Here is a 91,001-nt window from a genome sequence, read left to right on the forward strand (position 1 = left end):
GTCCCTGGTGATCGCCAGCCCGCCGCAGGCACAGTTCGGTGGCCTGCCGCACCCGACGATCCTGGCCGCCGCGCGGCTGCTCGGCGTCGACGAGGTGTGGGCGGTCGGCGGTGCGCAGGGCGTCGCGTTGCTGGCTTACGGCGGGACCGACACCGACGGCGCGGAGCTGGAACCGGTCGACATGATCACCGGCCCGGGAAACATCTATGTCACCGCCGCGAAGCGGATATGCCGCAGCCACGTCGGCATCGACGCCGAAGCCGGGCCGACCGAGATCGCGATCCTCGCCGACCACACCGCGGACCCCGCGCACGTCGCCGCCGACCTGATCAGCCAGGCCGAGCACGACGAGATGGCGGCCAGTGTCCTGGTGACACCCAGCGCCGAGCTGGCCGATGCGACCTCCAAAGAGCTTGCCGCGCAAGTGGAAACGACGGTGCACCGCGAGCGGGTCACCGCTGCGCTGACCGGCCGGCAATCGGCGATCGTGCTCGTCGACGACATCGACGCCGGGGTGAGGGTGGTCAACGCCTATGCCGCCGAGCACTTGGAGATCCAGACGGCCGACGCGGCGCAGGTCGCGAGCCGGATCCGTTCCGCAGGCGCGATATTCGTCGGCCCCTACTCGCCGGTGAGCCTCGGCGACTACTGTGCCGGCAGCAACCACGTGCTGCCGACCGCCGGGTGCGCGCGCCACTCCAGCGGGCTATCGGTGCAAACCTTTCTGCGGGGCATTCACGTGGTCGAGTACGACGAAGCCGCGCTCAAAGACGTGTCCGGCCATGTGATCACGCTCGCCAAGGCCGAGGACCTGCCTGCCCATGGCGAAGCGGTGCGCCGGAGGTTCGAGCGGTGAGCGTTCCGGGGCAAGACGTCACACTCGACGACCTGCCGTTGCGCGACGACCTGCGCGGCAAGACGCCCTATGGCGCGCCACAACTCGATGTTCCTGTGCGGCTGAACACCAACGAGAACCCGCACCCGCCCACGCCTGCGCTCGTCGACGACGTGGCCCGGGCGGTCCGCGAGGCGGCGGTCACCTTGCACCGCTATCCCGACCGCGACGCGGTCGCGCTGCGCGCCGACCTCGCGGCCTACCTGACACGCCAAACCGGCGTGCCCGTCGGCGTCGAGAACCTCTGGGCGGCAAACGGTTCCAACGAGGTGCTGCAACAGTTGCTGCAGGCGTTCGGCGGGCCCGGCCGCAGGGCGCTGGGCTTCGTGCCGTCGTACTCGATGCACCCGATCATCTCGGGCGGCACCCAGACCCGTTGGCTACAGGCGTATCGCGCCGACGACTTCCGGCTCGACCCCGACACCGCCGCCGCCGCAATCGCCGAGCACCGCCCGGACGTGGTGTTCGTTGCGAGCCCGAACAACCCGTCGGGGCAGAGTGTTTCGCCGGCGGAGCTGCGCGCGCTGCTCGACGCCATGGACACCGGCATCTTGATCCTCGACGAGGCGTATGGCGAATTCTCGTCGGTGCCAAGCGCGATCAACCTCGTCGGCGAATACCCGACAAAGCTCGTGGTGTCGCGCACCATGAGCAAGGCATTCGCGTTCGCCGGCGGCCGTCTTGGGTATCTGATCGCCGCGCCCGCCGTCATCGACGCGATGCTGCTGGTGCGGCTGCCGTACCACCTCTCGGTGCTCACCCAGGCTGCGGCGCGGGCGGCGCTACGCCACGCCGACGAGACGCTGGGCAGTGTCGCTGCGTTGATCGCCGAACGTGAGCGGGTGTCGGAGGCATTGGCGGACATGGGGTTTCGGGTGATCCCCAGCGATGCGAATTTCGTGCTGTTCGGCGAGTTCGCCGATGCGCCCGCCACCTGGCGACGCTACCTCGACGACGGCGTGTTGATCCGCGACGTCGGCATTCCAGGCTTTCTGCGCACGACGATCGGCCTGCCGCACGAGAACGACGCGTTCCTCGCATCCAGTGGGCGCCTGGTGGCTACCGAACTTGCCGCACCGTTAGGAGCATCATGACCGAGAACCGACGCGCCCGCGTGGAGCGCTCCACCAAGGAGTCCGACATCGTCGTTGAACTGGACCTCGACGGCAGCGGAGTCGTCGACATCGACACCGGCGTCCCGTTCTACGACCACATGCTGCACGCGCTCGGCGCGCACGCGAGCTTCGACCTGACCGTGCGCACCAAGGGCGACGTGCACATCGAGGGCCACCACACCATCGAGGACACCGCGATCGTGCTCGGGCAGGCCCTGGGTCAGGCGCTGGGCGACAAGACCGGTATCCGCCGGTTCGGCGACGCGTTCATCCCGATGGACGAGACGTTGGCTCACGCCGCGGTCGACGTGTCCGGGCGGCCGTACTGCGTGCACACCGGCGAACCGGATCATCTGCGCCACTTCACGATTGCCGGCAACACCGTGCCCTACCACACCGTGGTGAACCGGCACGTGTTCGAATCACTGGCCATGAACGCGCGCATCGCCCTTCACGTGCGCACTCTCTACGGCCGGGATCCCCACCACATCACCGAAGCCCAATACAAGGCGGTGGCCCGGGCGCTGCGCCAGGCTGTCGAACGCGACTCTCGAGTCACCGGAGTGCCGTCCACGAAAGGTGCACTGTGACAAGCAAATCCGTGGTGGTGCTTGACTACGGCTCAGGCAACCTGCGGTCGGCTCAGCGTGCGCTGCAACGGGTCGGTGCGGACGTCGAAGTGACCGCGGACCCAGCCGCCGCCACTGCCGCCGACGGCCTCGTGGTGCCGGGCGTCGGCGCGTTCGAGGCCTGCATGAGCGGGCTGCGCGGGATCGGCGGTGACAAGATCATCGCCGAGCGGCTCTCGGCCGGAGCCCCGGTACTGGGCGTGTGCGTGGGCATGCAGATCCTCTTCGACCGCGGCGTCGAGTTCGGCGTGGAAAGCCGTGGCTGTGGGCAGTGGCCCGGCGCCGTCACGCGATTGGACGCGCCGGTCATCCCGCACATGGGATGGAACACTGTCGAGGCGGGTCCAGGCAGCCGGCTTTTCGCCGGTCTCGACCGCGACACCCGGTTCTACTTCGTGCACTCGTACGCCGCGCAGCAGTGGGAAGGAAACGACGACGCAGTGCTCACCTGGGCCACCCACCACGTGCGGTTCCTGGCCGCCGTCGAAGACGAGCCGTTGTCGGCGACACAGTTTCACCCCGAGAAGAGTGGTGACGCCGGCGCTGCGCTGCTGAGCAACTGGGTGCGGGCGCTATGACGAAACTCGTCCTGTTGCCCGCAGTCGACGTCGTCGGCGGCCGCGCGGTGCGCCTGGTTCAGGGCAAAGCGGGCAGCGAAACCGAGTACGGCTCAGCGCTGGAGGCGGCGCTGACGTGGCAGCGCGACGGCGCGGAGTGGATTCACCTGGTGGACTTGGACGCAGCGTTCGGCCGGGGGTCCAACCGCGAGCTGCTCGCGGAGGTGGTCGGAACTCTCGACGTCAGTGTCGAACTGTCCGGAGGCATCCGCGACGACGCGTCGCTGTCGGCTGCACTTGCAACCGGTTGTGCGCGTGTCAATATCGGCACAGCGGCGCTGGAGAATCCGCAGTGGTGCGCGAAGGTGATCGCCGAGTATGGCGACAAGGTGGCCGTCGGACTCGACGTGCAGATCGTCGACGGCCAGCACCGACTGCGGGGGCGCGGCTGGGAAACCGACGGCGGCGATCTGTGGGAAGTGCTGGAACGCCTTGACCGCGAAGGCTGTTCGCGGTTCGTGGTCACCGACGTCACCAAGGACGGCACGCTGACCGGACCCAACATCGAGCTGCTGGCCGGCGTGGCGCAACGCACCGATGCGCCGGTCATCGCGTCCGGCGGTGTGTCGAGCCTCGACGATCTCCGCGCGATCGCAACGCTGACCGACCTCGGTGTCGAGGGCGCGATCGTCGGAAAGGCGCTCTACGCCGGGCGTTTCACGCTGCCGCAGGCACTCGAAGCGGTCGGGCGGTAGGCCGCAATGGACACCAACGACCTCAACGCACTGGTGGCCGAGGCCGCCGCGATCCTCGACAAAGCGGCCGAGCGGTTCGTCGAGGGCCACGCCGCCGACCCGGCCGTGCGCAAGAAGGGCAACGACTTCGCCACCGAGATCGACCTGGCCATCGAGCGCCAAGTGGTCGAGGCGTTGACGTCGGCCACCGGCATCGAGGTGCACGGCGAGGAATTCGGCGGAGCCGACCTCGACTCACCATTGTTCTGGGTCCTCGACCCGATCGACGGCACGTTCAACTACGCGGCCGGTCTGCCGCTGGCGGCGATGCTGCTGGGCCTCGTCCGCGACGGAGAGCCGGTCGCAGGATTGACGTGGCTGCCGTTCACCAATGAGCGGTTCACCGGCGTCGTCGGAGGACCGTTGCGCTGCAACGGTGTCGACTTGCCACCGTTGGAACCGGCGGACCTCGAAGACGCTGTCGTCGGTGTCGGCACTTTCAACGTGGAGTGGCGTGGCCGGTTCCCGGGACGGTATCGGCTGGCGGTGCTGGAAAGCCTGAGCCGGGTGTCGTCCCGGCTGCGCATCCACGGCGCCACTGGCATCGACCTGGCGTACACCGCCGCCGGAATCCTCGGTGGCGCAATCAGTTTCGGCGATCACCTGTGGGACCATGCGGCCGGAGTAGCGCTGGTGCGGGCGGCCGGGGGCATCGTCACCGATCTCGCCGGCAATACCTGGACCATCCAATCGCAGGCGGCGCTGTCGGGCGTGCCGCGCTGTCATCAGCAGATCCTGAAGATCCTGCGCGACGTCGGCGACCCGAAGGACTACTGATGGGAGACGTCGCGGTTCGCGTCATCCCGTGCCTGGACGTCGACGGCGGCAGGGTGGTCAAGGGCGTGAACTTCGCCAACCTGCGTGACGCCGGCGATCCCGTCGAACTGGCCGCGGTCTACGACGCCGAAGGCGCCGACGAGCTGACGTTCCTGGACGTCACCGCATCGTCGTCGGGGCGGGCGACGATGCTCGACGTGGTGCGGCGCACCGCCGAGCAGGTGTTCATCCCGTTGACCGTCGGTGGGGGAGTGCGATCGGTGGCCGACGTCGACATGCTGCTGCGTGCGGGCGCCGACAAGGTATCGGTGAACACCGCCGCGATCGCGCGCCCGGAGTTGCTCGAGGAGTTGTCGCGGCGGTTCGGCTCGCAGTGCATCGTGTTGTCGGTGGACGCGCGCACCGTGCCGGCGGGGTCCCCGCCGACGCCATCGGGGTGGGAGGTCACCACGCACGGGGGACGGCGCGGCACCGGCATCGACGCCGTCGAATGGGCCGTGCGCGGAGCCGAACTCGGTGTAGGTGAAATATTGCTCAACTCAATGGATTTCGACGGTACGAAGGCAGGCTTCGACCTGCCGATGCTGCGCGCGGTGCGCGCAGCGGTCACGGTGCCGGTGATCGCCAGCGGCGGGGCGGGCGCTGCAGAACATTTCGCGCCTGCGGTCGTGGCGGGCGCCGACGCGGTGCTCGCCGCGAGCGTGTTCCATTTCCGCGAGCTCTCGATCAAGGAGGTCAAGGCAGCGATGGCGGCGGAAGGGATCACGGTCCGATGAGCGCTCTGGACGCGGGCATCGCCTCGCGGCTCAAACGCGACGCGAACGGCTTGATCACTGCCGTAGCGCAGGAGCGCGGCACTGGCAAGGTGCTGATGGTGGCCTGGATGGACGACATCGCGCTCGCTCGCACGTTGGAGACGCGCAAGGCGACCTACTACTCGCGGTCACGGCAGCAGCACTGGGTGAAGGGCGAGACGTCCGGCCACACCCAGCACGTGCACTCGGTGCGACTGGACTGTGATGGCGACACCGTTCTGCTGGAGGTCGACCAGGTAGGCGCCGCATGCCACACCGGCGACCACAGCTGCTTCGACGCGGACGTCCTGCTGGCCGACGACGCCGGCTAACGCTTCCGCGCGCGCAAGACCTCCAGCGCCTTGTCTGCGTGGGTGTTCATGTTGACCTCGCTCGAGATGACGTCGAGCACTTTGCGGTCGGTGTCGATCACGAACGTCGTCCGCTTCACCGGCAGGAACTTGCCCAAAAGGCCCCGTTTGACGCCGAATTGGGCGGCGACGGTCCCGTCGGCGTCGGACAGCACCGGAAAGTCGAAGTGGTGGTTGTCGGCGAACTTCGCCTGCTTGGCCACCGGATCGGTGCTGATGCCCACTCGCGACGCACCGACGTCGGCGAATTCCTTTGCCAGATCGCGGAAGTGACAGGCCTCGCGGGTACACCCGGGGGTTCCGGCGGCCGGATAGAAGAACAGCACCACGGGGCCGTCGGCCAGAAACTCGCTGAATTGGCGTACCTTGCCGGTCTGATCGGGCAGTTCGAACTCGTCGACCAGGTCACCACGTTTCATAAGTGCACAGGCTACGCCCGCCCGGGCACGCCGCCGGAAAGTGGGAAGATACACCCGTGACCTCGACCGCCGATCTCACCGGAGCTTCTGCTCTTCGCGCAAGCGGCTCATCGCCGTCTTCTGCTCTTCGCGCAAGCGGCTCATCGCCGTCTTCTGCTCTTCGCGCAAGCGGCTCATCGCCGTCTTCTGCTCTTCGCGCAAGCGGCTCATCGCCCACCACCACGCGCGAGCAGTTCCGGGCGCTCGCTGCCGAGCATCGGTTCGTGCCGGTCACCCGCAAGGTGCTCGCTGACAGCGAGACGCCGCTGTCCGCGTATCGCAAGCTCGGTGCCAACCGGCCCGGCACCTTCCTGCTCGAGTCCGCCGAGAACGGCCGGTCGTGGTCGCGGTGGTCGTTCATCGGTGCGGGCGCGCCGTCGGCGCTGACCGTGCACGACGGCGAGGCGGCCTGGATCGGGGCCACCCCGCAGGACGCCCCCCGCGGCGGCGACCCATTGGAGGCGCTGCGCGCGACGATGGACCTGCTCGCCAGCGAGCCGCTGCCGGGCTTGCCGCCGCTGTCGGGCGGCCTGGTGGGGTTCTTCGCCTACGACATGGTGCGCCGGCTCGAGCGGTTGCCGTCGCTGACGGAGGATGACCTGAAGTTGCCGGACATGGTGTTGCTGCTGGCCACCGACATGGCCGCAGTCGACCACCACGAGGGCACGATCACCCTGATCGCCAACGCGGTGAACTGGAACGGCACCGACGAGCGGGTGGACTGGGCCTACGACGACGCCGTCAAGCGGCTCGACGTGATGACGCAGGCGCTGAGCCAGCCGCTGCCCTCGACGGTCGCGACGTTCGACCGCCCGCAGCCGCTGCATCGCTCCCAGCGCACGGTCGAGGAGTACTGCGCGATCGTCGAGCGGTTGGTCGGCGAAATCGAGGCGGGCGAGGCGTTCCAAGTGGTGCCGTCGCAGCGATTCGAAATGGACACCACTGCCGAGCCGATCGACGTGTACCGCATGTTGCGCGTGTCCAACCCCAGCCCGTACATGTATCTGCTGCATATCCCGAAAGCCGATGGCAGCCTTGACTTTTCGATCGTCGGCTCCAGTCCTGAGGCGCTGGTCACCGTCCAGGACGGATGGGCGAGCACGCATCCCATCGCGGGCACGCGCTGGCGTGGCCACACCGAAGAAGAGGATCTGCTACTCGAAAAGGAGCTGCTGAGCGACGAGAAGGAACGCGCCGAGCATCTGATGCTGGTCGATCTGGGCCGAAACGACCTCGGTCGCGTGTGTGTGCCCGGCACCGTTCGCGTCGACGACTACAGCCACATCGAGCGGTACAGCCACGTCATGCACCTGGTGTCGACGGTGACCGGCCAGCTCGCCGAGGACAAGACGGCGCTGGACGCCGTCACCGCCTGCTTTCCGGCGGGCACGCTCTCGGGCGCGCCGAAGGTTCGGGCGATGGAGTTGATCGAAGAGGTGGAGAAGACGCGCCGCGGGCTCTACGGCGGCGTGGTGGGCTACCTCGACTTCGCCGGCAACGCCGACTTCGCGATCGCGATCCGCACCGCGCTGATGCGCGACGGCACCGCGTACGTGCAGGCGGGCGGGGGTGTCGTCGCAGACTCCAACGGCCCCTACGAGTACACCGAGGCGGCGAACAAGGCCAAGGCCGTGCTGAGTGCGATCGCCGCCGCAGAGACGCTGCGGTCGCCGTGATCCGGCTCGCGCAAGTCCTCCTGGTGCTGGGCGCGGCGGCGCTTTGGGTTGCCTCGCGGCTGCCGTGGGTCGTGCTGAGGTCGTCCGACGGGCTAGGCCAGCCCCGCACGACGACGCTGTCGGGCGGTACCTGGGCCCCGGCGCTGGTGCCGTTCGCGGTGCTGCTGCTGGCGGCGGCCGTCGCGGCACTGGCGGTGCGGGGGTGGCCGCTGCGCATCCTAGCGGTGCTGATCTCGCTGGTCAGCGCGGGCGCGGCCTATCTAGCGCTCACGCTGTGGACGATTCGCGACGTCGCGGTGCCTGCCGTGCGGCTGGTTGATCTTCCGGTCACCTCGCTGGTGGGCAGTTCCCGGCACTCTCCGGGTGCGGTGATCACGATGGTCGCGGCGGTGGTGACGCTGGCGGCCGCGGTGTTGTTGATGCGGGTCGCGGTGAAAGGCTTGGCTCGGGCGGAGAAATACGCCCCGCCGTCGCAACGGCGTGCCGTGACCGTGCAGGGAGACTCGTCGGCGACGATGTCAGAACGGATGTTGTGGGATGCGTTGGACGAAGGCTGTGATCCGACGGGCGACCCGACCCGGGACGCGCCTAGCGAGGGTCGGTGAGGGGCCGCACGCCCGTGGCGGCTACCCTTTCGATGTTGATCGCACGTCGGCTGTAGCGCAGGAGGGAGTCGACAGGGCCATGAGTTCGGCGACGGTGCTCGACTCCATTCTGGAGGGAGTTCGCGCCGATGTTGCCGCTCGTGAATCCGTCGTCCCGCTGGCCGAAGTAAAGGCCAAAGCCAAGGATGCGCCGCCGCCGCTCGACGTGATGGCAGCGCTGCGTGAGCCCGGTATCGGTGTGATCGCCGAAGTCAAGCGCGCTAGCCCGTCACGTGGCGAATTGGCTTCGATCGCCGATCCGGCGAAGCTGGCCCGCGCATACGAAGAAGGTGGCGCACGCATCGTCAGCGTGCTCACCGAGCAGCGCCGGTTTCACGGCTCGCTGGAGGACCTCGACGCGGTACGCGCTGCGGTGTCAATCCCGGTGCTGCGCAAGGACTTTATCGTTCGTCCCTACCAGATCCATGAGGCACGCGCACACGGCGCCGACATGCTGCTGCTGATCGTCGCGGCGCTTGATCAGCCCGCATTGGCGGCGATGCTCGACCGCACCGAATCGCTGGGCATGACTGCTCTGGTCGAGGTGCACACCGAAGAAGAGGCCGACCGGGCGCTGCAAGCAGGTGCCAAGGTGATCGGTGTCAACGCGCGAGATCTCAAGACCCTCAAGGTCGATCGGGATTGCTTCGCGCGGATCGCACCCGGCCTGCCGTCGAACGTTATTCGCATCGCCGAGTCGGGCGTCCGCGGCACCGCCGACCTGTTGGCCTACGCCGGCGCGGGTGCAGACGCTGTGCTCGTCGGCGAAGGGTTGGTGACCAGTGGTGATCCGCGAAGCGCGGTAGCGGATCTCGTGACGGCCGGCACCCACCCGTCGTGCCCGAAATCGGCTCGGTGAGCAGCCCGCAACTACCTCGGTCCAGTGCGGCCGTCGCCGAGCCGACTGCCCACGACCCTGACGCGCGCGGCCATTTCGGTGTCTACGGCGGCCGATTCGTGCCTGAGGCGCTGATGGCGGTGATCGAAGAGGTCACCGCCGCGTACGAAAAAGCCCGCACCGACCAGGAATTTCTCGACACCTTAGACCGTCTGCAAACCCACTACAGCGGTCGGCCGTCGCCTTTGTACGAGGCTCGTCGGCTCAGCGAGCACGCCGGCGGCGCGACGATCTTTCTCAAGCGAGAAGACCTGAACCACACTGGATCTCACAAGATCAACAATGTGCTCGGTCAAGCGCTGCTGGCACAGCAGATGGGCAAGACACGGGTGATCGCCGAGACCGGTGCGGGTCAGCACGGCGTCGCCACCGCGACGGCGTGCGCACTGCTCGGCCTCGAGTGCGTGATCTACATGGGCGCCGTCGACACGGCCCGACAGGCTTTGAACGTTGCCCGGATGCGGCTTCTGGGCGCTGAGGTGGTGTCGGTGACGTCCGGTTCACAGACGTTGAAGGACGCGATCAACGAGGCGTTCCGCGACTGGGTGACCAACGCTGAGCGCACCTACTACTGCTTCGGTACGGCAGCAGGACCGCACCCGTTCCCGATGATGGTCCGCGATTTTCAACGGGTGATCGGTTTGGAGACCCGCGCGCAGATCCTGGCTCAGGCCGGCCGCTTACCCGACGCGGTCACGGCTTGCGTGGGCGGTGGCTCGAACGCGATCGGCATTTTCCACGCGTTCATCGACGACCCGGCCGTGCGGCTGCTCGGCTTCGAAGCGGCCGGTGACGGTGTCGAAACCGGAAGGCACGCAGCCACTTTCACTGGTGGCTCGCCGGGTGCCTTCCAAGGCTCCTACTCGTATCTGCTGCAGGACGAAGACGGACAGACCATCGAAAGTCATTCGATTTCAGCGGGTTTGGACTACCCCGGGGTGGGCCCGGAGCACGCGTTGTTGAAGGACATCGGCCGGGCCGAATATCGCCCGATCACCGACACCGAGGCGATGGATGCGTTCCGGCTGCTGTGCCGCACGGAAGGCATCATCCCGGCGATCGAGTCGGCACATGCGGTGGCGGGGACGCTTCCGTTGGCGGCCGAGATCGGCCGCGGTGGAATCGTCGTCGTGAACCTGTCCGGGCGCGGCGACAAAGATGTCGCGACCGCGGCGAAATGGTTCGGGCTGATCGACGACGAGGGCGGCGTCGGTGGCTGAGCAAGCCCGGCTCAGCGAGCTGTTCGACTCGTGCCGGCAGCATGACCGCGCGGCACTGATCGGATACCTGCCGACGGGCTATCCCGACGTGCCGACGTCGCTGGACGCCATCAAAGCACTTGTCGAAAGTGGTTGCGACATCGTCGAAGTCGGGGTGCCGTACTCGGATCCGGGCATGGACGGCCCGACGATCGCGAAGGCGACGGAGGTTGCGCTGCGCGAAGGGGTGCGGGTGCGGGACTCGCTGCGCGCCGTCGAAGCGGTCAGCGATGCCGGCGGGCGCGCGGTGGTGATGACGTACTGGAACCCGGTGCTGCGTTACGGTGTCGACGCATTCGCCCGGGACCTGGCCGCGGCCGGCGGCTTCGGGATGATCACACCTGATTTGATCCCCGACGAAGCGGCAGAGTGGCTGGCCGCATCGGATGAGCACCGGTTGGACCGGATCTTCTTGGTGGCGCCGTCGTCGACGCCGCAACGGCTGGCCGCGACGGTTCAGGCGTGCCGGGGATTCGTCTACGCCGCGTCGACGATGGGTGTCACCGGCGCGCGAGACGTCGTGTCGAATACCGCCCCGGAGTTGGTGCGCCGAGTGAAGGAAGTTTCCGACATCCCCGTCGGCGTCGGACTCGGCGTGCGCTCTCGCGAGCAAGCGGCCGAGATCGCCTCTTACGCCGACGGAGTGATCGTGGGTTCGGCGCTGGTGTCGGCGCTGGGTGACGGTGGAATCGCGAAGATCCGTGAACTCACAGAGGAATTGGCAGACGGCGTGCGACAGAGGATTTCCGCGTGACGAGTTATCTGGCTTCGTTCCCGAGCCCACCGCAAGGTGTCTGGCATCTGGGTCCGCTTCCTATTCGTGCCTACGCGCTGTTCATCATCGTCGGCATCGTCGTCGCGCTGGTGATCGGTGACCGTCGCTGGGTGGCACGGGGAGGAGAACCAGGCGTCGTTTACGACATCGCCTTATGGGCGGTGCCGTTCGGGCTGATCGGTGGCCGGCTGTACCACGTGGTGACAGATTGGCACACTTATTTCGGCGACGACGGTTTGGGTTTTGTTGCAGCCCTTCGTATTTGGGACGGCGGCCTCGGCATATGGGGTGCGGTTGCGCTGGGCGCAGTGGGTGCGTGGATTGGTTGCCGGCGCCGCGGGATTCCGTTGCCCGCCTTCGGGGATGCCATTGCGCCGGGGATCATCCTGGCCCAGGCGATCGGCCGGTTGGGCAACTACTTCAATCAGGAGCTGTACGGACGCGAGACCACGTTGCCGTGGGGATTGCGGATCTACGAGCGCCGCGACGCGTCCGGTGCGGTGGACTACCTCAACGGCGTATCGACCGGCCTCGTCGAGAAGGTAGTGCAACCGACTTTCCTCTACGAAATGATCTGGAACGTCGTGGTTTTCGCGCTGCTGATCGTCGCGGACCGGCGGTTCAAGCTGGGACACGGACGCTTGTTCGCGCTGTACGTGGCGGCCTACTGCGTCGGCCGGTTCGGGGTCGAGCTGCTGCGTGACGACACGGCCACGCTGATCGCCGGTATCCGGATCAACTTGTTCACGTCGACATTCGTGTTCATCGGCGCGGTGGTGTACATCATGGCTGCGCCAAAGGGCCGAGAAGACCCGGCGACTCTTTCTGGCAAGCCGCGTGAAGAAGAGCAAAAGGCGTCGGTCGAGGCCGAAGAGGAAACGACCGAAGTTCCGGCGACGTCGGAGGATTCGGCGTTGGTCGAGTGGACCAAAGAGCTGGCGGCTGTGGCAGCGACGACCGGTGTGGTAGCGGGGACGATCGTCGCGGCCGAGGACGAAGACTCGGATCAGGCCCGCGAAGATGACCAGACCGAGGGCGCTCCAACTGATCGAGAGGCCATCGACGAGGCCGCTGCCGATGAGCCGGCTACGGAGGAGGCGCCCGCAGAGCCTGAGGCCGCCGCCGGGGAAGAAGAGCCGGTCGAGGAGCTGGCTGAGCCCGCCGAAGAAGCGGCAGAGGACGACGAGGGAACAGTCGCAGAGTCCGGGGGCGCCGATGAGAAAGAGGCCACCGACAGCGCGCCGGAGCCTGAGGCGGTCGAGGCCGCTGCTGAAGAGCTCGTCGAGGACGCTGAAGAGTCCGAAGAAGTAGGCGCGGTTGAGCAGCCGGAAGAAGAACCGGCTGAGTTGGAGACTGTCGCTGATGTAGAGGCCGCCGACAGCACGCCGGAGCCTGAAGAGCCCGTCGAGGACGCTGAAGAGTCCGTCGAAGACGTAGGCGCAGTTGAGCAGCCGGAAGAAGAACCGGCTGAGCCCGAGGTCGTCGCTGATGAAGAGGTGGCCGACAGCACGCCGGAGCCTGGAGAGCCCGTCGAGGACGCTGAAGAACCCGTCGAACAGGTAGGCGCGGTTGAGCTGCCGGAAGAAGAACCGGCTGAGCCCGAGGTCGTCGCTGATGAAGAGGCCGCCGACAGCACGCCGGAGCCTGAAGAGCCCGTCGAAGACGCTGAAGAACCCGTCGAACAGGTAGGCGCGGTTGAGCTGCCGGAAGAAGAACCGGCTCAGCCTCAGGCCGCTGACGAAGAGCGCACAGACGACGAAGAGCCCGCCGAGCAAGCTGAGGATGAATCCGAGACGGGCGCAGAGTCCGAGCAAGCCGTCGAAGAATCCAGCGACAAGTCAGCCGAATCCGATGAACCGGACGGTACGGACTCGAAAGCACTTGATACGGAAAGACTTTCCGAATCTTCGGAGGGTGCAGCGCCTGAGCAAAGTGCCGCGATTAGAGAGCCTGCTCGCGAACCCGTCGGTGGGCGAACTCGACGCTGGCGACTGCCCAGGTTCAGGAGTCGCACCAGATAGGGCCGACGAGTCCGTGGTGTCTGAACTCGAACCCTCGCGCCAAACACCCACCACCGCAAGAGCACCGAGTGGCATGCTGGGCCCATGACCGATCCGCAGTTCGGCCGTAGCGAGGAAGCAACTCCGCCGCCCGCCGGATACCCCTATCCGCCGCCATATCCAGGTGTGGACCCCGCCGCGCCCTACGGCCGCCATCCCGTCACAGGTGAGCCCTACTCCGACAAATCGAAGCTCACCGCAGGTCTGCTGCAGCTACTCGGCATCATCGGCGTCGCGGGCATCGGCCGCATGTACCTCGGTCAGGTCGGGCTCGGCGTCGTGCAGTTGATCGTCGGTCTCGTGACCCTCGGTGTCGGTGCATGGATCTGGGGCGTTATCGACGCCATCCTGATCCTCACCGACAACGTCCGCGATCCGCAGGGTCGGCCACTGCGCGATGGCACCTAGCTCGAAGCAGATCTCTAAAGGCCGGGCCTCGGCAGCAATCGCGGCGGGCGCCGCGTTCACCGGGGCGCTTGCCTATACCGGTCTGAACGACCCGCACCGCGCCGGCTCGCTGTTCCCACCATGCCCGTTCAAGCTCCTTACCGGATGGAACTGCCCGGCCTGCGGTGGTCTGCGCATGACGCACGATCTGCTCCACGCGGACCTGTCGGCAGCCGTCGTCGACAACGTCTTTCTGCTCGTCGGCATCCCGGCGCTTCTTGCGTGGTTCCTGTGGCGCCGCCGCACCGGAAGACCAGTGATGACGGTCACGGTCCTGACGGTCCTCGCCGCTCTTGTGTTGTCCTGGACTCTGATCCGCAACTTGCCCGGCTTCCCGCTGGTCCCGACGATCTACCGGGCATAGCACCCGCTCACGCTAGCCCGGCTGTCAACAGTTCTGCTTCCCGTCGGCTAACGGGGCTAAGGACTATGCTCGGAATTCGTGAATAGACGCGGGAAGATCGTCTGCACACTTGGCCCCGCCAGCAGTTCCGACGAGGTGGTGCGAGCTCTTGTCGAGGCCGGCATGGATGTTGCCCGCATGAATTTCAGTCACGGCGACCATGCCGAACACAAAACCGTCTACGACCGTGTCCGAGCCGCTTCAGACGTCACCGGCCGTGCCGTGGGCGTGCTGGCCGACCTGCAGGGACCGAAGATCCGATTAGGCCGGTTCGCCGCGGGCCACGCGTTCTGGCAGAGCGGTGACACGGTGCGGATCACCGTCGAGGAATGTGACGGCACCCACGACCGGGTGTCGACGACCTACAAGCAGCTCGCCCACGACGCCGCGCCGGGGGACCGGCTGCTGGTCGACGACGGCAAGGTGGTGCTCGTCGTCGAACGCATCGACGGCAACGACGTGGTGTGCACCGTCACTGAGGGCGGCCCGGTATCCAACAACAAAGGCCTGTCGCTTCCCGGCATGAACGTATCGGTGCCCGCAATGTCCGACAAAGACGTCGACGACCTCGAATTCGCAATGGAGCTCGGTGTCGATCTGGTGGCGCTCTCGTTCGTGCGGTCGCCAGCCGACATCGAACTCGTTCACGACGTGATGGACCGTGTCGGCCGACGGGTGCCGGTGATCGCCAAGCTCGAAAAGCCCGAAGCCATCGACAATCTCGAAGCGATCGTGCTGGCTTTCGATGCCGTGATGGTCGCTCGTGGCGATCTCGGTGTGGAGCTGCCGCTCGAGGAAGTGCCGCTGGTGCAGAAGCGGGCGATCCAAATGGCAAGGGAGAACGCCAAACCCGTGATCGTCGCGACCCAGATGCTCGAGTCGATGGTGGAAAACCTGCGACCCACCCGGGCCGAGGCGTCCGACGTCGCCAACGCCGTGCTCGACGGAGCCGACGCGCTGATGATGTCGGGGGAGACGTCGGTGGGCAAGCACCCGGTGGAGGCCGTCAAGACGATGGCGCGAATCATCACTGCGGTAGAACAGAATTCGACGGCCGCACCTCCGCTGACCCATGTACCGCGCACCAAACGCGGCGTCATCTCCTACGCCGCCCGCGACATCGGCGAACGCCTCGACGCCAAAGCGCTGGTGGCATTCACCCAGTCCGGCGATACGGTGCGTCGGCTAGCCCGCCTGCACACGCCACTGCCGTTGCTGGCCTTCACCGATCGTCCGGAAGTGCGCAGCCAGCTTGCGCTCACCTGGGGCACAGAGACATTCATCGTGCCGCACATGCACACCACCGACGAAATGATCCGCGTGGTGGACAAGTCGCTGCTCGAGTTGGGCCGCTACAAGCGAGGCGACCTTGTGGTGATCGTGGCAGGCGCTCCACCGGGAACGGTGGGCTCCACCAACCTCATCCACGTCCACAGGATCGGAGAGGACGACCATTAGCTCAGCCGACGAGCGCCGCAGCGATTTCGACCAGCTCCTGGCCACGCTCGATCTGACGCGCGTCGACGACGATACTTTCCTCGGCTCCCACCCCAGCAAGACCCCCGTCCGCACGTTCGGCGGTCAGCTGATGGCGCAATCCCTGATCGCCGGTACCCACACGGTCATATCGCATCTGCCGCTCGCGGCGCTGACCGCGACCTTCATCAACGGCGGCGACCCGACTGCCGACATCGAGTACCGCGTAGTGAACCTGCGCGACGAACGCCGATTCGCCAATCGGCGCGTCGATGCCACGCAGGACGGCAATCTGCTTGCCTCCGTGATGCTTTCGTACTTATCCGGCGGTCGAGGGCTGGAGCATGGCGTCGAGCCTCCGCAGGTGCCGGACCCGAACATGTTGCCGCCCATCGAGGAATACCTGCGCGGCTACGAGGCCACAGTCCCGGGATTCGTCAACGCACTGCGACCGATCGAGTGGCGTTACGCCAACGACCCGGCCTGGGTGATGCGCAGGAAGAAGGGCCGGCTGCCGCACAACCGCGTCTGGATGAAAGCCCACGGCAAGCTGCCCGAAGATCCGACGCTGCACACGGCCGCCATGGTCTACGCCTCGGATACCACGATCTTGGACTCGATCATCACCACGCACGGACTGTCGTGGGGATACGACCGCATCTTCGCAGTCACCGTCAACCACTCGGTGTGGTTTCACCGCCAAGTCAACTTCGACGACTGGGTGTTGTATTCGACGACTTCCCCCGTCGCGGCGGATTCGCGCGGCCTGGGCACCGGCCACTTCTTCAACCGCGGTGGTGCGGTGCTCGCCACCGTCGTGCAGGAGGGCGTCGTGAAGTATTTCCCCGGATCACGGCGCTGACAGCGGGTAATCTTCTGGTGGTGACAGAGCCGGTCAAAGTCGCGAAAGTACGCGCCCGCGAACGCGTTGTCGTCAGTGTCGACAGGCCGGCGGCGCGGTGGATCGGCGCGCTGGCAGTCCTGAGCTTGTTCTGCTGGCTCGTGGTGTTACTGGCCCATGATTACCACCACGCCGACTGGGCGGCATCCGGCCGACTGGCGTGGTCGTTGGTGATTTTGACCGGTGTCGCGCTGATCGCGCGCGGCATCTTCCTGGGCCGCCCCGTGACCACAGCGCACGCGACAGCCGCAATGGTGGTGCTGCTCATCGGCTTCGGTGCGCATCTGCTGTCGTTCGACGTGCTGGGCAATGTGCTGGTCGCCGGCGCCGGCTGGGTGTTGATGTGGCCGACGGCGTCGCGACCGCAGCCGGACGACCTTCCCCACGTATGGCGGCTGATCAACGCCACCGAAGGCGACCCGCTCGCACCGTTCGCGATGCAGGCGCAGAAGAGCTACTTCTTCAGCGTCGACGGGACGGCGGCGATCGCTTACCGCACCCGCATCGGATTCGCCACGGTCAGCGGGGATCCGCTCGGCGACGAAAGCCAATTTCCACAGCTGATCGCCGACTTCGTCGTGATGTGTCACACCAGGGGCTGGCGGATCATCGTGCTCGGCTGCAGCGAGCGGCGCTTGCCCCTGTGGCGCAATGACGCGGTGGTGGGCCAACGGATGCGCAGTGTGCCGATCGGGCGCGACGTCGTCATCGACGTACAGAGCTTCGACATGGTGGGACGCAAGTACCGCAATCTGCGCCAAGCCGTGCAGCGTACTCACAACTTCGGGATCACCACCGAGGTTGTCGCCGAGCAGGATCTCGACGACGCGCTGCAAGCGGAGCTGGCACAGGTGTTGATCGCTTCGCACAGCGGTGCGCGTACCGAGCGGGGATTTTCGATGATTCTCGACGGCGCACTCGAGCGTCGGTATCCCGGCATCCAGTTGATCGTCGCCCGTGACCATGACGGGCAGGTGCACGGTTTCCACCGGTACGCGACGGCCGGCGGCGGCAGGGACATCACCCTGGACGTGCCGTGGCGTCGTCCAGGAGCACCCAACGGCATCGACGAACGGCTCAGCGTCGACATGGTGTTGAAAAGTAAAGCCCTTGGCGCAGAACGGGTTTCATTAGCATTCGCAGCATTCCCGGAAGTTTTCGACAACAAGGACCGCAACTGGCTCCAAGACGTCGTCTACAACGCGATCCACCTGCTCGATTCGCTGATCTCGCTGGAGTCGCTATACCGGTATCTGCGCAAGTTCCACGCGCTCGGACAGCGGCGGTTTGTGCTGCTGTCACTGCGGCACGTGCTGCCGGCGGCTGTGGTGCTGTTGTCGCTGGAGTTCATGCCGCGCAGGCGTCGGCTCTGGCTCACGGCGTGTTCGTCAGCGTGACGCTGTACTTGGTCTCCAGGCTATCGCGGAACTGGTCCTCGCACTGCTGCTGTGCGCTCGTATCGTTGCCTGCCTTGTTCATGCAATCCATGAAGTCCTTGCCGCCACCCTCTTTGAAGATCGCGACGCCGACGACCGCGTAGATGGCAAGGAATGCCAGCGCGGCCACGATCGACAGGAACCCTAGGATGATGCCGGCCAGCGCGACGCCCCCGTTGTTCGCTTCTCCGCGGTTCACGCGGCCACGCCCGACGAACCCGAGGATCACGGCGATGATGCCGAGGATGACGCCACCGACGACGCTCCAGCACGACAGCAAGCCGATGATCGCCAGCACCAACGCCGCAGTGCCGAGCCCGTTTCGCGGCGGGACAGGCAGCGGGGCCTGACCGGCGTAGGGCATCGGCGGTGGCGGCGGATACTCGCCGTACTGTCCCTGTTGCGGATATCCGCCGTACTGTCCCGGGGGCGGTGTGTCCGGCTGGTTCGGGTCCGTCATGCGTTCGTTCCTTCCGCGGTGACACGTCGTTCGACGAACTCGTCGACCCTCTTCGAGGCCTTACGGATTCCGAATGCGGACACGATTTCGAACACACCCATCACGATGAGCCAAATGCCGGTCACCAGAGCCAAGATGACGAGCGAGCGGAACGGAGAAGCCATCACGACGATGCCCGCGATGATGCTGACGATGCCGAAGAAGATCTCCCAGCCGCGGCCGGGCATGCCCGGATCGCTGATCGCAGAGGTTGTTGTTGCGACACCACGGAAGATGAAACCCACCGCGATCCAGATGGCCAGCAGCAGAACAGCAGTCGCTTCATCTGTACCGAAATGACGGAAAGCCAGAATGCCGAGGATCAAAGCCGCCGCGCCGCTGATGAACAACAAGACCCTGCCGCCCGCTGAAATATGCAGGGTGAGTGCGAAGAACACTTGGAAGATACCGCTGACAAGCAAATAGGCGCCCAACAGAATCGCGGCAACGAGGATCGTCTTGCCGGGCCACCACAGGACAAGTACACCGAGAATCAGCGACGCAATTCCGGAGATCAGCGTCGTCCACCAGAGATGTTTGAGCAGCTTGGGGCGTTCGGGAGCAGTCATGCGTGAAGTGTTCCACAGGCCAAGTCGACCGGTGAGCATTTCGCCGTCGCGCGATCAACACGTCGAGTAAGTGGCACGCATCGAATGCGTTGCTCGGCATGGCCGAACGACATTTCAGCGCCGACGCCAGGCCTTGCAGCCTTTGGTTTCGAACACTGCCCCGTTAGGACCTAACACAATGTCCGTGGCGCCCGAATTGCTTCGGTGGATGATCGCGGCCATTGTCTGCACTCCGTGGTCGAGCTGAGGCCACCCGATCCGCCATCCGCACCGCACCGTCGCCGCCATACCCACGGCGTTGATGCTCCGCGGCCCGTCGGTGTGCCACCTTCCGGCGGGGATGTCCTTGCCGATGGTGTAGGTGCCATCGGTCACCGGCTCGGCGGCGGCTTCGGGCGAAGGACCGGCCGATTCCCCTGTGAGAAGTGAGGGCCCACCGACCAGGAGCAAGGAGGCGGCACCGATGACGCCCACGGCTTGCAGCCCGTTCACGGCGCGAGATCGTACGTCAGCTGCTTTGCGGGCTCGGAAACATTCTCCCCGCTAGTGTTCACGTACTGGCTCCTGCGGTCGTCGACGTCACCTGGTCGACGGCCCCGACCGAAAAGAGAGGCAATGACGAGATCAGGCGCATGGCTGGTGGCCGGAGCGATCGTCGTCTCCGCGGCCCTGGCCCTCACCGGCTGTACCAGCAACACGGAAAGCTCCGGACCGGGCGGATCGACCACGTCGGTGAAGCCGGCCAAGGTCGACGAGATCGCCAACCTGTTGCCGGACAAGATCAAGACGGCGGGCAGGATCGTCGTCGGCACCGATCCCACCTACGCGCCCAACGAATTCAAGGACGCCAACGGCAACATCATCGGCTTCGACGTCGACCTGCTCAACGCCGTCGCAGCGGTGCTTGGTGTCACCCCCGAGTACCGGGCATCGGCTTTCGACAAAATCATTCCGTCGATCCAGGGCGGCACCTATGACATGGGGATGTCGTCGTTCACGGACAACAAGGAACGCGAGCAGCAGGTCGACTTCGTCGACTACTTCCGCGCCGGATCGCTATGGGCCCAGCGGCCCGGCGCGCCGATCGACCCCAACAACGCATGCGGGAAAAAGGTGGCGGTGCAGACGGGCACCGTGCAAGACACCGAAGAGCTGCCGGCCAAGAACGCAGACTGCCTCAAGAAGGGTCAGCCGCCGATCAACGTGCTGAAGTTCGACGGCCAGGACGCGGCGACCAATGCAGTGATGCTGGGCCAAACCGACGCCATGACAGCCGATTCCCCGGTCACCGCGTGGGCGATCAAGCAGAGCAGCGGCAAGCTGGAAGCTGCCGGTGAGCTGTTCCAGTCAGCGCCGTACGGCTGGGCGGTGCCGAAGGGCTCGCCGCTGGGACAGGCGCTGTTGAGGGCGCTCGAGCACGTGATCCAGACCGGTGACTACAAGAAGATTCTCGACAATTGGGGCGCCCACACCGGCGCAATCGACAAGCCGGTGATCAACGGCGCAGTCGGCTGATCGTGGCCGCCGAGGCATCGCCACCGCCTGCCATCGATGCCGTGCCGCTGCGGCATCCGTGGCGGTGGGTGACAGCGATCATCATCACCGTGCTGGTGGCGCTGTTCTTGTGGGGAGCCGCCACCAACCCGGCCTACTACTGGTCGACGTACGCCAAATACCTATTCGACCAACGGATTTCGATTGCGGCGTGGAACACCATCCAGCTGACGATCCTGTCGATGGTGTTGGCCGTGGTGCTGGGCGTGACCCTGGCCGTGATGCGGTTGTCACCCAACCCGGTGCTGCGGTCGGTGTCCTGGGTGTACATCTGGATCTTCCGCGGCACGCCGGTGTACGTCCAATTGGTGTTCTGGGGCCTTTTTCCGGTGCTGTACAAGAACATCCAGGTTGGTATCCCCTGGGGGCCGACGTTCTTCCACTTCACGCTGCAGAACTTCTCGTTCTACTTCGTGATGGCGGTCATCGGGCTGGGGCTCAACGAGGCGGCCTATATGGCCGAAATCATCAGGGCCGGCATCAATTCGGTGCCCGAAGGCCAAACGGAGGCGTCGATCGCACTGGGCATGTCGTGGTGGATGACAATGCGCCGCACCGTGCTTCCCCAGGCGATGCGCGTGATCATCCCGCCCACCGGAAACGAGGTCATCAGCATGCTGAAGACCACGTCGCTGGTGATCGCAGTGCCGTACACCCTCGAGTTGTACGGCCGCGCCCATGACATCGGCTTGGCGCTGTTTCAACCGATTCCGCTGCTGCTCGTGGCGGCTACGTGGTACCTGGCCATCACCAGCGTGCTGATGGTGGGGCAGTACTACCTGGAGCGGTATTTCTCGCGGGGGGCGTCACGCAAGCTCACGTCCAAGCAGCTCGAGGCGCTCGCGCAGGCCAAGCGCGCATTCGAGGAGCACGTATGACGGCGATGGTGGTCGCCGAACAGGTATGTAAGAACTTCGGTGCGCTCGAGGTGCTCAAGGGTGTGACGCTGACGGTCGAGCGCGGGCAGGTGCTGTGCATCGTCGGCCCTTCCGGCTCGGGCAAGTCGACGTTTCTGCGCTGCATCAACCACCTGGAGAACATCACCGCCGGCCGGCTCTACGTGGACGGTCAGCTGGTGGGCTATCGCGAGAAGGGCGGCAAGCTGCACGAATTGCCGCCGCGTGAGGCAGCCAAGCAACGCCGCGACGTCGGAATGGTGTTCCAGCACTTCAACCTTTTTCCGCATCGCACCGCGCTGCAAAACATCGTCGAGGCGCCCATCCACGTCAAGAAGGTGAAGAAGGACGTCGCGGTGAAACGGGCCCGCGAGTTGCTGGACCGGGTCGGGCTCTCCGATAAGGCCGACGCCTATCCGGCGCAGCTGTCGGGTGGACAGCAGCAGCGCGTCGCGATCGCCCGGGCACTGGCTATGGACCCGAAGTTGATGCTGTTCGACGAGCCGACGTCGGCGCTGGACCCTGAGCTCGTGGGCGAGGTGCTTTCAGTGATGCGAGACCTCGCGCGTGGCGGAATGACGATGCTGGTGGTTACCCATGAGATGGGCTTCGCGCGTGAGGTCGCCGATCAACTGGTGTTCATGGACGAAGGCGTGATCGTGGAGAGCGGCAACCCGCGCGAGGTGCTCGCATCACCTAAACATCAACGCACCCAAGCGTTTTTGTCCAAGCTGTTGTGATACTGGCGCGCAGAGATACCGGATCAGGCGCGGGCACCGGCCGCCGCGCACGCCAGCTGGACCTCATGAGCGTCGTTGTTGAGGCTGGACGCGGCCGAGTTGAGCGCGTCGCCGCCGCCGCGCAGCCCCATCGTGAGGACCAGCCGCGCGGCGTTCAGCGCCCACTTTCGCATCGGGTCTGCGATCTCCGGCGCCAATCCCGGTGTCCCCGAAGCGTTTAGCGCCACCGCGGCGGCTTGCCGCAATGCCGTCCGGCCGACGACATTGGAGTCTGAGACCTCGGGATCCTGATAATTCACCAGGTTGCCATTGCCTGCGGTGGCGTATGCGAAGTCCTCGTAGTTGACGGCGGCGTAGTTCCACGCAGTCGAGAACTGCCGGCAGGCGTCCGCGGCGGCCGCATCGGCGCCGGCGGCGATCGGAGGGGCGGCAGCCGGGGCGGCGACCGTCGAACCCGGCGACGTGGGGTGGGGCTCGTCGGCTGCGGCCGGCTCTGCAACGGCGCAGGGTGCGACCGAAAGACCGACACCGAGTGTCAAGAGGAAAGCGGCCAACCCCTGTCCGCGTACTCGTGATGACTTCATCATTTCCTTCCAGAGACTCGAACGTCTCAAGGCTAGGTCGAGGTGAAATGGTGCGGGCGCCAACTGTCCGCATCGTGAACAGGAATCAAACAGCGGATGACCGGAGGTGAGCGAGTGCAGACACGGCGCCATGTCTTTCCCCCGCGAGCCTTGCCGAGCGCTGCGATTTCCGGGCATTTCTCGCCACCGACATGCCGTATCTTGCATGCTCAGTAGTCGGTAACCGGGCGCGAACTGTTGACGCACCGTTTACCGTTTGGACACCCGGCCCATCGAAGATTCCCGGGACAGATTCCATGGGGATTCAGATGATGAGAGGCGCCACCACGACATGTTGAATCGATTTGCCACGCTGGCTGCCGTTGGCCTGCTGGTCCCGGTCGGGACGGCTCCACTCGCTCTTGCCGACCCACCCCCCGCTCCCGTTGTGCCGGCCGCCGACACCGCTCCACCGCCCGGCGAGCCCGGCGGCCCCGGCCCTGCCGGTCCCGTGCCGTCTGCTCCACCCGGAGTGCTGAAAACCCCTGACGGCTACACCCTGACGGTCGTCGGCAAGAACGAGTCGATGGAGCCGGTGGCGCCGCTGACCGGCGCGCCGACCTCTCGCGAGTACCTCGTCGACGGAACGTTCACCGGATCGGTGACGGGTTCGGGTGGACCGAAGCTCGCCGGCGGGACGCTGGAAGCCGGATACCAAATCGGCTGCGGCATTGCGCAGGACGACATCGAAAGCATTGTCTCGGCGGGTATCCAACCGGGCATATCGCTTCTCAGTCCGAGCAGTGTGTTGCCGATCTTCCCGGTCACCATCAACCCCTCGCTGTCGTACCAGATGAAGATCGACCTCAAGCCCGGCACGGTGAACATCGTCCCGATCGACAAGAAGAAGTTCAAAGGCACGTCGCCGGTGATCAATATCACTGGTCTACGTGTCAAGTTCGACCAGTGCGCAGGTGCGTCGTTCATTCGGTCCTACGCGACGCTGACCAGCTCCACCGACGACACCGATGACGTCATCACCTACACCGGCGTCACCAAGATGGTCTGACAGCGGTCGAAATCGCCCGGCGGATCGCATGCCCCCGCCCACGGCGGGGGCATGCGGCTGTTCGCGGGGAATGCCACTTAATGTGTGGCGCAGAACGCAGCCCTTCCGGATGCAACAAGTTTGCCGGTGTGCTATAGCCGCATCGAATTCGGATATTTTCCAGCGCTTTTCGGCTTCGCAGTAGTCGGCAATCGGGTGCGAACTGTTGGCGCGCCGTTTACCGTTTGGACACCCGGTCCATTGAAGATTCCACGGACAGATCCCACGGGGATTCGAGATATGAGAGGCGCCGACACGACATGTTGAATCGTTTTGCCATGGTGGCCGCTGCATGCACGCTGGTCCCGCTGAGCGTCGCTCCGTTCGCTCTGGCCGACCCGCCGCCGCCTCCGCCGGCGGAGCCCGTCGCCGACGCAGGACCACCGCCTGACACCGGAGCCGTGCCGTCGGGGCCTCCGGGCGTCGCCCACACCACCGACGGGCGCACGTTGACCGTGGTCGCCAAAGACGAGACGCAGCTGCCGGTGGCGCCGCTGACGACGTCGTTGGCATCACGTGACTGGCTGGTGGGCGCCACCTTCACCGGGACAGGAATGGGCTCAGCGAAGGGCGGCACGCTCGAAGTCGGCTACCAGATCGGTTGCGCCATCGAGATGGACAAGGTGAAGCTGAACGGCAGCATCGGCATCGGCGGCAGTAACTCACTTGCCACCAGTGGTCTGACTTCGGGAATCAACTTCCCCATCCAGGGTCAGATCGAAATCGAGCCGAGGCCCGGCACCGTGACAAGCGTTCCCGTGGACAAAAAGGAGTTCAAGGGCAACTCGACCCGAGTGACGGTGAGGGATGTCCACATCAAGATCGACAACTGCGTTGGAGCGTCATCGCTGCGCTCTTATGCGATATTGACCAGCTCCAACGGTGACACGGACGACGTGGTCGCGTACTACGGCGTCGCCAAGGTCTTCTGAGTCGAGATGGCCCGGACAAGACGAAGCACCAGGCCGGCGGCTCTTGCGGCGGTGAGTCTGCTCGCCGTTGGCGGTGCGCTCGCGTCGTCGGCTACCGCCGCTGCCGATCCACCACCGCCGGCACCAGCACCGGCTGAGCCGCCGCCCGCGCCGAACGCCGCACCGGTCGGCTTTGTGCCGCCACCGGGAGTGCTTCAGGGGTTTTTGCCGAACGGTGCAATGGCGCCCGGGTCGGGCTATGACTTCCTGCTGGGCCAGGCACCCGTCCCCACGGTCGCCAGCGGTACACCCGATCAGCCTGCGCAGCCATTTCTGGTGGACCAGAACGCGATTCAAGCCCTGCGTCCCATCAACTTCGGGCTTACCGGGCAGGGGCAGCAATCGCTCTACAGCTATACGCCCGCCGCGGCCGATGCACCGCCCGGTGGTCTTCTCGACAACATCAGGGGAGCGCGCGGCCTCTTCCACTATCCGATGGGCAAGCTCGACCCGTCTCAGCTGGGCGAGCCGCTTCCGGGAACCGCGCCGCCCCCGGGAACCAACATCCCATTGGGGCTGAATTGGCCGGAGCCACCGCCTGCTCCTGACGCTGCGTTGCCACCGGCTCCACCGCCGGGCAGCTGACTGCAGAGCACTATCGGATCGCGGCTTCCTTTGCGGCTGAGTGCATTTCGTTCTCTGAGGCACTGTCGCGCTCGGCCACCAGGAACCACGTCCGCATGACGCCTTTGCCTTTGACCTGCACCTCGCCGCGCGGCTCGAACACGAACGTGTCTTTGAGACGCTCGTAAACCTCCTGCGGCACTTGGATACGGCCCAGAACGCCGGTGGACTCCATTCGCGATGCGACATTCACCGCGTCGCCCCACACGTCGTAGAAGAATCGGCGGGTGCCCACCACGCCGGCCACCACTGGACCGACACCCATGCCGATCCGCATCGGAACCGATTCTCCCGCTTCGTCTTTGAGATCGGCGATGGTGTCGGCGATTTCCAGCGCCAGGCATGCCAGCGCCTCGAGGTGGTCAGGCCGCGGTTCGGGAACCCCGCTGACCACCATGTAGCAGTCGCCGCTGGTCTTGATCTTCTCGAGGCCGTGCTGCTCGACCAGACGGTCGAACTCCGTGTAGAGCACGTTGAGAAACTCGACCAGGTCCGCGGGAGTCGACTGGCTGGCACGCTCCGTGTAGCCGGCGATGTCGGCGAACAGGACCGAGGCGTCGTCGTACTTGTCGGCGATGATCGTGGTGGCTGGGTTCTTCAGCCGCGTCGCGATGCTCTCGGGCAGGATGTTGGCCAGCAACTGTTCCGAGCGTTCGTATTCCTCCTCCATCGCTGCTTCAGCGCGTCCGATCTCACGCAGCGCGTACCAGACTGTGGCGACGGCCATCACGCACGCAGACACCACCGACGTGACGAAGCCCGCCGGCAGCGCCCAGGGGGCTTGCAGTCCCGTGTCGGCGGGGACGGTGAATTGCAGCGCGATCACGATGCCCGCGCCGGTTGCGACGAGGATGCACGCGAGCACGATGTGCTCGATTCCCAGCACCAGCACCGCGACAGTGGCCGCGACGAGGAAGTAGAACTGCAAGCCCGCGCCCGTGCCGACATTCCAGATCAGCACCGAGAGCACCACGTACGACGTCAGGGTCAGCGTGAGCTGGGATACGACAAGGTCGTATCGATGCAGCAGCGGGATCGCGAGGAAGATGACGCCGGCTACGACGTTGATCATCGCCACGCGCCAGATCCCGTTCTCGGTCACGAGCTGAACCACCGCGAAGCCGATGGTGACCACCGCTGCGATGGCGGTGGTGATGTTGATGACTTTGCGGCTGCGCGCTTCGCGGTCGGCGTAGTGCCGGCTACGCGCCGTGGCTTGGGGCCGAAGGTGCATCGGGGGACCGCAGAAGGTCCGGGCGGGGCCTGCTGCCGCGTCATTGACCTCGGCGGCCATCCTCACAGCTTATCGGGCGACGCCGGCGACGGCGGGTCTCCGCAGAGATCGACGGCTATCCGATGGCGCCGGCAGGTTCACCGCCGTCCTGCAGCCCAGGGTCGGTGTCGACGTCCACCGGCATCGTCGGGCCGGAATCCAGACCCGTGCTCCCCGCAGGCTGGCCCATGCCGGGCCCGCTTGCGACGTCAGGTTCGGTTTGCGGACCGGTCGACAGCCCGGTGCTGCCGGCAGGGTCGCCGGGATTGCATTCACTGGACGTGGCCTCGACGCAGTCGACCGGGTCGACGGGTTCGTCGACGAACACGGCGAGGTGACGTGCCGAAGTGTCCGCAATCGCGGGGTTTGCCGCGGCGGCTGGTGCAACGGCGAGCGTAATTGCCGCCAGCGCAATACCGCCGAATGCGGCCGAGGCGATCGTCGCTGCTTTGGTGTTCATGTGCAGTCCCTTCGTAATTGCTGTCCATCTTGAGGTCAACGGGACCGCGATCTGACGACTTTGGCGAAATTGTCGGGCAAGCAAGCGTGGCCAGGCTCCGCGCGAATCGTCCTCTGGCCGTGTGCAACCAGCGTGGGCCATACGAAAAGCCTTGCGAGTCAATCACATTCGCAACAGCGCCACGAGAAGTCAGTGTCACCCTCGAGCGGCGATGCTGCGCCGGAAGTGCCCTCGGTGGGATTCGAACCCACACTGTCTGGGTTTTGAGTCCAGTTCCTCTGCCAGTTGGGATACGAGGGCGCAGCAACTCACGATAGCGATGCTCGCACAGGCTCCTCCACTTCGGTGCCCGCGTCGTCTGACGCCGACGGTGACGGACGCCGGCTGCCGTAGGCGATGATCCCGATCGCGAGGACGCCGAGCACCATCAGCATTTCGCGCAAAAGCCAGCCGATCACCGCCTCGACAAGTGAGGCGTCGACCAGCCAGTCCTGCCCGACTTCGGGGGTGGCGAAGACCGTCACCAGCGTGCCGCCGATGACCACCGCACGGGCCCACCAGCCGCGGTGGAACCAGATGAACACTGCGGCCGGTACCAGGTACACCCAGTGATGCACCCAACTGATCGGAGAGATCAGCGTCGCTGTCATGCCGGTCACCAGGCCGCCGGCCAGCAAGCCCGAATGAGCTGTGGCTCGTCGGGCCAGCAGCAGCCCACCCACGGCGGCGACGGCCGTCAGGGTCAGCGCCAGCGGCCGCGTCCAGTCACCCACGGCCGCGAGCAGGCCCTGGATCGAGTTGTTGCCCGACGTGGCGAACTTGGTGCCTAGTGCCACCCTGTCGGTCAGGTGCCACAGGCCGTGGGTGAAGAACGCGATGCTCAGCGAGGGCCGGACCAGGAACGCCAGGACGAAGGCGCCCGCGCAGCTGGCCAGGCTCCACCAGAACATCCGCCACTGCCTGGCCGCGGCGAGATAGATGATGAACAGCCCCGGCGTCAGCTTGATCGCAGCAGCCAGCCCGATCAGCAGTCCTGGGGGTATGCGGCGCCCGAGCGCGGTGTCGTCGCGCCGGGTGAGATCGGCGATCACCAGCAGCATCAAGAGGATATTGATCTGGCCGAAGAAGAAGTGCGCGTACACCATGATCGTGGCGCACGCGACCGATGCGATGCCGAAGACGGCGATCCAGCGGTACCGCAGCTGCGCAGGCGTCACCATCGCAATCACCGCCACCAGCGCCAGCATCGAGGCGATGCTCCACGCCCACAGTCCGACTTCTTGGCTGCCGAGGTTCGTGGGCCACAGCACCAGCGCGCCGAACGGCGTGTACGTGAACGGCAGGCCCTCGTCGGCGATGTGCTGGCCGTGCAGGTTGCCGGCGTACAGGTCGGCACCCTGCCATGCCGCTGCCGACCCATAGCGGTAGACCGCCCAGTCCACCGGGTAGACATCGCGGATTCGCTCGTAGATCCACGTTGCGGCCACTGCCATCAGTGCCGCCGCGACGACGACCCAGGGCTGCGCAGCTGACCGCAGCGACCGGGCATTCACACAGCGGATGGTACCCACGTTGCATGTCACAACCCCCCGGTCGCCGCGCCGCGTGTGCCACGACACAATGGCACCCATGACCGGGTCATCGTCGGAGCCACGAGCGACGAACACAACGCCGCGCCGCGTACTCGTCGCCGAAGACGAGGCCCTCATCCGGCTCGACTTGGCCGAGATGCTCAAGGAAGAGGGCTATGAGGTCGTCGGGCAAGCCGGCGACGGGCAAGAAGCTGTGGAGCTTGCCGATTCGCTCAAGCCCGACCTGGTGATCATGGACGTCAAGATGCCCCGCCGCGACGGCATCGATGCGGCCCGGGAAATCGCGCAGAAGCGGATTGCGCCGATCGTGGTGTTGACTGCGTTCAGCCAGCGAGAGCTCGTCGAGCGCGCTCGGGACGCCGGCGCGATGGCCTACCTGGTCAAGCCGTTCTCGGCGACCGACCTCGTTCCGGCCATCGAGGTCGCCGTCAGCCGGTTCAACGAAATCGCCGAGCTGGAGCGGGAGGTGGCGAGCCTCTCGGATCGATTGGAGACCCGCAAACTCGTCGAACGTGCCAAAGGCCTGCTGCAGAGCAAGCAGGGGATGAGCGAGCCGGAGGCGTTCCGCTGGATCCAGCGAGCCGCAATGGACCGCCGGACCACGATGAAGCGGGTGGCCGAAGTGGTGCTCGAGACGCTCGGCGAGCCCCCACCGGAATGAAGGACGCCTCGTCGGCCAGCTGACGGCTCCGACAACACCGCGCACGGCAGCAAGGTGTTGGCTATGGTTCTATCCCAACGTTCTAGCCATCGCATGCTGACCTGGAGGTGACACGTGCGCGGTCGCGCGACGCGAAGTGCTTGGGTGATCGGTGCTGTCGGGCTGCTGGTCGTCGGCATGGCCGGCTGTACCCAGTCGAAAGACGAGAACAGCGGCACGAACCTCAAGATCGTCGAGCAGGTGCCTATCGACGACAACGGCAAGGAGATCAAGCCGCCGGACACCTCCGCCGCTGCGGATCCCGCCGGCACCGGAAAGGCCACCTGCCCGCCGGTCAGCATCGCGATGGCAGGAGCGCTCAACGGCCCCGACGCCGCGCTCGGCATCAACATCAGAAACGGTGTGCAGCTGGCCGTCGACAAGCACAACGCCGCCAACCCCGGCTGCCAGGTTCAGCTCAAACCGTTCGACACCGAAGGCGATCCGCAGAAGGCGACCGCCATCGCTCCGCAGATTGTCGACGACGCGAGCATCATCGGGTTGATCGGCCCGGCCTTCTCCGGTGAGACCAAAGCCACCGGCGGTGTCTTCAACCAGGCCGGCCTGGTGGCCGCCACCGCGTCGGCGACCAACGTCACGCTGTCCCAGAACGGCTGGAAGACGTTTTTCCGCGGCCTGGGCAACGACGGCGCGCAGGGCCGTGCAGTGGCCAACTATCTGAAGAACACGCTCAACAACAAGAAGGTGTGCGTCGTCGACGACAGCACTGATTACGGCGTCGGCCTGGCCAATGTGGTCCGGCAGACCCTCGGGCCGGTCGCCGACAATGCCTGCAACATCTCGGTGAAGAAGGGCGACAAGGATTTCTCCGCCGCAGTCACCCAGGTGAAGAACGCAAGCCCGGATGCGCTGTTCTACAGCGGCTACTACGCCGAAGCCGCTCCGTTCGTGCAGCAATTGCGCGATGGCGGCGTCGCGGCAACGTTCGTATCCGCCGACGGCACAAAGGATCCGGAGTTCGTCAAGCAGGCCGGCAGCGCATCGAAGGACGCGATCCTGTCATGCCCCTGCAGCCCCGCCCCGCCTGCCTTCGCCGACGAGTACACCAAGAAGTTCAACCAGGCGCCCGGCACGTACAGCACCGAGGGATACGACCTGGCCACCATCCTGCTCAAGGGCATCGACTCGGGCGCCGTCACGCGTCCGCAGCTGCACGACTACGTCCGCACGTACAACGGCCCCGGCGTCGCGCGCCAATATCAGTGGGATCCGACAGGTGAACTGACCAACACACTGATCTGGATCTACAAGGTTCAGTAGCCGCACAGGGCGAGATGCGCGTCCGAGACCCGACAACGGCGACTCGGACGCGTTCTCGTAATCGAGGAGCCGCCACCGGATGATCGACGATTGCCTCGGCCAGTGCGCCGTGTACGCCGCCAATATCACGTTCAATCTGGACGGGCTGCGGCACGGCTTCGGGCAGTTGACAATTGACGGCCTGTCCTGGGGCGCGATCTACGCGTTGGTGGCGGTCGGCTACACGCTGGTGTTCGGCGTGCTGCGGCTGATCAACTTCGCGCACTCCGAGATCTTCATGCTCGGCATGTTCGGCTCCTACTTCGCGCTCGACATGATTCTCGGCTTCGCCCCGAGCGGAAACGCATACGGCAAGGGAATCGCGCTGACGGTGCTGTATCTCGGGATCGCGATGATTGTCGCGATGGCCGTATCCGGTTCGGCTGCAATCGGTTTGGAAGCAGTGGCATACCGGCCGCTGCGCCGGCGAAACGCCCGCCCGCTCACCTTCCTGATCACCGCGATCGGTATGTCGTTCGTGCTCCAGGAATTCGTGCACTTCGTGCTGCCGCAGTTGCTGAAGGGCTACGGCGGCAGCAACGCCCAGCAGCCGATCATCCTGGTGGTGCCCAAGGTTCAGTTCAGGGTGTTCGGCGCCAACATCTCGAACATCACTCTGGTGATCATTGCCGCTGCGCTGATCTTCGCGGCGCTTACCGACGTGGCGATCAACCGGACGAAATTCGGTCGTGGCATCCGCGCGGTGGCCCAAGATCCCACGACGGCCACTCTGATGGGCGTGTCGCGAGAACGCACCATCATGACCACATTCCTCATCGGTGGCCTGCTGGCCGGAGCAGCGGCACTGCTGTACACGCTGAAGGTGCCGCAGGGGATCATCTACTCGGGCGGCTTCCTACTCGGTATCAAAGCCTTCTCTGCCGCCGTGCTGGGCGGCATCGGCAATCTGCGAGGGGCACTGCTGGGCGGTCTGCTGCTGGGAGTCATGGAGAACTACGGGCAGGCCGTCTTCGGAACCCAGTGGCGTGACGTCGTGGCGTTCGTGTTGCTGGTGTTGGTGCTGCTGGTCCGTCCGACGGGGATACTGGGTGAAAGCCTCGGGAAGGCACGGGTATGAGCTGGACCCAGCCGCTCAGTCGCCCCGGCGACGCGCTGCGCCAGTGGTGGAACGGACTGAGCCGATATGCGAAATGGGTTGTCGGCGTTGGTATTTTCGTGCTGGTCGCATTGTTGCCGCTCCACACGCCCGGCTTCCTGGACACACCGGGCATCAGCTTCGGCGGGGTGATGGCGCAGTTCGCGATGGTGGCGCTAATCGCGATCGGGCTCAACGTGGTGGTCGGCCAGGCGGGCCTGCTCGATCTCGGCTACGTCGGGTTCTACGCCGTCGGCGCCTACACCGTCGCACTGCTCACCAGTCCGGACAGTCCATGGAACAAGATGGGGCCGACTGGCTTCTTCAGCACCGACTGGGCGTGGCTGTCGTGTGTGCCGATCGCAATCTGCGTCACCGCATTCGCGGGACTGGTCCTCGGCACACCGACGCTGCGGCTGCGCGGCGACTATCTGGCCATTGTCACTCTCGGCTTCGGCGAGATCATCCGGCTGCTGGCCGACAATCTGCAGGACATCACCAACGGATCGCGCGGCCTCAACCAGATCGCCTACCCGCGGTTGGGGGAGCGGGACAACTTGCCGCAAGGCGTGTTCTCCAGCGGCAATTCGGGCGGCGACGCCAACTACGGAACCTGGTGGTTCTGGCTGGGGCTGGTGTTGGTGGCAGCCGTGTTGATCCTCGTCGGCAATCTGGAGCGAAGCAGGGTGGGACGGGCGTGGGTAGCCATCCGCGAGGATGAGGATGCCGCAGAGGTGATGGGCGTCAACACTTTTCGATTCAAGCTGTGGGCGTTCGTGATCGGCGCCGGGATCGGCGGGCTGTCCGGTGCGCTGTATGCGGGGCAGGTGCAGTACGTGGCACCCACCAACTTCAACATCATCAACTCGATGCTCTTTCTGTGCGCGGTGGTGCTTGGCGGGCAGGGCAACAAGTTGGGCGTCATATTCGGCGCATTCGTCATTGTCTACCTGCCCAACCGATTGCTCGGCGTGCACTTCCTCGGCATCAATCTCGGCGACCTCAAATACCTTTTCTTCGGTCTCGCGCTGGTGGTGCTGATGATCTTCCGGCCGCAGGGCCTCTTCCCGGTGCGCCAGCAGCTGCTGGCCTATGGCAAGTCGGCGCGGCAGCTGCTGCGGCGCAGTGAGTCGCGCGTATGAGCGTCGATGAGGTCGCAGGGCTACACCGTGAGGTGCACGCGGCTGAGGGTGAAACTCTCTTGGAGACAAGAGATCTCACGGTGCGGTTCGGTGGTCTGGTGGCGCTCGACGCCGTGAGTTTCAGCATCCGGCGCGGCGAGATCCTTGGACTCATCGGTCCAAACGGTGCCGGCAAGACGACGTGCTTCAACGCGATCACCGGCGTGTATCGCCCCAGCGCGGGCACGGTGATCTTCGACGGCGCGCCACTGGGTCGCATCAAACGCCACCAGATCACTCGCCGCGGCATCGCCCGCACGTTCCAGAACATCAGGCTCTGGGGCGAGATGACGGCCCTGGAGAACGTCGTCGTGGGGACCGATGCACGTCATAAGACATCGGTGCCCGGCGCGATCCTTCGTGGCCCCCGCCATCGCCGCGAGGAGCGCGATGCGATCGAACGCGCCGCCGCGCTGCTGAAGTTTGTCGGGATCGCGTCGCGTGGCGAGGAAAAGGCCAAAAATCTGCCCTATGGCGATCAACGGCGGCTGGAAATCGCCCGGGCGCTGGCCACCGAACCGAAGCTGCTGTGCCTCGACGAGCCGGCAGCCGGATTCAATCCCGCCGAAAAGGCGGCACTGATCGAGCTGATCAACAAGATTCGCGACGACGGATACACCGTGCTGCTCATCGAGCACGACATGCGGCTGGTGATGGGTGTCACCGACCGGATCGTGGTGCTGGAGTTCGGCCGTAAAATCGCCGAGGGCGTTCCGTCGGCGATCCGTGACGACCCGGCGGTGATTGCCGCCTACCTGGGAGTGCCCGATGACGACATCCGATAGCAGGGCGGTGCTGCTCGAATTGCGCGACGTCGTCGTGCATTACGGCCGGATCGAGGCGCTGCACGGCGTGTCGCTCCAGGTGCGGGAGGGTGAGCTGGTCACGCTCCTGGGTTCCAATGGCGCCGGCAAGACCACCACCATGCGAGCGATCTCCGGTCTGCGGCCGCTGACCCGCGGCTCCATCTGGTTCGAAGGCCGCGACATCTCCCGGGTGAAGGCTCACCAGCGGGTGGTCGACGGGCTGATCCAGGCGCCCGAGGGCCGCGGTGTGTTCCCCGGGATGTCCGTCGTCGAGAACCTCGAAATGGGCTGCTACGGAAGGACTTTCCCGTCACGAGCCGAGCACCGGGAAAAACTCGAGTGGATCTTCGAGACGTTCCCGCGGTTGGCGGAACGGCGTCAGCAGGTGGGCGGCACACTGTCCGGCGGCGAACAGCAGATGCTCGCCATCGCGCGAGCTCTGATGGCCAGACCAAAGGTGCTGCTGCTCGACGAACCGTCGATGGGTCTGGCCCCCATGATGATTCAGCAGATCTTCCGGATCATCGCCGAGATCAACTCGCAAGGCACCACGGTGCTGCTGGTCGAGCAAAATGCCCAGCAGGCCTTGAGCCGTTCGGACCGCGCCTACATCCTCGAGACCGGAACCATCACGCGCGAAGGGCAGGCGCAGCAGCTCCTCAACGACGACAGCATCCGGGCCGCCTACCTCGGCGTTGCCTGACGTGTGATGCACGCAGGACGACAAGGCGTGCTGCGAGCCGCCGCTGCAACGGCTTTACCGTCACAGCGTGGAGTCGGCCACGGTCGGCTGACTCGGTGGGGGAACAGACCGGTTGGCGGTTGACCGGCGCCGCAGCCACCAACCCGCGCCGGCCAGCCCGGCTGCCGCAACCAGGACCAGCGTCGGCCAGAACGCCGCTTCGAGTAGCCAAAGTCGTCGCTGAGCCTTGAACACGCGGCGCTGCGCCTCACGCAGCCTGGCTATTGCTGTCATGGCCGTCCTTTTCGAGAAGCGGTGAGCGATCCACACCGGTTTCTACCCGGGCGACAGCGGTACAAACGTGGCAGCGCGAGTCAAGGTTGCTCGCCAAGCTCAGCCAGAGCGGTCAGCGCGCGACGATCACCGACGACCCGTGACCGAACAGGCCTTGATTGGCCGTGATGCCGACGGCCGCATTCTCGACCTGACGCCCTGTGGCCTGCCCGCGCAGTTGCCAATTCAATTCGCACACTTGAGCAATCGCCTGTGCGGGAATCGCTTCACCGAAGCACGCCAGTCCGCCGGACGGATTCACCGGCACGCGGCCGCCGATCGTCGTCGCCCCGCTGCGCAGCAGCTTCTCTGCCTCACCCTTGGCGCACAGCCCCAGGTGTTCATACCAGTCGAGTTCCAGCGCCGTGGACAGGTCGTAGACCTCGGCCAAGCTGATGTCCTCGGGGCCGATACCCGCTTCGGCGTACGCTGCGTCGATGATCTGGTCCTTGAACACCCGGTCAGATGCAGGTACTACTGCCGTGGAATCCGTTGCAATGTCGGGCAATTCGGGCAGATGCTGAGGGTACCGCGGTGTGACGGTGCTGACCGCCCGCACCGACGGAACTCCGTCCAGTGAACCCAAATGCTTCCGCGCAAACTCGGCGCTGGCCACCACAAGCGCAGCCGCGCCGTCAGACGTCGCGCAGATGTCCAACTGCCGCAACGGATCTGCCACCACCGGGCTGGCGAGCACGTCGTCCACCGACGTCTCCTTGCGGTAGCGCGCATACGGGTTCTGAAGCCCATGACGGGCGTTCTTCACCTTGACCTGAGCGAAATCCTCGGAGGTGGCACCGTAGAGATCCATTCGCCTGCGAGCAAGTAAGGCGAAGTACACGGGGTTCATCGCCCCGATCAAATGGAAGCGCTGCCAGTCCGGGTCGTTTTTGCGCTCCCCGCCGACGGGTGCGAACGCGCCCTTGGGCGTGGTGTCTGCACCGACAACCAGCGCGACATCGCAGAAGCCCGCGAGAATTTGCGCGCGAGCGCTTTGCAGGGCTTGCGAACCGCTGGCGCAGGCGGCGTAGCTGGAGCTGACGGGCACGCCGTTCCAGCCGAGCTTCTGGGCGAACGTCGAACCGGCGATGAAGCCGGGGTAGCCGTTGCGAATGGTGTCAGCGCCGGCGACGAACTGAATCTGCCGCCAATCCAGACCCGCCTCGGCCAAAGCCGCACGCGCAGCGACGACGCCGTACTCGGTGAAGTCGCGGCCCCATTTGCCCCACGGGTGCATACCGGCGCCGAGTATGTAAAGAGGTTCGGGGCTCATTGCGCAGTGCCTTCCCTGCTCCTCGCGTCCGCAATCCTCCACGCGTGCACCACGCGCTCGACGCCGTCGTCATCGACGAACAGCGGCATGGTGGTCAGTTCCATCTCCATGCCGACTTTCAGGTCGGCGGCCAAGGAGCCCTCGACGACCTTGCCCAGGACGATCATTCCCTCGTCGGCGAGCTCCACTGCAGCAATGGCGAACGGTTCGAACGGATCTGGCGCCGGGTAGGGCGCCGGCGGCGGATACCGGTTTTCGGTGTAGCTCCACAACGTGCCGCGACGGGACAGCGGAACCTGCGCGAGCTCGTCGCCGTCGCAGGCGGGATTGGGGCAGTTGTTGGCACGCGGCGGAAAGACATAGGTGCCGCACCGGTGGCACTTGGAACCGATCAGGTACGGCGCGCCTGAACCGTCGGTGGCGAACCAGCCGTCAATCGCCGGTTGGGTGGATATCGACACGTCGGTTAGCGTACCGACCGCGAGCGCAAAACTGAAACGTGTTCCAATTGTGGCTCAGACAGCACCGTCGCCGACGTCGACGAGGATCCGCTCCAGCTCGTCGGGACAATCGCGCATGAGGTTATGGCCTCCGTCGAGGCTGTGCGTGTTCCACCACGGATCAGCCCGCAGCTTCTCGTAGGTGGCACGGAAGGGCGATTCGCCGGCCCACCGCTGCGCGAACACGTAGTCGCGGCGCCGAAACCCACTCAAGTCGCCGTGCAACACGATCCGCTGGAGAAGAGCGGCTAGCGGGTGCGCCGTTGCACGTTCGTCGAAGAAGGGCAGCGGCGGGACGCCGTACCCCGTCTCGTCCACTCCGATGTACCACTCGCGCTGCTCGTCGGTGGTCAACGTCCAGCACGAATCGCCATGGCGGGGAACGAATGCGTCGATGTAAACCAGCGAATCGACGATCTGTGGCAGCTGATCGGCGACGCCGGTGATCACCATTCCGCCGTAGCTGTGCCCGACGAGGACCGCGTCACGTACCTGCTCGGCGACGACCGCGGACGCGACGTCGCGGATGTGGGTGTCCAGGTTCACGCCGGAATGCAGCAGGTGCGCGCGTTCGGAGACGCCGGTCAACGTGTACGCCAAGACCCGGTGACCCCGGGAGCGCAGCCTGGCCGCGAGATCGTCGAAGCACCAAGCGCCATGGCACGCACCGGGGATCAACACGAAGGTGGACATGGCCTCTTTATGCCACAGCGGTTCTGTGTCGGCGCGGCTGCCTAGAGTGAATCCGTGAGCCCCGCCAAGTCAGCGTCCCCTTCCGCCCCGCCTGCCGGAGCCGATACCGCGGCCAAGCCCACTTTGATGCTGTTGGACGGAAATTCGCTGGCGTTTCGCGCGTTCTATGCGCTACCGGCGGAGAACTTCAAGACCCAGGGCGGACTGACCACGAACGCGGTGTACGGGTTCACCGCGATGTTGATCAACCTGTTGCGCGACGAGACGCCCACCCATGTCGCCGCCGCGTTCGACGTGTCCCGGCAGACCTTCCGCGCCGACAAGTTCCCGGAATACAAAGCCAACCGGACGTCCACGCCTGACGAGTTCCGCGGTCAGATCGAGATCACCAAAGAGGTCCTCAACGCTCTGGGCATCACGGTGCTCGCCGAACCCGGGTACGAGGCCGACGACGTCATCGCCACGTTGGCCACCCAGGCGGAGGAAGCCGGCTTCCGGGTACTGGTGGTGACCGGGGATCGCGATTCCCTGCAGCTCGTCAGCGACAACGTGACCGTGCTCTATCCCAGGAAAGGTGTCAGCGAACTCACCCGCTTCACACCCGAGGCAGTGGTCGAGAAATACGGCTTGACGCCCAAGCAATACCCGGATTATGCCGCGCTGCGGGGCGATCCCAGTGACAACCTGCCCGGCATCCCCGGCGTGGGGGAGAAGACGGCCGCGAAGTGGATCGCCGAATACGGTTCGCTTCAGGCGCTCGTCGACAACGTCGACTCGGTGCGCGGCAAGGTCGGAGATGCGTTGCGCGCCAACCTTTCTCATGTCGTACTCAATCGCGAGCTCACCGACCTGGTGAAAGACGTGCCGCTCGCGCAGACGCCCGACATGCTGCGCATGCAGCCGTGGGACCGCGACCACATCCACCGGCTGTTCGACGACCTCGAATTCCGGGTCCTGCGCGACAGGCTGTTCGACACCCTCGCGGCCGTCGAGCCCGAAGTCGACGAAGGGTTCGACGTTCGCGGCGGCGCCCTGGCACCCGGTGAAGTCGCCGAGTGGCTGGCGGAGCACGCGTCCGATGGCCGTCGCGCCGGCGTGTCCGTGGTCGGCCCGCACGTCGTGGCTGACGGTGACGCAACGTCGGTGGCCATCGCCGCTCCGGACGGCGACTCGGGCTACATCGACACCGCGACGATGACCGCGGACGACGAGCGCGCGCTGGGTCGGTGGCTGGCAGACGAGAGCCAACCGAAGGCCCTGCATGAGGCCAAGTGGGCGATGCACGACCTCGCCGCCCGGGGCTGGGACCTACGGGGTGTCACATCCGACACCGCATTGGCGGCGTACCTGGTGCGGCCCGGGCAGCGCAGCTTCACCCTCGAGGACCTGTCGCTGCGGTACCTGCGCCGTGAACTGCGCGCCGACAACCCCGAGCAAGCGCAGCTGTCGCTGCTTGACGACAGCGAGGGCGTCGACGATCAGGCAGTGCAGGCGCAAATTCTGCGGGCCAGGGCGGTAGTGGACCTGGCCGAGGCTCTCGACGCGGAGCTGGAGCGCATGGAGTGCTCGTCGCTTCTCGGCGACATGGAACTGCCCGTGCAACGCGTGCTCGCCGAGATGGAAAAGGCCGGTATCGCGGTCGATCTCGACCAGCTCACCGACCTGCAGCGCCAGTTCGCCGACCAGATCCGCGATGCGGCGGAGGCGGCGTACGCGGTGATCGGCAAGCAGATCAACCTCGGTTCGCCCAAACAACTGCAGGTGGTCCTGTTCGACGAGCTGCAGATGCCGAAGACCAAGCGCACCAAGACCGGCTACACCACCGATGCCGACGCGCTGCAGTCGCTCTACGACAAGACGGGGCATCCGTTCCTGCAGCATCTGTTGGCCCACCGCGACGTGACGCGGCTCAAGGTCACCGTTGACGGGCTGCTGAATTCGGTGGCCGCCGACGGACGAATTCACACCACCTTCAACCAGACCATCGCGGCCACCGGCCGGCTCTCCTCAACCGAGCCCAACCTGCAGAACATCCCGATCCGCACCGACGCCGGCCGGCAGATCCGCGACGCATTCGTGGTCGGCCGAGGCTACGACGAGCTGATGACCGCGGACTACAGCCAGATCGAGATGCGGATCATGGCGCACCTGTCGCACGACGAGGGGCTGATCGAGGCGTTCCGAACGGGTGAAGACCTGCACTCGTTCGTGGCCTCGCGCGCGTTCGGCGTGCCGATCGATGAGGTCACCGCCGACTTGCGGCGCCGCGTGAAGGCGATGTCGTACGGGCTGGCGTACGGGCTGAGTGCCTACGGGCTCGCACAGCAGCTCAAGATCTCCACCGAAGAAGCCAAGCAGCAGATGGAGCAGTACTTCGCTCGCTTCGGCGGCGTGCGCGACTACCTGCACGAGGTCGTCGATCAGGCGCGGAAGGACGGCTACACGTCGACGGTGCTGGGTCGTCGTCGCTATCTACCCGAACTGGACAGCAGCAATCGCCAGGTGCGGGAGGCGGCGGAGCGGGCGGCCCTGAACGCCCCGATCCAGGGCAGCGCCGCCGACATCATCAAGGTCGCGATGATCAACGTCGATACGGCCCTCAAACACGCCGGCCTCAAGTCGAGAATGCTGTTGCAGGTGCACGACGAACTGCTGCTCGAGGTCGCGCCTGGGGAGCGCGAGGCGCTCGAGAAGTTGGTGCGCGAGAAGATGGGCAGCGCTTATCCGCTCGACGTGCCGCTGGAAGTTTCCGTGGGATATGGCCGCAGCTGGGACGCGGCGGCGCACTAACTGTTCACGCCCGCCCGCTGCCGCGGGTTGAACGGTCGAGGGCCCTTTAGGGCACCCGGTAGCCCGCCAGCCGCTGCAGAATCGGCGCGGCGGCCCGGGCCGCGTAGACGCCGTACGCCTCTTCGGTCTGCAGCGCGAACACCCTAGGGTCGCCGAAACCTCGCTCGATGCGGTCTCGGACGAACGCGAGCTCGACCACTTGCGCCGCGAAGATCTTGACCGCTTTACCGGCGCTCGGTCCCCCCAGCCGGGTCGCCTCGGCGATCGCCAGTTTGCGACCGCGAATCGAACCCAGCCAGGTGGCCTCTTCGGCGTCACCAGACCGGCCGCCACCATCCCGGGCAGCTTGGCGGCTACCACACGCTGCTCGCGGCGTCGGCTGGCAACTGCGAGCGCCACCGCGAACACGAAGATGGGCATCATCCACAACAGGTAGACGCCGAAGTACGCCTGCGCGCTCAGCAGCGCGGACCCGTTCCACATGCCGTGCATGACCACCGCACCGATGTAGCCCAGCAGCACCCACCCGGCCTTGGCTGCTGCACTGCGCTGCTGGAGCGCGAAATACAACCCGACCGCAAAGAATGACGTGAACAGCGGATGGGCGAACGGGCCCATGACCAAGCGCATCGCTGCCGTGGTCAGTGTGCCGGCGAGTGACTCACCGTTCGCGATGTAGAGGATGTCCTCGAGCCAGGCGAAACCGGCCGCGGTGAGCCCCGCATACACCAGGCAATCGGTCAACGAGTTGAGCTCGTTGCGCCGCACGCCAGTCATCATCAGCAGTAGAAACAGGCCCTTCGCCGCCTCCTCGATCAGCGGCCCGCCAATTGCGACGGATGCGGCGCTGACACCTTCACCACGATGGACTAGGGAGTCGAAATACAGTTCCAACACCACCGACATGACGACGGCGACCGACGCGCCCCACACGAAGGCGAGAACGAGCAGCCTCGGCGGCTCCGGCTCCCACCGGTCCAGCCACAGGTAGGCGAGGACGACGCCGGCCATGGCCAGCGTGGAGAGCACAAAGCCGATCGCTGTGCCGGCAGGATTGAGCGCAGTCAGCAGAATGACGATCAACCCGGCGACGGTTCCCAGCGCAATGAGCAGCCCGAGCGGCGCCCCGACCTTGCGCATGCGCCGCTGAAATGGTGGAGCCGGGGGCGGACCCACGGCCGGCGGCCGTTGCGGCATCCCGGGTTGCGACACGACAGCAGGGTAGCGGCCACGGCCGACCAAGCCTGTCGGCTCTTCGCGCAAGGGCTCATCGCAGTTTGTTCAGGATGTGCACAGTCGAGTAACCTCGGCAGATGGCTCGCGGCCTGTTCGCGAGCGCATAACGACATCGGCGCGCGCCGAGTCATCGAACTGTCCCTACGACCTAACCTGTCCGGAGCAACCCAACAACATGCCAAGTCCCTCCGTCGCCTCGCCCCAAGTAGCCGTCAACGACATCGGCTCGAGCGAGGACTTTCTCGCCGCCATCGACAAAACAATCAAATACTTCAACGATGGCGACATCGTGGAAGGGACGATCGTCAAGGTTGACCGTGACGAAGTCCTGCTCGACATCGGCTACAAGACCGAAGGTGTCATCCCGTCCCGCGAGCTGTCCATCAAGCACGACGTCGACCCCAACGAGGTTGTCAAAGTCGGCGACGAGGTCGAAGCTCTTGTTCTCACCAAGGAGGACAAGGAAGGCCGGCTCATCCTGTCCAAGAAGCGCGCACAGTACGAGCGCGCCTGGGGCACGATCGAAGCGCTCAAAGAGAAGGACGAGGCCGTCAAGGGCACCGTCATCGAGGTAGTCAAGGGTGGCCTGATCCTCGACATCGGACTGCGCGGCTTCCTGCCGGCCTCACTGGTCGAGATGCGGCGCGTACGTGACCTGCAGCCCTACATCGGCAAGGAGCTCGAGGCCAAGATCATCGAGCTGGACAAGAACCGCAACAACGTGGTGCTCTCCCGCCGCGCCTGGCTGGAGCAGACCCAGTCCGAGGTGCGCAGCGAGTTCCTCAACCAGCTTCAGAAGGGCGCCATCCGCAAGGGCGTGGTCAGCTCGATCGTCAACTTCGGCGCGTTCGTGGACCTCGGCGGCGTCGACGGTCTGGTGCACGTCTCCGAGCTGTCCTGGAAGCACATCGACCATCCGTCCGAGGTGGTTCAGGTGGGCGACGAGGTGACCGTCGAGGTCCTCGACGTCGACATGGATCGCGAGCGGGTTTCGTTGTCGCTCAAGGCAACTCAAGAAGACCCGTGGCGTCACTTCGCCCGCACCCACGCGATCGGCCAGATCGTCCCGGGCAAGGTCACCAAGCTGGTGCCGTTCGGTGCGTTCGTCCGCGTCGAAGAGGGCATCGAGGGCCTGGTGCACATCTCCGAGCTGGCCGAGCGTCACGTCGAGGTGCCCGACCAGGTGGTCCAGGTGGGCGACGACGCGATGGTGAAGGTCATCGACATCGACCTGGAGCGCCGCCGCATCTCGCTTTCCCTCAAGCAGGCCAACGAGGACTACACCGAAGAGTTCGACCCGAGCAAGTACGGCATGGCTGACAGCTACGACGAGCAGGGCAACTACATCTTCCCCGAGGGCTTCGACCCCGAGACCAACGAATGGCTCGAAGGCTTCGAGAAGCAGCGCGCCGAGTGGGAGGCCCGCTACGCCGAGGCGGAGCGCCGGCACAAGATGCACACCGCGCAGATGGAGAAGTTCGCCGCTGCCGAGGCGGCCGCTGCCGAGAGGCCGGCCGGCAACGGTACCGGGCGGTCCGACGAGTCGCAGTCCGGCGGTTCGCTGGCCAGCGACGAGCAGTTGGCCGCGCTGCGGGAGAAGCTCGCCGGCAACGCCTAGCGCTCAATGCTTCGGATCGGGCTGACCGGCGGCATCGGTGCCGGAAAGTCCACGGTCTCAGCGGTTTTCGCAGAGTGCGGCGGCATCATCGTCGACGGCGACGTGATTGCGCGGGAAGTCGTCGAACCCGGCACCGAAGGGTTGGCCAAACTCGTCGACGCGTTCGGTGACGACATTCTGCTCCCCGACGGCGCACTGGATCGTCCGGCATTGGCAGCAAAGGCTTTTCGCGACGAGAAGGCGCGCGCAACGCTGAACGGGATCGTGCATCCACTGGTGGCGCGACGGCGCGCCGAGATCATTGCTGGCGTGTCAGAAGACGACGTCGTGGTCGAGGACATCCCGCTGCTGGTGGAAAGCGGCATGGCGCCGTTGTTCCCGCTCGTCGTCATCGTGCACGCCGAGGTCGAAGAGCGGGTGAGGCGGCTGATCAAACGCGGCATGGCCGAGGGCGACGCGCGCGCCCGCATCGCCGCGCAGGCCACCGAGGAGCAACGCCGGGCCGTCGCCGACGTGTGGCTGGACAATTCCGGATCCGAGGACGACCTCGTGCGGCGCGCAAGGGAGCTGTGGCACCAGCGCATCGTGCCGTTCGGGCACAACCTCCGGCAGGGCCGCGTCGCCACTGCGCCCGCGGAACTGGTGCCCGCCGACCCGACGTGGCCGGCGCAGGCCCGCCGCATCGTCGAACGGTTGAAGACCGCGTGCGGACACCACGCCGTGCGGGTGGACCACATCGGGTCCACGGCGGTGCCGGGTATGGACGCCGAAGACGTGATCGATGTGCAAGTGACCGTCGCATCGCTGGCGGTCGCCGACGAGATCGCCGACGCGCTGACTCAGGCCGGATACCCCCGCATCGACGCGATCACCGCAGACGTCGCCAAGCCCGACGCTCGCAGCACCGTGAGCGAATTCGACCATGCCGACGATCCGGCCTTGTGGGAGAAGCGGTTTCACGCCTCGGCGGATCCGGGGAGGCCGACGCATGTGCATGTGCGGGTGAATGGCTGGCCGAACCAGCAGTTCGCGCTGCTGTTCGCCGAGTGGTTGCGGGCACATCCAGACGTGCAGGCCGACTACCTCGCCGCCAAGCGTGCGGCGCCGGGTGCACCGGAAAACGCCGATGCGAAAGAGCGATGGTTGCTCGGCGCCTACCGGCGAGCATGGAAGTGGGCTGACGCGACGGGCTGGCGGCCCTGACCGCCTCAGCCGGCCGGTGACATGCCGGCATCCACCGATGCGGGGGGCGTGTCGGCAGGACCGTTACTCGGAGCGCCGGTCACCGGTGCTTGACAGGTCAAGGCGCCGTAGTCGGGGTCGTCTCGGACCGGCAGCGCCCGCGGGGCGATGAAATCGTCGGCTTGGGCGGCCACCGCGTCGTCGACCAAGATCTCGCAGTGCAGATTCGCGGAGTACGGCCATTCGATGGACACCCGAAGTTTGGCCTCTTGGGTCGCGGGCAGGACGGTGTTCGCTTCGAATACCCGCCCGGGAAGCATCGTCGGGGTGGCGGTTTCGGTCTGGTTGTTCTGGGCGGCGTAGCTGATCAACGCGCCACGGGACGCGCCATCGATCCGGACGCGGTAGGTGACGTTGTGCAAGTCGACATTGTCGGCTGCGGCATGGGGCGCGATCACCTGAGCCGCCGCCGCAACCACGCAGGCGACGCCCACGGCTATGCGGATGTCGGTGATCATGATTGGAGATTACCTGCGCCATGTCAGCTCGATACCTTCGGTGGACAGCCACCGGTGCAGGTCGTGGCCGTGCTGAGCGAGGCCTGTGATCGCCCGGACGGCTCGATGGAGGGCCTGCTCGGCCGTCCGCGATGTCACGAGCCCATGGTGGTGGGCGTCCAAGAGTTCGTCGACATCGAGCAGCTCAGTGCAGCGACCGGCGTGGGTGACCAGATCGAGGTAGTGGTCCTCGGTGCGCCAGACCGAGTCGCCCGCGACGATGTCGCCGATGTCGAGGTAGAAGTCCTGCTCGCGTTCGTGGCCGGGAGTGAAGTGGAAGACGTTGACCCGCAGCCCGAGCGCAGGCAACAGCCAGGACTCGAGGTAATGGAACTGGGCGCGGCCGGGCGTCGGCCGGGCCATGTACAAACCCCACGGCATGACGGTGTAGACGTCGACGGCGCGCACGATGCCTTTCGGGTCGGTGTTGGTGCGCGCGACGAGGTCGAACGTTTCACGTTTCGGCGGATGGATGGGCCCAGCTTACGTTCGGGAAGAGAACCTGTCGGTGGCTGGTTCTAGGCTGGTGAACGCGGCTGAGTGCCGCGTGAAGGGAAGGCTGCATGGCATTCGCGACCGAACACCCTGTCCTGGCCCACTCGGAGTACCGCCCAGCCGCAGAGGCTGTCAAGGGGCTGGTACGCACCGGCCGTCGCTTCGAGGTGGTGAGCCCGTATGAGCCGGCAGGAGACCAGCCCGCCGCGATCGACGAGCTCGAACGCCGAATCAAGGCCGGCGAGCGTGACGTGGTGCTGCTCGGGGCCACGGGCACCGGGAAGTCGGCTACCACCGCGTGGCTGATCGAACGCTTGCAACGGCCCACCCTGGTGATGGAACCGAACAAGACGCTGGCTGCCCAGATGGCGAACGAGCTGCGAGAGATGTTGCCGCACAACGCAGTCGAGTACTTCGTGTCGTACTACGACTACTACCAGCCTGAGGCGTACATCGCGCAGACCGACACCTACATCGAAAAAGACAGCTCGATCAACGACGACGTCGAGCGGCTGCGGCACTCGGCCACCTCCAGTCTGCTGTCGCGGCGGGACGTCGTCGTCGTGGCGTCGGTCTCCTGCATCTACGGCCTCGGCACACCGCAGTCCTACCTCGACCGGTCCGTCGAGGTCCGGGTCGGCATGGAGGTTCCGCGCGACGCGCTGCTGCGGCTGCTGGTCGACGTCCAGTACACCCGCAACGATCTCGCCTTCACCCGCGGTTCGTTCCGGGTGCGCGGCGACACCGTCGAGATCATTCCGTCGTATGAGGAACTGGCTGTGCGCATCGAGTTCTTCGGCGACGAGGTCGAAGCGCTGTACTACCTGCACCCGCTTACCGGCGACGTGATCCGACAGGTCGATTCGCTGCGGATCTTCCCCGCCACGCACTACGTGGCCGGCCCGGAGCGGATGGCGCAGGCGATCTCGACCATCGAGGAGGAGCTGGCGCAGCGGCTGGCCGAGCTCGAACGTCAGGGCAAGCTGCTGGAAGCACAGCGGCTGCGGATGCGCACCAACTACGACATCGAGATGATGCGTCAGGTCGGCTTTTGCTCGGGTATCGAGAACTACTCACGGCACATCGACGGTCGGCCGCCGGGTTCGGCGCCCGCCACGCTGCTCGACTATTTCCCCGAGGACTTCCTGCTGGTCATCGACGAGTCGCACGTCACCGTTCCGCAGATCGGCGGAATGTACGAAGGCGACATCTCACGTAAACGCAACCTCGTCGAGTACGGGTTCCGGTTGCCGTCCGCGATCGACAACCGGCCCCTCACCTGGGAGGAGTTCGCCGAGCGGATCGGGCAGACGGTCTACCTGTCGGCGACGCCGGGCCCGTACGAGCTGAGCCAGACAGGCGGCGAATTCGTCGAGCAGGTGATCCGCCCGACCGGGCTGGTCGACCCCAAGGTGGTGGTCAAGCCCACCAAGGGCCAGATCGACGATCTGATCGGCGAAATTCGCAAGCGTGCCGACGCCGACGAGCGGGTTCTGGTGACGACGTTGACCAAGAAGATGGCCGAAGACCTCACCGACTACCTGCTGGAGATGGGGATTCGCGTGCGCTACCTGCACTCGGAGGTCGACACCCTGCGCCGCGTGGAGCTGCTTCGGCAGCTGCGGCTGGGGGAGTACGACGTGCTCGTCGGCATCAACCTGCTGCGCGAAGGCCTCGACCTGCCGGAAGTGTCACTGGTGTCAATCCTCGACGCCGACAAGGAAGGCTTCTTGCGCTCGACCCGAAGCCTGATCCAGACCATCGGCCGCGCCGCTCGCAACGTGTCCGGCGAAGTGCACATGTACGCCGACAACATCACCGAGTCGATGAAGGAAGCCATCGACGAGACCGAACGGCGCCGGGCCAAGCAGATCGCCTACAACAAGGAACACGGCATCGACCCAAAGCCCTTGCGCAAGAAGATCGCCGACATCCTCGACCAGGTGTACCGCGAGGCCGACGACACCGACACCGTGGAGATCGGCTCCGGCCGGGCCGTGTCGCGAGGCCGCAGAGCGCAAGGCGAGCCGGGACGCGCCGTCAGCGCCGGAATCGTCGAGGGCCGCGACACGTCGAACATGCCGCGCGCCGAGCTGGCCGATCTCATCAAAGACCTCACCGCGCAGATGATGGCCGCAGCGCGTGACCTTCAGTTCGAGCTCGCGGCGCGGATCCGCGACGAGATCGCAGACCTGAAGAAGGAGCTGCGGGGGATGGACGCCGCCGGGCTGAAGTAGACACCACAGCGACGTTTCGCAGAAGAAGGTCGAGTGACTTCCTGCACAGCGTCACGCTCGGTGGCTGACACGGCACTGCTTGATCTGAACCGCGGTTGAGGCCTTAGCGTGGCTCGAGTGAGTGAAGCGACCGTCGCAACAGGTAGTTGGCGGCAGCTGCTGGGCCGCGAGCGATTCGGGACGTCCGCGTTGCTGGCCGGCGGCGTGGCCCTGTATGCGACAAACGAGTTCCTCACGATCAGCCTGCTGCCCAGCACGGTCGCCGACATCGGCGGCCAACGGTTCTACGCGTGGGTGTTCACGGTGTATCTGGTCGGCTCGGTGATGGCGGCGACGGCGGTCAACCCGCTGCTCATGCGGTGCGGGCCGCGGACGTCATACCTGCTGACCCTTATGCTCTTCGCCGTCGGCACCGTGGGGTGCGCAGTCGCCCCGAGCATGGAACTACTGCTCGTCGCGCGCACCGCACAAGGGGCGGCCGGCGGAATTCTGGCCGGTCTCGGGTACGCCGTGATCAACGCCGCCCTGCCGCAGTGGCTGTGGACGCGCGCGTCGGCGCTGGTATCGGCCATGTGGGGGGTCAGCGTGATCGTCGGCCCTGCGATGGGCGGAGTGTTCGCCCAATTCGGAGTCTGGCGTTGGGCATTCGGCGCACTGGCGATCGCGACGGTCGCAATGGCGGCGCTGGTGCCGGGCGCCCTGCCGGCTCAACAGCGAAGCGCACCGGCGCCGGCCGCGCTCGCGCGGATGCCGGTGTGGTCGTTGCTGATGCTTGGTGCGGCGGCGCTGTCTATCAGCGTTGCCGGTGTGCCGCACAACATTGCCGCTACTGCAGGACTGCTGGGGCTGGGTGTCGCTTTGATTGCCGCCTTCCTGGTTGTCGACAGCAGAGCGCGAGCAGCGGTGTTGCCCCGCGCCGCATTTGGTCCCGGACCGCTGAAGTGGATGTACGTCAGTGTCGGCGTGCTGATGGCGGCGACGATGGTCGACATGTATGTGCCACTGTTCGGGCAGCACCTTGCCGGCATGGCACCGGTGGTCGCCGGATTCTTCGGTGCGGTCCTGGCGATCGGCTGGACGCTCTCCGAGATCGCGAGCGCGTCGGTGAACCGGACACGCACTGTCGTGCGCATGGTGGCGCTAGCGCCTGTCGTCATGGCCACGGGCCTTGCGCTCGCGGCATTGTGTGTCGACGACGAGCCCGCCTGGCCGCGGCTGGCCCTCTGGGTCGTGGCGCTGTTCCTCACTGGCACAGGCGTCGGCATCGCGTGGCCTCACCTGTCGGCGTGGATCATGGGCGCGGTGGACGACCCGGTCGACGGCGGCGCGGCCGCGGCCGCGATCAACACCGTGCAGTTGATTTCCGGCGCCTTCGGAGCGGGTCTTGCCGGGGTAGTTGTCAACACCGCGGCAGGCGGTGAACTTGCCACTGCGCGTTGGCTTTTCGCTGTCTTCGCGGCGCTGGTGGTGGTGGGCGTGCTGGCTTCGTACAGGTCATGTGCCGGCCGGCTGGACTAAGGGTTATGGCGAACACCGCTGACGCACATCCGAATCAGCGTGAGAGAAACGCTGGAAAGGTGCCGGGTCGGCTGGCATTGTCACGTCGCGTTGCGGGTGTGGCTGAGTGGCTAGGCACCGGCCTGCAAAGCCGTTTACGCGGGTTCGAATCCCGCCACTCGCTCGCAATGCCTCGATTCGACGAGGCCACTTCGCCGTTGGGCTCAGGACAGCAGGGCCGCCGCGAACCGAAGGTCGGCGACCAGCGCGTCGAACGCCTTGTCACGATCTTCGGGCGGTCCGCGCAGCACCGACGACGGGTGCACCGTCGCGACCACGTGCGGATCGATGTCCAGCTGGATAGCGGCATCATCTGTGGGCAGGCGTAGCGCCTCACTGCGGTGGGCTGTCAACCGGAAGTCATTGCCTAGCAAAGCTTTCGCGGCTGTTGCACCCAGCAACACCACCAAGTCCGGCTGCACGGCCGTCATCTCGGCGATCAGCCATGGGCGGCACGCCACCACTTCCGCTCGGCTGGGCGTCTTGTGGATACGCCGCTTGCCGCGCTCGGCCTGGGTGAACTTGAAGTGCTTCACGGCGTTGGTGACGTACACGCGCTCACGGTCGATGCCAGCAGCGATCAACGCTTTGTCGAGCAGCTTTCCCGCCGGCCCGACGAACGGCAGGCCCGCGCGGTCCTCCTGGTCGCCGGGCTGTTCGCCGACGAGCATGACCTGAGCGGACGACGAACCGGCGCCGAACACCGCCTGCTCGGCATTCAGGTAGAGGTCGCAGCCGCGGCATCCTTGGGCGGCGGCGGCAAGGTCGGCCAGGTCCAGCGTTCGCGGCACGAATTCCTGTGCGCCCACAACGGCCATCTGCATCACCCCTTCGTCGAGCGTATCGGGTGCAATGTGGGCACACGCGCGAAGTGAACCACTGTGTCGAGAGGACCGAAGGTGTCGAATACCCCTGCACTTCAACGCGATCGCGGCCACCGCCGGACCAACCGCCGCACTAAGGCCAGGGTGCTGACGAATGGCGCTCACGCACAAGCGAATTGAGTGAGCGCGGTCCTACCGCGGCCGGCGTGGTGATCTCACTCGTCCAGCGGAGCGCGTGTCGGCAATGTCACCTGTACTCGCTTGGAGTCGCCATTTCGGCCGGTGAACAGCTGAAATTGACACCGCCGAAGGACCGGGGTGTGGTCAATTGCTCACGTTGTCGCTGGCCAACCGGCTAAGGTCATGGGTTGGTGTAGCAACCGACGACTGGGAGGGTAAATGAGCGCCTATCGGACCATCGTGGTCGGAACCGACGGCTCGGATTCATCACTGCGTGCAGTAGACCGGGCTGGCGCTATTGCCGCTCAATCGGGCGCCAAGGTGTATGTCGCGAGCGCGTACTTCCCGCAGCAAGATGACCCGCGAGCGGCCGATCTGCTGAAGAACGAAAGCTACAAGACCACGGGCGCGGCTCCGATCTACGCGATCCTCAAGGAGGCTCACGAGCGGGCGTCGGCGGCTGGGGCGAAGGACGTGGAAGAGCGGCCCGTCGTTGGGGCTCCCGTGGACGCTCTGGTAGAGCTGGCCGAAGAAGTCAATGCCGACCTGCTGGTCGTTGGCAACGTCGGGCTGAGCACCATCACAGGTCGGCTGCTCGGATCGGTGCCGGCCAACGTTTCGCGTAAAGCCAAGACCGACGTGCTTATCGTTCACACCACCTGAGTCCGGTGTCGGCGCCGCACCCAGCCGACGCCTGCCTGGAGGGCCGCCGTCACCACCAGGGAAACTGCAAGCGGCACAACCCAATTGCCGAATCGCTGATATGGAGTGGTTGCAGAGGTGAGCGGAACGTCGATGACGACGGCGCCGCGAAAGCCCGATGTTCGCCAGGCCAGTTTCTGCCCGCGGGCGTCGAACGCGGAACTGTCGCCAGAAAAAGCAGCGTGCACTGCAGGGCGTCCGACTTCCACGGCGTGAACCGCGGCTTGGCTCGCGAGCTGCGGCTGCGCCCAACTGCCCTGAAACGTCGACGTGGAGCTTTGATACGCCAGCAGGTCGGCGCCGAGTTCGACGGCGCGCCGGGGCATGTCGGAGAAGGTGGCTTCATAGCTGATCAACGGACCGATAGCGAGCGCGTCGCCGTGCAGCACGACGGGTCCGCTGCCGCGGCGACGGTCCTCGTCGGCGGCCTTGGTGTGCCGGGTGAGTGGGCCCAATAGGGGACGCAGCGGGACATACTCGCCGAATGGGACCAGCCGCGTCTTGCGGTACGAGCCGAGCGGCCCGAGCGGCCCGACCAGCACCGATGACTTCGAGATACCGCCTGCCGGTGCGGGCGCGTCGACGTTGACGAGCACCAACGACCCGACCCGCCGCGATAACGCGGCCAGGCGTGCCGCGACGTCCGGACGCGTGGCGAGGTCGACGCCGACGCTGCTCTCACCCCAGACCACCAGGTCCAACCGTTGCCCAGTGAGCGTCGCGGTGATTGTTTCACCGGCCTTCTCGCGTGCGGCGGAGTCGTCGATGTCGCCTGCTTGTACCAGCGCCACACGCACCGTCCGGGCGGGCGCGGGATCGCGTTCCACCAGGTACCACGTCGGGCCGGCAGCCGCGCAGAGCAGCGCGACGCCCACCGCCGCGAGGCGCCCCCGGCACCCGCCCGGCGACACGACTCCGACCAGGGCGGTGTTGGAGGCCGCGACGAGAAAACTCGTGAGCCACACGCCGCCCACCGAAGCCGAAGCCATGGTGGCCGGCTGATTCCACTGCGACGCGCCAAGCAGAGCCCAGGGACCACCTAGGCTCTGCCAGGATCGCGCCGCCTCGGCGATCACCCATGCGCTCGGCAGAACAAGCACTGCGGCAAGCAACCTGGCCGTTGTCAGCGGCGTCCGCAACAGCCGCTGCGCGGCCCAACCCCACGGCAGCCACAGCGCGCCGAGCAACACCGCCATCCCAAGCAGCATCGGACCAGCGCTCGGCAACAGCCAGTGCTGGCTTGCGAGCACGAAACCGCCGGCTCCGCACCAACCGCGCATGCCGCCCTGCCAACCGGTCGGTGCGGCACGCACCACGAGCAGCAGCGGAACCCCACCGAACCAGGCCAGCCACCACCATGACGGCGCGGGGAAGGCGAGGGCCGGCAACGCACCGACGATCAGGGCGAGCGCGCCGCCTCCGGCGACGCCCGTGTGCCGCAGGACCCGCAGGGCAGACCGTCGCCCACCCCCGTTTGGGGTCACCGCTGACCGGTCACCACCCGCGTTCTCGCCATTCTGGAAGATGCGGCCTTTCAGCGCCCAGCGTCGTGTCGTCGCCGTGGCCCGGGTAGACCACCGTGGAGTCGGGGTAGACCTCGAACACTTTGGTGGTGACATCAGACAGCAACTGGTCGAAATCGCCCGGCTGCCAGGTCTTCCCGACACCGCCGGGGAACAGGCAGTCACCGGTGAACAGCTGCGTGGCATCACCGACGCCGTCGAGCGCCAGCGCTACCGAGCCCGGCGTGTGCCCACGCAGGTGGATCACGTCGAACGTCAGCTTGCCGACGTTGATCTTGTCGCCGTCGTGCAGCAGGCGATCCGGCTTCACCGGCAGCCCTTCGGCGTCGACCTCGTGGGCGGCCGTCGGGGCGCCAGTGGCACTCACCACCGCCTGCAACGCCTGCCAGTGGTCGAAGTGCTGGTGGCTGGTGACGATCAGCGAGAGCTTCGGCGCGTGCTCGCGGATCAGCGCGATCAGGTCATCGGCGTCGTTGGCGGCGTCGATCAACAGCGTCTCGCCGGTCTCGGAGCATGTGATCAGGTACGCGTTGTTGTCCATGGGACCCACTGAGGCCTTGATGACCGTGGCGCGGGGAAGCGTCCGACGAGCGGCGGTCCCGGGCTCGACGTGGCCGGTGTAGTTGTCTGTGACGGCAGTCATGACGTCACGTTAGCGCCGGCCGGACACGCCGAGTGCACCCGAACGTGAACGCGCTGCGACGACACGCCGGTGAGGACGCAAAGCGTTCACGCTCGCGGGGCTAGCGGGATGACAGCCCCGGCGTGTCTGTCGGTGGACCCACATAGCATGGGCAGGGATCGCGTCTATGGAAGGAACCGGGTGGCTGACCGCCTGATCGTCAAGGGTGCGCGTGAGCACAATCTGCGAAGCGTCGACCTTGACCTGCCGCGCGACGCGCTGATCGTCTTCACTGGCCTGTCCGGGTCTGGCAAGTCGTCGCTGGCGTTCGACACGATCTTCGCCGAGGGTCAGCGCCGATACGTCGAGTCGTTGTCCGCGTATGCCCGTCAGTTCCTCGGCCAGATGGACAAGCCGGACGTCGACTTCATCGAGGGCTTGTCACCGGCGGTCTCGATCGACCAGAAGTCCACCAACCGCAACCCGCGCTCCACCGTCGGCACCATCACCGAGGTCTACGACTACCTGAGGTTGCTCTACGCCCGCGCCGGCACTCCGCACTGCCCGGTCTGCGGTGAACGGATCGCCCGCCAGACGCCGCAACAGATTGTCGACCAGGTGCTCGCCATGCCCGAAGGCGCGCGCTTCTTGGTGCTGGCTCCGGTGGTCCGCACCCGCAAGGGCGAGTTCGCGGACCTGTTCGAGAAGCTGAACGCGCAAGGCTACAGCCGCGTCCGCGTGGACGGCGTCGTGCATCCGCTCACCGACCCGCCCAAGCTGAAGAAGCAGGAGAAGCACGACATCGAGGTGGTGGTCGACCGGCTGACCGTCAAACCGTCGGCGAAGCAGCGCCTCACCGACTCGGTGGAGACGGCGCTACAGCTCGCCGACGGCATCGTCGTGCTGGAGTTCGTCGACCACGAACACGACCATCCGCACCGCGAGCAGCGCTTCTCCGAGAAGCTGGCCTGCCCCAACGGTCATCCGCTGGCCGTCGACGACCTCGAGCCCCGGTCGTTTTCGTTCAACTCCCCGTATGGTGCCTGCCCGGAGTGCACCGGCCTGGGGATCCGCAAGGAGGTCGATCCGGACCTGGTTGTGCCCGACCCGGATCTGACGCTGGCCGAGGGCGCGGTGGCACCGTGGTCCAACGGCCACACCGCCGAGTACTTCACCCGGATGCTGGCCAGCCTCGGCGAGCAGATGGGTTTCGACGTCAACACGCCGTGGCGCAAGCTTCCGGCCAAGGCCCGCAGGGCGATTCTCGAAGGCTGCGACGAGCAGGTGCACGTCCGCTACCGCAACCGGTACGGGCGCACCCGGTCGTATTACGCGGACTTCGAAGGCGTGATGGCGTTTTTGCAGCGCAAGATGGAGCAGACCGACTCCGAGACCATGAAGGAGCGGTACGAGGGCTTCATGCGCGACGTGCCCTGCCCGGAATGCCAGGGCACCCGGCTGAAGCCGGAAATCCTCGCGGTCACGCTGACCGCGGGGGATCACGGCGCGAAGTCCATCGCCGAGGTCGCCGAGCTCTCGATCTCCGACTGCGCCGACTTCCTCAACTCCCTGACGCTTGGCCCGCGAGAGCAAGCGATCGCCGGGCAGGTGCTCAAGGAGATCCAGTCGCGGCTCGGCTTCTTGCTCGACGTGGGGCTGGATTACCTGTCGCTGTCGCGGGCGGCGGCAACGCTGTCCGGCGGTGAGGCCCAACGGATCCGGCTCGCCACGCAGATCGGCTCCGGCCTGGTCGGCGTGCTGTATGTGCTCGACGAGCCGTCGATTGGCTTGCACCAGCGCGACAACCGCAGGCTGATCGAGACCCTGCTGAGGCTGCGGGATCTGGGCAACACGCTGATCGTCGTCGAACACGACCTGGACACCATCGCCCATGCCGACTGGGTAGTCGACATCGGTCCGGCGGCCGGGGAGCACGGCGGACGGATCGTCCACAGCGGCACATACGACCAGCTGCTTCGCAACAAGGAGTCGCTCACTGGCGCATACCTGTCCGGCAAGCAGAGCATCGACGTGCCGGCGTTGCGCCGGCCGGTGGATCGCCGCCGGCAGCTGACCGTCGTCGGCGCCCGGGAGCACAACCTGCGCGGCATCGACGTGTCGTTCCCACTGGGAGTTCTGACGTCGGTGACCGGTGTGTCCGGTTCGGGCAAGTCGACTTTGGTCAACGACATCCTCGCGGCGGTGCTGGCCAACAAGCTCAACGGTGCGCGGCAAGTGCCGGGCCGGCACACCCGGGTCACCGGTCTCGACCACGTCGACAAGCTGGTCCGCGTCGACCAGTCACCGATCGGGCGCACCCCGCGGTCCAACCCGGCCACCTACACCGGCGTGTTCGACAAGATCCGCACCCTGTTCGCGGCCACCACGGAGGCCAAGGTGCGCGGCTACCAGCCGGGGCGGTTCTCGTTCAACGTCAAGGGCGGCCGCTGCGAGGCGTGCACCGGCGACGGCACCATCAAGATCGAAATGAACTTCCTACCGGACGTCTACGTGCCCTGCGAGGTCTGTCACGGAGCCCGGTACAACCGGGAGACCCTGGAGGTGCACTACAAGGGCAAGACCATCGCCGAAGTGCTCGACATGTCGATCGAGGAGGCCGCCGAATTCTTCGAGCCGATCACCTCGATCCACCGGTACCTGCAGACGCTGGTCGACGTGGGGTTGGGTTACGTGCGCCTGGGGCAGCCGGCCCCCACGCTGTCCGGTGGTGAGGCGCAACGGGTGAAGCTGGCCGCGGAATTGCAGAAGCGTTCTACCGGCCGCACGGTGTACATCCTCGACGAGCCCACCACCGGCCTGCACTTCGAAGACATCCGCAAGCTGCTGGCGGTCATCAACGGCCTTGTGGACAAAGGCAATACGGTCATCGTGATCGAGCACAACCTCGACGTGATCAAGACCTCGGACTGGATCGTCGACATGGGCCCCGAAGGGGGCGCCGGCGGCGGCACCGTGGTCGCGCAGGGCACACCGGAAGACGTCGCCGCGGTGGCGGAAAGCTACACCGGGCAATTCCTCGCGGACATGCTGGGGCTTCGGCGGCGCCGCGGCCGGGTCAGCGCCTAAAGTTTGCCGACACTTGATGCGGGCAGCGGCGGAAAGCGATACGTTTCTGGCCAAAGGTGTAAAGGTTCGCGATTTCAACGAGGAGATCATGTCGAGGACAGTGGTGATCGGCGCGTCGAGCGGCCTGGGGCGGTGTATCGGCGTCGGACTCGCCCAGCGCGGCCACCAAGTGGCGCTGCTGGCCCGGCGCCGTGAACGGCTCGACGCTGCGGCGAAGGAAGCGGGACCCCAGGCCGTCGCGATGGAATGCGACGTCACCGACGAGGATTCCATTCGCTCGGCTGTCAACGGCGCGGTCGAAGCGCTGGGCGGGCTCGACAATCTCATCTACACGCCGGCCGTCGGTCCGCTCGTGCGTCTCGTCGACACCTCGGCAGAGACCTGGCGACGGGTGTTCGACACCAACGTCACCGGGGCGGCGCTGGCCACGGCGGCCGCGGTGCCGCACCTCAAGGCGTCCGCGGGCAAGGTGGTCTACCTGTCATCAGACGCGGGTACGCTCACCCCGCCGTGGCCCGGCCTCGGCGCATACGGGGTCAGCAAGGCCGCGTTGCAGAGTTTGGTCGACGCGTGGCGTGGCGAGCACCCGGAGATCGGGTTCACCTGCCTGATCGTCGGCGAGTGCGCCGGCGGTGACGGCGACGGGCAGACCGGCATGAGCGTCGGCTGGGATTCCGAGCTGGCCATGAAGGCCTACCCGATTTGGATGGCACGCGGGTATATGCCCGGCCAATTGATGCCCGTCGAGGACCTGATCGAAGTGGTGCACACGATTTTGCGCACCGACGCTGCCACCTCGATGCCCACCGTGATCGCCAGAGGCGCGCCGACCCGCCCCGCCGAAGCGCTGCTGTAACAGGCGTTTTCGCCTTCGGGAGCGGTCAGTTCAGCGCGGCGGCGCCGGCCTTCGACAACGCCGACGGGAATCGCGGGCTGATTCGTGTCCCGTCGAGCCACGCGGTCAGTTGCTCGGCCTTGCCGGTGAGCGCCCGCCGCCCGTCACGCCCTACGTCTTCGAGCAGTTGCAGCGCGACGCACCCATCACCGTCCTGGCACCAGCCGCCAACGACCCGACCGTTCCACCACGCGGTGGGACCCGCGTTGCCGTTGCGGTCGAAGACCTGCGACCGATGGTCACCGAGGTACCAATCCCTGTCGCTCCAGCCCATCGTGGTCAGGTCGAGACCCGGTAGCAACGCCGCCCACGGCTCGCCCTCGCCCTCGTCGTCCACGTCATCCGGCAACACGAAACCTGGTTCACCGTGCATGTCCACGTCGACTGCCCCGGTGTCAGACAACGCCCGGCGCGCCGCGGTGAGCGTCATCCCGAACCACCACTTGACGTCGGTCACCGACGCCGGGCCGAACGTGCGAAGCCACCGCGCGACCAGCTCGGCGCGGGCATCGTGCTCCGGCAGTTGGCTTTGCCCCGCCCCGAGCCAGCTCTCGGTGTTGACCCAACGTGGCCGCGAAATTGTCCATGCGCCGTCGTTCGGCCCCCGCATGATGGCACCGCGCGCCGAGAGGACCGTGAAAACCCTTGGGGCAAGAGGTGTTTGGCCGCCCCACGGCTTTCCGGGGGCAGGATCGTATGTTCCGGACAACTCCGGTAGGGCTGCACGCACCTCGGCGACGCCTGCGGGACCGTTGTCGGTCAGGTACCGCACCACCGCCGTGCACGCACGTGCGAGCCACCGCTCGCCGTCGTCCGTCACTCCGGCCTTCTGGGCGTCGGCCGCCAGTCGCCGCCATTCGTTGTCGGCGACGCGGTTGCTGGCCGCCGGCTGAATCAGCCGCAGATCATCGGCGCGCACCACCCACAACGTACGCCGCATCGCCAGATGCCGGACCAGCGATCGCTTCTCGTACAGGTCGCGGTCGAGGCGCTCGACGGTGAAGCCGCCAACCCGCGCCCACAGCGAAAGGTACGGTGTCGCAGGATCTGTCGCGTGTAGGCCGACAAGAGCAGCGGTGACGGTCTGCGGCTCGTCGGCGCCAGCGGCCAGGAAGTGACGGCGTCCCAGACGAGCGCGCCGCTCGTCGACGGTGAAGGTCCGCACCGACTACCCGTCGTCGCCGGTGCGGTGCCCGGACTGCATGGACTTGCGGATCTCCGCGAGCCGGTCCGCGGCAGCCTGTTGCCGCTCTTCGTACTGTTGCTCGACCGAGCGCCCTTCGGGGGTTTCGGCGTCGAGTTCAGCCGCGCCTAACGACGTGCCGTAGCGGGTCTCGATTTTCTCGCGCACCGAGTCGAATGTCGGCACTCCCGACTCGCTGTAACCGAAATCAGTCGGAGCTTCTTCGTCGGGCATGCCGCCACCGTACTCCCGGCTTATCGCCCTGCTGCCTGATACTGACGGCCGGGCGCCGGCGGCGTGGTGGTGGGTGACGGGAAACCGACGTGCGGTACGCCCGGCGTGCCGATCTGAGCCGCCATCCATGGCAGCGCGGATGCGAATGCCATTGCGGCGAAAGGCCAATCGTGTTTGCCGGCCTGGGTGACCACCGCGCAGTCGATGCCATGTGCTTGGCCTAGTCCGCACAACGTATTCGCGGCAACCGCCTGTTCGCCGGGTGAACTCGTCGGTCCACTGTTGGCGGCTGGCGTCGCGTGCGGCCGGGCCTGCTGACCGCTGTGCACCTCGAACCAGCCCGCCACGTCGGTGTATCTGCCATGCCTGGTGATCACCGTGGACGGATCGAAGGCGGTCCACGCGTCGGCGTTCCCGCCGAACAGCCGCGCGATCGTCTGCGCCTTGTTGCCGGAGTTGGGGCTGAGGTCACCCGCGATGTCCTCGAATGCTTTGAACATATCCGGGTGCATCACTGTCAGGTCCACTGCGCAGGTGCCGCCCATGGACCAGCCGACGATGCCCCAGTTGGCCCGGCTGGAGCTGACGCCGAAATTCGAAATCATAAAGGGCACAACGTCTTTGGTGAGGTGATCGGCGGCGTTGCCACGCGGGCCGTTGACGCACTCGGTGTCGTTGTTGAACGCGCCGCCGGAGTCGACGAACACGAACACCGGCGCGTAGCCGCCGTGCGCGGCGGCGAAGTCGTCGATGGTCTTGATCGCATTGCCTGCGCGCAACCAGTCCGCGGGCGTGTTGAACTCGCCGCCGATCATCATGACGGTCGGCAGTCGCGGCGGAGGATTGGTCGCGTACCACGCCGGGGGCAGGTACACCAGTTCGCCGCGATGTTTGAACTTCGAGGCGGCGTCGCTGATGTCGACCGGGACGACGGTGCCTTTGGCCGGCATTCTTCCGGTCCGCTGCATGGCGGCGACGGTCGCCGAGTCGGTCTGGTCGGGCAGCGGTCCCGCCGTCATCTGATTCCATGCCGTCTGCACGGTGGGGAAGTAGCCGACCCACTGGTTCAGCGCCAGCGCGGCGCTCAGCGCACACAACGGCACGGCCGTCATCGCCGCGCCGCGGCGCCACCAGCGGACCCGCCGCCAACCCAGCACGAGCACGCCGAGCGCCAGCCCGCTCAAGCCGATCCACATCGACAGCGACCGCGGCGCGGGATCTCCGGCCAAGCCCTCCGAGTTGATGTACCACCGGGCGGCGCCGGCCATCGCAACACCCAGGAGAACCGCCGTCGGCAGCCACACGGCCCGCCACCGCCGCGAGCGCCAGCCGATCGCCAGTAAGAGCACCGTGATCGCGACGGCTTGCACCAGTGCCGGCACCCAGCCGTGCATCAGCGAGATGCGCTGGTGAAACGGCCATGATGCATCTGCGAGCACCAACTCAGAGGTGGACGGCACGGAATCATCGTGTACCGGCAAGCTGGGCGAACGCTGTGAGCGCCCTAGCGCGGCTTGGCCAGCGGGAAGGGCAGGGTCTCGCGGATGCTTCGGCCGGTGATCGTCATGACCACTCGGTCCACCCCCATACCGAGCCCACCGGTCGGCGGCATCGCGTACTCCATGGCCTGAAGGAAGTCCTCGTCGAGTTCCATCGCCTCCGGGTCCCCGCCGGCCGCCAGCAGTGACTGCTCGAGCAGACGACGGCGCTGCTCGACCGGATCGGTCAACTCGCTGTAGGCCGTGCCGAGTTCGACGCCCCAGGCGACCAGATCCCACCGCTCAGCCAGTCCGGCCGTGTTGCGGTGCGGACGGGTCAACGGCGACACCGAGGTCGGAAAGTCCTTGTAGAATGTCGGTTCTTCGGTGCGCTCCTCGACAAGCCGCTCATACAGCTCGAGCACCACGGCGCCAGCGTCCCAATGTGTCAGGTACGGGACCCCGGCGCGGTCGCAGAGCCGCCGCAGCGTGCTCAGCTCGGTGCCGGCGTCGATCTGCTCACCCAGGACCTCCGACACCGCCGAGTGCACGGTCTTGACCGGCCACGGTCCGGAGATGTCGACGGGGGCCAACGTGCCGTCAGCGCGTGGACGCATCACCACGCACTCGCGGTTGGCGGCGACCGCGGCGTTCTGGATCAGCTCCCGGCAACCGTCCACCCACGTCATGTAGTCGGCGTGCGCCTGGTATGCCTCCAGCAGGGTGAACTCTGGATTGTGGCTGAAGTCGACGCCCTCGTTGCGGAACGCCCGCCCCAACTCGAACACTCGCTCGACGCCGCCCACGCACAGCCGCTTGAGATACAACTCGGGCGCGATGCGCAGATACAGGTCGAGGTCGTAGGCATTGATGTGGGTGAGAAACGGCCGAGCGTTCGCACCGCCGTGGATCTGCTGCAAGATCGGCGTCTCGACTTCCACAAAACCCTTGGCGGTCAACGTTTCCCGGATCGCATGCAGCACGTGGCTGCGCGCGGCGATAAGATCCCGTGCCTCGCGGTTGATCGCGAGGTCCACGTAGCGGGCGCGCACCCGCGCCTCCGGGTCGGTGAGGCCTTTCCACTTGTCCGGCAGCGGGCGAAGGCACTTGCCGGTCAGTCGCCATCGGGTGACCAGCAGGGAGCGGGTGCCGTTCTTGCTGTAGCCCATGGTCCCGGTGACCTCGACCAGGTCGCCCAGATCGATAGCAGCGTCGAAGTCCGCGGTCGAGCTCCCGTCGAGCTGCGAATTGTCAAGAAGCAATTGGACATCGGCGGACCAGTCGCGCAGGTCGGCGAACAGCACACCGCCGTAGTCGCGGACCCGCAATACCCGCCCGGCCACGGTTACGGTCGCGTCGTCGGTTTCGTCGAGCGCCTGTGCGATCGTGTGGCTGGGCGGCCGGCCGACCGGATAGGGGTCCACGCCTTCGCGTTGGAGCGCGGCCAGCTTGCCCATCCGCACCCTGACCTGTTCCGGTACCCGCGGGGGCACATCCGCGACGACGGCCTCGGGCAGGGCGGCGACGTCAGGCGCCGTGCCGTCGTGGTGCAGCGCGCCGGTGGCCACCACCTGAGTGGGGGCGTGCGTGTGCTGCCCGGTGTGCTGCCGATTGCGCCGCGAAAACGGCAGCACCAGAAAGCCTTCCGCGATCACCGACGCCACGCCGACGCGGGGGATCAGCCGCGCGTCCTCATAGCACGCGTAGCGGGGCACCCAGTGCGGTTGGTATTTCATGTTGGACCGGTACAGCGTTTCCAGCTGCCACCACCGCGAGAAGAACACCAGCAGGGCCCGCCACAGCCGGGCGACGGGGCCGGCGCCAAGCCGGGCGCCCTCCTCGAACGCTGACCGAAACATCGCGAAGTTCAACGAAATCCGGGTGATTCCAAATCGCTCGGCTTGCATGTTGAGTTCGCTGACCATCAATTCGATGGTTCCGTTCGGGGATTGCGGGGAACGGCGCATCAGATCCAGCGACACCCCGGTGCTGCCCCACGGCACCAGCGACAGCATGGCCACCACGTCACCGTCGGCGTCGACCGCCTCGACGAGCAGGCAGTCGCCGTCGGCGCTGTCGCCCAGGCGGCCGAGCGCCATGGAGAAGCCGCGTTCGGTTTCGGTGTCACGCCAATCATCTGCTCGCGCAATTACTTTCGCCATTTCGTCGGCGGAGATGTCACGGTGCCGGCGGATGCGCACCGTCAGCCCGGCGCGACGGGCTCGCGTCACAGCCTGCCGGACCGCACGCATGCTGGGTCCCGACAGCCGGAAGCTGTCGGGATAGAGAATCGCCTCGTCGCCGAGCTGCAGCGCATTAAGCCCGGCCGCCCGGAACGCCTCGGCCCCTTGGGAGCTGGCGCCCATGACGCCCGGTGCCCACCCGTACCGCTGGCACAGCTGCAGCCACGCGTCGATGGCCGCCGGCCAGGCCCGTGGATCGCCGACCGGGTCGCCGCTGGCCAAGCACACGCCCACCTCGACGCGATAGGTGATCGCGGCGCGCCCGTTCTGGGCGAAGACCACCGCCTTGTCGCGACGGGTGGCGAAGTAGCCCAGCGAATCGTTCTTGCCGTACACCTCGAGCAGGCCACGGATGGCCGACTCGTCCTCGCCGGTGAGCGCGTTGTCGGCGCGCTGCGACTGAAACAGCACGATGGCGGCTGCCATCAACGCGACGGCGCCGAACAAGCCGAACAGCGTGTTGAGCACGACATGCGGGTGACCGGTGAAGAAGTCCGGGTCGGCGATCGCGAACACACTGACCCGGTTCAGTGCGTACGCCAGCCGCTGATCGGCTGGCACCGTGCCGGGGAACGCCTCGAGCAACGCCCACGCCAGCAGGGTGCCGAGCACCATCCCGGCCACGAGGACACCCGCGGCCTTCCATACCGCGCCGCGGCGCACCCGCGCGTAGAACTCCCGGTACGAAAGCACCAGCGCCGCGATCGCGGCAAGGTGCAGCCCCAAGCCGACAAGCTCGCCGGACACCTCGAACCGGTTTTCCTCGCCCGACACGATGTCGCCCACGTTCCATCCCGCCGCGAACACCAGGTTGAGCACCAGAAGCCACCACGCGATCCGTTTGCGGGCGGCCAGCGCGGCAGCCAGCAGCGCAAGCACGAAGGACCAGGCGAAGCTGGTGTCGGGGAAGTTGAAGACGTAGTTGTCGATGAATTCGCGTGGTACCCGGATGACCCAGCGCACCAGCGGCGACAGGCTGGCCAACAGCGACAACGTGGCGATGACGCCCACCACCCAGCCCGCGATGGCAGGCATCCAGGAGAGTCGGGAAGACGGCCGCGTCGTCGTGAGGGTCATCAGCGGCGAGGATATTCGCTCAACGCGGGAATACGGGGGATCTCGCGGCTGTTAGTCGGCTGATAGAGATCAGGTCATGCCTGCTAGACTGCATGCGCGACCGTTCCTGAGCGCTCTCAGGGACAGCAAGTGGAGTCCCGCTCCCACCGTTGGCCACACCGGCTCAACGGTCCGGTCACCCGCCCGAAAGGGTGTGTTCCGCGTTTCTCGCGGGCGGCGTCACGCCGCGATCGGTCGGTATCGGGCCCCGCATCAGACGGGGCTCTTTTGCTGACGGCGAGGCCTCGACTGCTGTCTTCTGAATCCGCGTTCACGAACCGCGTCGTAAGGACACAATATGTACGACCCAGGGAGGCCACATCACCACTGAGACCCGCGTCAACGAGCGCATTCGAGTTCCAGAAGTCCGTCTGATAGGACCCGGCGGCGAGCAGGTAGGGATTGTGCGCATCGAAGACGCACTCCGCGTCGCCGCGGATGCCGATCTCGACCTTGTCGAAGTAGCCCCCGACGCCAAGCCGCCGGTCTGCAAGATCATGGACTACGGCAAGTTCAAGTACGAGACGGCCCAGAAGGCGCGCGAGTCTCGCAAGAACCAGCAGCAAACCGTCGTCAAAGAGCAGAAGCTGCGTCCCAAGATCGACCCGCATGATTACGAGACCAAGAAGGGTCACGTCATCCGCTTCCTGGAAGCCGGCTCGAAGGTCAAGGTGACGATCATGTTCCGCGGCCGCGAACAGTCCCGCCCCGAGCTGGGCTACCGGCTGTTGCAGCGGCTGGGCGCAGACGTCGCCGACTACGGCTTCGTCGAGACCTCGGCCAAGCAGGATGGCCGCAACATGACGATGGTGCTGGCGCCGCACCGCGGTGCGAAGACTCGGGCGCGCGCGGCGCAACAGGCCAGCGGTCAGCCGAATGGCCAGCCAGACACCACCGAAACTTCACAGAACTGAGGACAAATGCCCAAGGCCAAGACCCACAGCGGAGCGTCGAAGCGGTTCCGGCGCACCGGAACCGGCAAGATCGTGCGTCAGCGGGCCAACCGTCGCCACCTCTTCGAGCACAAGCCCACGACGCGGACGCGACGGCTTGAAGGCCGCGTCACGGTGTCCACCAAGGACGCCGGCCGGATTCGGAAGTTGTTGAACGGCTGAGCAATCCGCACCCCACAGGGAGCGACGTCGGCCCGAACGACCATTTCCTCTGATTCCTCTACACGAACGAGATAGGACCAACAAGCCATGGCACGCGTGAAGCGGGCGGTCAACGCCCACAAGAAGCGGCGCACCATCCTCAAAGCCTCCAAGGGCTACCGCGGCCAGCGGTCTCGGCTGTACCGGAAAGCCAAAGAACAGCAGCTGCGTTCGCTCAACTACGCCTACCGCGACCGTCGGGCGCGCAAGGGCGAGTTCCGCAAGCTGTGGATCTCCCGGATCAACGCGGCCGCCCGCGCCAACGACATCACCTACAACCGGTTCATCCAAGGCCTCAAGACGGCCGGCGTGGAGGTCGACCGCAAGAACCTGGCCGAGATCGCAGTGAGCGATCCGGCGGCATTCACCGCGCTGGTGGCCGTTGCGAAAGCCGCGCTGCCTGACGATGTCAACGCTCCGACGTCCGGCGAGGCCGCCTGAGGCCGGTCCTCACCGAACGCTCGTCGCGGGTGACCGCGGCGGCGAAGTTGCACCGCCACGTCGCCCGTCAGCGGGCCGGGCGGTTCCTCGCCGAAGGACCGAACCTCGTCGCGGCGGCGTTGCGTCAGGGGACGGCGCGCGAATTGTTCGTCACCGAGGCCGCTGCTTCGCGGTTCCGCGCCCTGCTCGACAGCGCCGATGTGCCAGTCCATCTGGTGACTGATCGCGCCGCAAAAGCCTTGTCGGACACCGTTACTCAGATAGGTCTGGTGGCGGTGTGCGAGCGTCGGGCGGTGTCGCTGTCCGATGTCCTCGCCGAGCAGCCGCCGCGGGTCGTCGTCGCTGTCGGGGTCTCTGAACCCGGCAATGCCGGCACGCTGGTCCGGCTCGCCGACGCATTGGGCGCGGCCGCGGTGGTCCTGTCGGGCCACAGTGTCGATCCGTACAACGCGAAGTGCCTGCGGGCTTCCGCCGGCAGCGTGTTCACGATCCCGGTAGTCGTGGAGCCGGATCCCGCGGCGGTGATCGACGCGTTGCACGAGGCGGCCCTGCAGGTGTTCGCGACGACGCTCGACGGCGAGGTCACCCTCGACGAGGCGGAGACGGCGCTCGCGGCGCCGACCGCGTGGCTGTTCGGTTCCGAAGCACACGGGTTGGCGCCGGAGATCGCAGAACGTGCCGACCGGCGCGTGCGGATACCGATGTCCGGCGGTGCCGAAAGCCTCAACGTTGCTGCCGCAGCGGCGATTTGCCTGTATATGACGGCACGGGTGCAGCGGCTGCACCGCCGCTAAGCAGCCCGGCTTCGCCCCCGTGCAGGCCGCAGCCCGGCCAGTGAAAACGTGCTGTGCACCAGCGACCCGGCACGCTCGACGATTGTCTTACGGCGGGGGACGTAGTGCATCGGCAGGCCACGCCGGTCGCGAGGCGGCCCCATGAAGGCCGGCGCCTCAACCAGCGGCGCGTCTGCGGGCAATTTGCCGGCCGCACGCTTGTAGGCCGCCACGGCCCGCGGATGTAGCCGAATCTCCTCGGGTACCACCACGAACAGTGCTTCGACGGCCTTGCCGAAAAGCCGCAGCAGGATCTCGTCGCCGGGGGTCCAGCGCATGCCGGCCTTCTCGCGCACCGCCGGGTCGAACAGCCCGGCCGCAATCCAGCGTTGCCCCGCGATCAGGGGTTTGAACATCTGATCCCACACGGGCGTGGGCAGCAACACGAATTTCGGCTTGGGGATGCGGATGTCGAAGATGTCGCGCGCCGCCTGGTTCATCTCCAGTTCCTCGCGGCACACCCGGTCCCAGTACTGCTGGAATTCTTCCCAGGTCTTGGGCACGGGGCGCATGCTCATGCCGTACATGCGGTACCACCGCACGTGCTCGTCGAACAGCTGGCGCTTCTCGGCCTCGGTCAGCCCACCGCAGAAGTATTCGGCCGTCTTGAGCACCAGCATGAAAAACGTGGCGTGCGCCCAGTAGAACGTTTCCGGGTTCAGCGCGTGATAGCGACGGCCCTCGGCGTCGACGCCCTTGATGGTCTTGTGGTAGCTGCGGACCTGCTCGCCGGTCTGGCGCGCCCGGTCTCCGTCGTACACCACGCCCATGATCGGGTACACCGACCGGGCCACCCGCTGCAGCGGTTCGCGCAACACGATCGAGTGCTCCTCGACGCCCGCACCGAGCTCGGGGTACATGGTCTGCAGGGCGCCGATCCACACGCCCATCATTCCGGTACGCAGGTCACCGAAGTACTTCCACGTCAGCGAATCGGGTCCGAGCGGGTCGACGTCGGAGTTCGGGGACGAACCGGTAATGGATGGCGCGCGCACGCTTCCTCCTGAGAACTGCCAGTGTCCCGAGAATAATGTTGACAACACACGTTGTCTACCAGCCTGCGGTGGTGTGTTATTCGCGGGCAATCACCCCGTCGCGGCGCTGTGACCAGGCTGTTTACCCAACCGACTGCGACAGTGAGGCACAGCCGACATTGCTAGCGGTCAGAACCGGCCTCTACGCTGGCGGATGTGCAAGTCGAGCCGTCCGGCGACGCAACCGGCGGCCTCGGGGAAGTTGACGGGTCACCCGATGACCGGCCGGAGCAATCGCCACACAAGCGGGGCGGAGCAGCGGCGTGGCTGACGAACACGAATCACAAACCCGGGGTCATCGCCGCGATCCGTCGCGCCCGTAAAGCCCTGCCGGGCGACCCGCACTTCGGCGACCGGCTGTCGGCGAGCGGGATCGGCGGACCGGCCGCAGCTGCGCGTGCCACGGATCGTCTGCTGGGCGATCGCGACGCGGTGACCCGCGAACTCAGTCTCGGCGCGTTGCAGGTGTGGCAGGCGCTCAGCGAACGCATCACCCGCAAGCCCACGCAGGACGAAGTGACGCTGGTGTTCACCGACTTGGTCGGGTTCTCTCGATGGGCCTTGAAGGCGGGTGACGACGCCACTCTCAAGCTGCTGCGACAAGTGGCGCAGGTCGTGGAACCGCCGCTGCTGGAAGTCGGCGGTCAGGTGGTCAAGCGGATGGGCGACGGCATCATGGCCGTGTTCCCCGACCCGGTCACCGCCATCGCCGCGATCAGCGTCGCCACCGAGGCGCTCAAAAGCATTGAGGTAGAGGGCTACTCGCCCGTGATGCGGGTCGGCATCCACACGGGCCGACCGCAACGGATCGGCTCTGATTGGCTGGGCGTCGACGTCAACATCGCGGCCCGCGTGATGGAATGCGCAGGCAAGGGCGGTGTGCTGGTGTCGGGTGCCACGCTGGAGCGGTTGACACCCGAGCAGCTCGAGCAGCTCGGCGTCTACGCCAAGCGCTTGCGCCGGCCCAGGTTTGCCCACCGGCTCAGCGGGGTACCTCCCGACATCACCATGTATCGGCTGGAAACTCGCAGAGACCTCGCAGCCGCCGATACGCCGAAAAACGGTCGCGCCCAGGAATAGTGGAGTCGATGGTCACGCGAACGCTGTCCACATTGTTTCGCTTGCGGGTCACGCTTGGTTATGCGGGTGCCCTGCTGGCGGTCGCCGTCACGCTGGTGATGCTCGGCCCCTCGGCACAGCACCACGTGATCACCCACATGAGCACGAATCTGCACAATCTCGCCCACTTCCGGCTCGGCACCTTGATCGGCAGCGCGTTCGTCACCGAGACAGGACCCATTTGGGTGTGGTTGCCGGGCCTGGTCAGCTTGCTGGCATTGGCGGAGCTGCTGTGGCGCAGCGGGCGGGTGCTGGTCACCTTCGCCGCAGGGCATGTGGGGGCGACGCTGATCGTTGCGGCAGGGTTGGCCTCGGCCATCAAGCTGGGCTGGCTGCCGATGTCCGTCGCGCACGACCCGGACGTCGGGATCAGCTACGGCGCCGTCGCGATATTGGGTGCGCTCACCGCCGCGATTCCGGCACGCTGGCGGCCGGCCTGGATCGGCTGGTGGGTGTCGGTGGGGCTGCTGGCGGTGTGCGCCAACGCCGACTTCACCGACGGCGGCCACTTCGTGGCGCTGCTGGTCGGCATTGTGCTGTCGCTGCGGTTCCGCACAGTCACACGCTGGACCCGCGTACGCGTGGTGCTGTTCGGGACGGGCGCCGCATTCGGCTATCTGGTTCTGGTGAACACCGGGCTCTCGCTGGTGCTCGCGCCGATCGTCGGGGTCGTAGGCGGGCTCACCGCGCGCTGGATCGCAAGCCGGTGGCGCGTGCGTCGTGCCGCGCCCGAACTGGCCGCTGCGACGACGTAGCGGCACTAAGCGTCGAGGTAGCGGCGCGCCGGCATCACCTATGATCGCCGGGTGGCTGATCAGCCCGTGGACCTCTCGGAAGAAGCACTGGCCAAGGCAGTCAGTGCTGCTCGTCATGCCTTCGATCTGGCTGCCGACCTCGACGCGCTGGCGCGGGCCAAGACCGAACATCTGGGCGACCGCTCGCCCGTGGCACTGGCCCGCCAGGCTCTGGGCAGCCTGCCCAAGACGGATCGCGCCGACGCCGGCCGGCGCGTCAACATCGCACGTGCCGAGGTGCAGCGGGCATACGACGAGCGGCTGGCTGTGCTGCGGGCCGAACGCGACGCCGCTGTGCTCGTCGCCGAACGCATCGACGTCACGCTGCCGTCCACCCGCCAGCCGGTCGGAGCGCGGCACCCGATCACGATTCTCGGTGAGCACGTTGCCGACACGTTCGTCGCGATGGGCTGGGAGGTCGTCGAGGGACCGGAGCTGGAAACGGAGCAGTTCAACTTCGACGCACTGAACTTCCCGCCCGACCACCCGGCGCGCAGCGAACAAGACACGTTCCACGTCGCACCGGACGGTTCGCGCCAAGTGCTGCGCACCCACACGTCGCCTGTGCAGATCCGCGCGCTCCTCGAGCGCGAGCTGCCCGTGTACGTCGTCTCGATCGGGCGCACCTTCCGCACCGACGAACTCGACGCCACGCACACTCCGGTGTTTCACCAGGTCGAGGGGCTTGCCGTGGATCGCGGCCTGACCATGGCGCATCTGCGTGGCACACTCGACGCGTTCGCGCGAGCGGAGTTCGGGCCGCAGGGCCGCACCCGCTTCCGCCCGCACTTCTTCCCGTTCACCGAGCCGTCGGCCGAAGTCGACGTCTGGTTCGCCGGCAAGAAGGGCGGCGCAGGCTGGGTCGAGTGGGGCGGCTGCGGAATGGTGCACCCGAATGTATTGCGCGCCTGCGGGATCGACCCCGACGTCTACTCCGGGTTCGCATTCGGCATGGGCCTGGAGCGCACGCTTCAGTTCCGCAACGGCATCTCGGACATGCGCGACATGGTCGAAGGTGACATCCGCTTCTCGCTGCCGTTCGGGGTAGGAGCCTGATGCGGGTTCCGTACAGCTGGCTGCGCGACGTCGTGCAGGCCGGAGCGCCGGGCTGGGACGTGCCGCCCGACGAGCTCGAGCAAGCGTTGATCCGCATCGGACACGAGGTCGAAGAGATCATCCCGGTGGGCCCCGTCACCGGCCCGCTCACCATCGGCCGCGTCGTCGACATCGAAGAACTCACCGAGTTCAAGAAGCCGATCCGCGCGGTGAAGGTGGATGTGGGTGAGGACGATCCTCGCGACATCGTCTGCGGCGCAACAAATTTCGCGGTCGGCGAGCTGGTGGTCGTGGCACTTCCCGGTACGGTGCTGCCGGGTGATTTCACGATTGGGTCGCGCAAGACTTACGGGCGGATCTCCGACGGCATGATCTGCTCGGCGGCCGAGCTGCGCCTGGGCGTCGACCACAGCGGGATCATGGTGCTGCCCGAGGGCACGGCATCGCCCGGTGACGACGCGGTGGCAGTCCTGGGACTCGACGATGTGGTGTTTCATCTTGCGATCACCCCCGACCGCGGCTACTGCTTGTCGGTGCGCGGCCTGGCCCGCGAGATTGCGTGCGCCTACGACCTCGACTTCGTCGACCCGGCCGACGTGCCGACGCTACCCGCCGAGGGCGAGGCCTGGCCGTTGAGCATCGACCCCGCAACGGGTGTGCGGCGGTTCGCGCTGCGTCCGGTGACCGACATCGACGCGGCCGCGGTGTCGCCGTGGTGGTTGCGCCGGCGGCTTCTGCTGTGCGGGATCCGGCCGATCTCGCCGGCCGTCGACGTGACCAACTACGTGATGCTCGAGCTCGGCCATCCCATGCACGCGCATGACAGCAACCGGATCACCGGCGGACTGCGTGTGCGGTTCGCACGAGAAGGCGAGACCGTCGTCACCCTCGACGACATCGAACGGCGGCTGACCGCACAAGACGTGTTGATCGTCGACGACGTCGCCACCGCGGCGATCGGCGGCGTGATGGGCGCCGGCACCACCGAGATGCGCGACGACTCCACCGACGTGCTGCTCGAGGCTGCCGTTTGGGACCCCGCCGCCGTGTCGCGCACGCAGCGCCGACTGCATCTGCCCAGCGAGTCCGCGCGCCGTTACGAGCGTTCCGTCGACCCGGCTATCTCCGTGGCGGCTCTGGACCGCGCGTCGGCGTTGCTGGCCGAAATCGCAGGTGGCACAGTGCAACCCAAGCTCACCGACTGGCGCGGTGAGCCGCCCCGCGACGACTGGTCGATGCCGCCCATCGACATGGCCGCCGATCTGCCCGACCGCATGGCAGGGGTGAGCTACCCCGACGGTGCCACGCGGCGGCGCCTGGAGCAGATCGGCGCAACCGTGACGTCGCGCGACGCAACACTGACCGTGACGCCGCCGAGCTGGCGGCCAGATCTTCTGCAGCGGGCCGACCTCGTCGAGGAGGTGCTGCGGCTGGAGGGGCTCGAGCTGATTCCGTCGGTGATGCCGCTGGCGCCGCCCGGCCGCGGACTGACGGCCGGGCAGAAACGCCGCCGGGCGATCAGCAAGTCGCTCGCGCTGTCCGGCTACATCGAGGTGTTGCCGTCGCCGTTTCTGCCCGCGGGCGTGTTCGACCAGTGGGGTCTGCCTGACGACGATCCGCGACGCGTCACGGCCAAGGTGCTCAACCCGCTGGAGGCCGACCGCCCAGAGTTGGCGACGACGCTGCTGCCGGGACTCTTGGAAGCGTTGAGCCGCAACGTGTCTCGCGGCTTCGTCGACGTCTCGCTGTTCGCGGTCGAGCAGGTGGTGTTGCCGACGGAGCGCACCCGGGCGAGCGACCCGCTGCCGGTGGATCGCCGCCCGACCGACGCGGAGATCGCCGCGCTCGACGACTCGCTGCCGCGCCAACCGCAGCATGTCGCTGCGGTGATGGCCGGACTGCGCGAGCCGCGCGGGCCGTGGGGGCCGGGCCGGCCGGTGGAAGCGGCCGACGCGTTCGAGGTAGTGCGCACGGTGGCGCGAGCGGCCGGTGTGGAGCTGACGCTGCGCGCGGCTCAACAGCTGCCGTGGCATCCGGGCCGGTGTGCGCAAGTACTGGTCGGGCACACGGTCGTCGGGTATGCGGGCCAACTGCATCCGGCGGTGGTGGAGCGCAGCGGATTGCCGAAGGGCACCTGCGCAGTTGAGCTGGATCTCGACGCGATCCCGATCGCCGAGTCGCTGCCGGCGCCGACGGTCTCGCCGTTCCCGGCGGTGTTCCAGGACGTCAGCCTCGTCGTCGCGACCGATGTCGCCGCCCAAGCCGTGATCGACGCGCTGCGGGAAGGCGCCGGCGAGCTGCTGGAGGACATCCAGCTGTTCGACGTCTACACCGGCCCGCAGATCGGCGAGGGCCGCAAGTCGCTGACGCTGGCGCTGCGGTTCCGGGCCGCCGACCGCACGCTGACCGAGGAAGAGGCCTCGGCGGCGCGGCAGTCAGCGGTGCGCCGCGCCGCCGAGCAGGTTGGGGCGGTCCAGCGCGGCTGACGCCCGTTCCCTGCCGCGAGCGGGCGTGTCTGCACCACGACACGCCGGTGCGACGCGTGCAACAGCGCACGCTCGCCACAACTAAGTAGGAATGAATTTGCAACGGTTTGCATAACCATGCGAAAATTCCCGGCATGACCACGGTGGCTGTTGCAGGGGCGAGCGGGTATGCGGGCGGGGAGATCCTGCGGTTGCTGCTCGGCCACCCCGCCTACGCCGACGGCCGGCTGACGATCGGAGCGCTCACCGCTGCGACGAGCGCCGGCAGCACGCTGGCCGAGCACCATCCGCATCTGCTGCCGCTGGCCGCTCGGGTGCTCGAACCCACCGAGGCGCGCGTGCTCTCAGGACACGACGTCGTCTTTCTCGCCCTGCCGCACGGCCACTCCGCAACACTCGCCGAACAACTCGGCCCCGACACGCTGATCATCGACTGCGGTGCGGACTTCCGACTCAAAGATGCGGCCGCATGGGAGCGCTACTACGACTCGCCGCATGCCGGCAACTGGCCCTACGGGTTGCCCGAACTCCCCGGCCACCGCGACCGGTTGCGCGGCGCGCGTCGCATCGCGGTGCCAGGCTGCTATCCGACGGCGGCGCTGCTGGCGCTGCTGCCCGCCGTCGACGAAAACCTCATCGAGCCCGTCGTCAGCGTGGTAGCCGTTAGCGGAACCTCAGGCGCCGGGCGCGCCGCCAAGGCGGACCTGCTCGGCTCGGAGGTCATCGGGTCGGCGCGCGCCTACAACATCGGGGGCGTCCACCGCCACACCCCGGAGATCGCGCAGGGCCTACAGGCGCTCACCGACCGTCCCGTGCACGTTTCGTTCACCCCGGTGCTGGTCCCGATGTCGCGCGGCATCCTGGCCACCTGCACCGCGCGAACGGCTACCCCGCTGTCGCGGCTTCGAGAGGCGTACGAAAAGGCTTACGACAGCGAGCCTTTCGTATACCTGCTGCCAGAAGGCCAATTACCGCGCACCGGTGCGGTCGTCGGAAGCAACGCCGCCCAGGTAGCGATCGCGGTCGACGAGGACGCCGGCATGTTCGTCGCCGTGTGCGCAATCGACAACCTGGTCAAAGGAACCGGCGGCGCAGCGGTGCAGTCGATGAACCTTGCGCTGGGATGGCCTGAGACCGAAGGACTTTCGATCGTCGGGGTAGCGCCGTGACGGGGCTGTCGACGCACACCCGGCTTATCCGCAGCCAGGGTGTCACCGCCCCTGCAGGCTTTCGCGCGGCCGGCATCTCAGCGGGCATCAAAGCCTCCGGTGGCCTCGATCTGGCCCTGGTGTTCAACGAAGGACCGGACTACCACGCAGCTGCGGTGTTCACTCGCAACAAGGTCAAGGCCGCCCCGGTGTTGTGGACACAGCAGGTCATGACCACCGGCCGCCTGCGCGCCGTGATCCTCAACTCCGGCGGCGCCAACGCGTGCACAGGGCCCCAAGGCTTCCAGGACACCCATGCGACCGCGGAAGCGGTGGCGGCTGCGCTGTCGGACTGGGGAACCGAAACCGGCGCCATCGAGGTGGGCGTCTGCTCGACCGGGTTGATCGGTGACCGGCTGCCGATGGACAAGGTGCTTGCAGGCGTGCGGGATATTGTCCACGACCTGGCCGGCGGCCTGTCCGGCGGTGAAGAGGCCGCACGCGCCATCATGACCACCGACACCGTGCCCAAACAGGTTACGCTGCACCACGCCGACAACTGGACCGTCGGCGCAATGGCCAAGGGCGCGGGGATGCTTGCGCCGTCGCTGGCCACCATGCTGTGCGTGATCACCACCGATGCGGTCGCCGATGCGGACGCGCTCGACACCGCGTTGCGCCGCGCCACCGCGGCGACGTTCGATCGGCTCGACGTAGACGGCAGCTGCTCCACCAATGACACCGTCGTGCTTCTGGCCTCCGGCGCCAGTGAGATCGCGCCCAGCCAAGCCGATCTCGACGATGCCCTGCTACGGGTGTGCGACGACCTCGTCGTCCAGCTGCAGGCCGATGCCGAAGGTGTCACCAAACGGGTGACGATCACCGTCACCGGCGCCGCGACGGAAGACGACGCGCTTACCGCGGCACGGGTGATCGCCCGCGACAGCCTGGTCAAGACCGCGCTGTTCGGCTCCGACCCGAACTGGGGCCGGGTGGTGGCCGCGGTCGGGATGGCGCCGGTTCAATTGGATCCCGACCGGATCACGGTGTCCTTCAACGGCTTTCGAGTATGTGTCGACGGGGTCGGCGCACCGGGCGCACGTGAAGTGGACCTCAGCGCGCCTGACGTCGACGTGACGGTGGACATCGGCGTCGGCGACGCACACGCATCTATCCGGACCACCGACCTGTCGCACGGCTATGTCGAAGAGAACTCGGCTTACAGCTCATGACCGCCCCCACGCTCACGCCGCAGATCAAGGCACATGTGCTCGCCGAGGCGCTGCCCTGGCTGAAAGCGCTGCACGACAAGATCGTCGTGGTGAAGTACGGCGGCAACGCGATGACCGACGATGCGTTGCGCCAGGCGTTCGCCGCGGACATGGTCTTCTTGCGCACCTGCGGCATTCATCCCGTCGTCGTGCACGGGGGAGGGCCTCAGATCACCGCGATGCTGAAACGCCTCGGCATCGCGGGCGATTTCAAGGCCGGCTTCCGGGTCACCACGCCGGAAGTGCTCGATGTCGCGCGGATGGTGCTGTTCGGGCAAGTGGGTCGTGAACTGGTCAATCACATCAACGCGCACGGCCCCTACGCGGTGGGGATCACCGGCGAAGACGCCCAGTTGTTCACCGCGGTGCGCCGCAGTGTCACCGTCGACGGCGTGGCCACCGACATCGGCCTGGTCGGCGACGTGGCTGCCGTGAACACCGCCGCAGTGCTGGATCTCATTGGGGCAGGCCGCATTCCGGTGGTGTCCTCGTTGGCGCCCGACGCTGACGGAGTCGTGCACAACATCAACGCCGACACCGCCGCCGCGGCGCTCGCCGAAGCGTTGGCAGCCGAAAAGCTGCTCATGCTCACCGATGTGGAGGGCATCTACACCCGCTGGCCGGACCGCAGCTCATTCGTCAGCGAGATCGACACGCATACGCTGGCCGAGCTACTGCCCACGCTGGACGCCGGCATGGTGCCGAAGGTGGAGGCCTGTCTGCGGGCGGTGGGAGCCGGGGTGCCCAGCGCACACGTGATCGACGGCCGCGTCGACCATTGCGTGCTGGTCGAGTTGCTCACTGACGCCGGCACTGGCACGAAGGTGGTGAAAGCGTGACGCTGCAAGACCGCTGGGCCGCCGTGATGATGGACAACTACGGCACGCCGCCCCTGGCGTTGGCCAGCGGCGACGGTGCCGTCGTCACCGACGTCGACGGCAACCGCTACCTCGACCTGCTCGGCGGCATCGCGGTCAACGTGCTCGGCCACCGCCACCCGGCCGTCATCGAGGCGGTGACGCGCCAGCTGAACACGCTGGGCCACACGTCGAACCTCTACATGCACGAACCCGGAATCGCGTTGGCGGAGGCGTTGATCGGGCTGTTGGGCGCCGACGCCGAGGCGCGTGTGTTCTTCTGCAACTCCGGAGCCGAGGCCAATGAGCTGGCGTTCAAGTTGTCGCGGCTGACGGGGCGCACGAAACTTGTCGCGGCACAAGAAGCTTTCCATGGCCGCACCATGGGTGCGCTGGCGTTGACCGGCCAGCCCACGAAGCAGGCGCCGTTCGAACCGCTGCCCGGCGACGTGACTCACGTGCCCTACGGCGACATCGACGCGCTCGCAGCCGCTGTAGCCGATGACACCGCGGCGGTGTTTCTCGAGCCGATCATGGGTGAGAGCGGCGTGGTCGTCCCGCCCGCGGGCTATCTTGTTGCGGCGCGGGAGATCACGGCCGCGCACGGCGCATTGTTGGTGCTCGACGAGGTTCAGACCGGTATGGGTCGCACCGGCGCATTCTTCGCCCATCAGCACGACGGCATCACACCCGACGTCGTCACCATGGCCAAGGGCCTCGGCGGCGGGCTGCCGATCGGCGCCTGCATCGCAGTAGGCCGAGCCGCCGGATTGATGACACCAGGGCTGCACGGCAGCACATTCGGCGGCAACCCGGTGTGTGCGGCGGCAGCGCTGGCGGTGCTGCGCACTATCGGCGAGCACGACCTCGTCGGGCGTGCCGGGGTGCTCGGCAAGACCCTCAGCCACGGCATCGAGTCCCTCGATCACCCACTCGTCGACCATGTCCGCGGCCGTGGCCTGCTGCGCGGTGTCGTGCTGAGTTCGCCGGTGGCCAAGCCGGTGGAGGCGGCCGCCCGCGAAGCCGGCTTCCTGGTCAACGCGCCGGCCCCGAATGTCGTGCGGCTCGCGCCCCCGCTGATCATCACCGAGGCGCAGATCGACGAGTTCCTCACCGCCCTGCCGCACGTGCTCGAAAAGGCAAGCCAGTGAAGCACTTTCTGCGCGACGACGACCTCACGCCCGCCGAGCAGGCCGAGGTGCTGCAGCTGGCCGCCGAGATCAAGAAGGACCCCTTCGGTCGCCGACCGCTCGACGGCCCGCGCGGCGTCGCGGTTATCTTCGACAAGAATTCGACGCGCACCCGGTTCTCGTTCGAACTCGGCATCGCCCAACTCGGCGGCCACGCCGTCGTCGTCGACGGACGTGCCACCCAGCTCGGCCGCGACGAGACTCTGGAGGACACCGCGCGGGTGCTGTCCCGCTATGTCGACGCGATCGTGTGGCGCACCTACGGCCAAGACCGGCTCGCCGCAATGGCCTCTGCCGCCACCGTGCCGGTAGTCAATGCGCTATCGGACGAATTCCACCCCTGCCAGGTACTGGCCGATCTGCAGACGGTCGTCGAGCGCAAGGGCCACCTCGACGGTCTGCGACTGTCGTACTTCGGCGACGGCGCCAACAACATGGCGCACTCCCTGCTGCTCGGCGGCGCGACCGCCGGCATGCACGTCACCGTCGCGGCGCCGCAAGGATTCGAACCGCATCCCGACGTACTAGCCGCCGCAAAGACGCGTGCCGGCGATACCGGCGCATCCGTCACGGTCACGTCCGAGCCAGCGGCTGCTGCCGACGGCGCCGACGTGCTCGTCACGGACACGTGGACATCGATGGGCCAGGAGGACGACGGGCTCGACCGGGTCGGACCGTTCGTGCCGTTCCGGGTGGACAGCCAGCTGCTGAGCTATGCGGACACCGATGCCATTGTGCTGCACTGCCTTCCGGCCCACCGAGGTGACGAGATCACCGACGAGGTCATCGACGGTGTGCACAGTGCCGTCTGGGACGAGGCCGAGAACAGGCTGCACACCCAGAAGGCCCTACTGGTCTGGCTGCTGGAGCGGAGCCGATGACCACTGGCAAAGCACCCGAGGTCGGCACTACCCGCGCCGCCCGGCAGGCCCGCATCGTCGCGATCCTGTCGTCGCGCGCTGTGCGCAGTCAGAGCGAACTGGCCGCCGCACTGGCCGAAGAGGGCATCGAAACCACCCAGGCCACCCTGTCGCGCGATCTCGAAGAGCTCGGCGCGGTGAAGCTGCGCGGCGCCGACGGCGGCGCGGGCGCATACGTGGTTCCCGAGGACGGCAGCCCAGTGCGCGGGGTTTCCGGTGGCACAGAACGGCTTTCGCGGCTGCTGGGCGAGCTGCTGGTTTCCACCGATGCCAGCGGTAACCTCGCCGTGCTGCGCACCCCGCCGGGCGCCGCCCACTATCTGGCCCTGGCGATCGACCGCGCCGCCCTTCCCTACGTCGTAGGCACCGTCGCCGGCGACGACACGATACTGGTGGTCGCACGCGACCCGATGACCGGCGCCGAGCTGGCCACCCGACTTGACGAATTGCGTTGACGAACAAGGAGATTATTGATGTCTGATCGCGTCATCCTGGCGTACTCCGGCGGTCTGGACACGTCGGTGGCGATCAGCTGGATCGGCAAAGAGACCGGCCGCGAGGTGGTGGCCGTGGCGATCGACCTCGGACAGGGCGGCGAGGACATGGAGCTGGTGCGCCAGCGTGCCCTCGACTGCGGCGCGGTCGAGGCGGTGGTGGTCGACGCACGCGACGAGTTCGCCAACGAGTACTGCGTGCCCACGATCCAGTCCAACGGGCTGTACATGGACCGCTATCCGCTGGTGTCGGCGATCAGCCGGCCGCTGATCGTCAAGCACCTCGTGGCCGCGGCACGGGAGCACGGCGGCAGCACGGTCGCGCACGGCTGCACCGGCAAGGGCAACGATCAAGTGCGCTTCGAAGTCGGATTCGCCTCGCTGGCACCGGATCTCGAGGTACTGGCGCCGGTCCGCGACTACGCGTGGACCCGCGAGAAGGCCATCGCGTTCGCCGAGGAGAACGCGATCCCGATCACCGTCAGCAAGCGCTCGCCGTTCTCCGTCGACCAGAACGTCTGGGGCCGGGCAGTGGAAACCGGTTTCCTGGAGCATCTGTGGAACGCGCCCACTAAGGACGTGTACTCATACACCGAAGACCCCACCCTCAATTGGTCCACGCCTGATGAGGTGATCGTCGGCTTCGAACGCGGTGTGCCGGTGTCGATCGACGGCCGCGCGGTCACCGCGCTGGAAGCGATCGAAGAGCTCAACCGGCGCGCCGGCGCGCAAGGTGTCGGCCGGCTCGACGTCGTCGAGGACCGCCTCGTCGGGATCAAGAGCCGCGAAATCTACGAGGCACCCGGTGCGATGGTGTTGATCACCGCGCACACCGAGCTCGAACACGTGACGCTGGAACGCGAACTCGGCAGGTTCAAGCGAACCACCGATCAGCGCTGGGCCGAGCTCGTATATGACGGGCTGTGGTATTCGCCGCTGAAGACCGCGCTGGAGGCGTTCGTCGCCAAGACGCAAGAACACGTCACCGGGGAGATCCGAATGGTGTTGCACGGTGGGCACATTGCCGTCAACGGCCGCCGCAGCCCCGAGTCGCTCTACGACTTCAACCTGGCCACGTACGACGAGGGCGACACGTTCGACCAGTCCGCCGCACGAGGTTTCGTCCACGTCCACGGGCTGTCCTCGAAGATCGCCGCCCGGCGCGACCTGAGCACGTGATGCACCCTCGCCATGGCACGAGCGTGCGCCGTTGCACACCAGCCCCGGCGTGTCGCCGTGCAGACGCGCACGCTCGCGGGGAAAGGGGAGGGCGGTGAGCAAGCTGTGGGGTGGCCGATTCGCCGGCGGGCCGGCGCCTGAGCTCACCGCGCTGAGCAAGTCCACCCACTTCGACTGGGCTCTCGCCCCCTACGACATCGCAGCCTCGAAAGCTCATGTGCGCGTGCTCTTTCGGGCCGGGCTGCTCACCGAACAGCAGCGCGACGGGCTGCTTGCCGGGTTGGATGGTCTCGCCGCCGACGTGGCCAACGGCAGCTTCGGCCCCGACGACAGCGACGAGGACGTGCACAGCGCACTGGAGCGCGGACTGATCGAACGGGTCGGCGACGACCTCGGCGGACGGCTGCGGGCCGGGCGGTCACGCAACGACCAAGTCGCGACACTGTTCCGGATGTGGCTGCGCGACGCGCTGCGGCGGGTGGCCGCGGGTGTGCTCGACGTCGTCGCGGCGTTGACCACCCAGGCCGCCGCTCATCCGGCCGCAATCATGCCGGGGAAGACGCACCTTCAGCCCGCCCAGCCGGTGCTGCTCGCGCATCACCTACTGGCACATGCCCATCCGCTGCTGCGGGACGTCGAACGCATCGTCGACTGCGACAAGCGCGCGGCCACGTCACCGTACGGGTCCGGTGCATTGGCCGGCTCGTCGTTGGGGCTGGACCCGGATGCGATCGCTGACGAGCTGGGTTTCGTTGCGGCAGCTGACAACTCGATCGATGCCACCGCTGCACGTGACTTCGCCGCCGAGGCGGCGTTCGTGCTCGCGATGATCGGTGTGGATCTGTCGCGGCTCGCCGAGGACGTGATCCTCTGGAGCACAACAGAATTCGGATATATGACGCTGGCCGACGCGTGGTCGACCGGCAGTTCGATCATGCCGCAGAAGAAGAACCCCGACATCGCCGAGCTGGCCCGCGGAAAGTCCGGCCGGATGATCGGCAACCTGACCGGTCTGCTGGCCACGCTCAAGGCCCAGCCGCTGGCCTACAACCGCGATCTGCAGGAGGACAAGGAGCCGGTCTTCGACTCGGTGGCGCAGCTGGAGCTGCTGCTGCCGGCGATGGCCGGCCTCGTGTCGACGTTGCGATTCGACGAGCAGCGGCTGGCTGAGCTCGCGCCTGCCGGGTACACACTGGCCACCGATCTCGCCGAATGGCTGGTCCGGCAGGGTGTTCCGTTCCGTGTCGCGCATGAAGCCGCCGGCGCGGCGGTCCGCACGGCCGAGGCCCGCGGCGTCGGGCTGCAAGACCTCACCGACGAGGAACTCGCGCAGGCCCACCCGCAGCTCACGCCGCAGGTTCGCGAGGTGCTGACAGTCGAGGGCTCGGTCGCCTCCCGTGACGCCCGCGGGGGCACCGCACCGGCGCAGGTTGCCAGACAGCTTGACGTCGTCCAGGAGAAAGCAGATCACCTGCGCAATGCGCTGGGGCGTTAGCCTTCTGCCGCCGCCAACCACGCGTCCTCGAGCTCGACTTTACGCCGTGTGACGGAGTCTAATTCGGCGGTCAGCTCAGCCAGCCGGACGTGATCGTGGGCGGCGGCGGCCATCGCCTCGTGCAACTCGGCGATTCGCCTTTCCGCCTTGTCGAGCTGGCTTTCGATGCGCGCCAAGTCTTTTCCGGTGCGCCGAGCACGCGCGGCAGCCGACTCGGCCCGATCCCGGTCGGCTCCGCCGCGTGGACCCGTAGCTTGTTGGCGCGCCGCCAGATACTGATCGATGCCACCCGGCAGCAACTCGCAGCGGCCGTCGCCGGACAGTGCGTACGTGACGTCGGTGACGCGCTCCAGGAAGTACCGGTCATGGCTGACGACGATCAATGTGCCCGCCCAGCCGTCCAGGTAGTCTTCGACCACGGTCAGGGTGTCGATGTCGAGGTCGTTGGTCGGCTCGTCGAGCAGCAGCACGTTCGGCTCGTCCAGCAGCAGCCGCAGGAACTGCAGCCGCCGGCGCTCGCCACCGGACAGGTCAGCGATCCGTGCGGTCATCAGGTCGCCGGTGAATCCGAAGTCCTCGAGCAGCGTGGCCGCGCTGACTTCCCGGCCACCGGCAAGCTGTGCGATGCGCCGCCGACTCTCCACCGCATCGAGGACACGTTCCTCACCGGCAAGCTCGGCCAAACCCTGGCTGAGGTAGCCGATACGTAAAGTCTTGCCCCGCTTGACCTTTCCTGCAGTGGGTGACAGGTGGCCGGCCAGCAGCCGCAGCACCGATGTCTTGCCGCTGCCGTTGACGCCGACCAGCCCGATGCGTGCCCCGGGGCCGATCGACCAGTCCACGCCGTCGAGCACGCAGCGGCCACCCACTTCCAGCCGCACACCGTGCAGGTCGAACACGTCTTTGCCCAGACGGCTGGCGGCAAACCGTTGCAGCACCAGGGAATCGCGCGGCGGTGGTTCGTCGGCGATGAGGGCGTTGGCCGCCTGAATGCGAAATCTGGATTTGGAGGTGCGTGCCGGCGGTCCACGCCGAAGCCACGCGAGCTCTTTGCGCATCAGGTTGCGCCGGCGCGCCTCGGCACTGGCCGCCAGGCGCATCCGTTCGGCGCGAGCCAGCACATACGCCGCATACCCGCCGTCGTAAGCGTCGACCACGCCGTCGTGCACCTCCCACATCCGGGTGCAGACCGCATCGAGGAACCACCGGTCGTGGCTCACCATCACCAGCGCCCTCGCGGCACCGGCGGCCAGATGCCCGGCCAGCCAACCGATGGCCTCCACGTCGAGGTGGTTGGTCGGTTCGTCGAGCATCAGCACGTCGTGGCGGGCCAGCAACACGGCCACCAGCGCGACCCTGCGGCGCTCACCACCGCTGAGCGTGCCGACCGCGGCGTCCAGGTCGACGCCCGCCAGCAGGTGCTGGACCACGGCACGGGTGGTCGGGTCGCCTGCCCAGACGTGGTCGGGCCGGCCGGCGACGATGATCCGGCGCACCGTGTGGCTGCTGTCGAAGTCGTCGGTCTGGCCGAGGTAGCCGACCGACAAGCCCGCGGTATGCGTGATCCGGCCGCCGTCGGGCGCACGGACAGCGGCCAAGGTGGTCAGCAGCGTCGTCTTGCCGTGGCCGTTGCGCCCGACGACCCCGATCGCGTCGCCGTCGTCCACCCCCAGGCTGACCGCGTCGAGCAACGTGCGCGTGCCGTAGGAGACGGTGACGCGCTCGGCGTTGAGGAGGTTGGGCATCAGCCGCCGATGATATGTAGCGACGTGCCAGAATGGCGGGCGGCAATCTGGGGGACGTCGAAGGGTGGAGGCAGCGCCGATGGTGGACTTGTCACCGATCACCAGGCCGATCGGCCGCTTGATCGCCACCGCTCAGAACGGCCTCGAGGTGCTCCGCTACGGCGGATTGGAGACGGGGACGGTCCCGTCTCCCTTCCAGATCGTCGAGAGCGTGCCGATGTACCGGCTGCGGCGGTACTTTCCGCCGGACAATCGCAACGGGCAATCGCCCGTCGGGCCGCCGGTCCTGATGGTGCATCCGATGATGATGTCGGCGGATATGTGGGACGTCACGCGTGAAGACGGCGCCGTCGGCATTCTGCACAAGGCCGGAATCGATCCGTGGGTCATCGACTTCGGCTCGCCGGATCGCGTCGAAGGCGGCATGGAGCGCACGCTCGCCGACCACATCGTCGCGATCAGCGAGGCCATCGACACGGTCAAAAAGACCACCGGCCAAGACATTCACCTCGCGGGCTACTCGCAGGGCGGCATGTGGGCCTATCAGACCGCCGCCTATCGACGCTCGCGCGATCTCGCGAGCATCATCGCGTTCGGCTCGCCGGTGGACACGCTCGCAGCACTGCCGATGGGGCTTCCGCCCAACATCGCGCCCGCGGCCGCCGAATTCATGGCCGACCATGTGTTCAGCCGTGTCGATATCCCAGGTTGGTTGGCCCGCACCGGTTTTCAGCTGCTGGACCCAGTCAAGACCGCGAAAGCCCGCATCGACTTCTTGCGTCAGCTCCACGACCGCGAAGCGTTGTTGCCGCGGGAGCAGCAGCGCCGCTTCCTGGAGCGCGAGGGGTGGATCGCCTGGGGCGGTCCGGCGATCTCGGAGTTGCTCAAACAGTTCATCGCCCACAACCGGATGATGACGGGCGGCTTTTCGATCCACGGCGAGCTGGTCACGCTGACCGACATCGTCGTGCCGATTCTCGCGGTCATCGGCGAGGTCGACGACATCGGGCAGCCGGCTGCCGTGCGCGGTATCCAGCGTGCGGCGCCCAACGCTGATGTCTACGAATACTGCATCCGCAGCGGCCATTTCGGGCTCGTCGTCGGCTCCAAGGCGTCCACCCAAACGTGGCCGACCGTCGCGGCCTGGGTGAAGTGGCTGTCCGGCGAAGGCAACATGCCCGAAGGCATCTGCCGGATGTCTCCACAGCCGACCGAACACAAGGAGAGCGGTGTGCCGTTGGCGTCCCGCGTGGCTCACGGCGCCGGCGTCGCATCAGAAGTGGCGTTCGACATCGCCCGCTCGGCGGGCAACGCCGTCGTCGCCGCGAACAAGTCCATGCGGTCGCTGGCCGTCGAAACCGCCCGCACGTTGCCGCGGCTGGCTCGTCTCGGCCAGATCAACGAGCACACCCGGATCTCGTTGGGCCGCATCATGTCCGAGCAGGCTGCCAACGCACCCGAGGGGGAGTGCCTGCTGTTCGACGGCCGCGTGCACACCTACGAGGCCGTCGACACCCGGATCAACAACGTCGTGCGTGGGCTGATTGAAGTCGGTGTGCGCCAAGGCGACCGGGTCGGTGTGCTGATGGAGACCAGGCCCAGCGCGCTGGTCGCCATTGCGGCGCTGTCGCGGTTGGGTGCCGTCGCGGTGTTGATGCCGCCGGACGCGGACCTGGCTGCGGCCGCTCGCCTCGGCGGCGTGAACCAGATCATCACCGATCCCACCAACCTCAAAGCCGCACGCCGACTGTCGCTGCAACTTCTGGTGCTCGGCGGCGGCGAGAGCCGCGACTTGCACCTGATGCCGAACGACGACGCCGTGATCGACATGGAGAAGATCGACCCCGACGCCGTCGAGCTGCCGGGTTGGTACCGGCCAAACCCGGGCCTGGCCAAGGACATCGCGTTCGTGGCGTTCGCCCAAAGCGGGGGAGAGCTGGTGGCCCGGCAGATCACCAACTACCGATGGGCGCTGTCGGCGTTCGGGACCGCGTCGACGGCCGCGTTGAGCCGCCGCGACACCGTGTACTGCCTCACCCCGTTGCATCATCCCTCCGGTTTGTTGGTGAGCTTGGGCGGTGCCGTGGTCGGCGGCTCTCGGATCGCGTTGTCGCGCGGGCTGCGTCCGGACCGGTTCGTGCATGAGCTACGTCAGTACGGCGTGTCGGTGGTGACGTACACCTGGGCGATGCTTCGCGAGGTGCTGCAGGACCCGGCTTTCGACTTGAAGGGCCACCATCCGGTGCGGCTGTTCATCGGTTCGGGCATGCCGACCGGGCTGTGGCAACGCGTTGTCGACGAGTTTGCGCCGGCCCATGTCGTCGAGTTCTTCGCGACCACCGACGGGCAGGCGGTACTCGCCAACGTCGCGGGCGCCAAGGTCGGCAGCAAGGGTCGGCCGCTGCCCGGGGCGGCGTATGTCGAACTGGCCGCTTACGACGCCGAGTCGGACCTGATCCTCGAAGACGAGCGCGGATTCGTGCGGCGAGCGGGCACCGACGAGGTCGGCGTGCTGCTGGCCCGGCCGCGGGGACCGGTCGATCCGCACGCCTCGGTCAAGCGGGGGGTGTTCTCACCCGGCGACACCTGGATCTCCACCGAGTATCTGTTCCGGCGTGACGGCGACGGCGACTTCTGGCTGATGGGCACCCGCAGCTCGGTGATCCGCACGGCCCGCGGTGCGGTGTTCGACGCCCCGATCAACGACACGATCTCGCTGATGCCGGCCGTCGACCTCGCCGTCACGTACGGCGTCGACGTCGGCGACCACCAGGTCGCGGTGACGGCGGTGACCATGTGCAGCGGGGCCGCCATCTCCGCGGCAGACCTGAGCGAGGCGATGGCCCCGCTGGGTAAAGACCGACCGGACTTCGTGCACGTGGTGCCGGATCTCACGCTGAGCGCCTCGTACCGGCCGACGGTGGGCGCGCTTCGCCACGCGGGCATCCCCAAGGCCGGCCGCCACGCGTGGTTCCTGGATCCGCAGACCAACCGTTACAAGCGGTTGACGGCGCCGGCCCGCGCCGAATGGGAACAAGCGTCGCGCTGATCATGCCTGTCACCGGGCCTCGACCGCTGTTAAGCTCCGTCGGTGGCATATCGCCGCTTCGCAATCGGCTTCGGGAGGAATCGCATGACGATTGAGCCGAAGAACAGCGTGCGACGAGCAGTCACGGCGGCACTCGCCGGCGCCGGACTCGCGATGGCGCTCGCTTTCGGCCCGGCAGTCGGCACCGCTCGCGCCGACGTGCTCGACGATCTGGCGCAGGAATTCACCACGGCAGCGGGCGCGGGCCAGATATCCAGCCTGCTGAACCAGTCGCTGAAGCTGCGGTCCATGGGGGTCAAGCCCACGACAGGCGAGCTCACCGCCGTGCAGGATTCGTTGAAGTACCGGCCCAACCAAACTCCGCTGATCAACGCCCTCAAGGCGTTGGTCGCCGGTCAGAACCACCGGCTCGAGCAGGCGAAGGCGGCGTCGAAGGGCGGCAACGACTACTCGATCGGCATCAACCAGTACAACCCGAGCAGCCCGGGGGGGATCACTGTGGGCCCGGGCGGCATCAACATCGGCGGCAACCCGTGGACAGTGGGTGACGGCCGGGCACCCGGGCAGTCGGTCGGTCCGCCCGGATGATTGGAGCCGGTCTCGACGAGAAGCTGCTGAGCATCCTGGTCTGCCCGGCCGATCGGGGACCACTGCTCTACGTGGACGATGTGCTCTACAACCCGCGGCTGCGCCGCGCCTACCGGATCGACGACGGCATCCCAGTGCTTCTGGTCGACGAGGCCGTCGACGTGTCCGACGACGAACATCGCCGGCTCATGTCGCTGGCCAGCCCGGCAGATCGCCAGTGAGATAGCGCTGCAGATTGGGCCCGATCGTTTCTGCGATCTGCTCGACAGGCAGGGACTTGAACGGGTTCAGCTCCAAGATGTAGCGCGCCATCACGACGCCGAGAAGCTGTGACGCCACGAATTGCACGCGGACCGCGCCTGAGCCCGGTGGATCGTCCACGCGCGGTCCGATTTCCGCGGCGATCACCTCTTGCAGAAACGACCGCAGCAACGTCACCTCCGACCCTGCCAACAGCGAGCGCATCGTCGCGATGACGCCCTTGCCGGCCTCCGAATCCCACAGCGGCAGCAGCAGTCTCGGCAACCTAGAGCCGATCTGATCGACCGGGGTTTCGCGTAACGGACCGATGACCTCCATCGGATCGATCGGCACGTGGATGGCCGCGGCGAACAGTTGCTGCTTGCTGCCGTAGTAGTGGTGCACCAATGCCGCGTCGACCCCGGCCGCGGCTGCCACAGCGCGAATCGACGTCTTGTCAATACCGTTGCGGGCGAACAGCTCTCGCGCACAGACCAGGATTCGCTCGCGGGTATCCGATGTGCCGGCCGGTCGTCCGGGCCGGCGTCGCTGCGGTGTCGTCGTCAACCTCATGGAGTCCTTCGCCGAAGTGTCGCCGCCGCCAAGGCCAGCGCTACGACCGCACAGCCGATGACGACGACGATGTCACGCACCGCGGTGCCGGTCAGCTCCGGATGGGCCCCGACCTGCTGCAGCGCCTCGAGAGCATAACTGGCGGGCATGACGTTCGAGATCCACTGCAGCCATTCGGGCATCACGGCGCGCGGCACGATGATCCCGGCCAGCAGCAGCTGCGGCACCATCACCAGCGGGATGAACTGCACTGCCTGAAACTCGGTGCGCGCGAACGCACTACACAGCAGGCCCAAGCCCACCCCGAGGACTGCGTTGACAATCGCGATGACGAACACCCACGCCGGACTGCCTGCGGTGGTGAACCCGAGAATCCAGAACGCCACCACACACGCCAGCGTCGCCTGCGCTGCGGCAGCTATGGAGAACGCTGTGCCGTACGCCGCCAACAGATCGAGTCGGCGCAATGGTGTTGTCAGTATGCGTTCCAAGGTGCCTGAGGCTCTTTCGCGCTGCATGGTGATCGCGGTGATCACGAACATCACGAACAACGGGAACAGGCCGAGCAGCACCAGGCACGCGGTGTTGAATCCCGACGGCGCGCCGGGTCGTGACGGCACGTCGCGGAACATGAAGTACATCAGCGTGATGATGAGCACCGGCACCAGCAGAATCATCGCGATGCTGCGCCGGTCGGCGGCCAGCTGGCGCAGGATGCGTGCCGTGCTGGCGGTGTAGCCACGCAGTCCTATCCGGCTTGGCGCTCGGTGCTGCGCCTGATGATGGACAGAAACGCTTCCTCCAGTGAGCTGCATCCTGTGTCCTCTCTTAGTCGGGCGGGCGTCGTATGAGCCACCAGATGTCCTTCGCGCATCAGCACCACGTCGTCGCAGTGGTCCGCCTCGTCCATCACATGACTCGAAACCAGAAGCGTGACACCGCTTTTCGCGAGCGCACGAAACCGCTGCCACAAATCGGCTCGCAACACCGGGTCGAGTCCCACCGTCGGTTCGTCGAGCACCAACACATCCGGGTGACACACCAGAGCGCATGCCAGCGACACCCGCGCACGTTGTCCGCCGGACAGATTCGCGCTGTAGGCGGACCGGTGTTCGCCGAGGCCGACGGCCTCGATCGCCGCGTCGGCGTCGTCGGCACCCATGCCGTACAGCGCCGCAAAGTAGCGCACGTTGTCGACGACCCGCAGATCGTTGTAGATGGTCGGATCCTGCGGCATGTAGCCGATGCGCCGACGCAGCGCCGGCGCGCCGGCCGGCTGACCGAGCACAGTGACAGTTCCCGCGGCGACGATCTGTGTACCGACGATCGAGCGGATCAATGTGGTCTTGCCGCAGCCGGACGGACCCAGCAGGCCGGTGATGGTGCCGCCGGCGATCTGTACGGACAGGTCGTGGATAGCGGGGCGCTTCCCGCGGATGACGCGCAGGTGCTCGACGGAAATGACGGCCTCCGCGCCTCGCCCCAACAATTCACCACTCGATGAAGTCATCATGCGATGAATTTTGTGCCTCGTGGGGCCCGGTGTCAAGGGACGGGCACAATCTGTGCGGTGGGAGTCGAGTCGCTTGTCGTCGATCCGCCCACCGCGGCACGGCGGCTACTGGGTGCTCGCCTGGTCGCAGATGACGTCAGCGCCACGATCGTCGAGGTCGAGGCCTATGGCGGGCCACCGAACGGGCCATGGCCGGACCCGGCGTCGCATTCCTTCCGGGGGCCCAACGGCCGCAATGCAGTGATGTTCGGCGCGGCGGGCAGGCTGTACACGTATCGCAGTCACGGCATCCATGTCTGCGCCAACGTGGTGTGTGGCCCAGAGGGCACGGCGGCAGCGGTCTTGCTGCGAGCTGCGGTGGTCGACGACGGCATCGACGTTGCTCGAGCACGCCGCGGGGAGGGAGTGCGTGAGCGAGGGTTGGCGCGCGGGCCCGGCAACCTGTGTTCGGCACTGGGGATCACGATGGACCACTACGGCGTCGACCTGTTCGACCCCGCGAGCCCGGTCCGGCTCGCGCTGCGCGGCGCGCTCGCGGCGGAAAGTGGGCCGCGCGTCGGAGTCAGTCAGGCTGCGGACCGGGCGTGGCGCTTCTGGTTGGCGGGCCGCCCCGAGGTGTCGGCGTACGCCGTAGTCCCCGCGCGCCTGCGCCGGGATCCAGCAGCTGACGTCGGCCGCGCTGCCGCATGCGATCGAGTCCGTCGAATACGGAAAGATCGACCTGGTGAGTACGACGATCCTCGATGAGCTGGGCTGGCGTGAGCTGATTGCACAGTCCACCGATGCCGACGCACTCGCCGCCGAACTGGCCGCAGCGCCGGTCACGCTCTACGCCGGGTTCGACCCGACCGCCCCCAGCCTGCATGCCGGCCATCTCGTGCCGCTGCTGACGTTGCGCCGCTTCCAGCAGTTCGGCCACCGGCCGATCGTGCTGGCTGGCGGAGCCACCGGACTGATCGGCGATCCCCGCGACACCGGAGAGAGGGTCCTCAACACCAGCGACACGGTCGCCGACTGGGCCGCACGCATCCGTGGCCAGCTCGAGCGGTTCGTCGATTTCGACGGACCCGCCGGCGCGATCGTCGAGAACAATCTCTCCTGGACATCCGAGCTGACCGCGATCGATTTCCTCCGCGACGTCGGCAAGTACTTCTCTGTCAACGTGATGCTCGACCGCGACACGATCCGGCGTCGCCTCGAGGGCGAAGGCATCTCCTACACCGAATTCAGCTACATGCTGTTGCAGGCCAACGACTATGTGGAGTTATTCCGACGGCACAACTGCACACTGCAGATCGGCGGGTCGGATCAGTGGGGCAACATCATCGCCGGCGTGCGTCTGGTCCGCCAAAAGCAAAGCGCCACAGTGCACGCGTTGACAGTTCCACTGGTGACGTCTGCGGACGGCACCAAGTTCGGCAAGTCCACGGGCGGTGGCAACCTCTGGCTGGACCCGGACATGACGAGCCCTTACGCCTGGTACCAGTACTTCATCAATACCGCCGACGCCGACGTCGTCCGGTACTTGCGCTGGTTCACATTCCTCCCCGCCGACGAGATCGAGGAGCTCGCCGAGGCGACGACGACGCGGCCGCACGAAAGGGCTGCGCAGCGTCGGCTCGCGCGCGAGCTCACCACGCTGGTGCACGGCGAGGCGGCGACGGCATCGGTGGAGCTTGCCAGTCAGGCGTTGTTCGGCCGCGGCGAGCTGTCGCGCCTCGATGAGCCGACGCTGGCTGCCGCGCTGCGGGAAGCATCTGTCGCAGAGCTGAAGCCGGGTGCGCCGGACGGGATCGTGGACCTGTTGGTGGCCACTGGGCTCACGCCGAGCAAGGGTGCCGCGCGTCGGACCATTGCCGAAGGGGGAGTGTCGGTCAACAACGTCCGGATCGACTCGGAGGACTGGACGCCTGGGTCAGAGGACTACCTCTATGGACGGTGGCTGGTGCTGCGGCGAGGCAAGAGGAATATTGCCGGCGTCGAGCGTGTTGGATGAGCCGCTGGCGCAGCCACGACCATTGGCAGGGCTGAGCCGCTGGCGCAGCCACGACCATTGGCGTAGCAATGAGCCGACCGGGGCGAAAGCTGTGCGCTAGCAGCGTATTTGACTCTACGTTGTCCCTCACGTAACTTAATGGAGCCGTTGCGACGCGGCCTCGTCCGCCGAGCGCGATGGCTTCCCAGAGGGAAGTCCACTTCGGTGGGCGCCTCGCCGTCCGCACACTGGTACGCGGCTCAAGCCGCGGGCTGGCTGCGCGGCCGGTG

85 protein-coding genes, 2 tRNA genes and 3 pseudogenes (1 of these 90 only partly in view) are annotated in these 91,001 nt (G+C 66.7%); 61 read left to right on the top strand and 29 right to left on the bottom strand.

The window, feature by feature from the left end; translation table 11 throughout:
• The 8 genes in view from hisD to hisI are tightly spaced (at most 6 nt apart) and all read left to right on the top strand, a layout consistent with a single transcriptional unit that may run on beyond the window.
• A protein-coding gene (gene hisD / locus AC5Y39_RS17785; RefSeq protein WP_500020590.1) for a histidinol dehydrogenase crosses the window boundary here: on the top strand, window positions 1–856 show its 3' portion. It extends 458 nt beyond the left edge of the window; the window shows 856 of its 1,314 coding nt (coding positions 459–1,314); its start codon lies off the left edge, out of view; its stop codon occupies window positions 854–856.
• A complete protein-coding gene (locus AC5Y39_RS17790) occupies window positions 853–1,989 on the top strand; it encodes a histidinol-phosphate transaminase (protein ID WP_500020457.1) in 1,137 nt (378 codons plus the stop codon). Before hisD ends, AC5Y39_RS17790 begins: the two co-directional genes overlap by 4 nt.
• Window positions 1,986–2,600, top strand: a complete 615-nt coding sequence (gene hisB, locus AC5Y39_RS17795; protein WP_500020459.1) for an imidazoleglycerol-phosphate dehydratase HisB — start codon at window positions 1,986–1,988, stop codon at window positions 2,598–2,600. The genes AC5Y39_RS17790 and hisB overlap by 4 nt, the downstream gene beginning before the upstream one ends.
• Window positions 2,597–3,217 carry an imidazole glycerol phosphate synthase subunit HisH gene (gene hisH, locus AC5Y39_RS17800; protein ID WP_500020461.1) on the top strand — a complete coding sequence of 207 codons (621 nt, stop codon included), beginning with the start codon at window positions 2,597–2,599 and terminating at the stop codon, window positions 3,215–3,217. The genes hisB and hisH overlap by 4 nt, the downstream gene beginning before the upstream one ends.
• A complete protein-coding gene (priA, locus tag AC5Y39_RS17805) occupies window positions 3,214–3,951 on the top strand; it encodes a bifunctional 1-(5-phosphoribosyl)-5-((5-phosphoribosylamino)methylideneamino)imidazole-4-carboxamide isomerase/phosphoribosylanthranilate isomerase PriA (protein WP_500020463.1) in 738 nt (245 codons plus the stop codon). Before hisH ends, priA begins: the two co-directional genes overlap by 4 nt.
• A 6-nt stretch (window positions 3,952–3,957) precedes the next feature.
• Window positions 3,958–4,767 carry an inositol monophosphatase family protein gene (locus AC5Y39_RS17810; RefSeq protein WP_500020465.1) on the top strand — a complete coding sequence of 270 codons (810 nt, stop codon included), beginning with the start codon at window positions 3,958–3,960 and terminating at the stop codon, window positions 4,765–4,767.
• The gene (gene hisF / locus AC5Y39_RS17815) at window positions 4,767–5,543 is read left to right on the top strand and encodes an imidazole glycerol phosphate synthase subunit HisF (protein ID WP_500020467.1); all 777 of its coding nucleotides are present in this window, start codon (window positions 4,767–4,769) and stop codon (window positions 5,541–5,543) included. The genes AC5Y39_RS17810 and hisF overlap by 1 nt, the downstream gene beginning before the upstream one ends.
• Window positions 5,540–5,893, top strand: a complete 354-nt coding sequence (gene hisI / locus AC5Y39_RS17820; RefSeq protein ID WP_500020469.1) for a phosphoribosyl-AMP cyclohydrolase — start codon at window positions 5,540–5,542, stop codon at window positions 5,891–5,893. Before hisF ends, hisI begins: the two co-directional genes overlap by 4 nt.
• On the opposite strand, the gene AC5Y39_RS17825 is transcribed toward hisI, so the two are convergent.
• Both AC5Y39_RS17825 and AC5Y39_RS17830 read right to left on the bottom strand, forming a co-directional pair.
• On the bottom strand, window positions 5,890–6,351 hold the full coding sequence (locus AC5Y39_RS17825) for a peroxiredoxin (protein ID WP_500020470.1): 462 nt from the start codon (window positions 6,349–6,351) through the stop codon (window positions 5,890–5,892). The genes hisI and AC5Y39_RS17825 overlap by 4 nt on opposite strands.
• A 75-nt stretch (window positions 6,352–6,426) precedes the next feature.
• Window positions 6,427–6,561, bottom strand: a complete 135-nt coding sequence (locus tag AC5Y39_RS17830; protein WP_500048268.1) for a hypothetical protein — start codon at window positions 6,559–6,561, stop codon at window positions 6,427–6,429.
• A 5-nt stretch (window positions 6,562–6,566) separates the two neighbouring features.
• On the opposite strand from AC5Y39_RS17830, the pseudogene AC5Y39_RS17835 reads away from it, so the two are divergent.
• The 11 genes and pseudogenes from AC5Y39_RS17835 to AC5Y39_RS17885 all read left to right on the top strand — a co-directional run.
• Window positions 6,567–8,066 (top strand): annotated as a pseudogene (locus AC5Y39_RS17835) (anthranilate synthase component I); the annotation flags it as partial.
• Complete coding sequence (locus tag AC5Y39_RS17840; RefSeq protein WP_500020473.1) at window positions 8,063–8,671, top strand: TIGR02234 family membrane protein; 609 nt, start codon at window positions 8,063–8,065, stop codon at window positions 8,669–8,671. The pseudogene AC5Y39_RS17835 and the gene AC5Y39_RS17840, both read left to right, overlap by 4 nt.
• Window positions 8,672–8,750: 79 nt before the next feature.
• Window positions 8,751–9,569, top strand: coding sequence for an indole-3-glycerol phosphate synthase TrpC (gene trpC / locus AC5Y39_RS17845; protein ID WP_500020475.1), 819 nt, complete (start codon window positions 8,751–8,753; stop codon window positions 9,567–9,569).
• Window positions 9,557–10,828 (top strand): tryptophan synthase subunit beta, encoded by a 1,272-nt coding sequence (gene trpB, locus AC5Y39_RS17850; RefSeq protein WP_500020592.1) that lies wholly within the window; start codon window positions 9,557–9,559, stop codon window positions 10,826–10,828. Before trpC ends, trpB begins: the two co-directional genes overlap by 13 nt.
• The gene (trpA, locus tag AC5Y39_RS17855) at window positions 10,821–11,621 is read left to right on the top strand and encodes a tryptophan synthase subunit alpha (RefSeq protein WP_500020477.1); all 801 of its coding nucleotides are present in this window, start codon (window positions 10,821–10,823) and stop codon (window positions 11,619–11,621) included. Before trpB ends, trpA begins: the two co-directional genes overlap by 8 nt.
• The gene (gene lgt, locus AC5Y39_RS17860) at window positions 11,618–13,663 is read left to right on the top strand and encodes a prolipoprotein diacylglyceryl transferase (protein ID WP_500020479.1); all 2,046 of its coding nucleotides are present in this window, start codon (window positions 11,618–11,620) and stop codon (window positions 13,661–13,663) included. The genes trpA and lgt overlap by 4 nt, the downstream gene beginning before the upstream one ends.
• 84 nt (window positions 13,664–13,747) lie before the next feature.
• Window positions 13,748–14,110, top strand: a complete 363-nt coding sequence (locus tag AC5Y39_RS17865; protein WP_500020481.1) for a TM2 domain-containing protein — start codon at window positions 13,748–13,750, stop codon at window positions 14,108–14,110.
• The gene (locus AC5Y39_RS17870; RefSeq protein WP_500020483.1) at window positions 14,100–14,513 is read left to right on the top strand and encodes a DUF2752 domain-containing protein; all 414 of its coding nucleotides are present in this window, start codon (window positions 14,100–14,102) and stop codon (window positions 14,511–14,513) included. Before AC5Y39_RS17865 ends, AC5Y39_RS17870 begins: the two co-directional genes overlap by 11 nt.
• Window positions 14,514–14,591: 78 nt before the next feature.
• Entirely contained in the window at window positions 14,592–16,010 is a 1,419-nt protein-coding gene (pyk, locus tag AC5Y39_RS17875; protein WP_500020485.1) for a pyruvate kinase, read from the top strand.
• Window positions 16,006–16,890 carry an acyl-CoA thioesterase II gene (locus AC5Y39_RS17880; protein WP_500020594.1) on the top strand — a complete coding sequence of 295 codons (885 nt, stop codon included), beginning with the start codon at window positions 16,006–16,008 and terminating at the stop codon, window positions 16,888–16,890. Before pyk ends, AC5Y39_RS17880 begins: the two co-directional genes overlap by 5 nt.
• Before the next feature lie 17 nt (window positions 16,891–16,907).
• Complete coding sequence (locus AC5Y39_RS17885; protein ID WP_500020487.1) at window positions 16,908–18,326, top strand: bifunctional lysylphosphatidylglycerol flippase/synthetase MprF; 1,419 nt, start codon at window positions 16,908–16,910, stop codon at window positions 18,324–18,326.
• Here the strand turns inward: AC5Y39_RS17885 and AC5Y39_RS17890 are convergent.
• From AC5Y39_RS17890 to AC5Y39_RS17900, 3 genes are all read right to left on the bottom strand, one after another.
• On the bottom strand, window positions 18,304–18,825 hold the full coding sequence (locus tag AC5Y39_RS17890; protein ID WP_500020489.1) for a DUF4190 domain-containing protein: 522 nt from the start codon (window positions 18,823–18,825) through the stop codon (window positions 18,304–18,306). The genes AC5Y39_RS17885 and AC5Y39_RS17890 overlap by 23 nt on opposite strands.
• A complete protein-coding gene (locus tag AC5Y39_RS17895) occupies window positions 18,822–19,433 on the bottom strand; it encodes an HdeD family acid-resistance protein (RefSeq protein ID WP_500020596.1) in 612 nt (203 codons plus the stop codon). The genes AC5Y39_RS17890 and AC5Y39_RS17895 overlap by 4 nt, the downstream gene beginning before the upstream one ends.
• 114 nt (window positions 19,434–19,547) lie before the next feature.
• Window positions 19,548–19,925, bottom strand: coding sequence for an Rv1352/Rv1906c domain-containing protein (locus tag AC5Y39_RS17900; protein WP_500020491.1), 378 nt, complete (start codon window positions 19,923–19,925; stop codon window positions 19,548–19,550).
• Window positions 19,926–20,048: 123 nt separating this feature from the next.
• Between AC5Y39_RS17900 and AC5Y39_RS17905 the strand changes: the two genes are divergently transcribed.
• The 3 genes from AC5Y39_RS17905 to AC5Y39_RS17915 are packed head-to-tail and all read left to right on the top strand — an operon-like array spanning window position 20,049 to window position 22,623.
• Window positions 20,049–20,948, top strand: coding sequence for an ABC transporter substrate-binding protein (locus AC5Y39_RS17905; protein WP_500020493.1), 900 nt, complete (start codon window positions 20,049–20,051; stop codon window positions 20,946–20,948).
• A 2-nt stretch (window positions 20,949–20,950) separates the two neighbouring features.
• Entirely contained in the window at window positions 20,951–21,865 is a 915-nt protein-coding gene (locus AC5Y39_RS17910) for an amino acid ABC transporter permease (protein WP_500020495.1), read from the top strand.
• A 5-nt stretch (window positions 21,866–21,870) separates the two neighbouring features.
• The gene (locus AC5Y39_RS17915; protein WP_500020598.1) at window positions 21,871–22,623 is read left to right on the top strand and encodes an amino acid ABC transporter ATP-binding protein; all 753 of its coding nucleotides are present in this window, start codon (window positions 21,871–21,873) and stop codon (window positions 22,621–22,623) included.
• Window positions 22,624–22,646: 23 nt separating this feature from the next.
• Here AC5Y39_RS17915 and AC5Y39_RS17920 read toward each other — a convergent pair whose 3' ends face one another.
• On the bottom strand, window positions 22,647–23,207 hold the full coding sequence (locus AC5Y39_RS17920) for an Rv2240c family protein (protein ID WP_500020496.1): 561 nt from the start codon (window positions 23,205–23,207) through the stop codon (window positions 22,647–22,649).
• 331 nt (window positions 23,208–23,538) lie between these two features.
• Here AC5Y39_RS17920 and AC5Y39_RS17925 point away from each other — a divergent pair, with 331 nt between their 5' ends.
• From AC5Y39_RS17925 to AC5Y39_RS17935, 3 genes are all read left to right on the top strand, one after another.
• Window positions 23,539–24,255: an MspA family porin gene (locus tag AC5Y39_RS17925; RefSeq protein WP_500020498.1), complete on the top strand. Its 717-nt coding sequence runs from the start codon at window positions 23,539–23,541 to the stop codon at window positions 24,253–24,255.
• A gap of 299 nt (window positions 24,256–24,554) precedes the next feature.
• Window positions 24,555–25,226 (top strand): MspA family porin, encoded by a 672-nt coding sequence (locus AC5Y39_RS17930; protein WP_500020500.1) that lies wholly within the window; start codon window positions 24,555–24,557, stop codon window positions 25,224–25,226.
• Window positions 25,227–25,277: 51 nt separating this feature from the next.
• A complete protein-coding gene (locus AC5Y39_RS17935; RefSeq protein WP_500020502.1) occupies window positions 25,278–25,850 on the top strand; it encodes a hypothetical protein in 573 nt (190 codons plus the stop codon).
• A 10-nt stretch (window positions 25,851–25,860) separates the two neighbouring features.
• Here AC5Y39_RS17935 and AC5Y39_RS17940 read toward each other — a convergent pair whose 3' ends face one another.
• From AC5Y39_RS17940 to AC5Y39_RS17955, 4 genes are all read right to left on the bottom strand, one after another.
• The gene (locus AC5Y39_RS17940) at window positions 25,861–27,183 is read right to left on the bottom strand and encodes an adenylate/guanylate cyclase domain-containing protein (protein ID WP_500020504.1); all 1,323 of its coding nucleotides are present in this window, start codon (window positions 27,181–27,183) and stop codon (window positions 25,861–25,863) included.
• A 55-nt stretch (window positions 27,184–27,238) separates the two neighbouring features.
• Window positions 27,239–27,622, bottom strand: a complete 384-nt coding sequence (locus tag AC5Y39_RS17945; RefSeq protein ID WP_500020506.1) for a hypothetical protein — start codon at window positions 27,620–27,622, stop codon at window positions 27,239–27,241.
• 226 nt (window positions 27,623–27,848) lie between these two features.
• A tRNA-Leu gene (locus AC5Y39_RS17950) sits at window positions 27,849–27,922 on the bottom strand.
• 8 nt (window positions 27,923–27,930) lie between these two features.
• Window positions 27,931–29,175, bottom strand: a complete 1,245-nt coding sequence (locus tag AC5Y39_RS17955) for a glycosyltransferase family 87 protein (protein ID WP_500020508.1) — start codon at window positions 29,173–29,175, stop codon at window positions 27,931–27,933.
• Window positions 29,176–29,251: 76 nt separating this feature from the next.
• Here AC5Y39_RS17955 and AC5Y39_RS17960 point away from each other — a divergent pair, with 76 nt between their 5' ends.
• The 6 genes from AC5Y39_RS17960 (at window position 29,252) to AC5Y39_RS17985 (ending at window position 35,020) form a co-directional block, all read left to right on the top strand.
• A complete protein-coding gene (locus AC5Y39_RS17960) occupies window positions 29,252–29,875 on the top strand; it encodes an ANTAR domain-containing response regulator (RefSeq protein WP_500020510.1) in 624 nt (207 codons plus the stop codon).
• Between the two features lie 114 nt (window positions 29,876–29,989).
• Window positions 29,990–31,195 (top strand): branched-chain amino acid ABC transporter substrate-binding protein, encoded by a 1,206-nt coding sequence (locus tag AC5Y39_RS17965; RefSeq protein ID WP_500020512.1) that lies wholly within the window; start codon window positions 29,990–29,992, stop codon window positions 31,193–31,195.
• A gap of 79 nt (window positions 31,196–31,274) precedes the next feature.
• Window positions 31,275–32,312, top strand: a complete 1,038-nt coding sequence (locus AC5Y39_RS17970) for a branched-chain amino acid ABC transporter permease (protein ID WP_500020514.1) — start codon at window positions 31,275–31,277, stop codon at window positions 32,310–32,312.
• A complete protein-coding gene (locus AC5Y39_RS17975; RefSeq protein ID WP_500020516.1) occupies window positions 32,309–33,472 on the top strand; it encodes a branched-chain amino acid ABC transporter permease in 1,164 nt (387 codons plus the stop codon). Before AC5Y39_RS17970 ends, AC5Y39_RS17975 begins: the two co-directional genes overlap by 4 nt.
• The gene (locus tag AC5Y39_RS17980; protein WP_500020518.1) at window positions 33,469–34,296 is read left to right on the top strand and encodes an ABC transporter ATP-binding protein; all 828 of its coding nucleotides are present in this window, start codon (window positions 33,469–33,471) and stop codon (window positions 34,294–34,296) included. Before AC5Y39_RS17975 ends, AC5Y39_RS17980 begins: the two co-directional genes overlap by 4 nt.
• Window positions 34,280–35,020, top strand: coding sequence for an ABC transporter ATP-binding protein (locus AC5Y39_RS17985; RefSeq protein WP_500020520.1), 741 nt, complete (start codon window positions 34,280–34,282; stop codon window positions 35,018–35,020). The genes AC5Y39_RS17980 and AC5Y39_RS17985 overlap by 17 nt, the downstream gene beginning before the upstream one ends.
• A gap of 60 nt (window positions 35,021–35,080) precedes the next feature.
• Here AC5Y39_RS17985 and AC5Y39_RS17990 read toward each other — a convergent pair whose 3' ends face one another.
• The 4 genes from AC5Y39_RS17990 to AC5Y39_RS18005 form a co-directional block, all read right to left on the bottom strand.
• Window positions 35,081–35,293 (bottom strand): hypothetical protein, encoded by a 213-nt coding sequence (locus tag AC5Y39_RS17990; protein ID WP_500020522.1) that lies wholly within the window; start codon window positions 35,291–35,293, stop codon window positions 35,081–35,083.
• 112 nt (window positions 35,294–35,405) lie between these two features.
• The gene (locus AC5Y39_RS17995; protein WP_500020524.1) at window positions 35,406–36,605 is read right to left on the bottom strand and encodes a lipid-transfer protein; all 1,200 of its coding nucleotides are present in this window, start codon (window positions 36,603–36,605) and stop codon (window positions 35,406–35,408) included.
• A complete protein-coding gene (locus tag AC5Y39_RS18000) occupies window positions 36,602–37,066 on the bottom strand; it encodes a Zn-ribbon domain-containing OB-fold protein (protein ID WP_500020526.1) in 465 nt (154 codons plus the stop codon). The genes AC5Y39_RS17995 and AC5Y39_RS18000 overlap by 4 nt, the downstream gene beginning before the upstream one ends.
• A gap of 54 nt (window positions 37,067–37,120) precedes the next feature.
• The gene (locus AC5Y39_RS18005; RefSeq protein ID WP_500020528.1) at window positions 37,121–37,798 is read right to left on the bottom strand and encodes an alpha/beta fold hydrolase; all 678 of its coding nucleotides are present in this window, start codon (window positions 37,796–37,798) and stop codon (window positions 37,121–37,123) included.
• A gap of 126 nt (window positions 37,799–37,924) precedes the next feature.
• Here AC5Y39_RS18005 and polA point away from each other — a divergent pair, with 126 nt between their 5' ends.
• Complete coding sequence (polA, locus tag AC5Y39_RS18010) at window positions 37,925–40,588, top strand: DNA polymerase I (RefSeq protein ID WP_500020600.1); 2,664 nt, start codon at window positions 37,925–37,927, stop codon at window positions 40,586–40,588.
• Window positions 40,589–40,634: 46 nt separating this feature from the next.
• Here the strand turns inward: polA and AC5Y39_RS18015 are convergent.
• A pseudogene (locus tag AC5Y39_RS18015) lies at window positions 40,635–41,785 on the bottom strand (PrsW family intramembrane metalloprotease).
• Window positions 41,786–41,999: 214 nt separating this feature from the next.
• Between AC5Y39_RS18015 and rpsA the strand changes: the two are divergent.
• Window positions 42,000–43,442, top strand: a complete 1,443-nt coding sequence (gene rpsA / locus AC5Y39_RS18020; RefSeq protein ID WP_500020530.1) for a 30S ribosomal protein S1 — start codon at window positions 42,000–42,002, stop codon at window positions 43,440–43,442.
• A 6-nt stretch (window positions 43,443–43,448) separates the two neighbouring features.
• Window positions 43,449–44,645: a dephospho-CoA kinase gene (gene coaE, locus AC5Y39_RS18025; protein ID WP_500020532.1), complete on the top strand. Its 1,197-nt coding sequence runs from the start codon at window positions 43,449–43,451 to the stop codon at window positions 44,643–44,645.
• A 5-nt stretch (window positions 44,646–44,650) separates the two neighbouring features.
• Here the strand turns inward: coaE and AC5Y39_RS18030 are convergent, their stop codons facing one another.
• Together AC5Y39_RS18030 and AC5Y39_RS18035 are read right to left on the bottom strand one after the other, a co-directional pair.
• The gene (locus tag AC5Y39_RS18030) at window positions 44,651–45,142 is read right to left on the bottom strand and encodes a hypothetical protein (RefSeq protein WP_500020534.1); all 492 of its coding nucleotides are present in this window, start codon (window positions 45,140–45,142) and stop codon (window positions 44,651–44,653) included.
• Window positions 45,143–45,151: 9 nt separating this feature from the next.
• Entirely contained in the window at window positions 45,152–45,655 is a 504-nt protein-coding gene (locus AC5Y39_RS18035) for a ribonuclease FAU-1 family protein (RefSeq protein WP_500020601.1), read from the bottom strand.
• A gap of 89 nt (window positions 45,656–45,744) precedes the next feature.
• Between AC5Y39_RS18035 and uvrB the strand changes: the two genes are divergently transcribed.
• From uvrB to AC5Y39_RS18050, 3 genes are all read left to right on the top strand, one after another.
• On the top strand, window positions 45,745–47,913 hold the full coding sequence (uvrB, locus tag AC5Y39_RS18040) for an excinuclease ABC subunit UvrB (protein ID WP_500020536.1): 2,169 nt from the start codon (window positions 45,745–45,747) through the stop codon (window positions 47,911–47,913).
• A 117-nt stretch (window positions 47,914–48,030) separates the two neighbouring features.
• Window positions 48,031–49,431, top strand: a complete 1,401-nt coding sequence (locus AC5Y39_RS18045; RefSeq protein WP_500020538.1) for an MFS transporter — start codon at window positions 48,031–48,033, stop codon at window positions 49,429–49,431.
• A 92-nt stretch (window positions 49,432–49,523) separates the two neighbouring features.
• A tRNA-Cys gene (locus tag AC5Y39_RS18050) sits at window positions 49,524–49,594 on the top strand.
• Between the two features lie 40 nt (window positions 49,595–49,634).
• Here the strand turns inward: AC5Y39_RS18050 and AC5Y39_RS18055 are convergent.
• Entirely contained in the window at window positions 49,635–50,294 is a 660-nt protein-coding gene (locus AC5Y39_RS18055; RefSeq protein ID WP_500020540.1) for a UdgX family uracil-DNA binding protein, read from the bottom strand.
• Window positions 50,295–50,693: 399 nt separating this feature from the next.
• Here AC5Y39_RS18055 and AC5Y39_RS18060 point away from each other — a divergent pair, with 399 nt between their 5' ends.
• On the top strand, window positions 50,694–51,137 hold the full coding sequence (locus AC5Y39_RS18060) for a universal stress protein (protein ID WP_499910046.1): 444 nt from the start codon (window positions 50,694–50,696) through the stop codon (window positions 51,135–51,137).
• Here AC5Y39_RS18060 and lnt read toward each other — a convergent pair.
• Both lnt and AC5Y39_RS18070 read right to left on the bottom strand, forming a co-directional pair.
• Entirely contained in the window at window positions 51,125–52,627 is a 1,503-nt protein-coding gene (gene lnt / locus AC5Y39_RS18065; protein ID WP_500020603.1) for an apolipoprotein N-acyltransferase, read from the bottom strand. The two genes, AC5Y39_RS18060 and lnt, sit on opposite strands and share 13 nt — an antisense overlap.
• Before the next feature lie 43 nt (window positions 52,628–52,670).
• Window positions 52,671–53,342, bottom strand: coding sequence for an MBL fold metallo-hydrolase (locus AC5Y39_RS18070; protein WP_500020542.1), 672 nt, complete (start codon window positions 53,340–53,342; stop codon window positions 52,671–52,673).
• Between the two features lie 180 nt (window positions 53,343–53,522).
• Between AC5Y39_RS18070 and uvrA the strand changes: the two genes are divergently transcribed.
• Together uvrA and AC5Y39_RS18080 are read left to right on the top strand one after the other, a co-directional pair.
• Window positions 53,523–56,408, top strand: coding sequence for an excinuclease ABC subunit UvrA (gene uvrA / locus AC5Y39_RS18075; RefSeq protein ID WP_500020543.1), 2,886 nt, complete (start codon window positions 53,523–53,525; stop codon window positions 56,406–56,408).
• A 100-nt stretch (window positions 56,409–56,508) separates the two neighbouring features.
• Entirely contained in the window at window positions 56,509–57,264 is a 756-nt protein-coding gene (locus tag AC5Y39_RS18080; RefSeq protein WP_500020605.1) for an SDR family oxidoreductase, read from the top strand.
• Window positions 57,265–57,289: 25 nt separating this feature from the next.
• Here AC5Y39_RS18080 and AC5Y39_RS18085 read toward each other — a convergent pair whose 3' ends face one another.
• The 4 genes from AC5Y39_RS18085 to lysX form a co-directional block, all read right to left on the bottom strand.
• Window positions 57,290–58,468 (bottom strand): winged helix DNA-binding domain-containing protein, encoded by a 1,179-nt coding sequence (locus tag AC5Y39_RS18085; protein WP_500020545.1) that lies wholly within the window; start codon window positions 58,466–58,468, stop codon window positions 57,290–57,292.
• A gap of 3 nt (window positions 58,469–58,471) precedes the next feature.
• A complete protein-coding gene (locus AC5Y39_RS18090; RefSeq protein ID WP_500020547.1) occupies window positions 58,472–58,720 on the bottom strand; it encodes a PspA/IM30 family protein in 249 nt (82 codons plus the stop codon).
• 20 nt (window positions 58,721–58,740) lie between these two features.
• Entirely contained in the window at window positions 58,741–60,114 is a 1,374-nt protein-coding gene (locus tag AC5Y39_RS18095; RefSeq protein WP_500020607.1) for an alpha/beta hydrolase, read from the bottom strand.
• Between the two features lie 110 nt (window positions 60,115–60,224).
• Window positions 60,225–63,518, bottom strand: coding sequence for a bifunctional lysylphosphatidylglycerol synthetase/lysine--tRNA ligase LysX (lysX, locus tag AC5Y39_RS18100; RefSeq protein ID WP_500020549.1), 3,294 nt, complete (start codon window positions 63,516–63,518; stop codon window positions 60,225–60,227).
• Between the two features lie 359 nt (window positions 63,519–63,877).
• Here lysX and infC point away from each other — a divergent pair, with 359 nt between their 5' ends.
• The 4 genes from infC to AC5Y39_RS18120 all read left to right on the top strand — a co-directional run bounded on the left by infC (window position 63,878) and on the right by AC5Y39_RS18120 (window position 65,946).
• Complete coding sequence (gene infC / locus AC5Y39_RS18105; protein WP_499910135.1) at window positions 63,878–64,471, top strand: translation initiation factor IF-3; 594 nt, start codon at window positions 63,878–63,880, stop codon at window positions 64,469–64,471.
• Between the two features lie 6 nt (window positions 64,472–64,477).
• Complete coding sequence (rpmI, locus tag AC5Y39_RS18110; protein WP_500020551.1) at window positions 64,478–64,672, top strand: 50S ribosomal protein L35; 195 nt, start codon at window positions 64,478–64,480, stop codon at window positions 64,670–64,672.
• 87 nt (window positions 64,673–64,759) lie between these two features.
• The gene (rplT, locus tag AC5Y39_RS18115) at window positions 64,760–65,152 is read left to right on the top strand and encodes a 50S ribosomal protein L20 (protein ID WP_499964011.1); all 393 of its coding nucleotides are present in this window, start codon (window positions 64,760–64,762) and stop codon (window positions 65,150–65,152) included.
• Window positions 65,149–65,946, top strand: coding sequence for a TrmH family RNA methyltransferase (locus AC5Y39_RS18120; RefSeq protein ID WP_500020609.1), 798 nt, complete (start codon window positions 65,149–65,151; stop codon window positions 65,944–65,946). The genes rplT and AC5Y39_RS18120 overlap by 4 nt, the downstream gene beginning before the upstream one ends.
• Here the strand turns inward: AC5Y39_RS18120 and AC5Y39_RS18125 are convergent.
• Window positions 65,943–66,965 carry an oxygenase MpaB family protein gene (locus AC5Y39_RS18125; RefSeq protein WP_499910139.1) on the bottom strand — a complete coding sequence of 341 codons (1,023 nt, stop codon included), beginning with the start codon at window positions 66,963–66,965 and terminating at the stop codon, window positions 65,943–65,945. The two genes, AC5Y39_RS18120 and AC5Y39_RS18125, sit on opposite strands and share 4 nt — an antisense overlap.
• 210 nt (window positions 66,966–67,175) lie before the next feature.
• On the opposite strand from AC5Y39_RS18125, the gene AC5Y39_RS18130 reads away from it, so the two are divergent.
• The 12 genes from AC5Y39_RS18130 to argH all read left to right on the top strand — a co-directional run bounded on the left by AC5Y39_RS18130 (window position 67,176) and on the right by argH (window position 81,028).
• Complete coding sequence (locus AC5Y39_RS18130) at window positions 67,176–68,099, top strand: adenylate/guanylate cyclase domain-containing protein (protein ID WP_500020553.1); 924 nt, start codon at window positions 67,176–67,178, stop codon at window positions 68,097–68,099.
• An 8-nt stretch (window positions 68,100–68,107) separates the two neighbouring features.
• Window positions 68,108–68,893, top strand: coding sequence for a rhomboid-like protein (locus AC5Y39_RS18135; RefSeq protein ID WP_500020554.1), 786 nt, complete (start codon window positions 68,108–68,110; stop codon window positions 68,891–68,893).
• A gap of 51 nt (window positions 68,894–68,944) precedes the next feature.
• Window positions 68,945–69,988, top strand: a complete 1,044-nt coding sequence (gene pheS, locus AC5Y39_RS18140) for a phenylalanine--tRNA ligase subunit alpha (protein WP_500020556.1) — start codon at window positions 68,945–68,947, stop codon at window positions 69,986–69,988.
• Window positions 69,988–72,474 (top strand): phenylalanine--tRNA ligase subunit beta, encoded by a 2,487-nt coding sequence (gene pheT, locus AC5Y39_RS18145; protein WP_500020558.1) that lies wholly within the window; start codon window positions 69,988–69,990, stop codon window positions 72,472–72,474. Before pheS ends, pheT begins: the two co-directional genes overlap by 1 nt.
• Before the next feature lie 134 nt (window positions 72,475–72,608).
• Window positions 72,609–73,643: an N-acetyl-gamma-glutamyl-phosphate reductase gene (gene argC, locus AC5Y39_RS18150; protein ID WP_500020560.1), complete on the top strand. Its 1,035-nt coding sequence runs from the start codon at window positions 72,609–72,611 to the stop codon at window positions 73,641–73,643.
• Window positions 73,640–74,854, top strand: a complete 1,215-nt coding sequence (argJ, locus tag AC5Y39_RS18155) for a bifunctional glutamate N-acetyltransferase/amino-acid acetyltransferase ArgJ (protein WP_500020562.1) — start codon at window positions 73,640–73,642, stop codon at window positions 74,852–74,854. The genes argC and argJ overlap by 4 nt, the downstream gene beginning before the upstream one ends.
• On the top strand, window positions 74,851–75,732 hold the full coding sequence (gene argB, locus AC5Y39_RS18160; protein ID WP_500020564.1) for an acetylglutamate kinase: 882 nt from the start codon (window positions 74,851–74,853) through the stop codon (window positions 75,730–75,732). The genes argJ and argB overlap by 4 nt, the downstream gene beginning before the upstream one ends.
• A 26-nt stretch (window positions 75,733–75,758) precedes the next feature.
• Complete coding sequence (locus tag AC5Y39_RS18165) at window positions 75,759–76,901, top strand: acetylornithine transaminase (protein ID WP_500020611.1); 1,143 nt, start codon at window positions 75,759–75,761, stop codon at window positions 76,899–76,901.
• Complete coding sequence (argF, locus tag AC5Y39_RS18170) at window positions 76,898–77,821, top strand: ornithine carbamoyltransferase (protein WP_500020566.1); 924 nt, start codon at window positions 76,898–76,900, stop codon at window positions 77,819–77,821. The genes AC5Y39_RS18165 and argF overlap by 4 nt, the downstream gene beginning before the upstream one ends.
• Window positions 77,818–78,315, top strand: a complete 498-nt coding sequence (locus AC5Y39_RS18175; RefSeq protein ID WP_500020568.1) for an arginine repressor — start codon at window positions 77,818–77,820, stop codon at window positions 78,313–78,315. The genes argF and AC5Y39_RS18175 overlap by 4 nt, the downstream gene beginning before the upstream one ends.
• An 18-nt stretch (window positions 78,316–78,333) precedes the next feature.
• A complete protein-coding gene (locus AC5Y39_RS18180) occupies window positions 78,334–79,533 on the top strand; it encodes an argininosuccinate synthase (protein WP_500020570.1) in 1,200 nt (399 codons plus the stop codon).
• A gap of 94 nt (window positions 79,534–79,627) precedes the next feature.
• Entirely contained in the window at window positions 79,628–81,028 is a 1,401-nt protein-coding gene (gene argH, locus AC5Y39_RS18185; RefSeq protein WP_500020572.1) for an argininosuccinate lyase, read from the top strand.
• On the opposite strand, the gene AC5Y39_RS18190 is transcribed toward argH, so the two are convergent.
• Entirely contained in the window at window positions 81,025–82,773 is a 1,749-nt protein-coding gene (locus AC5Y39_RS18190) for an ABC-F family ATP-binding cassette domain-containing protein (protein ID WP_500020574.1), read from the bottom strand. The genes argH and AC5Y39_RS18190 overlap by 4 nt on opposite strands.
• Window positions 82,774–82,852: 79 nt before the next feature.
• On the opposite strand from AC5Y39_RS18190, the gene AC5Y39_RS18195 reads away from it, so the two are divergent.
• The 3 genes from AC5Y39_RS18195 (at window position 82,853) to AC5Y39_RS18205 (ending at window position 86,631) form a co-directional block, all read left to right on the top strand.
• Window positions 82,853–85,822 (top strand): acyl-CoA synthetase, encoded by a 2,970-nt coding sequence (locus AC5Y39_RS18195; RefSeq protein ID WP_500020576.1) that lies wholly within the window; start codon window positions 82,853–82,855, stop codon window positions 85,820–85,822.
• 84 nt (window positions 85,823–85,906) lie between these two features.
• Window positions 85,907–86,410 carry a hypothetical protein gene (locus AC5Y39_RS18200; RefSeq protein WP_500020578.1) on the top strand — a complete coding sequence of 168 codons (504 nt, stop codon included), beginning with the start codon at window positions 85,907–85,909 and terminating at the stop codon, window positions 86,408–86,410.
• The gene (locus tag AC5Y39_RS18205) at window positions 86,407–86,631 is read left to right on the top strand and encodes a Trm112 family protein (RefSeq protein WP_500020580.1); all 225 of its coding nucleotides are present in this window, start codon (window positions 86,407–86,409) and stop codon (window positions 86,629–86,631) included. The genes AC5Y39_RS18200 and AC5Y39_RS18205 overlap by 4 nt, the downstream gene beginning before the upstream one ends.
• Here AC5Y39_RS18205 and AC5Y39_RS18210 read toward each other — a convergent pair.
• Genes AC5Y39_RS18210 through AC5Y39_RS18220 form a run of 3 tightly spaced genes read right to left on the bottom strand, consistent with a single transcriptional unit; the run spans window position 86,597 to window position 88,736 of the window.
• Window positions 86,597–87,223, bottom strand: coding sequence for a TetR/AcrR family transcriptional regulator (locus AC5Y39_RS18210; protein ID WP_500020582.1), 627 nt, complete (start codon window positions 87,221–87,223; stop codon window positions 86,597–86,599). The genes AC5Y39_RS18205 and AC5Y39_RS18210 overlap by 35 nt on opposite strands.
• The gene (locus AC5Y39_RS18215; protein ID WP_500020584.1) at window positions 87,220–88,038 is read right to left on the bottom strand and encodes an ABC transporter permease; all 819 of its coding nucleotides are present in this window, start codon (window positions 88,036–88,038) and stop codon (window positions 87,220–87,222) included. The genes AC5Y39_RS18210 and AC5Y39_RS18215 overlap by 4 nt, the downstream gene beginning before the upstream one ends.
• The gene (locus AC5Y39_RS18220; RefSeq protein WP_500020586.1) at window positions 87,972–88,736 is read right to left on the bottom strand and encodes an ABC transporter ATP-binding protein; all 765 of its coding nucleotides are present in this window, start codon (window positions 88,734–88,736) and stop codon (window positions 87,972–87,974) included. Before AC5Y39_RS18220 ends, AC5Y39_RS18215 begins: the two co-directional genes overlap by 67 nt.
• A 48-nt stretch (window positions 88,737–88,784) precedes the next feature.
• Here AC5Y39_RS18220 and AC5Y39_RS18225 point away from each other — a divergent pair.
• Together AC5Y39_RS18225 and tyrS are read left to right on the top strand one after the other, a co-directional pair.
• Window positions 88,785–89,404: pseudogene (locus tag AC5Y39_RS18225) on the top strand (DNA-3-methyladenine glycosylase).
• Between the two features lie 56 nt (window positions 89,405–89,460).
• Window positions 89,461–90,732, top strand: coding sequence for a tyrosine--tRNA ligase (gene tyrS, locus AC5Y39_RS18230; protein WP_500020588.1), 1,272 nt, complete (start codon window positions 89,461–89,463; stop codon window positions 90,730–90,732).
• Window positions 90,733–91,001 lie beyond the last annotated feature (269 nt).

This window comes from Mycobacterium sp. NGS39 (assembly GCF_059812765.1).

Coding starts and splice junctions, on each gene's coding strand:
- hisB (WP_500020459.1), top strand. CDS start 1,986: ATGACCGAGAACCGACGCGCCCGCGTGGAGCGCTCCACCAAGGAGTCC.
- priA (WP_500020463.1), top strand. CDS start 3,214: ATGACGAAACTCGTCCTGTTGCCCGCAGTCGACGTCGTCGGCGGCCGC.
- AC5Y39_RS17810 (WP_500020465.1), top strand. CDS start 3,958: ATGGACACCAACGACCTCAACGCACTGGTGGCCGAGGCCGCCGCGATC.
- hisF (WP_500020467.1), top strand. CDS start 4,767: ATGGGAGACGTCGCGGTTCGCGTCATCCCGTGCCTGGACGTCGACGGC.
- hisI (WP_500020469.1), top strand. CDS start 5,540: ATGAGCGCTCTGGACGCGGGCATCGCCTCGCGGCTCAAACGCGACGCG.
- AC5Y39_RS17825 (WP_500020470.1), bottom strand. CDS start 6,351: ATGAAACGTGGTGACCTGGTCGACGAGTTCGAACTGCCCGATCAGACC.
- AC5Y39_RS17830 (WP_500048268.1), bottom strand. CDS start 6,561: ATGAGCCGCTTGCGCGAAGAGCAGAAGACGGCGATGAGCCGCTTGCGC.
- trpC (WP_500020475.1), top strand. CDS start 8,751: ATGAGTTCGGCGACGGTGCTCGACTCCATTCTGGAGGGAGTTCGCGCC.
- AC5Y39_RS17865 (WP_500020481.1), top strand. CDS start 13,748: ATGACCGATCCGCAGTTCGGCCGTAGCGAGGAAGCAACTCCGCCGCCC.
- AC5Y39_RS17870 (WP_500020483.1), top strand. CDS start 14,100: ATGGCACCTAGCTCGAAGCAGATCTCTAAAGGCCGGGCCTCGGCAGCA.
- AC5Y39_RS17890 (WP_500020489.1), bottom strand. CDS start 18,825: ATGACGGACCCGAACCAGCCGGACACACCGCCCCCGGGACAGTACGGC.
- AC5Y39_RS17895 (WP_500020596.1), bottom strand. CDS start 19,433: ATGACTGCTCCCGAACGCCCCAAGCTGCTCAAACATCTCTGGTGGACG.
- AC5Y39_RS17905 (WP_500020493.1), top strand. CDS start 20,049: ATGACGAGATCAGGCGCATGGCTGGTGGCCGGAGCGATCGTCGTCTCC.
- AC5Y39_RS17915 (WP_500020598.1), top strand. CDS start 21,871: ATGGTGGTCGCCGAACAGGTATGTAAGAACTTCGGTGCGCTCGAGGTG.
- AC5Y39_RS17920 (WP_500020496.1), bottom strand. CDS start 23,207: ATGAAGTCATCACGAGTACGCGGACAGGGGTTGGCCGCTTTCCTCTTG.
- AC5Y39_RS17925 (WP_500020498.1), top strand. CDS start 23,539: ATGTTGAATCGATTTGCCACGCTGGCTGCCGTTGGCCTGCTGGTCCCG.
- AC5Y39_RS17930 (WP_500020500.1), top strand. CDS start 24,555: ATGTTGAATCGTTTTGCCATGGTGGCCGCTGCATGCACGCTGGTCCCG.
- AC5Y39_RS17940 (WP_500020504.1), bottom strand. CDS start 27,183: ATGGCCGCCGAGGTCAATGACGCGGCAGCAGGCCCCGCCCGGACCTTC.
- AC5Y39_RS17945 (WP_500020506.1), bottom strand. CDS start 27,622: ATGAACACCAAAGCAGCGACGATCGCCTCGGCCGCATTCGGCGGTATT.
- AC5Y39_RS17960 (WP_500020510.1), top strand. CDS start 29,252: ATGACCGGGTCATCGTCGGAGCCACGAGCGACGAACACAACGCCGCGC.
- AC5Y39_RS17970 (WP_500020514.1), top strand. CDS start 31,275: ATGATCGACGATTGCCTCGGCCAGTGCGCCGTGTACGCCGCCAATATC.
- AC5Y39_RS17975 (WP_500020516.1), top strand. CDS start 32,309: ATGAGCTGGACCCAGCCGCTCAGTCGCCCCGGCGACGCGCTGCGCCAG.
- AC5Y39_RS17980 (WP_500020518.1), top strand. CDS start 33,469: ATGAGCGTCGATGAGGTCGCAGGGCTACACCGTGAGGTGCACGCGGCT.
- AC5Y39_RS17985 (WP_500020520.1), top strand. CDS start 34,280: ATGACGACATCCGATAGCAGGGCGGTGCTGCTCGAATTGCGCGACGTC.
- AC5Y39_RS17990 (WP_500020522.1), bottom strand. CDS start 35,293: ATGACAGCAATAGCCAGGCTGCGTGAGGCGCAGCGCCGCGTGTTCAAG.
- AC5Y39_RS17995 (WP_500020524.1), bottom strand. CDS start 36,605: ATGAGCCCCGAACCTCTTTACATACTCGGCGCCGGTATGCACCCGTGG.
- AC5Y39_RS18005 (WP_500020528.1), bottom strand. CDS start 37,798: ATGTCCACCTTCGTGTTGATCCCCGGTGCGTGCCATGGCGCTTGGTGC.
- polA (WP_500020600.1), top strand. CDS start 37,925: ATGCTGTTGGACGGAAATTCGCTGGCGTTTCGCGCGTTCTATGCGCTA.
- rpsA (WP_500020530.1), top strand. CDS start 42,000: ATGCCAAGTCCCTCCGTCGCCTCGCCCCAAGTAGCCGTCAACGACATC.
- coaE (WP_500020532.1), top strand. CDS start 43,449: ATGCTTCGGATCGGGCTGACCGGCGGCATCGGTGCCGGAAAGTCCACG.
- AC5Y39_RS18030 (WP_500020534.1), bottom strand. CDS start 45,142: ATGATCACCGACATCCGCATAGCCGTGGGCGTCGCCTGCGTGGTTGCG.
- uvrB (WP_500020536.1), top strand. CDS start 45,745: ATGGCATTCGCGACCGAACACCCTGTCCTGGCCCACTCGGAGTACCGC.
- AC5Y39_RS18055 (WP_500020540.1), bottom strand. CDS start 50,294: ATGCAGATGGCCGTTGTGGGCGCACAGGAATTCGTGCCGCGAACGCTG.
- AC5Y39_RS18060 (WP_499910046.1), top strand. CDS start 50,694: ATGAGCGCCTATCGGACCATCGTGGTCGGAACCGACGGCTCGGATTCA.
- AC5Y39_RS18070 (WP_500020542.1), bottom strand. CDS start 53,342: ATGACTGCCGTCACAGACAACTACACCGGCCACGTCGAGCCCGGGACC.
- AC5Y39_RS18090 (WP_500020547.1), bottom strand. CDS start 58,720: ATGCCCGACGAAGAAGCTCCGACTGATTTCGGTTACAGCGAGTCGGGA.
- AC5Y39_RS18095 (WP_500020607.1), bottom strand. CDS start 60,114: ATGCACGGCTGGGTGCCGGCACTGGTGCAAGCCGTCGCGATCACGGTG.
- lysX (WP_500020549.1), bottom strand. CDS start 63,518: ATGACCCTCACGACGACGCGGCCGTCTTCCCGACTCTCCTGGATGCCT.
- rpmI (WP_500020551.1), top strand. CDS start 64,478: ATGCCCAAGGCCAAGACCCACAGCGGAGCGTCGAAGCGGTTCCGGCGC.
- rplT (WP_499964011.1), top strand. CDS start 64,760: ATGGCACGCGTGAAGCGGGCGGTCAACGCCCACAAGAAGCGGCGCACC.
- AC5Y39_RS18135 (WP_500020554.1), top strand. CDS start 68,108: ATGGTCACGCGAACGCTGTCCACATTGTTTCGCTTGCGGGTCACGCTT.
- pheT (WP_500020558.1), top strand. CDS start 69,988: ATGCGGGTTCCGTACAGCTGGCTGCGCGACGTCGTGCAGGCCGGAGCG.
- argC (WP_500020560.1), top strand. CDS start 72,609: ATGACCACGGTGGCTGTTGCAGGGGCGAGCGGGTATGCGGGCGGGGAG.
- argB (WP_500020564.1), top strand. CDS start 74,851: ATGACCGCCCCCACGCTCACGCCGCAGATCAAGGCACATGTGCTCGCC.
- AC5Y39_RS18165 (WP_500020611.1), top strand. CDS start 75,759: ATGATGGACAACTACGGCACGCCGCCCCTGGCGTTGGCCAGCGGCGAC.
- AC5Y39_RS18175 (WP_500020568.1), top strand. CDS start 77,818: ATGACCACTGGCAAAGCACCCGAGGTCGGCACTACCCGCGCCGCCCGG.
- AC5Y39_RS18180 (WP_500020570.1), top strand. CDS start 78,334: ATGTCTGATCGCGTCATCCTGGCGTACTCCGGCGGTCTGGACACGTCG.
- AC5Y39_RS18190 (WP_500020574.1), bottom strand. CDS start 82,773: ATGCCCAACCTCCTCAACGCCGAGCGCGTCACCGTCTCCTACGGCACG.
- AC5Y39_RS18195 (WP_500020576.1), top strand. CDS start 82,853: ATGGTGGACTTGTCACCGATCACCAGGCCGATCGGCCGCTTGATCGCC.
- AC5Y39_RS18200 (WP_500020578.1), top strand. CDS start 85,907: ATGACGATTGAGCCGAAGAACAGCGTGCGACGAGCAGTCACGGCGGCA.
- AC5Y39_RS18205 (WP_500020580.1), top strand. CDS start 86,407: ATGATTGGAGCCGGTCTCGACGAGAAGCTGCTGAGCATCCTGGTCTGC.
- AC5Y39_RS18210 (WP_500020582.1), bottom strand. CDS start 87,223: ATGAGGTTGACGACGACACCGCAGCGACGCCGGCCCGGACGACCGGCC.
- AC5Y39_RS18215 (WP_500020584.1), bottom strand. CDS start 88,038: ATGCAGCTCACTGGAGGAAGCGTTTCTGTCCATCATCAGGCGCAGCAC.
- AC5Y39_RS18220 (WP_500020586.1), bottom strand. CDS start 88,736: ATGATGACTTCATCGAGTGGTGAATTGTTGGGGCGAGGCGCGGAGGCC.